The organism is Streptomyces sp. NPDC042364 (assembly GCF_056437585.1).
In genome coordinates, this window is the sequence record NZ_JBWKAJ010000022.1 from 10,619 (window position 1) to 121,934 (window position 111,316).

The following is a 111,316-nucleotide window of genomic DNA, read 5'->3' on the forward strand; positions in this document are numbered from 1 at the left end:
GGGGGGGGGGGGGTGGGGGGGGGGGGGGGGGGGGGGGGGGGGGGGGGGGGGCGGGGGGGGGGGCCCGGGCACGGGGGGGGGGGGGGGGGGGGGGCCCCCCCCGCCCCCCCCCGGCCGAACTGTTTCCGGGCCCCGGCCGCTTTCCCTCCCCGTCACGACCGCCGGTCGCCGGCTCACACCTCGCGCACGCCCCTGCGCCACACGCTCGTGACCAGGGGGACTCCCGGCCGGTAGGCGAGGTGGACGTGGCTGGGCGCGTCCAGCAGCACCAGGTCGGCGTACGCGCCGGGAGCGAGGCGGCCGATGTCGTCCCGGCGCAGCGCCCGCGCGCCCCCCGCCGTGGCCGACCAGACCGCCTCGTCCGGCGTCATCCGCATGTCCCGCACGGCGAGCGCGACGCAGAAGGGCACGGACGAGGTGAAGGACGAGCCCGGGTTGCAGTCGGTCGAGAGGGCGACGGTGACGCCGGCGTCGAGCAGACGCCGCGCGTCCGGCCACTCGGCGCGGGTGGAGAACTCGGCCCCGGGCAGCAGCGTGGCGACGGTACGGCTGTGCGCGAGGGCGTCCACGTCGGCGTCGGTCAGATGGGTGCAGTGGTCGGCGCTCGCCGCGTCCAGTTCGACGGCGAGCTGCACGCCGGGGCCGTGGGAGAGCTGGTTGGCGTGGATGCGGGGGTGCAGGCCCCTGGCCCTGCCCGCGGTGAGGATCGCGCGGGCCTGGTCGCCGTCGAAGGCGCCCTTCTCGCAGAAGACGTCGATCCAACGGGCGTACGGGGCACAGGCGTCGAGCATCTCGCCGGTGACCAGGTCCACGTACGCGGCGGGGTCCTCGGCGTGGTCCGGGGAGACGATGTGGGCTCCGAGGTACGTCACCTCGTCCGTGTGCCGGGCGGCGATGCGCAGTGCCCGCGCCTCGTCCTCGACGGTCAGGCCGTAGCCCGACTTCGTCTCCAACGTGGTCGTGCCCTGGCGGAGGGCCTCGCGCAGGTAGCGGGTGAGGTTCGCCTCCAGCTCCTCGTCGGTGGCGGCGCGGGTGGCGGCGACGGTGGTGCGGATGCCGCCCGCGCTGTAGGCCCGGCCGGACATCCGGGCGTTGAACTCGGCGGTCCGGTCGCCCGCGAAGACGAGGTGGGAGTGGGAGTCCACGAAACCGGGGAGCACCGCCCGGCCACCGGCGTCGACCCGGTTGTCAGTGGCGGGTGCTTTGCTTCGATCACCGGTCCACGCGACGCGTTGACCGTCGATGACGAGTGCCGCGTCCCGGATCAGGCCGAGCGGGGATCCGTCGCCGAGAGAGGGGTCGTTGGTGACCAGGGCAGCGATGTTGGTGATGAGCGTGCTGGCGGTGCTCGCGGAGTGGGCGGGGCTGTCGGTCGTCGGGCTGCTCATGGCGTCCTTGGTGGCCTTCTCGGCGGTCGGGGCGGGTTCGGGCTCGGCTTCGGGGGCGCGGGCGGGTCTCATCCGCGCAGGGCTGCGACGGCCTCGGCGAGGGCCTTCGGCACATCCGGTACGAGAGCGTGCGCCCCGTCCCGTACGACGTGCCGACCACCCACGACCGTGTGCGACACGTCTGCTGCCGAAGCGGCGAATACAGCCGTCTCCGCGCCCAGCCGTGGAAGCGGGCCTGCCGTCCTGACCGAGTCGAGCGCGACGGTCGTGAAGTCGGCGAGGGCTCCGGGCCGCAGGGTGCCCGCCTCGTCCCAGCCGAGCGCCGCGTGGCCGTCGGCCGAGGCCGCCTGCAGAAGGGCCGCCGCCGTCCAGTGGCCGCGGGTACGGCTGCGCAGCCGCTCGTTCAGCTCCATCGCGCGTGCCTCTTCGAACAGGTCGATGACGGCGTGGCTGTCGGAGCCGAGGGAGAGCGGGGAGCCGGCCCGTTGGAGGGCGACGGCCGGGCCGATGCCGTCGGCGAGGTCGCGCTCGGTGGTGGGGCACATGCAGGTGCCGGTGCCGCTGCCGCCGATGAGCGCGATGTCGGTGTCGGTGAGGTGGGTGTTGTGGACGCCGGTGGTGCGTGGCCCCAGGACCCCGTGGTCGGCGAGGAGTTGGGTGGGGGTGCGGCCGTGCGCCTCGCGGCAGGCGTCGTTCTCGGCGGTCTGCTCGGAGAGGTGGACGTGCAGCGGGGCCCGCCGCTCCTGGGCCCAGCGCGCCACGGTCGCCAGCTGTCCGGCGGGCACGGCCCGTACGGAGTGGACGGCCGCCCCGATCCGCGCGTGATCCCGTTCCTTGAGAACAGCACAGCGTTCGGCCCAGGCGTCCGCCGTGCCGTCGGAGAAGCGCAGCTGGTGGCGGTCGGGTGCCTGGCCGAAACCGGCGGAGAGATAGGCGGTGTCGAGGAGGGTGATCCTGATCCCGGCCTCGGCGGCGGCCGCGATCAGCGCCTCGCCCATGGCGTTCGGATCGGCGTAGGGGGTGCCGCCGGGGGCGTGGTGCACATAGTGGAACTCGCCGACGGCGGTGATGCCGGCGAGCGCCATCTCGGCGTACACGGCCCGTGCGAGCGCGTGGTAGCTGTCCGGGGTGAGCCGGTCCGCCACCTGGTACATGACCTCGCGCCAGGTCCAGAAGGTGCCCGAGCCGACCTGGACGGTGGCGCGCAGTGCCCGGTGGAAGGCGTGGCTGTGGGCGTTGGCGAGTCCGGGAAGGGTGAGCCCCCGGAGGGGCTCGGCGCCGGGCGGCGGGGCGGGGGTGCCGGTGTGGACGGCGGTGATGCGGCCGGCCCGGGGGCTGCCCGGCCCGGCCACGGTCAGGGTCACGCCCGGCTCGACGTTCGTGCCGAGCCAGGCGTGTTCGAGCCAGTAGGTCGTCTCCGTCACCTGCGGGCCAGCCCTTCCAGTACGTCGGCGAGCGCGGTCACCCCGGCCAGGCAGTCGTCCTCGGCGGCGTGCTCGGCCGGGGAGTGCGAGACGCCCGTGGGATTGCGTACGAACAGCATGGCGGTCGGGACGTGTCCGGAGAGGATCCCGGCGTCGTGTCCGGCGCCGGTCCCGAGCACCGGCACCTTCAGCTCGGCGGCGCCGTGGCCGAGGATGCGGGCGAGTTCGTCGCGCAGGGCGTGCTCGAACTCGACGACGGGGGTGAAGGACTCGCGGACGACGTCCAGTTCGACCCCGTGGAGCCGGGCGTGGTCACGGGCCGCTTCTTCGATCGCGCCGACGACCGTGTCCAGCGTCCCCTGGTCCTCGGCGCGGGAGTCGAGCCAGCCGCGGACGAGGGAGGGGATGGCGTTCACGCCGTTGGGTTCCACGGAGACCTTGCCGAAGGTGGCGACGGCGCCCGCGAGCCGTGCCTCGCGGCGGGCGGCGAGCACGGTCTCCGCGTACGACAGCATGGGGTCGCGGCGGTCGACGAGCCGGGTGGTGCCCGCGTGGTTGGCCTCGCCCCGGAAGTCGAAGCGCCACCGTCCGTGCGGCCAGATGGCGCTGGCGATCCCGACGGCGTCGCCGGACAGGTCCAGCGCCCGCCCCTGTTCGACGTGCAGTTCGACGAACGCGCCGATCCGGGCGAGCCGCTCGGGGTCGGCGCCGATGCCCTCCGGGTCGTACCCGGCGGCCTCCATCGCCCGCGGCAGGGTGACCCCGTCGCCGTCGGTCAGCCGGTGCGCCTGCCCGACGGTCAGTTGCCCCGAGCTGAGCCGGGAGCCCACGCAGGCGAGACCGAACCGCGCGCCCTCCTCGTCGCCGAAGTTCACGATCCCGAGCGGTTTGTCGAACCGGGCGCCCCGGGCGCGGAGTTCGTCGAGCGCGGCGAAGGAGGACACGACGCCGAGGGGGCCGTCGAAGGCCCCGCCGTCGGGTACGGAGTCGAGGTGGGAGCCGGTGACGACGGCGTCCCCCTGGCGGGGGTCGCCCAGCCAGGCCCACTGGTTGCCGTTCCGGTCGACCTCGTAGTCCAGTCCGCGGTCCCGGGCCTGCTCCTCGAACCAGGCCCGGCACTCGGCGTCCGCGCCGGTCCAGGCGAACCGCCGGTACCCGCCGGAGTCGGGGTGGCGCCCGATGGGGAGCAGCTCACGCCACATCTCGTGGAAGGAGGCGCCGCCGGGCCCGGTCGGGCCCGCGGGTGCCGGTGAGGCGGCGGCTCCCGCCGGGGAGCCGCCGTCGTGGCCGCCCTGGCTCGGGGTCACGCGCCCTCACCCTCGCCGTTCGCGGCGTCGGCGCCCTCGCGCATCGGCACCCGCACGCCCCGCTCGTCGGCGACCGACTCGGCGATGTCGTAGCCGGCGTCGACATGGCGGATCACGCCCATGCCGGGGTCGTTGGTGAGGACGCGGCGGATCTTCTCGCCGCCCAGCTTGGTGCCGTCGGCGACCGTGACCTGGCCGGCGTGGATGGAGCGGCCCATGCCGACGCCGCCGCCGTGGTGGAGGGAGACCCAGGAGGCGCCGGAGGCGACGTTCACCATGGCGTTGAGCAGCGGCCAGTCGGCGATCGCGTCCGAGCCGTCGAGCATGGCCTCGGTCTCTCGGTAGGGGGAGGCGACGGAGCCGCAGTCGAGGTGGTCGCGGCCGATGGCCAGCGGGGCGGCCAGTTCGCCGCTCGCGACCATGTCGTTGAACCGCTCGCCGGCCTTGTCGCGCTCGCCGTAGCCGAGCCAGCAGATACGGGCGGGCAGGCCCTGGAAGTGGACGCGCTCGCCGGCCATCTTGATCCAGCGGTGCAGGGACGCGTTTTGAATGGATTCAGCCTCGGGGAAGAGGTCGAGGATCGCCCTGTCGGTCTTGGCGATGTCGGCGGGGTCGCCGGACAGGGCGGCCCAGCGGAAGGGGCCCTTGCCCTCGCAGAACAGCGGCCGGATGTAGGCGGGGACGAAGCCGGGGAAGGCGAAGGCGCGGTCGTACCCGGCGAGCTGGGCCTCGCCGCGGATGGAGTTGCCGTAGTCGAAGACCTCGGCGCCGGCGTCCTGGAAGCCGACCATGGCCTCGACGTGCCGGGCCATGGACTCGCGGGCGCGGGTGGTGAAGCCGGCCGGGTCCTTGGCGGCGTAGGAGGCCATGTCGTCGAAGTCGACGCCGACGGGGAGGTACGACAGGGGGTCGTGGGCCGAGGTCTGGTCGGTGACGATGTCGATGGGGGCGCCCATGGCGAGGAGCTGCGGGACGAGATCGGCGGCGTTGCCGAGGACACCGATGGACAGCGGGCGGCGGGCGTCACGGGCCTCGGTGGCGAGCTGGAGGGCGTGGTCGAGCGAGTCGGCTTTCACGTCCAGGTAGCGGTGCTCGATGCGGCGCTCGATGGCGCGCGGGTCGCAGTCGATGCAGAGCGCGACGCCGTCGTTCATGGTGACGGCGAGCGGCTGGGCGCCGCCCATGCCGCCGAGGCCGGCGGTGAGGGTGATCGTCCCGGCGAGGGTGCCGCCGAACTTCTTGGCGGCGACGGCCGCGAAGGTCTCGTAGGTGCCCTGGAGGATGCCCTGGGTGCCGATGTAGATCCAGGAACCGGCGGTCATCTGGCCGTACATGGTCAGGCCGAGCTGTTCCAGGCGGCGGAACTCCTCCCAGTTCGCCCAGTCGCCGACGAGGTTGGAGTTGGCGATGAGGACGCGCGGGGCCCACTCGTGGGTCTGCATGACACCGACGGGGCGGCCGGACTGGACCAGCATCGTCTCGTCCTGCTTGAGGGTCCGCAGGGTGCGGACCATGGCGTCGAAGGAGCGCCAGTCGCGGGCGGCCTTGCCCGTGCCGCCGTAGACGACGAGCTTGTCGGGGTGCTCGGCGACCTCGGGGTCGAGGTTGTTCTGCAGCATGCGGAGGGCGGCTTCCTGCTGCCAGCCCAGGGTGCTCAGTTCCGTACCGCGCGGGGCTCGAACAGGACCGGGGGGCGGCCCGTAGGGCCTCGGCCGAGGGCGGTGGTGGGAGACGGGCGGGCGGGGTCCTGACACGGGTCTGCCTCCTCGATTTACAGCAACTATTCACATCCTGGCTCGATGAATAGAGCTAGTCAATACGCCCGTACGCCCAGCGAGGGCGCGCCGTGGATGTTTGGCTGGACACACTGGGTGCATGGGCCCGGGAACGACACCACCACGGGGGGACGGGATGGGAGAGGCGACGCACGGGGCCGACGGGACGAGGCCCGTCGACCGGGGGGACGACGCTCTTCGACCGGGCGCGGACGTCGAGGCGGACGGCGAGCGCACGCTCCGGCTGTTCGAGACGGACGAGGAGCGCGCGGCCCGGCGGGACGACGCCGTACGCGCGGCCGTGGAGCAGGGGCTGCTCGGTCCGGGCACGCCGCTGATCGGGTTGCTGGACGTCACGGGCATCCGGGTCTCGGCGGCGGCGCTGCGGCGGGCGTTCGACGAGGTGACGGCGCCCGGTACGCCGGTGCTGCACGCGTTCGCGGTGAAGGCGACGCCGCTGGTGCCGGTGCTGCGGCTGCTGCACGAGGCGGGGATCGGCGCGGAGGTCGCGAGCGCCGGTGAGCTGGCCCTGGCGCGGGCCGCCGGGGTGTCGCCCCGGCAGACCGTGCTGGACTCCCCCGCCAAGACGCCCGCGGAGCTGCGGGAGGCGCTGGCCCTGGGTATCGCCGTCAACGCGGACAACCCGCAGGAGCTGGACCGCCTGGACGCGCTCGTCCGCTCGGCCACCACCCGATCCCCCCTCGGCATCCGGGTGAACCCGCAGGTGGGCGGGGGTGCGATCGACGCGCTGTCCACCGCGACGGCCACCTCGAAGTTCGGGGTCCCACTGCGGGACGAGGGCGCCCGGGAGTGGGTCGTGCGGGCGTATCTGGAGCGGCCCTGGCTGAGCCGGCTGCACGCGCACTCCGGTTCGCAGGGCATGCCGCTGTCGCTGATGACCCGGGGGATCGCGGAGACGTACGAGCTGGCCGAGGAGATCAACCGGCGGATCGGGCGGCAGCAGATCGACACGATCGACATCGGCGGCGGACTGCCGGTGAACTTCGCGTCGGAGGCGGCCACGCCGACACACGCGCAGTACGCGCGCCTGCTGGCGGAGGCGGTGCCGGGGCTGTTCGACGGGCGGTACGGGCTGGTCACCGAGTTCGGGCGGTCACTGCTCGCCAAGCACGGGACGGTGCTCGCACGCGTGGAGTACACCAAGAGCGCGGGCGGGCGGGCCGTGGCGGTCACCCACGCGGGGGTGCAGGTGGCGGCGCGGACGGTGTACGCGCCGGGGGCGTGGCCGCTGCGGATCGCGGCGTACGACGCCAAGGGGCGGGTGAAGGAGGGACCGGCGGTCGTGCAGGACGTGGCCGGACCTGCCTGCTTCGCCGGGGACCTCCTCGCGCGGGGGCGATCGCTGCCCCGTCTCGAACCGGGGGACTACGCGGCGGCGTTGGACACCGGGGCGTACTACTTCGCGCATCACTACGGATACAACTCGCTTCCCCGGCCCGCGATCTACGGCTACGCGCCCGGCGAGGGCGACGGCGAAGTGCGCTTCGCGGTGGTCCGGCGGGCCCAGACGACGGAGGAGATCGTCGGGGAGGCGGGCGGCGCGGAGCGGTCGGGGCTTCTGCGGCTCTGACGTCAGCCGCCCCGCCGGGGAATGCCGTACGAGGGCACGCCCCGCCGGGAGATGCCGTACGACGACCGCGGTCGTCCGTGCCCCGTCGCGCCGCGACCCGTCGCGCCGTGAACCATCGCACCCTGCCCGGTCACGCCGTCCGTCGCGCCGCGTCCGGTCCGCCGTGGCCGGTGGCGCCGCGGCCGGTGGCGCCATGCCCGGTCACTCCGTGATCCGTCGCACCGCGCCCGGTCGCGCCGTGGCCGGGCGCGCGGTTCCAGGCGCCTTCGGATGCGTGGGGGCGCCCGCAAGGACGAACGCTTCTCTTCGCGCGCCCCGCAATCCCCCCAGAATGGTCGATGCCCGGCGGCCCACCCGGAGGCGGTATGCGACTCGACGGCATACCCGCACCTCAGCGCATCGGCCGGCCTCACCGACCTCAGCGGCGCCGAAAGCGCGGCAAATCGACCCACCTTAGTCACCTCCCCGCATGTTCCGCTGGAAAATGCCGGATCGCTCACCCCTCGCGCACACGTTGCGTAGCGTCTGCGTCACTCAGCCGAACCGCAGGCAGGAGGGGAGCCACGGTGCCCGGAATCGACGAGTGTCTGGTGGAGGCCATGAGGCTGCCCGGTGCCCTGGGCGCCGCGGTGGTCGACTGGACCAGCGGACTGGCGCTGGGCACGGTCGGGGAGGCACCGGGGGGTGACCACGAGACGACCGCGGCGGAGGCGGCGGAACTGGCCCGGCTCGCGGCGGAGCACCGGGCCTTCGCCCCGGAGGAGGGCTCGGACTGGTCCGGGGCCGATCTTCCGGTCGAGGACCTGATCGTCAGCAACCGGGACACGTACCACGTGCTGCGGTTCGTGCGGACGACCTTCGACAGCAGTGTCTTCCTGCATCTGTGGCTGGCCAGGTCGGACGGCAATCTCGCCCTGGCCCGCATCCGGCTGGGCGAGATGGCGGGGCGGCTGGTGCTGGCATGACCGTGATCACCACGTCGGCGCCGCCGCTGCCCGTGCGCGGCGAGCACACCCGGCACGCCGTCTCCCCCATGCTGCACCGGCTCGCCGCCGAACGGGCCACCGGCGTCCTGCTGCGGGAGTCCGGCTCGCTGTATCTCTCCGACGGCGAGGTCGTGCACGCCGAGAGCCCCCGGTCACCCGGGCTCGACGTACTGCTCAGCGCCGGAGGCGTCCTGGACGGCGACGGCTGGCGGGAGGCCGTCGACACGGCGGGGGCCGGGCTGCGGGTCGGGCGGTTCCTCGTCGACAGCGGCCGGGTCGCGAAAGGCACGCTGGAGCTGTGCCACGCGGGCGCCATGTTCGACGCGGCCTACTTCGTGCTGGGGCCGAGCAGCGCGCCGGCCCGCTTCCGCTACGGGGCCGCGCACTGGCTGGGACCGATACGGCCGGTGCCGGTGGCCGCGGTCACACGGGAGGCGTTGCGCCGCCGGGACCTGCTGCACCGCATCTGGCCCGACCCGGCCACGGACGACGCCCCGCTGATGCGGGCGGTGGGCCTCTCCTCCCCGCCCGTCCCGGTCCGCCAGGAGGCGGTGCTCGACCAGATCAACGGCTTCCGCACCGCCGCCGACATCTCCCTGACCCTCGGCCGTCCCACCTTCCACACCCTGGTGGCCGTCCGCCGCCTGGCCGCGGCGGGCCTGATCTCCCCGGCACCGCCCCGCCCGTCCAGAACCCCACCGGCACCGGACACCCCACCGGACCACACCCCGCCGACGCCGGCCGCCGCCCCGGTGGGCACCCCCGTGGGCGCCCCGGCGGTGACCGCCGCCGCGCCCGGCCGCACCGTGCCGGCACCGGCCGCGGCCCCGGGCCACACCGCCTCGCAGCCCGTCCCCGTCCCCCCGTGGCCGCTCGTCACCACCGACCCCGACATCGCCCTACTGCAAAGGCTCAGGGATGCGCTGGAGGCCCTTTGAGCGGCAGCGGGAGCGTCCCGCCGAGAGGAGATTACCCATGGCCGCCGAGGCCGAAGTCCTCGACGAACTGCACCGGTTGCGGGCCCGGGTGCCCCAGCTGACCGGGGCGCTCGCGGCCAGCGTGGACGGGCTGGTGCTGGCCCATGACACCCCCGGCGTGGAGCCGGAGGGCCTGGCCGCACTCACCGCCGCCGCACTGGGCGTCGCCGTACGCATCACCGACGCGGGCGGCCGGGGCGACCTCCGCGAACTGCTGCTGCGCGGCGAGCAGGGTTATGTGGCGACCTACGCGGCGGGCGCCTCCGCCGTGCTCACCCTGCTGGCCCAGGACCGGGTCAACGTGGGCCGGCTGCACCTGGAGGGCCGGCGGACCGGCACCCGTATCGGTGAGCTGGTGGACGCCTCGCCCCGCCGCGCGGCCGACCAGGCCGGCAGCAGGGCCGCGATCAAACCCTCGGCCGACACCACCGGGCGCGGCCCGGCCAGGTCGCTCGCCCAGACCACGACCACGACCCCGAGCACCGACCCGACCACGTCGCAGACGCCGTCCAGGGCCATGGTCAGGTCGACCATGCCCCGCCGGACGCCCGGCGCCACGACCTCGCGATCCACTCCCCGAACCGCCCCCAACGCACCTACCACGTCAGAGAGTTGAAAGGACACCGCACACCATGGCCAACACCGAGACCGCGCTCAAAGAGGCCCTCGCGTCGATCGAGGGCGCGACCGGCGCCGCCCTCGTCGACTACACCAGCGGCATGGCACTGGGCACGATCGGCGGCAGCAAGGGTTTCGACCTCACCGTCGCCGCCGCCGGCAACACGGATGTCGTCCGCGCCAAGCTGCGCACCATGGAGCACCTCGGCCTCAAGGGCGAGATCGAGGACATCCTGATCACCCTTACCGATGCCTACCACCTGATCCGGCTGCTCACCGGCCGGGGCGGCAACGGCCTCTTCCTGTACCTGGTGCTCGACGCCAAGCGGGCCAACCTGGCCATGGCCCGGCACCAGTTGAAGAGGATCGAGGCGGAACTGGAGGTCTGACGCCACCGACGGCCCACCCACGAGGCGGCGCACCCACGAGGCGGCGCACCCCGACCGGGGCGCGCCGCCCAGGCACGTCCCACCCGGACCCGGACCCTGACCCGCACCCGCACCCGCACCCGCACACCCGTACGACTGCCACGCCGCATCCCTCGGCTACCGTGTCCGCCTCGGATCGAGAGGAGAAGCTGACGGTGCGAAGAGCGGTACGGGGGGCGGCACTCGCCCAGGTGGCGTTGCTGGCCGGTCTGTTGGCGGGGTGCTCGGAACCGGCGGAGGACGACCGGACGAAGCCGTCGGCCGAGGCCACCGGTGCGGCGGACTCCGCCGGCCCGGACAAGGGGGACGACGCCGCCGTGCGCGGCGGTTCGGTCGGCGCGGCCGGTTCCGCCTGCGAGCTGCCGGTCGCCTTCGACACGGCGCGGAAGTGGAAGGCGGAGGCCGTCGACGCCGGGGCCGCGGAGGGCGGGGACGAGGTCGCCGCCGAACTGGCCGAGGCACTGCTGCACCAGGGCCCCTTCACCGCCGCGTGCGAGATCGACGCCAAGCCCGCCGGGAACATCGGCTTCATCCGGGTGTGGACCGGCGAGGCGGGCGCGAAGGCCGGGGACGCGGAGGCACTGCTGAAGGAGTTCGTGAAGGCCGAGGGCGGCACGAGCAAGGCGAGGTACAGCGACTTCTCCTCGGACTCCGGCGTCTCCGGCGCCGAGGTCGAGTACCTCTACACCAGTGAGGCCCTGGAGGAGACGAAGAAGGAGCGGGCCTTCCTCACCGTGACCCCCGAGGGCCCCGTCGTCGTCCACCTCGGCGGCTTCGACACCCGGGAACACGAGGAGATGCTCCCGGCGTACGAGCTGGCCAGGCGGACACTGCGCGCCCAAGGCGGTCGACAGACGCTGAGCCTGAGCGTGATGGGCAAGGTCAGGACCACGCGGTCCGGAACGCCAAATACCGACTGAAGGCTTCGTGGCTGTCGGGGGTGAAGCACCACTCCAGCAAGGCCGACCGCAGCTCCGGCTCGGTCAGCCGGCCATGACAGGCGACCTCATTGGGATCGGGGACGGTGTCCGGCACCACGGCTTCGTGCACGCCGAGCCAGTGAGGGCTCAAGCCGCTGCGGTTGATGAACGTGCACAGCAGGCGCGGCAGCGCACGAATGCCCAGCTTTTCGGACAGTTCCCTCGCGCCGGCCCGTTCATAGGACTCGCCGACATTCGCGGCACCACCGACCTCGACCTCATAGATCCCGGGGAAGCGCGATACCTGCTCCGACCATCGGTGGACGAGGATCCGTCCACGCTCATCACGACACACCGTCACGGTGACTCGGTGCAGCCAACCCTCGTGAGGTCCTTGGGTGGCGGCGGAGGCTCAGATCTACCTCAGGTTCCAGGTGGAACTGTGTGTTCCGTAGGGCGCGTTGTGTAGTTTGATCACGTCGGCACGGTCGATGAAATGTTCGATTGTGTCTGTTGATCGCAAACGGGAACGGCCAATCCTTTTGGGGGAAGAACATGCCTCAGACGAAGCACTCCACCCTGTTCAGACGTGCTGTCGGCGCGAGTGTGATAGCCGTGATCGCGGTGGGGGTGGTGCCGACCACGGCGCAGGCGCTCAATGCTGTTCGTGAGTGGAACGCCAGCTCGAACCCGCTCAGGGTGACCGGCTACGGCAGCACCGGCTACGCCTACGGAACCTGGAAGGTGTACAACAGCTCCAACGGCACCCGCTCTCTCGCAAGCACCTACAGCAAGCTGTCGAACGCCGATGACCACAAGGTGTACGTCGAGTTGGAGACGCAGGTGAACGCTGGCTACTGCGTCCAAGCGTCCAAGTACATGTCCTGCACCCAGAAGTACTGGGACCACGCCAGCGACGAGACGGACCACCACAGCAGCCGGTCGTACACGTACAAGAGTGCCTCGACCGGTGTGTCGGGGTCTGCCGACTACGCCCGCGGCAAGGTCCGTGCCCGGCTCGACATCCCGTGGCGTACTGACCCGGAGACTGGCTGGTCCTACACCGACGGCGGCGACAAGTACTGACCCGCCCGGGGGCGGTAACCCGCCCCCGGCATCATGGTGCTGAGCCCGGACGTTGCGGCCACGCGGCTCGAATTGCTGGGTGGCCGCAACGGCGCCCAGCACTTCACACGGCCCATGTCGGAACACAAGAAGAGAGATCGGCACCGGTGAGTGAACATCGCCTCAGCTGCGAGGAACTGGTCAAGGATCACGGGGGCAGCTTCCAACTGGGGCCGCTGTCGTTCGCTCTGAGCGAGGGAGTAACGTGCCTGGTCGGTCCCAACGGGGCGGGGAAGTCGACCTTCTTCCGCCTCGCGGCGGGCATTGAGAAGCCGACTACCGGAACCATCGTTCTCGAATCCGCGAAGGACCGTCGGCTGGGGTACCTGCCGCAGGAGCCGGACCTGCCCCGCAGCGCCACGTGTGAGGAGTTCCTGCACTACGTCGCCTGGGTTCACAAGATCCCTCCCAAGCAGCGCCCCGAGGCGGTGGCCGACGCCCTGGGTCGCGTCAACCTGACCGAACGACACCGCAGCAAGATCCGGACGCTGTCGGGGGGCATGCTGAGACGGCTCGGCATCGCCCAGTCGCTGATCCATGACCCCGCCCTGCTCCTGCTGGACGAACCCACGGTCGGGCTCGACCCCCGCCAGCGCATCGCCCTGCGCGAAACGATCTCATCGGTCTCCGACGGCCGCATCGTTCTCGTCTCCACCCACCTCGTGGAGGACATCCGCAGCCTCGCCGACCGCGTCATCGTCCTCAACGCAGGACAGGTGATCTTCGACGGCGACGTACCGGCGCTGGAAGACAAAGCGACTGCCGACGCCCCCGGCGACACGGACCTGGAACGGGCGATCGCGGCACTGATGGGGGACGCGGAGTGATGCACTCACCTCGGTACGCCTTCAAGACGCTCATCGGCCCTTGGCTCGTACTGCCAGCCGTGGTGCTGGAAACAATGAACTTCGCCCAGAGGGGCATGCCCTGGCGAGGCGAAGCACTGTGGACCGTGGACTGGTTCGCCATCGTCCTGTTCATCCTCGGTCCGCTGCTCGCCGGCGCCACGGCGGTCGACGCCGCTCGGCTGTCCAGGCCCGGAAACATTCACCTCGTCCTGGCGACCAAGCAGCCTCACCGGCCGTACCTGCGTGCTGCGGCATGGTCGGCCGGCCCCGTTCTCGCGGTGCACCTGCTGACCATCGCAACCGGCCTCATCACCAGTGGCGTGCACGGACCTGTCCCGTGGCCCGGTGTCATTTCGGCTGCCCTCATACAGTGCGCGGCGATCTGCTGGTACGCCGCCCTCGGATCGGCCGTCGGCCGCTTCGCCAGCCCGCTGGTCGCCGGTGCTGTGGCCGCCGTCGGAGCCTTCACACTGATCTACCTGCTTGGCGAAGGCGGCAGCACTGGCTTCAATCTCCTGGCCCTGGGCGGCGCCACCGTCTCCCGACTCGGGTACGACTACACCCCCGGATACCTCGCCGCCCAGCTCGCACTCTTCGCCATCACCAGCGTGCTGCTGCTCTGGCTGCCACTGCGCCAGCGCTCCGGACTTCGTCTACCCACGTCCGCCGGCGCCGTGTGTGCCGCCCTGGCCGTCGTATTGGTCACGGCCAGCCCCTACGTGCTGCCCGCAGACCGCCTCACCCCTGCCACGGCAGCGCCGACCGACTGCTCGGGTACCGCACCCAAGATCTGCTTGTACCCCGAACACCAGCGGTTCAAGAACCAGGTCGTTCAACACGTGCAAACCCTCACCGAGGCCGCGAGCGCGGCCGGGTACACGTCTGTCGTGCCGGATCGCTTTGACGAACTGAGCCGCACCTATCGCATCAGCGACCCCACCGTCGCCGGGATGGAGATCCCCGCCGACGCCTACCCCACCGGCCAGATTCGGATCGAGGACGTGGCCTCCGCCCTGGTCCGGCCCCTGCACTGCGACCTCATGTACGAAGAGCCGGGCCCGGGTCCCGCGTACTGGCAGGAGGAGTTCTCCCTCTACGCCACGCTGCTGCACACAGCCGGCATCAAGGTCAACCCCAACGAATTCCCCACACCCCCCAAGATCCTCTCACCCCAGAACGTCGAGAAGATCATGAACAGCCACCGGTCATGCAGCCTGGAGAGCGCATGACCGGCGCGGCCCGCACCCTACGGGCCTGGGCAGGGGTACATGCCACACGCCCCGCCCTGACCCTCCTCGCGGTCACCGCGGCGCTCTCCCTGCTGTGCGCCCGCGCCATGATCGACAGCGTCGGATTCATTCTCTTCGAAACCCCCGTTTCCCTCCTCCTGCTCCTCCCGGTCCTTGCCGGAATCGCCGCCGGTATCGGCTCCGACAACACCGCCCGCGTCCCGCTCCCCGAGCCCGCACGCCTCACACCCGCCCGAATCGCCTGGCTCCTCACGCTCACCGGCCTCGCCTGCCTGTCGGTGAGCGTCGCACAGATGGCCGGCCCAGACCTCCCCTGGCAGCCCACCGTGCGCAACGTACTGCTGCACGCAGCACTCGCCATCACAGCCGCCAGACTCTTCGGCCCCACCCTCGCCTGGCTTCCCCCGGTCTCCTTGACCTTGATCTGCATGCTCTTCGGATATCCCCCCTCCGAACCCGGCTACTACAGGTGGGCCATGATCATGGAAGAGGCCGTGACGACCAGCCAATGGGCCGTCACCGCAACCGCCTTCCTTGTGGCATGCGTCTTCTACACCGCCGCGCCCAAGCTCACCGGCCACATCGGGCGATTCTCTCGCCCAGCCACTCCAACACGCGGGATGCCGATTCAGCAGAAGCACCCGCTCCCGTAGGCAGGACGAGAGGAGCACTATGCAGCAGGTATGGACGATCGCCGCCGCGCTGATCCTGGTCAATGTCGTCGGCTTCGGCTTCGCGTTGCTCTTTCGAAAGATCAGTAGAATCCGCAGCCGACGCCGAGGGTGACTCCTTCCTTCCGGCCCATGCGGTCCCACCGCTCAGGGGAGACCCGGAGCCTTCGCCGTGAGCCTCGCATCGGTGACCGCGAGGCCCTCGACGTCTCACAGGCAGAAAGCAAAGATCACTGACGGATGCTCTGTGACAACAAGTCCGCCTTTGTGACATCTACCGTGCTTCGGCTCACCGTGCCTCCGCGTTCCTGTCTCGCGCAGGCATCCACGGCCCGGCACGGGGCAGAACTCCCCCGGACGGATCGCCCCGGTCCTCGGCGCCCTCACCGCCCTCGTCCCCGCCGGCCCGCCGGCCGACCGCCGCGCCGAGGTCTGCATCCGCGCGGGCGTCCTGCCGGCCGTCGGCATCGACCTGCGGGCGCTGAGCAAGCTGGTGCTCCGCGTACGCGGCGAGGCCCGACCTGGCGTCGGACACGGCCCGGTCAGGCGCCGCCGCCTCCTCGTCCGGCGTCCGGCCGAGGAGGCGGGCGCGGCCCCGCGGTGACGGTGCCCGGCGGCACCCTTCCACAGAGCCGAGGACAGGGGGACTACGCCCGCCCCGCCGCAGCCGCCCTCGCGGGCCGCTTGCCGCCACCGGGGCCCGCGTCACCCGCGCCGGCGCCGGTCGACCGGTAGCCGGTGACGCGCTTGCCGGCCGGGCCGCCGCCGCGGGACGACAACCAGTCCACGCGGACCCACAGGAGGTGCCCGTCGGCGTCTTCACGGCGGCCGAGCCGGCCCGCCTTGAGCCACAGGCCGCTGCCGGCGCCGGCCAGGAGCATCCCGCCCGCCGCCGGGACGGCGAACGACGACGCGCACGCCGCGACGAAGGCGAGCAGCAGCCACCAGCGATGTCCGCGCCGCCAGTTCCGCAGGGTCACGGCGCGGTCCTGGAGCACATCGTGCCTGCCCGCCCGCACCGCTCCGCGCGCCATTTCCGTGTACCGCCCCCGCCGCAGCGTCGCGACCACCACCGCCGCCACGAGGAACAACGCCGCCCCGCCGAGCATCCCGATCCGCCGTCCGGTCACCCCCGAGGGCACCAGACCGGCGCCCGCCGCGACCACTCCGAGCCACCACAACGGCGCCGCCCCGGCCCGCACCACGACGGCCACCCGAGCCAGACCCTGTCCTCCGCGCGCCACTCTCCCGCCTCCCGTGTCCCAGGTTCGGTTTCCCTGTCGTACGCAAGTCGCCAGGCACGCTAACCGGCGAAGGTGAAACCCGCCTGAGAAAACGCGCCTCGGAAAGCGGGATACCACGTGCCGCGCCGGAACCCAAGAGGTGCTGGTGCCGCCGCGCCTCAGGGCAATACACCTAGTCCACGAACAGCCCCCGGGCGGCGGCCCTGGCGTCGAACTCCTCCAGCCGGGCCTGTGCCTCGGGCAGGTCGTCGCACATGGCCTCCAGCAGCACCCGCCCGAGCAGCATCGGCGCGCAGGCGGTGTCGAAGGCCAGGCCGGTCCCGACGGCGGCGGGGAGCAGCAGGTCGGAGACCTTGGCGACGGGCGCGAAGGCGGAGTCGGCGACCGTGACCACCGTCAGCCCGGCCTCCTTGGCGTACGCGAGGATGTCGACGACCTCGCGGGGGTGCCGGGGCAGCGCGAAGCACAGCAGCGCGGTCGCCCCGGCCCGTACCGCCGCGTCGATCCGGTCGTGGAGCATGCTGCCGCCCTCGTGCAGCAGCCGTACGTCGGGGTGGACCTTCCCGGCGAAGTACGAGAAGCCGTACGCCTGGGCGGCGGCGGCCCGCAGCCCGAGGACCGGCAGCGGCCTGGACGCGGCGAGCAGCCGGCCGGCCCGCGCCACCGGGGAGGGGTCGGCGAGCACCTCGGCCAGATGCCGCAGGTTCTCGATCTCGGCCTCGACGGCCTGCTGGTACTCGTTGAGGGCGGTGGCCGGGGCCGGTTCGGCGGGCGCGACCTCGCGCAGATGCCGGCGCAGCGCCGGGTAGCCGTCGAAGCCGAGCGCCACCGCGAACCGGGTCACCGACGGCTGGCTCACCCCGGCGAGTTCCGCCAGTTCCACGCTCGACAGGAACGGCACGTCCGCGGCCCGCCGCACCATGCTGTGCGCGATCCGCCGCTGGGTGGGCGTCAGCCGGTGCCCTTCGAACAGCGTCTGGAGGCGCGCTGCGGGCCTGTCCGCACCGCCCTCGGCCCCCGTGCCGCCGGTGTTCCGCTCGGCGCTCATGACGCGCTCCCCCTCTGCGTTCCTGCCTGCATCTGCGTCCGGGCGTGCGCCGGGGCGTCCGTCCGGATCCCGCCGGTTCCGGTGCCCGCGTGACGGGTGGCCACAGCGCACCACCCAGCCTATTCAGACACCGAGAACTCTGCATGACCCTATGCAGCCGCGGCAAGGAGCATCTCGTTCCGGAGCGGACGCCGGGCGCTCCCGGCGGGGGCCCGCGGGTGGCTCCCCGTGGAACCGGGGGATGCCCCGTGGAACCGGGGGATGCCCCGTGGAACCGGGGGGTTAGCCCCAGTGCCGGGCGGGTCGCGGATGCCTACCGTGAGCGGCATGACCGGAATGGATGCGCGTGACGCGCAGCTCGGGGACGCCGAGCTGAAGAAGGAACTCGCCGCCACCCTGCACGCGCGCGGGGAGCTGGGCGAGGACTACGAGTCCGCGCTCGTGGAGTCGTTCCTGGAGAAGGTGGACCAGCGCATAGACGGCGCGGTCGACCGCCGGGTCCGGCGCCATGTCGCGGAGCAGCAGCTGGTGGTGGCGCGCGGCTCCCGTTCCCCCAGGTCCACCGACTCCTGGGGCGAGCGCTACGGCTTCGGCGTGGTCTCCCTCGTCGTCGCGATCCCGCTCTCCGGTATCGGCGGCGGCGTGGCCGACCTCCGCGGCCTCTTCGTCACCTGGGCGGGCATCGTCGGTGTCAACCTGGCCTGGGCGCTGCGCACGTCCCCGCGCCTCGGCAGGAGGAAGGCCGACGGGTCCGGTGAGGCGGACTGGCGGGAGTAGAGCGGGCGGGGCGGGAGAGATATGCGCGGGGACCGCCGCACCCCCGTGTGACGGGGGGCGGGACGACGGCGGTCCCCGCGGGGACGCGGGCCGGGTCAGGCCGGGCCACGCGTCCGTGGCGTCCATGGAGGTCCGGGAGCCGCTCCGGAGGTCCTTGGCGCCGTTTCGGTGCCGACCGGGGCGGGGAGCCGCTCCCGCCCTGCCGACACCCACTAATGTGCCGAACCCGTGTTAAGCGGGTGCTGCGCGGACGTGACGCGCTCGTACCACTTCTGCGAAGTCGAACGCGTTACCCGCCCAAATCTTCGAGCCCGGGGCCCTCTTGGAGCGTTTTCTCCCGCTCCGCTCCGTTGGGGCTACTGCTTGCCGCCGTCCTTGGCGAGGAACGAGAGCAGGTCCTGCCGGCTGACGACCCCGGTCGGCTTGCCCTCGACCAGCACGATCGCCGCGTCGGCCCGGCCGAGCACCGACATCAGGTCGCCGACCGGCTCACCGGAACCGACCTGCGGCAGCGGCGCCGACATGTGCTTCTCCAGCGGGTCGTCGAGCGAGGCCCGCTGGGTGAACAGCGCGTCGAGCAGCTCCCGTTCGACGACGGACCCGACGACCTCGGCGGCCATGACGTCCGGGTGGCCGGCGCCGGGCTTCACGATCGGCATCTGGGAGACGCCGTACTCGCGCAGCACCTCGATCGCCTGACCGACCGTCTCGTCCGGGTGCATGTGGACGAGCGAGGGGATGGAGCCGCCCTCCTTGTGGGTGAGGACGTCGGCGACGCGGGCGCTCGGCCCCTCGTCCTCCAGGAAGCCGTAGTCGGCCATCCACTCGTCGTTGAAGATCTTGCTGAGGTAGCCGCGCCCGCTGTCCGGGAGCAGCACGACGACGACGTCGTCCGGCCCGAGCCGCTCGGCGACCCGGAGCGCGGCGACGACCGCCATGCCGCAGGAGCCGCCCACGAGGAGCCCCTCCTCCTTGGCCAGCCGGCGGGTCATCTGGAAGGAGTCCTTGTCGGAGACGGCGACGATCTCGTCGGCGACGGTCCGGTCGTACGCGGTGGGCCAGAAGTCCTCGCCGACGCCCTCGACCAGGTACGGCCGCCCGGACCCGCCGGAGTACACGGACCCCTCGGGGTCGGCGCCGACGACCTGGACCCGGCCCCCGCTCACCTCCTTGAGGTAGCGCCCGGTGCCGGAGATGGTCCCGCCGGTGCCGACGCCCGCCACGAAGTGGGTGATCCGCCCCTCCGTCTGCTCCCACAGCTCAGGGCCGGTCGAGTGGTAGTGGGACTCCGGGTTGTTGGGGTTGGAGTACTGGTCCGGCTTCCAGGCGCCGGGCGTCTCGCGCACCAGCCGGTCGGAGACGTTGTAGTACGAGTCGGGGTGCTCCGGGGCCACGGCCGTGGGGCAGACGACGACCTCGGCGCCGTACGCCCGCAGCACGTTGATCTTGTCGGTGCTCACCTTGTCGGGGCACACGAAGATGCACTTGTACCCCTTCTGCTGCGCGACGATCGCGAGCCCGACGCCCGTGTTGCCGCTGGTGGGCTCGACGATCGTGCCGCCGGGCTTCAGCTCCCCGCTCTTCTCCGCCGCCTCGATCATGCGCAGGGCGATGCGGTCCTTCACGGAACCGCCGGGATTGAAGTACTCAACCTTGGCCAGGACTGTCGCCTGAATGCCCTCGGTCACGCTGTTGAGCCTCACGAGCGGGGTGTTGCCGACGAGGCTGATCATCGAGTCGTGGAATTGCACCGTTGTCTCCGGAGCCGCAAAAGTGATGGTCGTGATGTCCCGCCAGCCTAAGCCCCGCCCCTCCTGATCCCCTCACTGTTCACTCGCCGCGTGGATTGGCCGAGGGCCGCTACGGGGCAATGAGTGGGTGTACGGCTACGAGGAGGTGGCGGCGACGCATGTCGAGCATGTCCAGAGCGAGGGTGGCCCGGCGCATCGCGGCGGGCGCTGCGTACGGCGGCGGTGGTATCGGACTGGTCGGTGCGGCGGCCGCCGGTCTGCTGCTGGCCGAGGTACGGATGGCCAAGCGGGTCGTGGGCAACGGCAACAGCCCGCGACCGCCGAGCGCGGAGGGCCTCTACGGCCGCTCCTACGGCAGTCGGCACGGCCGCCCGTTCGGTCCGCCGGCCTCACTGCACGGTTGGTACGAAGCCTCCGACGTCCCCCCGCTCCGCCTGGTCATGCTCGGCGACTCCACCGCCGCGGGCCAGGGCGTCCACCGGGCCCGGCAGACGCCGGGCGCCCTTCTCGCCTCGGGGCTCGCGGCGGTGGCCGAGCATCCCGTGGAGCTGCGGAACGTCGCTCTGCCGGGCGCCCAGTCGGACGACCTGGACCGCCAGGTCGCGCTGGTCCTGGAGGACGCGGCCCGGGTCCCCGACATCTGCGTGATCATGATCGGCGCGAACGACGTGACCCGCCGCATGCCCCCGACCCGCTCGGTGCGGCACCTGTCGGCCGCCGTACGCCGGCTGCGCACGGCCGGCGCGGAGGTCGTCGTCGGCACCTGCCCCGATCTCGGCACGATCGAGCCCGTGCAGCAGCCGCTGCGCTGGCTCGCCAGACGGGCGTCACGGCAGCTCGCGGCCGCCCAGACGATCGGCGTCGTCGAACAGGGCGGCCGCACGGTGTCGCTGGGCGACATGCTGGGCCCCGAGTTCGAGGCGAACCCCCGCGAGCTGTTCGGCCCCGACAACTACCACCCCTCCGCGGAGGGCTACGCGACGGCCGCGATGGCCATACTCCCCACCGTGTGCGCGGCGCTCAACCTGTGGCCCGCGGAGGAGGAGCGCCCCGACGCCTCCCGCCGCGAGGGCTTCCTGCCGGTCGCCCGGGCCGCCGCCGAGGCCGCGTCCGAGGCGGGCACGGAGGTGACCGCGGCGATGCCGACGGGGCCGCGCGGGCCGTGGGCCCTGCTGAAGCGGCGCCGGCGGCGGAGGGTGCCGGCGACGGACCCGGCCCCGACGTCGGCGGCCGAGCCGTCCGCGTAGGGCCGGACGCCCGGCGACTCGGGGGTGCGGGTGGGTGGGGCCCGGTCGTGCCACGCGGCGGCGCCGCACGGTGTCCGCGCCCCGTGCTTCTCAGGATGAAGGGGGCCGCAGGCCCTCCCTCCAGGGGTGCGGGGAACTGCGCGAGGAACCACGCAACCATCCGCACCCGCCAGAACCACCCGCAGCCCCGAGCCCCAAGCCGCCCACCCGAAAAAGCAAGCGCTTAGAAAAGTGCGGCCGGAGTCACACCTCGATGCCCGTGACCTCGACCATACGTACGGGTAACTTCCCCCACAGCCCTGCCCTACCCGGGGGCACCGTATGTACGCCAATGGAGCCGTGATGCCCGAAGCCGTGATCGTCTCAGCCGCCCGCTCCCCCATCGGCCGCGCCTTCAAGGGCTCGCTCAAGGACCTGCGCCCCGACGACCTGACCGCCACCATCATCAAGGCGGCCCTGGACAAGATCCCGGCGCTGGACCCCAAGGACATCGACGACCTGATGCTCGGCTGCGGCCTCCCCGGCGGCGAGCAGGGCCACAACCTGGGCCGGATCGTCGCCGTGCAGATGGCCATGGACCACCTGCCGGGCTGCACCATCACCCGTTACTGCTCCTCCTCGCTGCAGACCTCCCGCATGGCCCTGCACGCCATCAAGGCGGGCGAGGGCGACGTCTTCATCTCGGCCGGCGTCGAGATGGTGTCCCGCAGCGTGAAGGGCACCAGCGACGGCATGCCCGACACCCACAACCCCCTCTTCGCCGAGGCTGAGGCCCGCACGGAGGCCGTGTCGAAGTCGGTCGGCGCCTCGTGGCACGACCCGCGCGAGGACGGCGTGCTCCCCGACCCGTACATCTCGATGGGCCAGACCGCCGAGAACCTGGCCCGCTCCTGGGGTGTGACCCGCCAGGAGATGGACGAGTTCGGCGTGCGTTCGCAGAACCTCGCCGAGGAAGCCATCGAGAAGGGCTTCTGGGAGCGCGAGATCACCCCCGTCACGCTCCCGGACGGCACCGTGGTCAGCAAGGACGACGGCCCCCGCGCCGGCGTCACCCTGGAGGCCGTACAGGGCCTGAAGCCGGTCTTCCGCGAGGACGGCCTGGTCACCGCGGGCAACTGCTGCCCGCTCAACGACGGCGCCGCCGCCCTCGTGATCATGTCGGACACCAAGGCCCGCGAGCTCGGCCTCACCCCGCTCGCCCGGATCGTCTCGACGGGCGTCTCCGGCCTGTCCCCCGAGATCATGGGCTACGGCCCGGTGGAGGCGTCGAAGCAGGCCCTCTCCCGCGCCGGCCTGACCATCGGCGACATCGACCTCGTCGAGATCAACGAGGCCTTCGCCGCCCAGGTGATCCCCTCGTACCGCGACCTGGACATCCCGCTGGAGAAGCTGAACGTCAACGGCGGCGCCATCGCCGTCGGCCACCCCTTCGGCATGACCGGCGCCCGCATCACCGGCACGCTGATCAACTCCCTCCAGTTCCACGACAAGCAGTTCGGCCTGGAGACGATGTGCGTCGGCGGCGGCCAGGGCATGGCGATGGTCATCGAGCGCCTGAGCTGACGGCTCCGCCGTAGCCGCGCGGGAACCGACGTGATGCTGTGGCCCGGAGTCCCGGAACCCCCGGGGCTCCGGGCCGTTTTGTGATCCAATCTCCCCCAGGATGTGACCTATCTCCCGCCGGAGAGCGATTTACGCAGGTCAGAGCCATTTCACCACGAAACACGAACGTAAAATCTCGTCCGTTTCGTGACGTTACGCACTGACAGCTGGTTAGTCCGCCCTTCAAGCTGATGTAGGAAGTCGGGGGTCGACTTTGAACCGGGAGTACGTCAGTGAGCGCCATGCCGATCGCCTTGCTGCTCACCACGGCCGCCACCGCCGCCGTGGGCGTCGCCGTCCTGCGCAGCCTCGCCGGGCTGCGCCGTCAGGTCGCCGCTCTGCGGAACGAGCTGGCCGAGAGCCGTGTCGCCGGTGCGCGGGCCGTCGTGCCCGCCGCCCGTCCGGCCTCCGACACGGAGGAGATACGCGCGGCCGTGGCCGAGGCGCTGGCCGAGGAGCGGGAGCGTGAGCTGGCCGAGGCGCGGGCTTTCTGGGCCGCCCAGGAGGCCCGTGACGCCTCCGACGCGCCCTCCCTGCTGGGTCTGCCCGACAGTGAGCTGTTCCTGCCCCGGCAGTCCGATTTCGCGGGCCTGGAGCACCTCGAACCGGTGACCGAGCCGAGCCTGGAGGGCGACGAGCTCGCCGGGGAGTCGGCGGAGCTGGCCGCGGCCCGCCGCCGCCACCCCTCGCACCCCGACTTCGTGCCGGTGCAGTCCCCGGTCACCAACGACCACGAGCGCACGGTCGCCTGCCTGGAGGACCTGGCCGCCTCCCGCACCGAGCTGACCGACGTCCGCCCGGGCCCCCTCGGCACCCTCGACGTCTACGTCTTCGCCGACGGCACCACCCTGTGCATGACCCCCGGCCACCGCGAGACCGCCGAGCGCCTCGCCAGGGCCCTCCAGGCCGGTGACACCCCGGTCCTCCTGGGCGGCTCGGGCGTCTCGGGCGCCTACAGCCTCACGTTCGAGTGCGGCGACGACATGGTCTACATCCTGGCGGACAGGGTCATCGCGTCCCTGTAGGCCGCCGTCGAAGGACCCGGGCGGCCGGCAGGACCCTGGCGGCCGGCGAGGTAAGCGGCGGGATCACACACCCGCCCTCTTCTGGGCCTCCTCCACCAGCGTCACCGCCTCCGCGAGCCCGGCCTCGTCGGTCAGGACGAGTGCGAGATCGTTCCCGGCCACCATCACCTGATCCGCCGCGGCGAACATTCCCGCGTCCGGCATCTGCCGGGGCTCCTCGTCCGGCGCCTCCAGACGCTGGGCACGCAGTGCCAATTCCCTGGCCAGACCCAGTGCCTCCGCCGCGGCGCCCCGTTGCAGCCGGCTCTGCGGCGCGGCCCGCAACCGGTCGGCGAAATGGTCCACGGCACGGGTCAACGGCGTCGTATCAAGCACGCCGCGAGCGTACGCGCACGAGCCGGACTGTTGCCAACACGCCGCCACTCAGGCAACGTGACCTGAAGGACCGGCTTACATTTCCTTTCGTCCGGAGGCGCCGATGTCCCAAGTCTTCTCCGAGGAGACCCATCGCAATCTGCTCGCCCGCATCCCCCATTGCACCGGTCGTGAAGTCTCCGACTGGCTGCGCAAAGTCGATGAAGGCCCCGCTCTCTTCAACTTCGAGGAGAAGGTCAGCTGGCTCCGGCACGAGTACGACCTCGCGTACGGCCACGCCAAAGCGATCGTCCATGAGTACGACCTGAGGAGGGCCGCGAGGAAGCTCCGCTGAGGGCGCCGATTCACCACGAAGGGCCCCCGAACCGTGAGGTTCGGGGGCCCTTCGCCCGGCTGCGGGCGGGCTCGGAGCCCGCCCCCCGCTAGTCGTCGCCGCTGAAGATGGCGACCAGGCGGAGCATCTCGATGTAGATCCACACGAGGGTCATGGTCAGGCCGAACGCGGCCAGCCAGGACTCCTCACGCGGGGCGCCGTAGGCGATGCCGTCCTGGATCTGCTTGAAGTCGAGCGTCAGGAAGAACGCGCCGAGCAGGATCGCCAGGATGCCGACGATCGCGCCGAGCGGACCCATGCTGCGCAGACCGCCGTCGGGGGCGACACCGAAGACGACCAGCAGCAGGTTGACCGCCATCACGAGGAGGAAGGCGATCGCGATGGTCAGACCGATACGGGCGTACCGGGCGGTGACACGGATCCAGCCGGCCTTGTAGACCAGGAGAGTGGCGCCGGAGACGGCCATGGTGCCGAGCACCGCCTGGAAGGGCGCGCCGTCCCACTGGGCGTTGAACATCTCGCTGATCACACCGAGGAACACGCCCTCGAACGCGGCGTACGCCAGGATCAGCGCGGGCGAGGCCTTGCGCTTGAAGGACTGCACCATCGCCAGGACGAACGCGATCAGCGCGGCACCGACGGCCAGGCCGTAGCTGGTGGGCGTGACCGGCAGAAGGGCCCAGGCGAGGACGGCGCCGACGATCACCGTGCCGAGGGTCAGGCCCGTGCGCATGACGACGTCGTCCATCGTCATACGGCCGGCGGTGACCGGGGCCTGCGGCGGGGCGCCGTGCTGCAGGTCCTGCTGGGCGTACGGGTTCGTCGCGTACGGGTTGGCGCCCTGCTGGGCGTAGGGGTTGCCCTGGGTGCCGACAGCTGCTCCCCCGGCCTGCGGCGCGGTGTTGAAGCCCGCGTAGCCGTTGTCGCGGCTGAACCCCCGTCGCGAGAAGACCGGGTTGCTGCTCCTCATTTCACTCCTCCATGGCCACCCTGCGTGGCCTTGGCTCAAGAGTAATAGGTAGGCAAAGGGATTGACTCTAGTGCTCAGGGAGGATCTTTCCCCTGCCGTGTCATCGAACACGCTACGCGTCTCCTTGATTCCCCGCCCCAACACCCTCAACCCCTGACCGACCTGCTACCGCATCGCGACCATCCGGAGATCAATCACGCGGGACCCGCGGCGGCCCGGCCCGCTCCGCCGCGCTTCGAGCCGGGGAGGTGGCGGGGGCGGGGGCGGGGGCGGGAACCGGGCAGGACGGAATGGGGAACGAGCCCCGGCATGCTCACCACGCAACGTCCGGAGCCGGGTCGTACGTCCGGAGCCGGGTCGTACGTCCGGAGCCGGGTGGTACGCCCGGAAGGAACCTCGGAGAGGACCCCACGCCATGCCCAAGATCGTGCTCGCCTGCGGCAGCATCCGCCGGGAGTCGGCGAACGCGGCCGTGATCGCCACCGTCCGGCGGCTTCTCGAGCAGCGGGACGAGAGGTACGAGGTCACGGAGCTGTCCTTGCGTCACTTCCCGTTCTTCGACGAGGACCTGGAGAGCGCCGGCGGCACACCCGAGCTGCTCGCGGCGCGGGCGCAGGTCGCGTCCGCCGACGCGCTGATCATCAGCAGTCCCGCCTACAACGGTTACCCGTCGGGCGTCCTCAAGAACGCCCTCGACTGGCTGTCCCGGCCGGGCCACGCGGGCCGCGCGCCGCTGCAGGGCCTGCCCACGGTCGTCGTGAGCGCCTCTCCCGGCCGGGCCGGTGGTGCGAACGTGCAGCCGCACGTGCGTCGGATCCTCGGCAACTGCGGTGCCGCGGTCATCGACTGCGAGCAGGTGGCGGTCGGCAACGCGACAGAGCTCCGCACGCCCGAGGGCGTCATCACCGAGCCCTCCGTGGTCAAGGCCCTGGACGGCCTGGTCGACGCGGTCACCGGCCACATCGGCGCGGCCACGCCCCGGGAAGCGGCGGCGTAGCGGGCCGACCGACGCGCGGAGCCTGCGCCGGATCGAGGACGTCTCGTGCGAACAGCTCCTGTTCCGCCGACGACCCCCTGGACCGCGTGGTGCCGGCGCCGGAGGAGGCCTGGGGGCCGGCCGGCGCCCGCAGACCCGCCGTCCGCCGTCCGCCTTCCGTGCCCCGAGCCGTGTCCGCCCCGCTCCTCGTGAGCTGCTCACCCGCCCCCGTCTCTGCGGCCCCGTGCCGGAGTTGGCCGCGATTCAGCGTTCGGGCGTCCTCCGCGGAGGGATGGCGTCACGGTCGTCCGGCACGCGGGGAGCGACCGGCTCAGGCGAGCAGGCGGGCCTCGTGCGGTACTCCCATCTCGGTGAAGAGCTCGTCGGCACGGCGCCAGCAGTCCTCAGCGGTGACGAGGTCGCCGAGTTCCTCGCCGGCCCTCGCGAGTCCGTGCATCGCCTGCGCCGTCTCGTAGCGGAACGCTATTCCCGAGGCCAGTTCATGGGCGTTGCGGTGTCTGTCCCTGGCTTCGGGGAACCTCCCCAGCGCGCGCAGCACTCGTCCCGCGGCGTTCTCCACCGTGGCCCGGCGCGCGGTCGTCTCGGCGGCCGCCAGGGCCGTGGCGCGCTCGATGTAGGACAGCGCCCGCTCGGGCCGGCCGAGCATCACACAGGCGTCGGCGCAGTGGGACAGGATGAGGGCCGTGTTGGCGGGCTTGTCCAGCCGGTCGCAGAGCTCCAGGGCCTCGTCGAGCCGTTCCAGCGCGGTCTCGGGTCTGCGGAGTCCGAGGTGGGCCAGGGCCAGCGTCGACAGGGAGACGATCGAGTTGCTGATCTCGCCGATCTCCCGGTAGAGCGCGAGCGAGCGCGCCGCCGCGTCGGCCGACTCCCGGTACCTGCCCAGCCGGGCGTTGACCGAGCCGAGCAGCCCGAGGCTCACCGCCTCCTCCCGCACCTCGCCGAGTTCCCGCTGGAGTCGCGCGGAGCCCGTGAGCAGTTCCAGCGCCTCGCCGAACCTGCCGAGGCTGTTGTAGACCTGGCCCAGCCTGCTCATGCACACCGCCTCGCCGAGCCTGTCACCGGTGCGGGCGACGTCCAGCGCCTCCCGCAGATGCGCGGCGGACTCCTCGTACAGGCCGAGCCTCCACTGCCCCATCGCCAGGTTCGTCAGGCTGATGCGCAGCAGGACCGGCTGCCCGAGGCTGCGGGCGGCCGCCACGGCGGCCCGGTTGGTCTGCTGGAGGTCGTGCGGGTAGTTCCTGATGTGGGAATGGAAGCCGAGGGCGCGCGGCAGGTACGCGGCGTGCAGCAGGTGGCCGTTCTCCACCGCCAGGTCCACCGCGGTCAGCAGGCTGTCCCGCTGCCGGTCCAGCCACTGCAGCGCCTCGTCGGCCGAGGCGAAGCCGGGGTGGAGCGGGCGGCCGGGCGGCAGGAACTCCGGGAACCGGGGCCGCTTGGGGAAGAGCGTGTCGCAGGCGTTCTCCGCCGTCAGCAGATAGTGGTCCAGGAGCCGCCGCACCGCCCGGTTCTCCTCCTCCCCGGCCTGCCGGGTGCCGAGGAGGCCCCGGGCGAAGCTCCGGACGAGGTCGTGCATCCGGTACCAGCCCGGCTCGCGCTGTTCCAGCAGGTGGGCGTCGAGCAGGTGCTCCAGGATCTCCTCGGCGTCGTGGGGCCGGCGGTCGAGGAGCGCTCCGGCGTCCGTGGGATCGATGTTCCGGCCGGGGTGCAGGCCCAGCAGCCGGAAGGCCGTGCGCCTCTCCTCGTCCATCGCCTGGTACGACATGCGCAGCACCACCGCGACGCTGCGGCCGGGCGAGTTGAGCTCGTCCAGGCGCCGGGTCTCGTCGCGCAGCCGGTCCACGAGCCGCTGGATCGTCCAGTGCGAGCGGTTCCTGAGACGGGCGGCGGATATCCGGATCGCGAGGGGGAGCCGGCCGCAGAGCCGGATCAGCCGGGCGGATGCCTCCGGTTCGCGCTCGACCCGTTCCTCGCCGAGCGTCCGGGCCAGCAGCTCGGTGGCGTCGTCGTCCGACAGCACGTCCAGCGACAGCCAGCGGGCACCGTCCAGATCCACCAGGCGGGGGCGGCTGGTGACGATGGTCAGGCAGTCCGGGGAGGCCGGGATCAGGGGCATGACCTGTTCGGCGGTGGCGGCGTTGTCGAGGACGATCAGGAGTCTGCGCTGCGCCGTGATCGAACGCCACAGCGCGGTACGGGCCACGGGGTCGTCGGGCAGCTCATCGCTCGGCACACCTGTCGACGCCAGCAGCGTGTCCAGCGCGGCGGCCGGGCTCAACGGCTCCTGGCCGGGGGTGAATCCGCGCATGTCGACGAAGAGCTGGCTGTCCGGCCAGTACGGGGCGAGCCGGTGCGCGGCCTGCACGGCCAGCGCGGTCTTGCCGCTGCCGCCCATGCCGTCGACGGCGATGATGTGCGCCCAGACACCGTCCCTGTCGAGGGCCGTCGTGCGGATCCAGTCCAGCTCGGCCGCCCGGCCCGAGAAGTCCCGCAGGGCGTACGGCAGCGTGCTCGGCGAGGGCACGGCGGGCAGGGGCGGCGTCGGCGCGGCGGAGTGCGTCGGCGCGGCGGACGGCTCCGGGAGGGCGGGCGGTGGGGCCGGGCCGGACCCGCCCGGTGCCGGGGAGGGGGCGGTGGCGGGGGCGGTGGTGTGCGGCGCGACCGGTTCCCGTACCGGCTCGGGAAGGGCCAGCGCGGGGCTCTGGCGCAGGATGTCCTCGTACAGCTTCGTCAGGGCCGCGCTGGGGTCGATGCCCAGTTCCTCGGCGAGCAGGTGCCGGACGCGCCCGTACTCCTCCAGGGCCTCGGCCTGCCGTCCCGTGCGGTACAGCGCCAGCATCAACTGCCCGCGCAGGGGCTCCCGCAGCGGATGTCGGTCGACCAGCACCCGCAGCTCTCCGACGACCGACGACGCCTCGCCGGCCGACAGCTGCAGGCTGAACAACTGCTCGGCGGCCGCCAGATGCTGTTCCTCCAGCACCGCGGACGCCGCGTCGATGACCGAACCGCCGAAGCCCGCCATCACCGGGCCGCGCCACAGCTCCATCGCCGCTCTCAGCTCCTCCGCGGCGAGGGCCCGGCGGCCTTCCTCCACGGCTTCGCGCGCCCTCCGCAACCGGGACCGGTACTGGCCGAGGTCCAGTTGGTCCTCGCCCACCGACGCCCGGTAGCCGGGCCCGTCGGTCAGGATCATCCCGGCACCGCCCGGGATGCGCCGCCGCAGTTCGGCGACCGCCTTCCGGATCTGGTGCGAGGCGCTGACCGGAGGCTTCCCGTCCCATGCCGCCTCCACCAGGCGGGGCACGGGGACGACTCGGTTCGCCTCCAGGAGCAGCATCACCAGTGTGCGCGAACGCAGAGCCCCGCCCAGTTTCAGCGGCGAATCCCCGTACCGGCCCTCGAGAACGCCAAGGATTCGGAATGTCGGGCTCCGAATTTCCGCAGCACCATGTGCCATCTTCGCGTGGCCCCCGTCGACGATCTTTCCGGTCTGATCGACAGCTGCCAGATTGTATGCAGGCCTGATCCCTCCATCAATCGAGCCTCGTATGCCCCGCGACCGCGATGTCACGGAATGCGCCCGCGCATCGCGACGGCCGGCCCGGTCGACCGGTGGCCCGCCCTCGGCGCCGCCTCCCCGGAGCGCCCGCTGTCCCCCGCGGGCACGCCGGGCCCGCGGGCACGCCGGGCCGCGCGGCTCCCCGCCGTGAGGGACCGATGCGGAATCGCGGCGGGAACGGCTCGGTACCGCCGACGGCGAGGGTGTACGGGCCGGCAGCAGCCGCTCCGGCCGACTGTCCGGAGAGGGAAGGCCGGCACGGGCAACCGGCGTTCTTCGCCCCCGTATGAAGAGGAGCAAGCGTGGTGCGGTTCAACCTCATCGGCCCGTTCGAGATCGTCGCGCAGGACGGCGGGTCCTACCTGCCGAGCACGCCGAAGGTGTGCCAGACACTGGCGCTGCTGCTGACCCGGGCGAACGAGACCGTCACATCCGATTCCCTCATACGCGAACTGTGGGGCGAGAGCCCGCCGCGGAGCGCCGCCACGACGCTGCAGACGTACGTCTACCACGCCCGGCGCATGTTCGTGGCCGAGAACCTCGTCCCCGCCGAACGGCCGCTGCTGGTCACCCGTGCTCCCGGCTACGCCGTCCAGGTCGAGGACGACGAGGTCGACATCAAGGTCTTCGAGCGGCTGGTCGCCGAGGCGCACACCGACCTCGGCGCGCACCGGTACGAGTCGGCCGTACGCAGGGTGGACGGGGCCCTGGAGCTGTGGCGCGGGCCCGCGCTGTCCAACATCCCGGCCGGTGACCTGCTCACCGGGCACGTCGTGCATCTGGAGGAACTGCGGATCCGGGCACTGGAGATCCGGATCGAGGCGGAGGGCGGGCTGAACCGGCACCGCGAGTCCATTCCGCAGTTGCGCAAGCTCGTCAACGACTACCCGCTCAACGAGTGGTTCCACGGCCGCCTCATCCTGGCGCTCGGCTCCTCCGGGCGGCGTGCGGAGGCCCTTCAGGCGTACCAGAACCTGCGGCGCGTCCTCGGGGACGAGCTGGGCCTGGAGCCCTCCGCGGACCTTCAGCGGCTCCGGCTGGAACTGCTGGGCAACGGACCGGACGGCGGGACGCGGGGAACGGCGCACACCGGTTCCGGGAATCCCGCGCAGGGGCCCACGCGACTGCCCGTCTTCACCTGAGCGCTCCACGGCGGCGAGCCGGACGGCCCGGGAGGTGTTCGCCGCGAAGTACCGGACGCCCGGCCAACCTCCGGGCGGCGGCACCACGGTCACGTGCCGGCAGACCGTAGTCACCGGGGAGTCCCGCGCCGCCGCCGCGTCGGAAGAGGACGCGGGACGCGAGGCGGTTCGTGCCTTCGTGCGGGCCGGGCCGACGTCCGAGGCACGGCCGGTTCCCGACGCCGCCAAGGGGCGGGTCGAGCAGAGACGGCGCCGGGTACCCGGCGCCCCCACGGAAAGGACATCAGGATGCGAGCGGCTGCTCTCTCTTCGTTCGGCCCGCCCGAGGTGCTGGAGGAGACGCACCTGCCGGAGCCCCGGGTGGGACCCGGTGAGGTGCGGGTTCGGGTACGGGCGGCGGGTGTGCTGCCCTTCGACGTGCGGGTGCGCAACGGCTGGACTCCGCCGTTCGTCAGGCGCGGGTTCCCGATGGTGCTGGGCAACGAGTTCGCGGGGACCGTCGACGAGGTGGGCGAAGGCGTCACGGAGTTCGCCGCCGGTGACGAGGTACTCGGCTACAGCGTTCTCGGCGCCTATGCCCAGTACCTGACCGTGCCCGCCCGCCAGGTCGTCGCCAAGCCCGCGGACATGCCGTGGGCGAAGGCGGCCGGGCTCCCGGCGAACGGGCAGGGGGCCCACATGGCCCTGTCCACGGTCGGTGTGCGGCCCGGTGACACCGTGCTCGTCAACGCGGCCGCCGGCGGTTTCGGCACCATGGCGGTACAACTGGCCCTGGCCTGGGGGGCGGGCACGGTCATCGGTACGGCGAGTGAACGCAACCACGACCATCTGCGGGCCCTGGGCGCGGTGCCGGTCAGCTACGGGGACGGACTCGAGGAGCGGGTACGGGCCGTCGCCCCCGGCGGAGTGGACGCGGCCGTCGACGCGGCGGGCCCGGAGGCGCTGCGGGCGTCGGTGGCGGTGACGAAGGACCGCGGCCGGGTCGTGACGATGGTCGCCACCGAGGAGGCGGCGAAGCTCGGACTGCCGGACGTCGCCGGATCCCGCTCGGCGGAGCGTCTGACCGAGCTGGTCGAGCTGTACGCGCGGCGGAGGATCACGGTCCACATCAGGAGCACCTACCCGCTGGCCAGGGCCGCCGACGCGCACCGCGACGTGGAGAGCGGGCACGGCCGCGGCAAGGTCGTGCTGACCGTCGACTGATCTCTGCTCCGCACGGCGGGGGACGGCCCGAGTCCGTCCCCCGCCGTGTTCCGTGCCGCGGCCTGGTCCCGGTCAGGGACGGGCGGTCCGCGGCCGCGGCTCGCCTCCGCCGTCCCGTCCGCTCTCGCCGCCCCGCCCGCCCGGCCCGCCCGGCCCCCCTCGGCCGTCGGCCGTAAGGCCCGTGTCCTCGGTCCCGGCCTCGGTCCCGGCCTCGGTCGCGGCAGGCTTGCGCGGCATGAGCAGCGCCGGGACCGACATCGCCGCCACCAGCGCGAGCACCCACCAGAACGTGGTTCCGTAGGCCGCGGCGTCGGCACGGGCCGTTCCGCCGGGGGCCGAGGAGAGGCCGACGGACAGCAGCAGGGCGACGGCAGCCGTTCCGAAGGACGCGCCGATGCGCTGGCCGACGGCGATCATCACGGTGCCCCGGGGGATGCGGGCCGCGGGGATGTCCCGGTACGCGGCGGTGATGACCGCCACACCGATGACGCCCAGTCCCAGTCCGCGGACACACAGGGACAGGGCCGGCAGGGTGGCGTCCGACGTCCGGTCGAGCTGGGTGAAGGCGGCGGTACCGAGGACGGAGACGACCGTGCTGACCAGCACCAGGGTGCGCGGGTCGTGACGGTCCGTCAGGCGGCCGGCGAGCAGGATGCCCAGCAGCATGCCGAGCCCTTGAGGGGCCAGCAGCCAGCCGGTAGTGGAACTGTCGTGGCCCAGCACCCGCGAGAAGAACAACGGCAGCACGAGCAGGGGGCCGTACACCGCGACACCGTGCAGGAAGATGAGCATCGAGGACGTGGTGAAGACGCGGGAGCGAAAGAGCCGTACGTCGACGAGGGGGTCCGCGGACCGCGCGGAGTGCGCGCAGAACGCGGCGATCAGCACCAGGCCGGCCACCAGGATTCCCAGCGTGACCGGATCCGCCAGCTGGGAGACCTCCCTCACCCGGGAGAAGCCGTAGACCAGGGCCACCATGCCCGGTGGCAGGAGCAGCATGCCCAGCCGGTCCGCCGCGGCGTGCCCGCGGGGGGCCGAGTCCGGCAGCACCCTCCGCGCGAGCGTGAGGGCCACCAGGAGGACCGGCACGTTGACCAGGAAGACCCAGCGCCAGCCCGCCGCGTCCACGAGCAGGCCGCCGACGACCGGCCCCAGGACGGGGGCGAGCTGGCCGGGGACACCCACGAGGCTCATCACCCGGCCGAAGCGTTGCGGTCCGGCGGCCTGCGCGAGGATCGCCTGCACCAACGGGAGCACCGTGCCGCCTCCGACACCCTTCACCACCCGGAAGACGATCAGACTCTCGACGTTCCAGGCCGACCCGCACAGCACCGAGCCCGCGAGGAAGACCGCCAGGGCCCACATCCATGTCCGCTTCTCGCCGTACCGGTCGGCGACCCACCCGACGAACGGGGTGACCAGGGCCAGTGTCAGCAGATAGGAGGTGTTCACCCAGGACAGGGCGGTCTCGGAGGCGTGCAGTCCGGCCCCGATGTCGTGCAGCGCGACGCTGACGATGGTGGAGTCGAGCAGCGACGCCACGGCCCCGATGAGGAGGGTGCCGGCCAGGGCCAGCAACTGGGGGTCGAGACGTTCCCGAGTCCGTGACCCGCTACGTGCTCTCAACGCTTCTCCTCCCAGCCGGACTCGGGTCCGGCTCTGCCGTGGCCGGGTGTCCTGGACGGTGTGTTGGCGCACACGATGCCCGCCGGAGATCCAGGGCCGGTCCAGGGACACTCGAGGAGCCCTCGACGCCGGGCGGGAGGAGTCGAACACGCCGGAGGGGAGCGGCAGTTCGCGCCTACCCCGGCCTTCCGGACGCCCCTGGTCGGCACTCTGGCCGATCGCGCTGCGGCGGCTTCACCGTCGGACTGACACGAACCGTGGCCCTCGGAGCCGGACCGGCATGGGCTGTGGTCCCCGGAACGCACCATTCCTGGGACCACAGCGGCCTTTGCAGCACCCCGTCGACCTGCCGTGGCGGTTGACAACGGGTTCTCACGCACACACACCCTGTGAGGGAAGGTGCCCGGAACCGGACTTGAACCGGTACGCCCGCGAGGGGCAGCGAGGTTTAAGCTCGCCGTGTCTGCATTCCACCATCCGGGCAGGCCATGGGCTCCGCGCTGAGGTTCCGACCCTATCGGGAGGCTTCCCCCGAACAGCGGAACAGCGGACCGATGTTGTCTTATTTTATTGATGTCTGAGGGTGCATCAGCCCGTGGAACACGCCATCCGCACTTGCCACTAGCCTTTCGGACGGTCCGGCCCGGCGTATGCGGAATGACGGAATTTCACCGCCCGAACGGGTGGGCTCCCGAGCACCCGTGCGGTGGTGACTGACTCGTGTAGGCCACAGCGTCCGAATACCGCTGTTCCCCGGACCCCTCTCCGGGGCCGCCGTCATACCCAGGTATGACGGCGCGCCGCTCCGTCCGTCAGAAGTCTGCCTCCGGAACCGGAACAGCGGCTGACTACACGACGGCTCTCCCCCGCGACGATGGAGACATCCCTCGAAACGTCGCCCGACGCGGAACGGCGGGCGTCCACCGAAGCGTCGCCCGCCGGCCCACGGCCCGGCGCGCCACCGGCACCCGCCGGGGGTCGCGGCGTCACCCGGTACGGCCCTCAACCGTCCGGGCCCCGGCCTCCATCCGCCCGCGCACGTTCCCCGAAGCGCCGAACGTCCCAACTGCAGCCGCCCCGACAGGAGTTCCCACCCGTGACCATCACTCCCCTCGCCGACCGGGCCACCGCCGTGGCCGCCCGTGCCACGGAACTGTCGAAGGTCTACGGACAGGGCGAGACCCGGGTCGTCGCCCTGGACCGGGTGACCGTCGACTTCCAGCAGGGCCAGTTCACCGCGATCATGGGGCCCTCCGGATCCGGCAAGTCCACGCTGATGCACTGTGTGGCGGGCCTGGACGGCTTCTCCGCCGGCTCCGTGCGCATCGGCGAGACCGAGCTGGGCTCCCTGAAGGACAAGCAGCTCACCAAGCTCCGCCGGGACAAGATCGGCTTCATCTTCCAGGCGTTCAACCTGCTGCCGACGCTGACCGCGCTGGAGAACATCACCCTCCCGATGGACATCGCGGGCCGCAGGCCGGACAAGCAGTGGCTCGACACCGTGATCGGGATGATCGGTCTCGCCGACCGGCTGAGCCACCGGCCCTCCCAGCTCTCCGGCGGCCAGCAGCAGCGCGTCGCGGTGGCGCGGGCCCTCGCCTCCCGGCCCGACATCATCTTCGGCGACGAACCCACCGGAAACCTCGACTCCCGCTCGGGCGCCGAGGTCCTCGGTTTTCTCCGCAACTCCGTAAGGGAGTTGGGGCAGACCGTGGTGATGGTGACGCACGACCCGGTGGCGGCGGCGTACGCGGACCGGGTCGTCTTCCTCGCCGACGGACGGATCGTGGACGAGCTGTACGAGCCGACGGCGGACTCCGTCCTGGACCGTATGAAGCGATTCGACGCGAAGGGCCGCACCAGCTAATGCCGCGGCAGGCAACGTTCGCCCGTCAAGGAGCGGCGTCTGGTGCGTGCTCTCGGCGTGCCGGGCGCAAGCCCTCGTACTGGACCGTACTCGGGCTTGTGCCCGGTGCGGTGAGAGTGCGTGCCGGGCGTCGCGACGGGGCGGACGCTGCCTGTTGCGGCACTAGTCCGCCCGGCGGGCGCAGCGGCCGCCCGCCCCGTCCACCTCACCACCCGACCCCGGACAGGGACCCCTTTCATGTTCCGTACCGCCCTGCGCAATGTGCTCGCGCACAAGGCCAGACTCCTCATGACCGTGCTCGCCGTGATGCTGGGCGTCGCCTTCGTGTCGGGGACGCTGGTCTTCACGAACACCGTCTCGGACGCCTACCAGAAGAGCTCGGCCAAGGGCTTCGACCATGTGGACGTCGCGGTCCAGCAGGCGTACCGCCCGGACGAGGGCGACCGGATCGCCGAGCCGCCGAAGCTGACGCCCGAGCTGCTCAGGAAGGTCGAGCAGGTACCCGGCGCCGCGTCCGCGACCGGTGTCGTCAGCGGCTTCACCGCGCTCGCCGGCAAGGACGGCAAGCTGATCGGCGGCGGCTTCCAGTCGCAGGGCGGGAACTACTGGGGGAAGGACGACCCCAGGTACCCGATCGAGGAGGGCCGCGCGCCCCGGGGCGCCGACGAGATCGCCATCGACTCCAAGACCGCCGAACGGGCCGGCTACAAGGTCGGGGACACCGTCCGGCTGTCCGTCGACGGCCCGGTCCTGACCCCCACCGTCAGCGGGATCTTCACGACGGACGACGGCAATGTCGCCGCCGGCGGCAGTCTCACCCTGTTCGACACGGCGACCGCCCAGAAGCTCTTCCACAGCGAGGGCGAGTACGACGAGATCACCGTGACCGCCGCCCCCGGCACCAGCCAGGACCGGCTCCGCTCGGCCATCGACAAGGCCGTCCCCGAGGACGTCGCCGCCACCATGACCGGTGAGCAGCTGGCCTCCCAGCAGGCCACGCAGATCGCCGCGTCCATGAGCGGCCTGAAGAACGGTCTGCTGGTCTTCGCGGGCATCGCCCTGTTCGTGGGCACGTTCATCATCGCCAACACCTTCACCATGCTGGTCGCCCAGCGCACCAAGGAACTGGCCCTGCTGCGGGCGGTGGGCGCCTCCCGCCGCCAGGTGACCCGCTCGGTGCTGGTCGAGGCGTTCGTGGTGGGCGCGGTCGCCGCGGTCGCCGGTCTGGCCGTCGGTGTCGGCATCGGCGCCGGGATGCGGGCGCTGATCGGCACGCTCGGCGACACCGTCCCCGACGGCCCGCTGGTGGTCTCCCCCGGCACGGTCGCCACCGCCCTGCTGGTCGGTGTGCTGATCACCATGCTGGCCGCCTGGCTGCCGGGCCGCCGCGCGGCGAAGATCCCGCCGGTGGCGGCGATGAGCAGCGTGCACGCGAAGGCCACGACCAGGTCCCTCGTCGTACGGAACACGATCGGCGCCCTGTTCTCCGGCGCGGGCGTCGCCACCGTCCTGTACGCCACGACCCTGGAGGGCTCGGACGGCCAGGCCCCGATGGGGATCGGCGCGGTGCTGCTGATCATCGGCGTCTTCGTGCTGACCCCGCTGCTGTCCCGCCCGCTGATCGCCGCGGCCGCCCCCGTCCTGCGTGTCTTCGGGGTCTCCGGCAAGCTCGCCCGGCAGAACTCCGTGCGCAACCCGCGCCGCACCGCCGCCACCGCCTCGGCCCTGATGATCGGTCTCACCCTGATCACCGGCATGACGGTGATGGCGAGCAGCCTGCAGACCGCGATCGGCAGGATGGCCGCCGACTCGATCAAGGCGGACTACGTCGTCTCGATGGCCAACGGCAACTTCCTCTCCCCCGATGTGGAGAAGAGGCTCGCCGCCGCCGAGGGGGTCACCGCGGTCTCGCCGCTGCGCAACGCCGAGTCCCGCATCGACGGGCGGACGGAGTACGTCACCGGTGTCAACGGCGGCGCCATCGGCGAGCTGACCGAGTTCGCCGTCGACGACGGGGCGTTCGAGGTCGGCGGCACCGAGGTCGTCGTGGACACGGAGACCGCGCGGCAGAACGGCTGGAAGGCCGGGACGTCGTTCACGGCCGGGTTCGAGGGCGGCGAGCGGCAGAAGCTGACCGTGGCCGGGGTCTACCAGGCCAACGAGCTGATCCGGGGCATCCTCCTGGACAACCGGACGCTGGAGAAGCGACTGCCCGCCGACACCCGCCCGGCCGACATGATGGTCATGGTGAAGACCTCGGCCGGAGCCACGGACGCCACCAAGGACCGGCTGGCGAAGGCCCTCGGCGACAACCCGGCGATCAAGATCCAGGACGGCCAGGACCTCTCCGACGACATCGCCCGGATGTTCACACTGATGCTGAACCTGCTGTACGGCCTGCTGGCCATGGCCGTGATCGTCGCCGTCCTCGGTGTCATCAACACCCTGGCCATGTCGGTCTTCGAGCGCTCCCAGGAGATCGGCATGCTCCGCGCGATCGGGCTCGACCGCCGGAACATCAAGCGGATGGTCCGGCTGGAGTCCCTCGTCATCTCCCTGTTCGGCGGGGTCCTCGGCATCGGTCTCGGTGTGTTCTTCGGCTGGGCGGCCGGGGAGCTGGTCGCCTCCCGGATGCCGACGTACGAACTGGTGCTGCCCTGGGCCCGGATGGGTGTCTTCCTGCTGCTGGCCGGCACGGTGGGCGTACTGGCCGCGATGTGGCCGGCCCGGCGCGCGGCGAAGCTGAACATGCTGGCCGCGATCAAGTCCGAGTAGCGGCCACTCCGGCAGCCCGCGGGGCCCGTTCCCTCCCGGAGCGGGCCCCGCGGGCGTGACGGCTCTCAGGCGTCCCAGGTACGGGTCCTGAGCGGCAGCCCCGACGCGCCCCCGTCCGGTGTCCGCACGGCGAGCACCTGGTTGACGCCGAGGTGGTTGCGTTCGAAGCCGAGGGCCGAGGCGGCCATGTAGAGGCGCCACACGCGGGCCCGGCCCGGCCCGGCGAGGGCGACGGCCCGGGACCACCGGGCTTCGAGGTTGGCGACCCATGCGCGCAGCGTGAGGCCGTAGTGCTCGCGCAGGGACTCCACGTCGCGGACCTCGAACCCGGCGCGTTCGAGCTGGGTGACGGTGGAGCCGACGGGGGCGAGTTCGCCGTCCGGGAAGACGTACGCGTCGATGAACCCGTTGAGGGAGTACGCGCTCTCGTCGGGCCGCGGCCGCCGCGAGATCTGGTGGTTGAGGAGCCGTCCGCCGGGCCGGAGGAGGGCGTACAGGTTCTCCGCGTACTCCAGGTACTTCTCGGCGCCGACGTGTTCGGCCATGCCGATGGAGGAGATGGCGTCGTAGGGCCCGTCGGCGACGTCGCGGTAGTCCTGGACGCGGATCTCGATCCGTTCGGTCAGGCCCTCGTCCGCGACGCGTTTGCGGGCGTACCCGGCCTGTTCCTGGGAGAGGGTGATGCCGGTGACGCGGGCGCCGTACTCACGGGCGGCGTGCACGGCCATGGAGCCCCAGCCGCAGCCGACGTCGAGGAGGCGCTGCCCCGGGGTCAGGCCGAGCTTGCGGCAGACGAGGTCGAGCTTGGCGCTCTGGGCGGCTTCGAGGGTGGTGGAGCCGTCGGAGGTCGCCCAGTAGGCGCAGGAGTACACCATGGACGGGCCGAGGACGATCTCGTAGAAGTCGTTGCCCACGTCGTAGTGGTGGCTGACGGCCCGTCTGTCGCTGTGTCTGGTGTGGAGGTGGCGGGTCCGGCGCACCTCCTCGCGGGGCGGCTCGGGTGGCACCAGGACGGCGGGCCCGGCCAGTTTCAGCAGCCCCCGGACGGCCGCGCGCGCCTCCGGGTCACGCAGGGCGTCGGCCAGGCTCCGGGAGTCGTCGTCCCGCTCCCACACATGCCCGGCCATCAGGTCCAGTACGGCGTACAGGTCCCCCTCGACGCCCAGGTCACCGGCGACCCAGGCGCGGGCCAGGCCCAGCTCGCCCGGCTTCCACAGCAGCCGCCGCAGGGCCCTGCGGTTCCGTACCACCAGCGCTGGGGCCTGAGGGGGCCCGGCCTCCGAACCGTCCCACGCCCGAAGCCGGACCGGGAGCGGTGCCCCGAGTACCTGCTCGAACAGGCTCTTCAGCCGCGACGCGGCGTCCTGCATGACGCCCACCTCCGTGACAAGAGATCCCGGAATGTCCAACGCCACGGTAAACACGGGCGGGGCTTCGCCGTAGTCCCGCAGCGGGGTGTGTTGTTCGGCCGCGGGTGGGTGGGGTGGTCCGCGCCCACGCGGCGGAGCCGCGGCGGTCACCGCCCCGCGCGAGAAACCGCAACGCACCCGCACCCGCCGAAGCACCCGTGCCCGGAGCTGGAAGGCGCCCCCGGAGACGCCGAAGGACCTCCCGCACCACGGATGGCGGAAGGTCCTTCGGGTCGGACGAAGAGGTGACCGGAGAAGGTCAGGAGGCCTTGGCCTTCTCCTCGGTCTTGGCCGGAGCCGCGGCGACCGGCGCCGGCTTGGCGGCCTCGTAGAACTCCTCGCGGGGGGACTCGATCGCGCCGAGGGAGACGACCTCGCGCTTGAGGAACATCGCGAGGGTCCAGTCGGCGAAGACGCGGATCTTGCGGTTCCAGGTCGGCATGGCCAGACCGTGGTAGCCACGGTGCATGTACCAGGCGAGACGGCCCTTGAGCTTGATCTTCATCTTGCCCATGACGATCATCGCGACGCCCTTGTGGAGGCCGAGGCCCGCCACCGCACCCTTGTTGGAGTGCGCGTACTCCTTCTGCGGGAAGCCCCGCATACCGGAGACCACGTTGTCGCCGAGGACCTTGGCCTGACGCAGCGCGTGCTGCGCGTTCGGCGGGCACCAGGCGTTCTCGACGCCGGCCTTGCGGGCGGCGACGTCGGGCACCTGGGCGTTGTCGCCGGCGGCCCAGATGTAGTCGGTGCCCTGGACCTGGAGGGTCGGGGCGGTGTCGACATGGCCGCGGGGGCCGAGCGGAAGGCCGTAGCGGGAGAGGACCGGGTTCGGCTTGACGCCGGCGGTCCAGACGATCGTGTTGGAGTCGACCTCCAGGCCGTTCTTCAGCACGACGTGGCCGTCGACGCAGGACTCCATGGAGGTGTTGAGGTAGACCTCGACACCGCGGCCTTCCAGGTGCTCCTTGCCGTAGGCGCCGAGCTTCGGGCCGACCTCGGGGAGGATCTTGTCGGCGGCGTCGACGAGCACGAAGCGCATGTCCTCGCGGGACACGCTCTTGTAGTACTTCGCGGCGTCGCGGGCCATGTCCTCGACCTCGCCGATGGTCTCCGCGCCGGCGAAGCCACCGCCCACGAAGACGAACGTCAGCGCCTTGCGGCGGACGTCCTCGTCGGTCGTGGAGTCGGCCTTGTCGAGCTGCTCCAGCACGTGGTTGCGCAGGCCGATGGCCTCCTCGATGCCCTTCATGCCGATGCCCTGCTCGGCGAGGCCGGGGATCGGGAAGGTGCGGGAGACGGCGCCGAGCGCGATCACCAGGTAGTCGAAGGGCAGCTCGTACGCCTCGCCGACGAGCGGCGCGACGGTGGCGACCTTGCGGTCCTGGTCGATGGTGGTGACCCGACCGGTGAGGACCTCCGCCTTGGGAAGCACGCGTCGCAGCGGGACGACGACATGCCGCGGGGAGATGCTGCCGGCGGCGGCTTCGGGGAGGAAGGGCTGGTAGGTCATGTACGACCGGGGGTCGACGACCGTGACGGTCGCCTCGCCGTAGCGCATCTTCTTGAGGATGCGCCGAGCTGCGTACAGGCCTACGTACCCACCGCCTACTACGAGGATCCTGGGACGCTCCGTGGTGCTCATGCCATCGAGTATGTACCCGCCATCCGGGGGGTGCTCGTGCGCCCCTTCACAAGCTTCCTCAGGCCCTCTGCTACACTCCGCGGCCCTCGTGATCGAGGTCATCGCCCGGCAGGGGAACCACGCCACACGGCCGGCCGTTGTCAATGCCGCGTGAACTGCTCTTCCGGCCCTGTGGACCCCTCGCCGACACTCCGGTCGGCGCCCGGTTTTCACCCGGACGAGCCGGCTCCGCACCCCCTCCGGAGGCACCCTCTCGACCCCTCGGAGCCCCTGAAGGCTCTGCGCAGCCTCAAAACGTCGCCCAACAGGGCTGATTCTCTTGTGAAGAACTTCACGAAGTTTCCGGGCGGCGCGTCGTCGAGGGGCGCCCGAGCACCCCTCGAAGACGCTCATACGTTATCCGAACAGCTCAACCGAGGCTACCGGCCAGTAGTAAACACTTGCCCACATGTGCCGTGCGCCCGCGGGGAGGGCGCCCGGATCGTGCCGCGGGGCTACGCGACGGACCAGGCGATCCCGTCCAGGATGTCGTGTTCGCTCACCACGACCTCCGCGGCCCCGATCCGCTCCATGATCGACAGCAGTACGAGGGCGCCCGCGGCGATCACGTCCACCCGGCCGGGGTGCATCGAGGGGATCGCGGCCCGCTCGGCGTGGGTGGAGCGCAGCAGCCCCTCGGTGATCTCCCGGACGCGGTCGTAGGGGATGCGGGAGTGGTGGATGGCCGTCGAGTCGTACTCGGGGAGGTCCTGGGCGATCGCGGACAGCGTGGTGACCGACCCGGCGAGCCCCACGAGGGTGTGCGCCTCCCGCAGCGGCACCGTCCGCTCCGCGAGGTCGAGCGCGGCCTCGATGTCGGCGCGCACGGCCGCGATCTCCTCGGGGCCGGGGGGATCGATGACGGCGCCGTCCCGGACGAGGTGCCGCTCCGTCATCCGTACGCAGCCGATGTCCACGGAGCGCGCGGCGCGCACATGGTCGTCCCCGACGACGAACTCCGTGGAACCGCCGCCGATGTCCACCACCAGGAACGGCTTGGCCAGGTCGTCCCGGCCCGACAGCTCCCTGGTGGCGCCGGTGAAGGAGAACTCGGCCTCCTGGTCCCCGGAGATCACCTCGGGCTCGACACCGAGGATGTCCATGACCCCCCGGACGAACTCGTCCCGGTTCTCCGCGTCCCGCGAGGCGGACGTCGCGACGAACCGCAGCCGCTCGGCGCCGAGTTCCTTGATGACCGCCGCGTACTCCCGGCACGCGGCGAACGTCCGCTGCAGCGCCTCGGGCGCCAGCCGGCCCGTGCGGTCGACGCCCTGGCCGAGCCGCACGATCGTCATCCGGCGCTCCAGGTCGACGAGTTCGCCCGTCTCCGGGTCGGCGTCGGCGACGAGCAGACGGATGGAGTTGGTACCGCAGTCGATGGCGGCGACACGGGTCACTGCTCGCCCTCCTCCGGGTCGACGGGCTTGGACGCGAAGTAGCCGGACTCGCTCGCGTCCACCTCCGGGCCCTCACCCTTCGGCGGCGTCGCCGGAGCCACACACGGTCCCTTCGCCCACCACTCCGGCAGCATCGCGATCGCCTCGTCGCCCAGCGGGTTCACACCGGGCCCGGCGGCCAGCGAGTGCGCGACGAGGACGTGCAGGCACTTCACCCGGTCCGGCATGCCGCCGGCGCTCGGGAAGCCTTTCAGCTCCTCGATCTCGTCGCGCCGCCGGATGTAGTCCTCGTGCGCGGCACGGTACGCGGCGGCAAGTTCCTCGTCCCGGGCCAGCCGCTCCGTCATCTCCTTCATCACGCCGTTCGCCTCCAGCGTGCCGATCGCCGAGGCGGCCCGCGGACACGTCAGGTAGTACGTCGTCGGGAACGGCGTCCCGTCCGGCAGGCGCGGCGCCGTCTCGACGACGTCCGGCTGCCCGCAGGGGCAGCGGTGCGCGATCGCGCGCAGTCCGCGCGGCGGGCGTCCGAGCTGCTGCTTGAAGGCCTCGACGTCCGCGTCGGTGGGCTCGGTGCGCGGGGTGGAGGGCGGGGGCGTGTCCATACCTGTACGTAAGTCCTCTGGAGCTCTGGTCGGTTACTGGTCGGCGGCGTCGGCCTTGTCGACCCCGTCCCAGACGTTGGTGTACCACGGGAGGCGGGCCGCCCCCTGCGTCGTACGGGACTGCTTCGCCGCTTCCGGGTCGATCATGATGTAGCCGGTCTCGCCCGGCATGACGTAGTGCAGCCGCTCCCGGATCTGCTGCTCGGCGTACGCGTCGTCCTGCCAGCGCGCCTTGAGGTCGCGCAGCTCCTCGACACGCTCGCGCGCCTCCTCGCGCTGCCGCCGCATGTCGGCGATCTCGGCGCGCTGGGAGACGTACTGCCTTATGGGGTAGGCGAGGGCCACGATCATCGAGCAGAGGACGAGGGCGAGCAGCGCGGCCCGGCCGGTGAGCCGGGAGCGGCGGGCCTGGCGCCGGGTCTGGGAGCGGTAGACCCGGGCGGCCGTCTGTTCGCCGAGCAGCTTCAGCCGGGTCGCGGTGGAGAAACGGTCCCGGTCCTTCACGGGCATGTCCCACTTCCCCTCTCCTACGGGCGGCCCCACGTGCGTACGTCCCCGCACACGGTACGGGACCGGGTACGGGGACGTACGTGCGACGCCTGCTGCTGCCGCCTTGCCGGGGTCGGCCCCTGCTGTGCCCGTGGTCCGCGGAGCGGACGCCGGGAGGCGGTCAGCCGGGCGGTCAGCCCTTGAAACGCGGGAAGGCGCTGCGGCCGGCGTACACCGCGGCGTCGTCGAGGATCTCCTCGATGCGCAGCAGCTGGTTGTACTTGGCGACGCGGTCCGAGCGGGCCGGGGCGCCGGTCTTGATCTGGCCGCAGTTCACGGCGACGGCGAGGTCGGCGATGGTGACGTCCTCGGTCTCGCCGGAGCGGTGGGACATCATGCACTTGAAGCCGTTGCGCTGGGCCAGCTCGACGGCGTCCAGGGTCTCGGTGAGCGAGCCGATCTGGTTGACCTTGACGAGCAGCGCGTTGGCCGCGCCCTCCTCGATGCCGCGGGCGAGGCGCTCGGGGTTGGTGACGAACAGGTCGTCGCCGACGAGCTGCACCTTGTCGCCGAGGCGCTCGGTGATGGTCTTCCAGCCGTCCCAGTCGTCCTCGAACAGCGGGTCCTCGATGGAGACGAGCGGGTACGCGTCGACGAGCTCGGCGTAGTAGTCCGTCATCTCGGCGGCGGAGCGCTCCTTGCCCTCGAAGACGTACACGCCGTCCTTGTAGAACTCGGAGGCGGCGACGTCGAGCGCCAGGGCGATCTGCTCGCCGGGGGTGTAGCCGGCCTCGTTGACGGCCTCGAGGATGAGGTCGAGGGCGGCGCGGTTGGAGTCCAGGTTCGGGGCGAAGCCGCCCTCGTCGCCGAGGCCGGTGTTCAGGCCCTTGCGCTTCAGCACCTTCTTGAGGGTGTGGTAGACCTCGGCGCCCCAGCGCAGGGCCTCGGAGAAGGACTCCGCGCCAATGGGCGCGATCATGAACTCCTGGATGTCCACGTTGGTGTCGGCGTGCGAGCCGCCGTTCAGGATGTTCATCATCGGAACGGGCAGCAGGTGCGCGTTCGGGCCGCCCAGGTAGCGGAAGAGCGGGAGGTCGCTGGCCTCGGAGGCGGCGTGGGCGACGGCGAGGGAGACGCCGAGGATGGCGTTGGCGCCGAGGGAGCCCTTGTTGTCGGTGGCGTCCAGGTCGAACATGGCCTGGTCGATCAGGCGCTGCTCGGTGGCGTCGTAGCCGACCAGCTCCGGGCCGATCTGCTCGATCACGGCGAGGACGGCCTTCTCGACACCCTTGCCGAGGTAGCGGTTGGGGTCACCGTCACGGAGCTCGATGGCCTCGAAGGCGCCCGTGGAGGCGCCGGACGGGACGGCGGCACGACCGGTGCTGCCGTCGTCGAGGCCGACCTCGACCTCGACCGTGGGGTTGCCTCGGGAGTCCAGGATTTCCCGGGCTACGACGACGTCGATGGACGGCACGAGCATCTCCTTCTTGGGATGTGACGCATTGGTGCGGGGCCGCGAGGGCCATGCGACTAGAGCCTAACCGCCCCGGGGCCGTCGGCAGCCGACCGACCGTCCCGTGGACAGACAGACCGTACCCATTGTTTCGGCTCGGAACAAAGGGGGGTGGGCGGGAAAGTGAACAGAAGGGTCCGGCAGACGGGAGCGGAGCGGCCCGGGGCACAGAAAAACCCCGCCCCGGTGCGTACGGGGGAATGCGCACCGGAGCGGGGGGCCCGTGGGGACGGGGGACGGCCCTCACGAGGTCTTCACTATGGAGGACACGATCGTGAGCGAGCCACGGTTCAGCCGGGGAGCGGCCTTTTTTTCGGCCCGGCCGAACCGGTGTCCCGGCCCGGCCGCGGCGGGCCCTCCGGCCCGGCCGCGGCGACCGTCGGACCGGCCGTCAGCCGAGGTGGAGCTGCTGGCCGGGGTAGATGAAGTCGGCGTCGTCGATGATGTCCTTGTTCAGCTCGAAGAGCTTCTCCCAGCCACCCTTGACGTTCTTCTCGGCGGCGATGCTGCTGAGGGTGTCACCGCTGACGACCTTGTACTCGCCGTCGCCCTTCTTGACCTTCTTGCCGGTCGGGGTCTGGACGGTGGCGCGCTCGGAGGAACGCGAGGCGCGGGTCTCCTGGGTGCTCTCCTGCGAGGAGGAGGACGAGCCCGAACTCGAGCCCGAGCCGGAGTCGTTCGAGGAGGAGGCCGCGGCGCCGTCGTACGACGCGCTGGACAGGCCCTTGCCGCAGACCGGCCAGGCACCCTTGCCCTGGCCCGCGAGGACCTTCTCGGCGATGGCGATCTGCTGGGCCTTGGTGGCCTGGTCGGCGGTGGAGGCGTACTGCGTGCCGCCGTAGCCGGCCCAGGTGGAGGCCGAGAACTGCAGACCGCCGTAGTAGCCGTTGCCGGTGTTGATGGACCAGTTGCCGCCGGACTCGCACTGGGCGACGGCGTCCCACTCGGACGCGGTGGCGGCGGAGGCGCTGCCGGCCGCCATGAGCGGGGCGGCGATCGCGGCGGCGCCGGTGACACCGGCGACGGCGATGGCGCGGGCGGTCTTGGACGGACGGCGGTGCTTGCCCTTGCCGGAAAACAGCATGGAGTGATCCCCTCACCGACGCCTACGAGGTGAGCTGTCGGGTTCGGGCCGGTTGAGTTGCCCGGCCGCACCCGCTCGCCTCTCGGCTCACGTGATGCGGCTTCACCCCGAGCCGGTACCGGCGGCGTGACCCCGAAGGGCCTCAACCGCCGGACCCGGCGCAAACCTTGGGTCCCCCGCTCCTGCCTACGGCGCTTGACGCGACGACTGTTCCGAGCGGGCGTCGGCAGGATTCGGCGTGACGACCGCAAGGGCCCGCTGTGGCGAGCGGTCACGACCGTAAACACGTGATTCGCCGAATTTCAAAGACGATCAGGGGGTCTGTGATTCATCTCCCACCGAGATCAAAACGGGCATTAAGGGGCGAACCATGACCCGAACTGCCGCTACTTTTCACCCGTTTCGGCATCGACTTCCAGGGTCTGACCGGGAAGGATGAGGTCCGGGTCGGTTCCGACCGTGTCCTCGTTCTCTGCGTACAGCTCCCGCCATCCGCCACTCACCTCAAGGGAGTCGGCGATGGCCGTCAGGCTGTCGCCGGGGCGGACGGTGTACGAGCCGTCGACGGCCTCACGGGAGGCGTCACCACCACGGGAGGCGTGACGGCCGGCGGAGGTGTCGCGAGGGGATTCGGCAGCGTCGGCGCCGACACCCTCCTCGGCGCTCGCGCCGCGGTGGCGACCGGTGCCGGCGTCGGCATCGCCGCTGGCGGAAGGGGTGTCGCTCCGTGCGGAGTTGTCCGAGTCGCCGTTCTCGGCGTCACCCGCGGACGAGCTGCCGGACTCCTGCGAGCCGCCGGTGCGGTCGGAGCCCGCGGAGTCGGAGGAGTCCCCCGCGCCGGTGTCGGCCTTGGCGGAACCCTCGGATGCACCGGAGGACGATTCCGGTGAACCGGATGTGTCTGGCGACACGGAGGAGTCGGACGAGTCATCCGACTTGGTGGAGTTGCCGGATGAGTCGGATGAACCGGACGAATCACCCATGCCGGATGAATCCTCCGCGACACCGGTGTCCACGTCGGCCGGGGCCGAGTCGCCGTCGAGGTTGTGGAGGAGCCCGCAGGTGGACCAGACGCCGACACCCTGCTCGGCGAGGATTCTCTCGGCGACCTCGATTTGCTGCGAACGGCTGGCCCGGTCGGGGCTGGTCGCGTAGTCGAGTCCGCCGTAACGCTCCCAGTTGGCCTGGGAGATCTGGAGGCCGCCGGAGCGCCCGTTCCCGGTGTCCGCGCTCCAGGAGCCGCCGCTCTCGCACTCCGCCACCTGATCCCAGGTGGTTCCGCTGGCCGCGCTCGCGCCGGTGGCGCCGAGGAGCGGGATGGCGATGGCGGAGCCGGTCACTCCGGCCGCCACGAGGAGTGCCGGAGCCTGACGGGGGCGACGGTGACGACCGTTCCCGGAGAGCATGCGGTTGCCTTTCACACGACAGCAGAGAGCTGTGCGAAGGATGTGACGATCCCTCGCACTGACGTGTGAACGTAGCCGCAGACGATCAGTTGTCACAAGTTAATGCAGCGTAGATCACGTGAAGATCACGAACTTGAGGGTCTGTCATGTTCTTCCGCTCTTCCGGGTACTGTACGCGCCGTTCAATCGCCCTGACGCGGTGTGAATTCGACCGGAAGCGTGCGCAATCCACGCATGATGAGCCCGCCGCGCCAGCGCAGGTCGGCCGGATCGGCGGCGAGCCGCAGGTCGGGCAGGCGGGTGAGGAGTGTCGCGAGCGCGGTCTGCCCCTCCAGGCGGGCCAGGGGTGCGCCCAGGCAGTAGTGGATGCCGTGGCCGTAGCCGAGGTGCTGGTTGTCACGGCGGGAGAGGTCGAGGGTGTCCGGGTCGGCGAAGCGGGCCGGGTCGCGGTCGGCCGCCGCGAGCACGACCAGCACGGGGTCGCCGGGGGCGATGTCCTGCCCGCCGATGGTCAGCGGCTGTGTGGCGAACCGCCAGGTGGCGAGTTCCACGGGGCCGTCGTAGCGGAGGAGTTCCTCGACTCCGGTCTCCAGCAGGGCGGTTTCGCCCGCGGCGAGGGAGGTCTGGAGGCGGGCGCGCTGCCCGGGGTGGGTGAGGAGTGCGTAGGTGCCGTTGCCGATGAGGTTGACGGTGGTCTCGAACCCGGCGAACAGAAGGATGAAGGCCATCGCGGCGGCCTCGTTCTCGGTGAGGTGCTCACCGTGGTCCGAGGCGCGGATGAGACCGGAGATGAGGTCCTCGCCGGGGGTGGGTTCGGCGGGCAGCGCCTCGCGCTTGCGGTGGATGAGGTCCGCGAGATAGCCGCGCATCTTCTTCACCGACCTGGCGACGCCGCCGCGTGGCCCGCCACCGTGCCGGATCATCATCCCCGCCCAGTCACGGAAGTCGTCCTGGTCCTCGCGGGGGACGCCGAGCAGGTCGCAGATCGCGTAGATGGGGAGCGGGAAGGCGAACTCGTGGATGAGGTCCGCCTCGCCCTTCTGCGCGAACCGGTCGATGAGGTCGTCCGTCAACTCCTGCACCCTGGGGGCGAACTCGGCGACCCTGCGGGGCGTGAATGCCTTGGAGACGAGGCGGCGCAGCCGGGTGTGGTCCGGCGGGTCGATGTTCAGCAGATGCGTCATCAACTCGGCCTTGCGCTCACCGGGGATGCCGGTCTTGCCCTTGGCGTGCTCGGGCTCGTCGTGGTGCGCCGGGTTCTTGGACAGGCGCTGGTCCGCGAGGGCCTGCTTGGCGTCGGCGTAACGGGTGACCAGCCAGGCCTCCACACCGCTGGGCAGCTTCGTCCGGTGCACGGGGGCGTGCTCGCGGAGCCAGGCGTAGGCGGGGTAGGGGTCGGTGGCGAACTCCCAGGTGAAGAGGGCGGGTGCCGGGGTCTGTTGTGGGTGCGGAGGATGGGGCTGGTTGGTCACTCGTCGAAGGTAGCGGGCTGGTCGCCGGGCGGTACGGGCGGCGGCCCCGGGCGCGCGTCACGAAGCCGTGGTCCGGTTCGGCGGCCTTGTGCACGCGCCTCCGGGGGCTCCGGTTCGGCGGCCTTGTGCTCCCGCCTCCGGGGGCTCAGTGTCGCCGGCCGGCTGCCGCCCCGGTCCGAGCCCCCACGCGTCACGATCAGGCGTGGGGACGCGACACGATCGGGGCGTCAGGACACGTCTCACGATCGGGGCGTCAGGACACGTCGCGCTCAGGCGTGAGGACGGCGGGACTGAGCGTCCAGTCCCTCGGCGGCCCGCACGGCGTCACGGTACGTGCGGGCCGCCGCCCGGAGTGCCGCTTCCGGGTCGACCCCGGCGGCCTCGGCCCGGACGGCCATCGCCAGCAGTTCGTACCCGATGCCGCCGTCGCCCGCCGGGGGCGGGACGTCCAGCCCCGCCGTGCGGACCCGGGACGCCAGCTTCGAGGCGAGGGCCAGGCCGGGCTGGCCGAGGGGTATGCCGTCGGTGACCGACTCGCGCTGCTTCTCGACGGCCTTGGTGCGGAGCCAGTGCTGCTTGACCTCCTCCGGGGTGGCGGCGGTCGCGTCGCCGAAGACATGGGGGTGGCGGTGGATGAGCTTGGTGACGATGGCGGCGGCGACGTCGTCGATGGAGAAGGGCGCCTCGGGGTCCTCCTCGGCGATACGGGAGTGGAACACGACCTGGAGGAGGACGTCGCCCAGCTCCTCGCGGAGTTCGTCCCGGTCGCCCTCCTCGATCGCCTCGACCAGTTCATAGGCCTCCTCGATGCCGTACTTGGCGAGGCCCTTGTGGGTCTGCCGGGAGGACCAGGGGCATTCGGCGCGGATACGGTCCATGACCTGGATCAGGTCGAGGAGACGGGCGCCGGGGAGGTCGTAGGAGGCGGGGAGGAGCTCCAGTGCCGGCATCCGCGGGCGGCCGGAGCCGGCGAGGCGGGCCAGGCCGTCGGTGAGGCGGGGCTCGCCCTCGGCCGTGGCGACGACGACCACGGTGCGGTCGCCGGCGCAGGCGTCGACCAGGTCCTCGGCCGTGGGGGCGGACTGCTCGACCGTGATGCCGGCCTCGCGCAGATAGGGCAGCTGCGGGTGGGCCTCGTCCGCGCACAGGACGCGGTCGGCGTCGTGCAGGGTCTGCCAGGCGGGCCAGGAGAGCAGGCCGGGTGCGACGCGGTGGCTGGTGGTGAGCAGGACGACCCTGCCGGGGCCGGAGGCGGGGGCCGCGGTGCCGGGGGCGTCGTCGGGGCGGTGTGCGTTCACCCCATGAACGTAACCCACGTCACCGACACCCCCCGAAGTTGTCCACAGGCTCCGGCAAGCGTGCGTGGGGGTCGCCGGTCGCCGGTCGCCGGTCGCCGGTCGCCGGTCGCCGGGTGACCGTGAGCCGTCGGCTGACGGCTGACGGCACGGCGGCCGTCGTGCGACTGGCGTCGAGCGGCTGGCGGCAGGCGCGGGGGCGCCGGTCCGATCAGGTCGGCTGCTGCGTGGCCGGCTTTGTGACCTCCCGCACCCATGGCGTCTTGGTGTCCGCCATGCCGAGCCGGCCGTCCTGGGCGACGCCCCATGAGCCGTAGCGGGGGTTGAGGTCGACACCGAGTTCGTCCGACGCGTCGGCCATGGCCTTCCAGAAGACGGTGCCGCCCTCGGGGCTGTTCATGTCCGCACCGAGCGCGGCGGCGAGCTTCTGGACCTCGACGTCGCTGCGGAGGCTCTCCTCCAGGTGCTCGGGGGCGACATTGTACTGCTGGAGCCAGGCCGTCTCCAGCGCCCGGGAGCCGCCCGCCTCGCGCTCCAGGTCGGAACGGTACTTCTGGACTTCCTTGCGGGTGACGGTCACACCGGCGTCTTCGAGCGCCTGGTCGAGGACCTTCTCCAGGACCATGCCGTTCAGCGTGTTGCGGGTGAGAGTGCCGGTCTGGGCGACGAGGCGCTGGTACTGGGCGTCGTCCCCGGAGGCGGCGCGCTGGGCGGTGCGCACGTCGTTCACCCGGTTCTCCAGTTGCGCGACCGTGATCCGCTCGCCGCCCACGACGGCCGCCGCGCCGGGATGCGCGTCACTCCCGCAGGCGGTCAGAAGCGGAGCCGCGGCGGCGATCGCGGCGGAGAGGACGAGCGCGGTGCGACGGCGGCGGTGCAAGTTGGCCTCCCGAGGAGATTGTGCGACGGTGCACAAGGTCTTGCGGTGATCGATGGTAGGCAGTGGCCCAGCTCTCGGCCAGCCATTCGACCAACGATTCACAGCGACTTCGGGCACCGCCTCACCGCCGAACCCCCCACAGCGGCCCGCGGCCCCGCGTCGGACGGCGCTCGCCGTCCGGTTGTGTCGACGCTGCACGGGGGCGTTCGGGAAGCAGTCTCCCCCCGTGCGGCGAACTCCGGCCGGGCGGCGCAGGACACGGGCCCGGCGGTGGGCCTCAGCCGCGCACCTGGCCCAGCCACTGCAGGGTCCGCCGGACCTCGCCCGCCAGCGGATGGCCGGGGCCCCGCAGCCGCTCCACGTCCAGCAGGAGGCGGCCCAGGGTCTCGTGGGCGGCGCCCCGGTCGCCGAGGGCGAGGAGCAGGTGGCCTATGCGGCGGCGGACGTCGAGGGCCAGCTCGGGGTCGCCGCCCACGTACTGGTTCTCGAAGTACGGCAGCAGGGAGCGGTACTCGGCGAGGGCCGCGGCGGGTTCGCCGAGCTGTTCGAGGCACTGGGCGGAGTCGTAGCGGAAGCGCAGGGCCTGCGGGTCGGCCTGACCCGCCTCGGCGGCGCGCTCGTCGGCGAGACGGCGCAGCTCGGGCAGGGCGCGACGGTACTGGCCGTCGTCCATGAGGGTGGCCGCGTACTGCTTGCGCAGGGTGCGGACCACGGGTGAGTGCTCGCCGTGCTGGGCGGCGGCGGCCGGGAGGATCGCGCCGAGGATGTCGACGGCCTGGGTGATGCGGCCCTCGCCGAGGAGCCGCTTGACCTCGTCGACGGCGCCCGCCACATCGGGCTTGTCGACCGGAGGGGTCTCCGCGGGCGCGGCGGAGGGCTGCGGCGCCGGGATGCGGGCGCGGTCCGGCCAGGGGGCGTGCGGGCGCAGGAAGGGGCGGGTGGGGTCGAGCGGGGAGCCCGTGGGCATCCCGCGTGCCGGGAGCAGCGGCAGAAGCTGCTCGTACGTCTCCTGCGCGGAGGACGGGCGGTGCTGCGGGTCCTTGGAGAGCAGCCGCAGCACCAGCGTCTCCAGGGCCTCGGGGACCTCGGGGCGGAGACGGCGGACGGGGACGGGCGGCTCGTACAGATGGCGGTGGAGGACGCCGAGGGCCGTCGAGCCCGTGAACGGCACGTTCCCGCTGAGCAGTTCGTGCATCAGCACGCCGAGGGCGTACAGGTCGGTGTACGGTCCGACCGCGCCGCCCATGGCCTGCTCGGGGGCCATGTAGGCGGGGCTGCCGATGGGCGAGCCGGTGTGGGTGAGGCGGGTGGTGTCGGTGTCCATCACGGAGGCGACGCCGAGGTCGAGGACGGTGACCGTGCCGTCCTGCTTGACCATCACGTTCCGCGGCTTGAGGTCGCGGTGGATGATCGGCACCGCGTGCACGGCGGAGAGCACCGCGCACAGCTGGGCGGCGACCGCGACCGTCCACTGCCACGGGTAGGGGTCGTGCTCGGCGAGGTGGTCGGAGAGGTCCGCCCCGTCGACGTACTGCATGACGAGGAACAGCTCCTCGCCCTCGCTGCCCGCGTCGTGGACGGTGACCAGGCCGGGGTGGTCGACCTGGGCCGTGACCCGGCACTCGCGCACGAAGCGGCGGCGCAGCTCGTCGGCCTCCTGGCCGGCGACCTTGTCCGGGCGGAGCAGCTTGACCGCCACCCGCCGGTCGAGGCGCTGGTCGTACGCCGTCCACACCTGGCCCATGCCGCCCTGCCCGATGAGCGTGGACAGCTCGTAGCGGCCGGTGATCAGGCGTCCGGTCCCCTGGGTCACCGGTCTCCTTCGTTTCTGCGGAGATAGTCGCTGAGCTCGTCGAGCTCGGCGCGCACCTGGTCTATGCGGGCCGGGCCGGGGCGCTGCGGATCCGGCGCGTGCCGCGGCTGGACGGGGGGTTGCGGGATCGGCGTCGGCTGCGACTGGACGGGCGGCTGCGGGGCCGGGGTGTAGGGCTGCGGGACCTGGACCGGCGGGTAGCTGTAGCCCGTCTGCTGGGAGTAGGCCGTGGTCCGGGCGTACGCCGACGGCGGGGCCGTGCGGGGGTTGAAGTGGCGTATGTCCGCGTACAGGTAGTACGCGACGGTGGCCACGAGCCCGCCGAGCAGCAGTGACATGCCGACGTCGCCGCGCCAGGTGGTGAACTCCTCCTCGCCCGGGTCGGTGCCGAGGATGTACAGCGTGACGACGATGTGCACGACCGCCAGGGCGAACAGGAACCAGTCGAGCGGCTTGCGGGTGACGGAGGCCAGTCGCAGCAGGCTGGCCCAGCCGAGGAGGCCGCAGCTCATGACGGTGACCACCACGAAGATCACACGCAGCGTGACCGAAGCCCCCTGCGAGGGGCCGGGGGGCTGTTGCGGCGCGTAGCCGTGGCCGTGCATGGCTGCTCCTGAAGGCCTGGTGGAAGTGGACCGCGATGTCGTTCCGAGCGTATAGGTCGACCACGACAGGCGGTCCAGGGTTGTGGACAACCGTTGCAGTCCTGGTCACGCCGCCCGGTGCGGAGTGGTTCCGTCCGGTGGACCTGTGTCGGTCGTCCCGGCGGAGCCACACGATCGTTCGACGGACCCACCTGATCGTAAGGGCAGTTCGCCGTTTCAGTCCGGGGCGACCGTGCCGTCCGTCAGTCCGTCGTACATACCGCGCACGAGTCGTGCGCCCAGCCGGCCCGCTTCGCGGAGCGCGTCCTCGAAGGCGGCGAGGGCCCGGAACCGCTCGCCGTAGCGGCGCTGCTGGTCCAGGGGCAGCCGGGGCAGCTGGAGGCGGCGTACGTCGAGGCGGCTGGCCGTGGAGGCGTAGCTGCTGGCCTGGCGGCTGTTGGCGGTGCCGCGCAGGAACCCGGCCACGAACCACGCGTCGAGGGCCGCCGGGTCGGGGCGCAGGAGCGTGAGGTTGCGGCCGAGGGCGGCCCCGGCCGTGTCCGCGTCGATCACCCGGGCGATTCCGCCGCCGCCGAGGACGGGGACGACGATGTCGCCACGCTCCACCAGCACCGGCTCCTCACCGGTGTCGGAGAGGGACCCCGACGGTGCCGTGCCCGACAGGACGTCGTGGTCGGTGAGTACCCGCGTGTGGGTGCCGTTTCCGCCGGTGCGCAGCAACAGCGCTCCGCCGCGCGCGAGTTCACCGACGGTGGTGAGCGGCCAGCGCGGGGGCCGCGTCTCGCCGGCGAGCGGGGGCGTGAGGTCGGCGGTCAGCCGCAGGGTCTCGCCGAGGCGTTCGCGTACGGCGGTGAGTTCCGCGGCGCCGCCGCCCGCGGCCGGGGGCGGCAGATGGCGGGCGGGGGCCAGGTCCACGTCGTCGTCGAGCAGTTCGATGACCGGCATCGAACGGCTCAGCCCGGGCCGCTCCTCGACCTCTCCCGTGCGGTCGAACGGCTTCCACGCGTCCATCACGGCGGCGCTCACGGCCGCCCAGTCGACCCCGCCCCGCCCTGCGGCGCCGAGCCGCCCGGTGTCCACCAGCAGCAGCTCGGGCGGCGCCGGCGTCCGGCCCGGCCTGCGCAGCACCCACAGGTGCAGCGGGATGTTGTACGGGGGTGCGGCACCGACCGGCAGGGCGATCACGGCGCGCAGGGCACCGCGGCGCAGCAGGTCGGCGCGGATACGGCGCCCCGAGCGTCGGCTGGCGACGGCCGGCGGCATCAGCAGGACGGCGGTGCCGCCGTCCTCCAGCCGGGCCAGCGCGTGCTGCACCCAGGCGAGTTCGGATTCCGTGCGGGCCGGGAAGCCGTACTCCCAGCGCGGGTCGTAGGCGAGTTCGTCGTGGCCCCAGTTGCGCTCGTTGAAGGGCGGGTGGCACAGCACCGCCTCGGCCCTGAGGTGCTGGTGGGCGTCCGCGCGGAGGCTGTCCCCGGCGGCGGTGCGGATGGCGCTCTCGGTGCGCAGGGCGAGCCGGAGCGCGGTGAGGGCGGCCAGTTCGGGGGCGTTGTCCTGGCCGTGCAGCTCCTGGCCGGGGCGGGGGGCGACGGCGCGCAGGAGGGCGCCGGTGCCGCAGGCCGGGTCGAACACCGAGCGTGCGGGTCCGGCGAGTTCGGCCATCAGCTCGGCCAGCTCGCCCGGAGTGAGCGTGTACTGGCGGGGGTTGGCGTCGAGATGGCGGGCCAGCAGGAACTCGAAGGTCTGCCGTGCGCCCAGGTCCGCCGCGAGTTCGGTGGCGCCGCGCAGCAGCGGGACCGAGGGCAGCAGCCCGGCGGCCGTCGGGCGGTGCACGGCGGGCTCGCCGTCCGGGCCGAACCGGGGGGTGAGGACGTGCGCGAGCTGGTCGGACAGGCTGCCGGCCAGTTCCTCGTCGTCAGGGGTGGCGCTCAACTCCAGCCAGGCCAGGGGGCGGTCGTGGAGGTACAGCAGGGCGCAGCCCGCGTGCACCAGGGCCGTGACGGGACCGTCCGGGTGGCCGGTGATCTGCTGCCAGACCCGCTCCTTGAGCGGGACCTCGGCGAGCTTGCCCTGCTTGCGCAGCCACTCCTCGACGTCGGTCAGCGCGAAGGACGGGCTGGTCTCCGTGCCGCCGACCGGCCTGGGGAAGTCGGCATGGCGACGGCGCCAGTTGCTGACGGCGGCGCGGCCGACGCCGGCGAGCCGCGCGATCTCCGCGGCGGTGACCTCTGTCCCGTTGTCCTGCACGCGCCCGGCTCCCCTCGTACCTGGTGTGTGGCGTTGAGCATACCGACGCACGCAAGATCTACCCCTTCACGGCGTGTACACACTCGTTATCGTGCATCGTGTTGACTCGATTCACAAGCTCTGCTGTGATTAACCCATCGAACGACGGGCCGCCCGCCTCGGGTGGTCACACCTCGTCGTGCGGCCGCACACCAGTGAGAGGAGGCACGGCCATGGGCATGAAGACGCAGATCGCACTGCATGCGGGGGTCGGTCTCCTCGTCATCGGTGTGGTCTCGGCGAACGCCGGGAGCCGGGACAGCACCTCGTACGGCACCGGATCCGCCGACCGCTTCAAGGCCTTTGTGAACACTCACGGCACCTCCACCGAGAGAGCCGCGGTCTCGCATGTCACCGAGGTACACGGACCCGCACCACCCGCGGGCGGGACCGGCTCCGCCGATGTCCACACGGACTTCACCGGCGGCCCACCGGGCGGCGGTACCCGCCCCGCCCGGCTGATCGCCGCCGCCTTCGCCGCCTGGCAGCACGACGGGCGGGGCCACGTCACGGTCTACGACGCGGCGGGCGAGCAGCTCGCCACCCGCGCCTACTGACCGGCACCTCCGTTCACCGCGCGGACGTCACCGCCCGCCGGTCCGAGATCACCACCCACCGCTCACACCCACCACTCACGTCCGCCGCCGCACGCACACCCGTGCCCGCGTGCGGCGGCGGCACCGCTCACTCATCACATCCCAGGGGGGACCTCCCATGCGTCGCACCGCACTCGCCGCTCTCTGCATCGCCGCCGCGGCCACCTTCTCGCTCACCGGCTGCCTGCCGGGCGAGGAGAAGTCGAACGAGCCGTTCTCCGGCCTGACCGGCGGTGAGATCGCCGACAAGGCCGTGAAGGCCACCTCCGACGCCGACTCGCTCCGGATGAAGGGCGAGATGCAGGACGAGAGCGCCGGCGGCACGATCAACCTCGACATGGCCCTCAACAAGAAGGGCGACTGCGTCGGCACGATCGGCATGAAGGACGGCAAGACCGAGCTGATCAAGACCGGCGACACGATCTACATGAAGTACGACGAGGCGTTCCTGCGCGCCCAGGCCGGCGGCTCCTCCAAGGAGGAGACCGACATGATCGTGGACATGCTGGCCGGCAAGTGGACCAAGACGTCCGCGACCGCCGAGGACTCCAAGGAGATGGCGAGCTTCTGCGACCTGGACACCGTGCTCGCCGACTTCGAGGACACCGACTCCGACGCCGAGCGCGGCAAGACCACCACGGTCGACGGCACCCCCGCGATCCTGCTCCACGAGAAGGACGGCAAGGACCGGTACACCCTGTCCGTCGCCACCAAGGGCAAGCCGTACCTCCTCCGGGTCGTCAGCAAGTCCGCCAAGGAGCCGGGCGACATCAGCTTCACCGACTACAACGAGCCGGTCCCGGCCGACGCCCCCAAGGGCAAGGTCATCGACCTGGACAAGGAGTGGAGCTGACGTGAACCCCGGGGCTCGCGCAGGCGCAGGCCGCACGAGCCCCGGGGTGCGCACGGGCCCGGCTGCGCACGAGCCCGCCGGTGCCCCACTGCGCACGAGCCCCGCCGCGCCCGGGCCACCCTGGCCGTCACCGGCGCCGGGCACTTCGATCCCTCAGGGCCTCAGTCCGCGTGGAAGCGGGCCGGGGCCCTGGTCGGGTTGCCGCCGCTGGGGAGTTTCTGGTCGGGGCAGGCACTCAGCACCCGCTTCATCGCGGACCGGCTCACCATCACCTCACACCTGGCCCTCCACCACCTCGTACACAGTCAGCCGGATCACGCTGCCCGGTGACGGGGCGCACGCGATGAACCCGAACCAGGGACAGGGCGCCTGCCAGGTTCTGGAGGGCGCAGTCACACCGGCCACCGCACTCACCTCCGCGGCCACGGTCGAAGCCGCGCTCGTCCAGTACGACGCCGAGCGCCGACCGCAGGGTCAAGCCGTTCCACGCGCCGCACGGCGGACCGCCTCCCCCGGCCAACACCAGCACCCCCGGACAACGGCAACACCGGTCCCCTGACGTGCCTTCAAGATGACGGCGACTCAGTGTCGAGCCGGTCGGCAGGCACGCGCTCAACGCGGGTCCAGCCCCTCCAGCCGCGCTCCTCCAGGATCGCCAGGAGTCGCTTGGCGCCCGGTGAGGAGTTGGCCATGGTCGAGTCCAGCAGGTCGACGAGCTTGTCGTCGAAGCCGTCGGCACCCGCCTCGCCGGCCTCCTCGGCGCGAATCATCAGGCGCTCCAGGATGTCGGCGATCTCGACCACCCGCGGATCGTCGACCGGCCAGTCGAGCGCCCCGCCGAGAACGCTGTACAGCTTGACCATGTCGGGGTCGTTCAACTCCTCGTGCTTCTTGGCGATCACGGCGTCGATCTGGTGCGGCACCTGGGCGGCGATCATGATCCAGGCATCCCGCTCCATCTCGATGTACCGCTCCTCGACGCCGAGACCGCGCAGCCGGTCGAGGTAGTCCACGACGCTCTGCGGGAGCGCCAGGTGCTCTCCGGTGGCGAGCCGGGCGAGTCGGCTGCGGGTGTCCTGCAGCCGCCGGATCCGGGCGCGCAGATCCTTGTCGATCTCCTGGACGCCGTCGGTGAACTCCTCCGGGCCGGCGTCGAGGAGTTCCTGCACCCTGGCCAGCGGCACTCCGGCATCGGCCAGGGTGTGGATCCGGATGAGTCGCACGACCGCGGCAGCGTCATAGGTCCGGTACCCGGACCGGTCGCGCTCGGGCTCGGCCAGCAGCCCGATCTTGTGGTAGTGGCGTACCGCCCGTACCGTCACCCCGGCATGCGCCGCCAGCTGGCTGATGGTGAGCATGGGTTCGGCCTGCCTCAGGCGATCTTCCGGCGGTAGGCGGTCATCGCGAAGACGTACGCCACGACGAGGATGCCCACACACCACGCGAGCGCGATCCAGATGTCGTCGCCGACCGGCCGCTCCGTGAACAAGGCACGGATCGTGTTGACGATCGACGTCACCGGCTGATGCTCGGCGAACCAGCGCACCGGGCCGGGCATCGTCTTCGTGGGCACGAACGCCGAGCTGACGAACGGAAGGAAGATGAGCGGGTAGCCGAACGCGCCCGCTCCCTCGACCGACGACGCGGAGAGTCCGGGGATCACGGCGAGCCAGGTCAGCGCCAGGGTGAACAGGAGCAGGATGCCGGCGACGGCGAGCCATGCCGTAGCTCCTGCCCCGGAGCGGAAGCCCATGAGCACGGCGACGCCCACGACGATCACGAGCGCGATCAGGTTGGCGACCAGAGAGGTGACGACGTGGGCCCACAGCACACCGGATCGCGCGATCGGCATGGAGTGGAATCGCTCGAAGATCCCGCTCTGCACATCGATGAACAGCCGGTACGCCGTGTAGGAGATGCCCGATGCGATGGTCATGAGCAGGATGCCGGCAGCATGTAGTTCACGTAGGAATCCGACCCGGTGTCAATGGCTCCGCCCAACACGTAGACGAACATCAGCATCATGGCGACCGGCGTGATGACGGTCGTGATGATGGTGTCCATGCTGCGTGTGACATGGCGCAGGGTCCGCCCCGTGAGCGCGGCGGTGTCGCTGAAGAAGTACGCGGTCATCCTTGCCTCCCGGTTGCCGGGCTGGTGGCGTCGCTCTTGTCGTCCCCGCCGATGACCGCGAGGAAGATCTCCTCCAGGGTCGGCTGCTTCTCGACGTACTCGACCGTGGCGGGCGGGAAGAGCCGCTTGAGCTCGGCGAGGGTGCCGTTCACGATGATCCGACCCTGGTGGAGGATCGCGATCCGGTCGGCCAGTTGCTCGGCCTCGTCCAGATACTGCGTCGTGAGCAGCACCGTCGTTCCGTGGCCGGCGAGTTCCTTGACCGCATCCCACACCTCGATGCGCGCCTCGGGGTCGAGTCCGGTCGTCGGCTCGTCCAGGAAGATCACCGGCGACTTCCCGATGAGGCTCATCGCGATGTCCAGCCGGCGGCGCATACCACCCGAATAGGTGGACACTCGCCGGGCGCCCGCCTGGCTCAGCGAGAAGCGCCTCAGCAGGTCGTCCGCTATCGCGCCCGGGTCCTCGAGGTGGCGCAGCCTGGCGACGAGGGCGAGGTTCTCCCGACCGGTGAGGATCTCGTCGACGGCCGCGAACTGTCCGGTGAGGCTGATGGACTGCCGCACGTCCGCCGGCCGCGTGGCGACGTCGTAGCCATGGACGCTCGCCGCCCCCGCGTCGGCCTTCAGGAGCGTGGCGAGGATCCTCACGGTCGTGGTCTTGCCCGCCCCGTTGGAGCCGAGCAGGGCGAAGATGCTGCCGCGCGCCACGTCGAAGTCCACACCGCGCAGCACTTCGAGCTTCCCGTACGACTTCTTCAGACCCCGCACGCGCATCGCCGGACCGGCGATCGTCTGGGCCGTCATGGTCATCTGCCTCCTTTGCCGGGCTGTTCCACGCGTCTGCGAGGACGCCCTGCGGAAAGGATGGAGGGTTGCCCCAGCGTCAAGGTCAAGCCGGCCCCGACCGCGGTGTCCGACTCCTGTCTTTTCTCGCGAACTCGAAGCCGACCGCGCTGACAAGGGATCTGCTCCTCGGCCCACCGCCCCGAGCGGCGCGGGCACCCGGAAGACGGTCACGGCACGGCCGCCCTCTCAGCCGCCGCACTGCCGCAGCATCATCTGTTTGTCCGCGGCCGTCACCGGCATCTCGTACTTGATGGCGACCTGAGCGAAGCGGACCGCGTATGCGCAACGGATCGGCTTGTTCGGCGGGAGCCAGGAGGCGGGGCCGGAGTCGCCCTTGGCCGAATTGGCCCGCCCCTGGACGGGAATCAGATTGAGCACGTCGTTGGCGAGCTGCTTCCGCTTGGTGCCCGACCAGCGCGACGAACCCATCTGCCAGCTGTAGGACAACGGCACCACGTGGTCTATCTGCACGTCGGTGGCCCTTTGCTTGCGCCACTCGATGATCGTTCCGGTGTACGGGTCGTCCAGGGTCATGGCGATGACCACGCAGTCGGAACCTGCTCGGAATCGAAGGTTGTGACCATCCCGGCGAATGAGATCGTTTCGGGTGTCACACCCGTTCCTAGCGAGCGGCACCCCGTCTGCCGTGTCCATCCACGCGTAGCCGAACTTGTCGCGGTCGTGGCCCGTCTTCGGCCCCCGCCCCTTCGTGGACAGTTCCTCGATGAGCTTGCGGGCCTCAGCCCGGTCCGCATCCGCCGTCACGGGCGCGAGCCCTGGCTCCGTACCGTCCGGGTTCTCGAGCGGACTGACCACCCGTTCGTCAGACGCTGTGGGCGCGGAGCCCGCCGAGGAGTTGTCCTCGCCCAAGCCCTCGCACCCCGAGACGAGAAGCACGGCAGCCGCACACAACGTCACCGTACGGAGGAAGCGCGCATTGCCAACAGCCCTGCGACTCACGTCCTTTTCAGTGAGCACAGCCCACCACTCCCCGCGTGAGCTGCGCGAATACCTCAGCCATCCGGCGGAGCACGGAGACGACCCGGGTGTCGCAGTCAGTGGAGTCGCTGTCGGCCCAGAGGCTGCGGAACCTTTCGCAGTCGTCACGGGTCTTGGGCGCGCGCCCCTTGACGGTCAGGGACTCCGCCGCAGCCAGGGCGGTACCTCCCCCGCCGAGGTTCTCCGTCGGTCCCCCGGAACCCTCGGTGCCCGGTTCGCAGCCGCTGACGGCGGCGGCCGGCACCAGGGCGACGACTGCCACCCCACCCCTCAGACGCGCCACGCGACACTCCTCACTGCCCTTGCTGGTTGCTGCGGTCCGGTTGCCCTGCCTGTGTTCCCTGCCCTCCGTGACCGACACCGTAACCGCCGCCGGGAAGAGGCCGATCGGCCCCCGGCGGTCACTCGGGTGCACGCCGGGCGGGCCGACGATGGTGAGGGGGCGACCATCCCGACCCACCCCAACGCAGCCGCAGCGCCGCAGCCGCAGCCGCGCCTACGCCCCCAGAACCTAAGACCCCAGAATCGAGGCCAGGAACTCCCCCGTCCACCCCAGCAACTCCCGCCCGAGCAGCGGCTTGCCGCCGACCTTCGCCGTCTTCGGGCGGGGGACCAGCACCTGGTGGACGGCCGGCTTGATGACCGTGCCCGGGTAGAGGCGCTTGAGGCGGAGCTCCTGGGACTCGCGCAGTTCGACCGGGGCGAAGCGGATGTTGTTGCCCTGCAGCACGATCTCGCCGACACCGCAGGCCCGGGCCAGCATCCGCAGCCCGGCCACCAGCAGCAGGTTCTCCACCGGCTCCGGCAGCTTGCCGTAGCGGTCGACGAGCTCCTCGCGCACCGCGGTGATGTCGGCCTCGGTGTTGACGGAGGCGATGGCCCGGTAGGCCTGGAGGCGGAGCCGCTCGCCGGGCGCGTAGTCGTGCGGGACGTGCGCGTCGACCGGCAGCTCGATCTTGACCTCCAGCGGCGGCTCCTCCTCGATCTCCCCGGTCTCCAGCTGACGGCGGTAGTCCGCGACCGCCTCGCCGACCATGCGGACGTACAGGTCGAAGCCGACGCCGGCGATGTGGCCGGACTGCTCACCGCCGAGGAGGTTGCCCGCGCCGCGGATCTCCAGGTCCTTCATCGCCACGTACATGCCCGCGCCCATCTCGGTGTGCTGGGCGATCGTGGCCAGCCGCTCGTGGGCGGTCTCCGTCAGCGGCTTCTCCGGCGGGTAGAGGAAGTACGCGTAGCCCCGTTCCCGGCCCCGGCCGACGCGGCCGCGCAGCTGGTGGAGCTGGGACAGGCCGAAGGTGTCGCCGCGCTCCACGATCAGGGTGTTCGCGTTGGAGATGTCGATGCCGGACTCCACGATCGTCGTGGACACGAGCACGTCGAACTTCTTCTCCCAGAAGTCGACGACGACCTGCTCCAGGGCCTGTTCCGACATCTGGCCGTGGGCGGTCGCGATGCGCGCCTCGGGGACGATGTCGCGCAGCCGGGCGGCGGCGCGGTCGATCGACTCCACCCGGTTGTGGATGTAGAAGACCTGGCCCTCGCGCAGGAGTTCACGGCGGATGGCCGCGCCGATCTGCTTCTCCTCGTACGGGCCGACGAAGGTCAGGACGGGATGGCGTTCCTCGGGCGGGGTGGTGATCGTGGACATCTCGCGGATGCCGGTGACCGCCATCTCCAGGGTTCTCGGGATCGGCGTCGCGGACATCGTCAGCACGTCGACGTTGGCGCGGAGCTTCTTCAGCTGCTCCTTGTGCTCGACGCCGAAGCGCTGCTCCTCGTCGACGATGACGAGGCCGAGGTCCTTGAACTTGGTCTCGGAGGAGAACAGGCGGTGGGTGCCGATGACGATGTCGACGGAGCCCTCGCGCAGGCCCTCCAGGGTGGCCTTGGCCTCGGTGTCCGTCTGGAAGCGGGACAGGGCCCGGACACTGACCGGGAACTGCGAGTACCGCTCGCTGAACGTGCCGAAGTGCTGCTGCACCAGGAGCGTCGTGGGGACGAGCACCGCCACCTGCTTGCCGTCCTGGACGGCCTTGAAGGCGGCGCGGACCGCGATCTCCGTCTTGCCGTAGCCCACGTCGCCGCAGATCAGGCGGTCCATCGGGACCGTCTTCTCCATGTCCTCCTTGACCTCGGCGATCGTGGTCAGCTGGTCGGGCGTCTCCGCGTACGGGAAGGCGTCCTCCAGCTCCCGCTGCCAGGGGGTGTCCGGGCCGAAGGAGTGGCCGGGGGCGGCCATCCTGGCGCTGTACAGCTTGATCAGGTCGGCGGCGATCTCCTTGACCGCCTTCTTGGCGCGCGCCTTGGTCTTCGTCCAGTCGGCGCCGCCCAGGCGGTGCAGCGTGGGTGCCTCGCCGCCGACGTACTTGGTGATCTGTTCCAGCTGGTCGGTGGGGATGTAGAGGCGGTCGCCGGGCTGGCCGCGCTTGGCGGGGGCGTACTCGACGACCAGGTACTCGCGGGTCGCGCCCTGCACGGTCCGCTGGACCATCTCGATGTAGCGGCCGACGCCGTGCTGCTCGTGGACGATGTAGTCGCCCGCTTCGAGGGTGAGCGGGTCGATGGTCTTGCGGCGGCGGGCGGGCATGCGGGCGCCGTCCTTGCCGGCCGCCTTCTGCCCGGAGATGTCGGTCTCGGTGAGGACGGCGAGCTTCAGTGACGGGGCGATGAAGCCGTAGTCGATCGAGCCGCACGCCACATGCACCACCGAGGGGGCGATCTTCCCGAGGTCGGCCTCCAGGCGGGCGGCGATGCCCTCGCCGCCGAGGACCTCGACGGTGCGGGCGGCGGGGCCGTGCCCCTCGGTCACGTAGACGGTGCGCCAGCCGTCGGCGAGCCAGCCCTTGGTGTCGGCGAGCGCCTTCGCGGTGTCGCCGCGGTAGGTCTCGGGGGCCTGCATGCCGAGCTTGAGGGTGTCCCCGTCGCCCGCCGCGTCAGCGGCCGATGTCCACGTCTCGTCGGCGGCGAACGGCGACACCGACCACCACATCATGTCCAGCTCGCGGGCCCGGTCCCGGACGTCCGCGATGGACCACAGGGAGGCCGCGCCGACGTCGATGGGCGCCTCGCCGCCGCCGGCCGTGGCCGCCCACGACGCCTGGAGGAACTCCTGCGAGGTGGCCACCAGGTCCGCGGCGCGCGTGCGCACCCGCTCCGGGTCGCACACCACCGCCATCGCGCCCTTCGGCAGGACGTCGATCAGCAGCTCCATGTCGTCGACGAGGACCGGGGCGAGGGATTCCATGCCCTCGACGGCGATGCCCTCGGCGATCTTGCCCAGGAGTTCGCCCAGCTCGGGGTGGCGTTCGGCGAGGACGCGGGCGCGCTCGCGCACCTCGTCCGTGAGGAGGAGCTCACGGCAGGGCGGGGCCCACAGGCCGTGCTCGGCGACTTCCAGGGAGCGCTGGTCGGCGACCTTGAAGTACCGGATCTCCTCGATGTCGTCGCCCCAGAACTCCACCCGGAGGGGGTGTTCCTCGGTCGGCGGGAAGACGTCCAGGATGCCGCCGCGCACGGCGAACTCGCCGCGCTTCTCGACCAGCTCGACCCGGGAGTACGCGGCCGCCGCGAGCGCCTCGACCGTGCGGTTCAGGTCGGCGGTCCCACCGGTGCGCAGGGCGACGGGCTCCAGGTCGCCGAGGCCCTTGACCTGGGGCTGGAGGACGGAACGCACGGGGGCGACGACGACCTGGACGGGTCCGGTCTCCGGGTCGTCGGGGCTCGGGTGGGTCAGCCGGCGCAGGACGGCGAGGCGGCGGCCGACGGTGTCGCTGCGGGGGCTGAGGCGCTCGTGGGGCAGGGTCTCCCAGGCCGGGTACTCCACGACGCCCTCCGGGGGGAGGAGGGAGCGCAGGGCCGCCGTGAGGTCCTCGGCCTCCCGGCCGGTGGCCGTCACGGCCAGTACGGGGCGGCCGGCGTCTCTCGCGAGGGCCGCGACGGCGAAGGGCCGGGCCGCCGGGGGGCCGACCAGGTCGACGTGGGTGCGGTGGCCGTCGGCCGCCGCCCTGATCGCTTCCGCGAGGGGGGCGTCCTTGACTACTGCGTCGAGCAGACCGTGGAGGCTCATGAAGGGCGTTTCCCGTCCGGGGGTCAGGCTGCGGCTGGGGTACAGCGGGGGCAACACGAACGCCCGACCTCGTGGGAGGGGCCGGGGGTGTCCAGGGTACGACGGGTGGCCGGGGTGGCGCGGAGGCTGTGGACAACCACCGGTGAGCCTCGTCAGGGGACTCGCCCCGGCCGCCCCCACCCGTCCCGTTCCCGAGGGCTGCGCCCCTTCGGCCCCGGGGACCCGCCCCTTCGACCCGCGGGGGCTGCACCCCCGTACCCGCCCATGAAGGAGGGGGCCTCCCGTGCCCGCTCGGCCGCGGACCGTCGGGGTCGCTCGCGCAGTTCCCGGCGCCCCTGTCCTGCCTGCGGCGGGTTACGGACGCACTGCCTCGTCGTGGTTCCTCGCGCGGTTCCCCGCGCCCCTCTCGGTGCTGCTGTCGTCTCCGGGCGGGCCGCCCCGGACGGCCTCGCCCGGAGGGCGTCCGCCTACCCTGTAGGGCGCCCGGTGCAGCCGTCCCGCGATGAACGTGAGTCCCGATGTCCCCGACCGTGTCACCACCGGCGTCCTCCGTACCGCCCGTCATGGCGGAGCCGGTCACGGCGGCGCCGCCGCGGCCGCCCGACCGGCGCTCGTCCCTCGCGCGGCGCGCCCCCCATCTGCTGGCCCTGGGCCTGTTCGCGGCGTACGCGACGGAGTCCGTCTGCCGGTACCGGTACATGGGGACCCGGTCGTGGGACCTGGGGATATTCGAGCAGGCGATACGGGCCTACGCGCATCTCCGGGCACCGGTCGTCGATCTCAAGGGACCGGGTTTCCATGTGCTCGGCGATCACTTCAGCCCCATCACCGCGCTGCTCGCGCCCTTCTACCGGATGTTCCCCTCGCCCGTGACGCTGCTCGTCGCGCAGGCCGCGCTGTTCGCCGTCTCCGCGGTGCCGGTGACGCGGGCCGCGGCCCGGCGGCTGGGGCCGTCGCGGGGGCTCGCGATCGGCGTGGCGTACGGGCTGTCGTGGGGGCTCCAGCGGGCGGTGGACTTCGACTTCCACGAGATCTGTTTCGCCGTACCGCTGATCGGTTTCTCCCTGGAGGCGCTGCTCGCCCGACGGTGGCGGGCGGCGCTGCTCTGGGCGCTGCCGTTGGTGCTGGTCAAGGAGGATCTGGGGGTCACGGTGGCGGCCCTGGCGCTGATCGTCGCGCTACGGGCCGGACGGCACGGTTCGCCGCGGGACGTCACCCGTGCCGTCGCCGTCGCGTCGTTCGGGGCGGTCGCGGCGCTGCTCACCTTCACCATGATCATCCCGGCGTTCAACGCCTCCGGCGACTACGGCTACTGGAGCAAGGTCGGCGACGCCGGCCCCTTCGACGGCCTCGACACCAAGGTCCGCACCCTGCTGTGGGTGCTGCTCCCCACCACCGGCCTGCTCGCCCTGCGGTCGCCGCTCCTCATCGCCGCCCTGCCCACCCTGGGCTGGCGCTTCCTGTCGTCCGACGACCACTACTGGGGCACGAACTGGCACTACAGCGCCGTGCTGATGCCGATCGTGTTCCTCGCCCTGGTCGACGCGCTGCCCGCCGCGCGCCGCAGCCCCCGGCGGTGGCTGCGCTCGTACGCGTTCCATCTGCCCGCCGGGGTAGCCTCGGCGGCGCTGGCCCTGACGACGTCGCTGCCGCTGTCCGCGCTCACCGACCCCGACGCCTACCGGGTGCCGGAGCGTGTCACGGCCGTCGAGAAGCTGCTGGCCACGATCCCGGACGGCGCCACCGTCGAGTCCAACGTCGGCCCCATCAGCCGTCTGACGTCGCGCTGCCGCGTGTTCTGGATCGGCCGGACCGAGGGCCTCGCCCCCGACTACATCGTCTTCAACAACTCCTCGCGGTGGGTGAAGGACGTGCCCCGGTACGCCCGTCAGCTGCATCCCCGGGACCACTACGAACTCCAGGGCCTCATCCAGGGATATGTACTGCTGCGCCGCGTCTGACCCCCGCGCCCTGTCCCGTTCCACGGGAATACGGAGCACGCCGTTCGATTCCGCGCACTGCACCAAGGGACAATTGGCGCCCCTCCGTGGACATGGCACCGTGGCGATCGCTTCCCGAGCAGCAGCCAACCAGAAACGGGGAAAAGACCATGACCACGTTACGCAGAGCAATTCCCGGCGCCACACTTTCGGCAGTTCTTCTGCTGACCGGCGCCGCACCCGCCCTCGCCGGTCCCGCCGCGTCGGACGGTGGGGCGTCCACGCAGGCGGTCGCCGGCGTCACCAAGGCGCAGAAGCTCTCGAAGCTGAGCACCCTGACGGCGAACTCGTCCGGCTCCCAGACCAAGTGGTTCACGGCGCTCGGGCAGCACCGGCAGCACAAGCCGGCGATCACGAAGTACAAGTTCAACTGGAGCACCAACTACTGCAATTCGTCACCGGAGAAGATCTGGGGCGGGTACGACTTCTCGTTCGCCTGCTACCGGCACGACTTCGGATACCGGAACTACAAGACGATCGCGGGCAAGGCCACATTCAAGCGGTCCCACAAGCTCCGGATCGACAAGGCGTTCCTGGGCGACATGAACCGTGCCTGCGGACAGAGGTTCTGGGCCGACCCGCTGACGCCGCCCGTCCGTGCGAAGGCCAAGGCCGCGTGCCTGAAGACGGCGAAGAAGTACTACCAGGCCGTCCGCGCCGCCGGCTGACACCGCCGCCCCCGGCCGGCCGCCGCAGGACAGGACCTGGCATCACGAGAACGGCGGGGTGTGGGGACCATTCCCCACACCCCGCCGTTCCCCGTTCCGCAGGCCCCGTTCTCCGCGGCCCTGTTCTCCTCGTCCCCGTACCGCCCGCCCCCCGGACCGCCGCCGGACCGGACCCCCGTACCGGTCCGAGCGGCTGGTCCGAGCGGCTGGTCCGAGGCAGCCGGCCGGTTAGTCCGCCCCCGCTTCGTCCCGCTCCGGCATCAGTCCGTCGCGATCGCGTTGAGCACGTTCATCCGTCCCGCCCTGAACGCGGGGACGAGGGCGGCGAACAGTCCCACGAACGCCGAGCCGACGAACACGCCGATGATGGTCGGCCACGGGATGTCCAGGACCTTCAGTCCCTCCAGGGCGAGGAGCCGCTGGGCGGTCGCGCCCCAGCCCATCCCCAGGCCCAGGCCCAGCAGCGCGCCGAACAGGGCGATCACCACGGACTCCAGGCGGATCATGCGGCGCAGCTGACGGCGCGAGAGGCCGATGGCCCGCATGAGGCCGATCTCCCTGGTGCGTTCGACCACCGACAGGGCCAGGGTGTTCACGACGCCGAGGACCGCGACGACGATGGCCAGGGCCAGCAGGCCGTAGACCATGTTGAGCAGCTGGCCGACCTGGTCCTTCAGGTTCTGCTTGTAGTCGGTCTGGTCCATGACCTGGACCGTGGGGTCCTTGGCGACGGCCGTCTTGAGCGCGGCGTACGCCCGGTCCTTGCTGCCCTCGTCCGCCTCGGCGAGCAGAGCCGTGTCCAGCGGCAGCCGCTCGGCCGGCACATGGCGCTCGACGGTCGTGAGGTTGGTGTACATCGCGCCCTTGTCGAGGCCCGTGTCGTCGGAGGTGATGGCCGCGACCCTCAGCTTCGCGGTGCGGCCCCCGTCGAACGCCACGGTCAGGGTGTCGCCGACCTTCACACCCGCCTTGCCGGCGAACTCGGAGCCGACGGACATCGCGTCGTCGCCGTACGCGGCCGAGAGGTCACCGGAGACCGTCTCGCGGCGCAGGTCCTCGGCGTAGGTGGGCTCCGCGGCCAGCAGCTGCCCCGACTCGGAGGTGCCGTCGGGCGCGGTCACCTTGGCCGGTGTCTCCTTCAGTCGGGTGACGTGGCCGAGGCCCTCGACCCCTTCGACCGCCTTGACCGTGGCGGGGTTGAGGGGCTTGCCGCCGTCGCCCGCCGTGACGATGAAGTCGGCGCCGACCGACTTGTCCAGCTCGCCGGTGGCGGAGGTCACCATGGAGGAGCCGACCACGGAGAGGCAGGCGACCAGGGCCAGGCCGATCATCAGGGCCGCGCCGGTGGCGCCCGTACGGCGCGGGTTGCGCAGCGCGTTGCGCTCGGCCATCCGGCCGACCGGTCCGAAGGCCCGCAGCAGCACGGCGCTCAGCACCCGCACGACACCGCCCGCGAGAAGCGGGCCGATCACGACGAAGCCGATGAGGCTGAGGACGATGCCCGCGCCCAGGATCAGCGAGCCCTCCTTCGCCTGGTCCGCGGTGGCGGCCAGGTAGAGCGCGAAGCCGCCCGCGCCGGTGAGCGCCAGGCCCACCAGGCCGCGTACGAGTCCGGCCTTGCCGTCCGCCGGGGTGCCGGCGTCGCGGAGCGCGGCCATCGGGGAGACCTTGCCCGCGCGGCGGGCGGGCAGATAGGACGCGAGGACCGTGACCACGATGCCCAGCAGCAGGCCGACGGCCGGGGTCGTCCACTGCACCGTCAGGTCGCGGGTGGACAGTTCCATGCCGACGGCCGACATGAGCTTCATCAGCCCGACGGCGAGGCCGATGCCCGCGCCGACGCCCACCACCGAGCCGAGGACGCCGAGCAGGGTCGCCTCGACGAGGACCGACCGGTTGACCTGTCCGCGGGAGGATCCGACGGCCCGCATCAGACCGATCTCGCGGGTGCGCTGGGCGACCAGCATCGAGAACGTGTTGATGATGAGGAAGACACCGACGAGGAACGCGATCCCGGCGAAGCCGAGCATCCCGTACTTGATCACGTTCATGAACTCGTCGACGTCGCCGCGGTTGGCGTCCGCCGTCTCCTGCTGCGTACGGACCTTGTACGCCGTCTCCTGGGCGCCCTTCGCGTCCTGCCCGGCCTGCCCGGCCTGCCCGGCCTGCGCCTTCAGTGCCGCCAGGGCCGAGCTGACGTTCCGCTTCAACCGCGTGTCGCTGACGCCCGCCTCGGCGGCGACGTTGACCTGGGTGAACCGGCCCGTGGCACCGAGGAGTCCGCGCTGCGCGGTGGCGGTGTCGAAGAAGACGACGGCGGCACCGGGGTTGGTCACCTTGAACGACGCGATGCCGACGATCCGGGCGGTGATGTCCCCGCTGACGGTGATGGTGCGCAGCTCGTCACCGAGCTTCAGGCCGTGCTTGTCGGCGGTGTCGGCGTCGACCATCACCTGGGTCGGGCCGCGCGGGGCGTGCCCGGAGGTGATCTCCATGGAACGGAGGTCGTTCCTCGTCCAGTTGCCCGCGATGGTGGGGGCGCCGGTGGAGGAGCCCATGTTCTCGTTGTCGCGGTCGACGACGGTCACGTCCATCGAGGAGACGGCGCCCTCGGCCGACTTGACGCCCTCGACCGCGGCCACCTCCTTCACCAGGGAGGCGGGCAGGGACTCGGGCCTGCCGGTCCGCGAGACCTCGTCGGCCTCACCTCCGGCCACGGAGACCGTGACGTCGGAGGAGGTGGCCGCGAACAGTTTGTCGAAGGTGGTGCCCATCGTGTCGGTGAAGACCAGGGTGCCCGTCACGAACGCCACCGACAGCATGACCGCGATGGCCGACAGCGCCATCCGCCCCTTGTGCGCGAAGAAGTTGCGCATCGATGTCCTCATCACGCTCATGACGTGCGCCCCCGGGCGTCGAAGTCCTTCATGCGGTCCAGGACCTGGTCGGCCGTCGGCTGGTGCATCTCGTCGACGATGCGCCCGTCGGCCAGGTACAGCACGCGGTCGGCGTACGAGGCGGCCACCGGGTCATGGGTGACCATCACGATGGTCTGGCCCAGCTCGTCGACGGAGCGCCGCAGGAAGCCCAGCACCTCGGCGCCGGCGCGCGAGTCGAGGTTGCCGGTCGGCTCGTCCCCGAAGATGATCTCGGGGCGCGCGGCCAGGGCCCTCGCCACGGCGACGCGCTGCTGCTGGCCGCCGGAGAGCTGCGTCGGCCGGTGCTTCAGCCGCTGGGCGAGCCCGACGGTCTCCACGACCCGGCCGAGCCACTCCTTGTCCGGCTTCCGCCCCGCGATGTCCATGGGAAGCGTGATGTTCTCGATGGCGTTCAGGGTGGGCAGCAGGTTGAACGCCTGGAAGATGAACCCGATCCGGTCCCGGCGCAGCTGCGTGAGCTTCTTGTCCTTCAGCCCGGTGATCTCGGTCTCGTCGAGGTAGATCTGACCGCTCGTCACGGTGTCGAGACCGGCGAGGCAGTGCATGAGGGTGGACTTGCCGGAGCCCGATGGCCCCATGATCGCGGTGAACCGGCCCCGCGCGATGTCCACATCCACATGGTCGAGGGCGACGACACGGGTCTCACCGGACCCGTACGCCTTCACGACCTGCCGCGCCCGCGCGGCAACGGCCGTACGCCCTCCAGTGCCCCCGTGCCTGGTGATGGTCACAGCCGATGTCACGGTATGTCTCCTAAGTCGGTCAGCAGATGGTTCCGCTGCTCAGCGGATGAGCGGTGGTACGTGGTGATGCGTCGAGTCTGGTCGCCCGGAGGTCCCCTGCGCGCTGGTGCCCGGCGCAGTCTTCTGCTGGGGAAAACCCCACCCCCGTGGGTCCGGCCCCCACCCCCGTCGGTCCGGTGCACCGCCCCCCGGCGGCGTAAGCCCAGGTTAAGGACGGGGGCGGCCCCGTCTCTTCCTCCGGCGGTACGAACCCGCCCCCGGCCGTTGTACGGAGATACCCCTAAGGGATCTCCACCGAGGGGTGGAGCCGGTCTCAGGGTTCGGCTCCGCCTTCCGGTGCAGTCAGGCTGCACCCTGCCGTGACGTGAGGCACAAGTGGCATGGTGGTCCCCGGCAGATAGATGCAGGGGGAAGGAATCCGGTGGGCGACACACGACCCGCGCTGCGCGACACGGAACAGCCCACCACATCCGGCAGACGGGGAGCGGTCACCGCCGCACTCATGCTGGCCATGGGCCTGGCCGCGCTGGACTCCACGATCGTCTCGACCGCCGTCCCGCAGATCGTCGCCGACCTCGGCGGCTTCTCCGTCTTCTCCTGGCTGTTCTCGGGCTATCTGCTCGCCGTCACCGTCACCCTCCCCGTCTACGGCAAGCTCTCCGACACCTTCGGCCGCAAGCCGGTCCTGATCGCCGGCGCGGCCCTGTTCCTGCTGGGCTCGCTGCTGTGCGCGCTGGCCTGGAACATGGGCGCGCTGATCGCCTTCCGCATCGTCCAGGGCCTGGGCGGCGGGGCGCTGCAGGGCACGGTGCAGACGCTGGCGGCCGACCTCTACCCTCTGGCGGAACGGCCCAGGATCCAGTCGAGGCTGTCCACGGTCTGGGCGGTGTCGGCGGTGGCCGGCCCCGGGGTGGGCGGGGTCCTCGCCGCCTACGCGGACTGGCGCTGGATCTTCCTGATCAACCTCCCGCTGGGCGCGGCGGCACTCTGGCTCCTGGTCCGGCATCTGCACGAGCCGGCCCGGGAGCGGACCGCACGGCCCCGGGTGGACTGGGCGGGCGCCCTGACGGTCTTCGCCTGCGGAGGCGCCCTGCTGACAGCGCTGGTGCAGGGCGGGGTGGCCTGGGCATGGCTGTCCTGGCCCTCACTGACCCTGCTGGGCACGGGGGTCGCCCTGGTCGCGGCGCTGGTGGTGATCGAACGCCGCGCCGCCGAACCGATCATCCCCGGCTGGGTCTGGCGCCGTCGCACGATCGCGGCCGTGAACCTGGCGCTGGCCGCGCTGGGCCTGCTGATGGTGGCGCCGACGGTCTTCCTGGCGACCTACGCCCAGTCGGTGCTGGGCCTGGCCCCGGTGGCCGCCGGCTTCGTCGTCTCCGTCTGGACCCTGAGCTGGCCGGTGTCGGCGGCGCTGAGCCAGCACGTCTACCGCCGCATCGGTTTCCGCGACACGGCGATCCTGGGCATCTCGGCCGCGGCGCTGCTGCTGTTCGCGTTCCCCTTCCTCCCGTATCCGGGCGAGGCCTGGCAGCCGACCCTGCTGATGCTCCTGCTGGGCGCCGCTCTGGGCCTCTTCCAGCTCCCCCTGATCGTGGGCGTCCAGTCGACGGTGGAATGGGAGGAGCGCGGTACGGCCACGGCGTCGATTCTCTTCTGCCGCCAGACCGGCCAGACCCTGGGCGCCGCCCTCTTCGGAGCGGTCGCGAACGGCATCCTGGCCTCCCGCCTGGGCGGGGCGGGAGACCTGGACGCGGTGACCCACGGCCTGGACGCGGGCACGACGGCGGAGCCGGTCCGCCGCGCGGTGGCCGAGGCCGTGCACGCGGTGTACCTCGGAGCGGCCTGCGCGGCGACGGCGGCGCTGCTGGTGCTGCTGGTGGTGGCACCGCGGCGGTTCCCGGTGCTGAAGGACTGAGCACGGCGCGGCGCGGGTCGCCCGGCGCCGTGACGCGGCCGACGTGATCCCACGGCCCGGAAAAACCTGAGTTAATCCGGGTAACACCCCAGGTCAGTGAGGGTTCCGAGAAGAAAGCGCATACCGACCGCTCAGTTTGCCGAAAAGGCAGCGCTTCTCCGTACCCGCATGTAGCGTTCACGCCCGCCCCCCGCTCCCTGCGGTCCGCAGGCACCGGACCATAGCCGCGCAAGGAGACAAGGGATGACCGACGCGTTCTCGTCACCCCCGCACCGAACCCCGTACCGACCACCGCACCACCCGGCCCAGCCGCCCGCGCACACACCCCCGTCCCCACCCGCGGACGCGCCCCCGTCCTCACCCACGTACACCACCCGCAGGCCCTCCGCCCACCAGCCGCCGTTCCCGCCGCCGCGCCCCGACGAGCCCGACGACCCCCTCCTGCACCACCACAGCGACCTGCGCGTGCTGCGCAGCGCCTACCGCTGGCAGCGGCGGGTGGCCACGCTGACCGCGCTGGGCTACTTCGTGCTGTTCCTGGCCCTCTCGGCGTTCGCCCCGTCGTTCATGACGAGCACGGTCACCGGCGGACTGACGACGGGCCTGCTGCTCGGTCTGCTCCAGCTGCCCGTGACCTGCCTGGCGATCTGGCTGTACGAACGCACCGCGCGCCGCCGCGTGGACCCGCTAGCGGACCGGATACGCCGGCTCGCGGAGGCAGAGGCGCGCCGGGACGCCAAGCGCGAGGAGGACCGCACCCGGCGGAGCACGGACCGGAACCCCCGCCGGGGCGGCAACCAGAACTTCCCATGGGACCCGAACCCGAACGCCCCGTGGAACGGCAACCAGAACTCCCCGTGGGGGCCCGCCCGATGAACGCCACCTCCGTCCCCGCCCCCACCGCCGCCGGCGTCCTCGCCGAGTTCAGCGGATCGGCGCAGGCCATGTCCCTCGTCGGCTTCACCGCCGTCGCCACCGTGACACTGCTGCTGTGTGTGATGACGGGCCCGGACCGGGACGACCTCGACGAGTTCTACACCGGCTACAGCTCGCTCTCCCCCATGCGCAACGGCCTGGCGATCGCGGGCGACTACATCTCCGCCGCGACGGTCCTCGGCACCGGCGGCGTGATCGCCCTCTTCGGCTACGACGGTGTCGTCCTCGCGCTCAGCACGGCCCTGTCGCTGATGCTGCTGATGTTCCTGCTGGCCGAACCCCTGCGCAACGCGGGCCGCTTCACGATGGGCGACGCGCTGACCCGGCGGATGCCCGGCCGGACCGTGCGCATCACGGCGTGCGTCGTGACGATCGCCGCGCTGATGCCGATGATGCTGGTGCAACTGGCCGGCACCGGCGACCTGCTGGCGTTCATCCTCGGCTTCTCCAACGACAGCCTGAAGACAGGTGTCGTGGTGATCGTCGGCGCGCTGATGATCGGCTACGCGGCGATCGGCGGGATGAAGGGCACCGCCCTCATCCAGATCATCAAGATCGTGATGCTGCTCGGCTCCGGCGGGATCATCGCCGTACTGATCCTGAACAGGTTCGACTGGGACCCCGGCCTGCTGCTGGGCACGGCGGCCCAGAGGAGCGGGCTCGGCGCCGGCTACCTCGGATCGGGACTCCAGTTCTCGGGCGGCCCCTTCCCGGAACTCGACATGATCAGCGCCCAGTTGACCGTCGTCCTCGGCGGTGCCTGCCTGCCCCACGTCACCATGCGCATGTACACCGCGCGCAGCGCCCGCCAGGTCCGCCGCTCACTGTCGTGGGCGGTGCCGTCGGTCGCCCTGTTCGTGCTGATCATCTCGGTGGTCGGCTTCGGCGCGACGGCCCTGATCGGCCGCGAGGTGATCGCGACGGCCGACCCGCAGGGCAACACGGCCTATCTGCTGGGCTCCATGGCGGCCTTCGGCACGGAGGTCTCCACGGCGGAGACCCTGCTGTTCACCACGGTCGCCACGGCGGTCTTCCTGACGCTCCTGGCCTCGGTGGCGGGCATGATCCTGGCCTGCGCCAACTCCCTGGCCCACGACGTCTTCGCCGCCATCGCGGCCGAACCCCTCACGCCCCGCCGCGAGATGACCATCGCCCGGCTCTCGGCGGGCGCGGTCGGCGTCACCGCGATCGTCCTCGCCACGATGGTCCAGAACCGCAGCCTCCAGCCGCTGGTCACCCTCTCGTTCTGCCTGGGCGCCTCCGCGATCGCCCCCGCCCTGGTCTACGGCCTCTTCTGGCGCCGCTACACCCGTACCGGGCTGATGTGCACGCTCATCGGCGGCACGCTCGCCGTCGTGGTCCTGATGACCGGCACCAACCTCGTCTCCGGCTCCCCGTTCTCCGCGTTCCCGCGGGCCGACTTCAACTGGTTCCCCTTCACCACGACCGGCCTGGTCTCCATCCCGCTGGGCTTCGCGTTCGGCTGGCTGGGCACGGTGTGGTCCGGCCGTGGCAAGGCGGAGGAGCAGCGCAGGCAGTACGAGGCGGTGGAGGGCTGGATCCTCGCGGGAGCGGTGCGGCGGGGGGCCGGCAGCTGAGGCGGGCGCTCACGGGGAAGGGACCCCTCAGAGCTCCGAGCAAAAGTGGAGTCCGATCGGCTCGCGGCGTCTGGTGCGTGCGATCGCAAGGCGCCGGAAGCTCCTTGTAGCGGGGCTACCAGGGGCTTTCGGCGACGCGGCGAGCGTGCGTGCCAGGCGTCGCGAGCCGGGCTCTACTCTTGTTCGGAGCTCTTAGTCCGTGAGCGTCGACAGGCTGTCCCGGACGTAGTCCATCTGCACCTTCAGCCCCTCTCCGCGCTCGGCGTGCTCGCGCAGAACCCGCTCGGTGTCCCGGGCGACGCGTTCCTCCCTGGCCCGTGCCTCCACGATCACCTCGGCGGCACGGGCCTCCGCGTCCTCCTGCGTCCGCGCCGCGTCCCGCCCCGCCTCGGTGAGGGCCCGCTCCGCCTCCGCGACGGCGGCCTCCGCGAGGGCGACCCGTTCCGCGTGGCGCGCGTCGAACACGGCCGCCCGCTCGGCGACCGCCCGCTCGACGTCGGCCACCCGCTCGGCGAACTCCTTGTCGATCTCGGCGAGCATCCCCTCGGTGCGCTTCCGCACCTCCCGCAACGCGGCCAGCGCCTCGGTCCGCCCCTCCTTCACGGACAGCCGCGCGGCGATCCGCAGGTCGTCCGCCTCGGCCCGGGCCGCGATCACCCGCTGCCGGGCCCGCTCCTCCGCCTCCCCGCGCACCTGGTCGGCGTACGCCCGCGCGTCCTCCCGCGCGCGCCGCGCGGCCTCCTCCGCCTCCTCGACGAGCCGCCGGGCGTCGGCGCGCCCGCCCTCCCGGACCGCCGTCGCCTCGTCGACGCAGAGTTCCAGCAGCTGCCGGGCCCGCTCGCCGAGCGCCTCGTACGTCTGCCGGGGGAGCCCGGCGACGGTCTCCCGCAGCCGGGCGAGCTGCACGCCCATGTCCTTGGCGAGCACGGTCAGGCGAGCCGCCCGCTCCCACGCGGCGTCTCGGTCCCGCGAGAGTGCCGCCGCGCAGGCGTCGACCTGGTCGGGGCGGTAGCCACGCCGTACGACGTCGAACGCGAAGTCGCCACCGGGGGCCGCCTTCGGTGCGCTGCTCATGCTGGGAACCTCTCGCCGGACGCGCACGAAATGATGATTTCGCGCATATCTTGATGCACCGGACAGAAGCGTCCACAACGCGACACTCCGTGCGAGGGGCCAGGAGACGCGAGCGGGTCACGTGAGACAGCGGGCAACGCCAAAGGGCCGGGCCCGGTCGCACGACCGGGCCCGGCCCCTTCATGTGCACGCCGCGGGCGTCAGCGGCGGCGGCTCACAGCAAGCCGTCCCACATCTGCTCCAGCAGCACCGACCACCAGCTCTCCGGCGAGCCGAGCGCCGCCGGGTCCAGGGCGGCCAGCTGCGCCTGGAAGTCGACGGTCCAGCGACCCGCCTGCTCCTGGTTCAGCCCGAACCGCAGCCGCCACATACGGCCCAGCAGTGCCAGACAGCGCGTGAACTCCGGCAGCCCGGTGTTCACGAACTGCGGCGGCACGGGCGCACCGCCCGGCCCGGACTCCACCGGCACCGCCACGATGTTCGCCGTGCCGTACTGCACACACAGCGCCTTGCCGAAGTCGCTGCCCATCACCAGGTAGGAGCCCGCGTCCGCCGCCGGCTGCACCCCCCGCTCCTGGGCCAGCTCCGCCAGCGTCGGCACCGGACGGCCCGGCTGGGCCTGCGCCCAGAAGAACGGACCCATGTCCACCGGCAGCCCGGCCACCACCAGCGTGTGCGCCACGATCGGCGGCACACCCTGCCGCGACACCGCCTGCTGGTCGAACCGGAACACCCCCGGCCCGAACGCCGCCGCCAGCTCCTGCCCGATCGCCTCCGGCGGGATCGGCGGCGCCGGCTGCACCGGCGGCAACGGCGCCCGCACCGGCGCGGGCCGCGCCGGACCGTCCGCGACCTGGTGCAGTTCGCCCTGGTGCGCCAGCAACTGCGCCATGCCCTGCTGCCGGCTCGCGTGGTCCTTGCCGTACGGGGCGATGGACGTGATGCGCGCGTTCGGCCACTGCTCACGGATCATCCGCGCGCAGTACGCCCCCGGCAGCTCACACGACTCCAGCTCCGTGTGCAGCTCCAGCACCGCCTCCGGCGGAATGTTCAGACCGCGCAGCTCGTGGAAGATCTGCCACTCCGGGTGCGGGGTGCCCGGCGCCGACCGCCGGATCACCTGCTGCTCGGAGCCGTCCGGCGCGCGGTACCGCAGGACGGCCTGATAGCCGGGACCCACCGTCGGCTGCCCGGTCGGCTGCTGCGGATACCCGTACGCCGGCGGACCACCCATCGGCTGCCCGGGGTGCCCCGGCTGCCCGGGATGACCAGGGTGACCGGGATGACCAGGGTGACCGGGCATGCCCTGCGGAGCCCCCGTCGGCACACCGGGCGGACCGGGCGGCTGCGGCATGCCGGGCGCGCCGGGACCGCCCACCGGGGGCCCGGCCAGCATCGTCTCGGCGTGATGCACCGGACCGGGGCCACCGGGCGGGGTCCCGGGCTGACCCGGAGCGCCGGGCGCACCCGGCGGCTGCGGCGCACCCGGACCACCGACCGACGGACCCGCCAGCATCGTCGCCGCGTGATGCACACCACCGGCGGGCGTACCCGCCGGCGGATTCGGCGCACCCGGAGCACCCGGCTGACCCGGCGCACCGGGAACACCCGGCGGCTGCGGCGCACCCGGACCACCCACCGACGGACCCGCCAGCATCGTCGCCGCATGGTGCACACCACCGGCGGGCGTACCCCCCGGCGGATTCGGCGCACCCGGAGCACCCGGCTGACCCGGCGCACCCTCAGGCCCGTCGGGACCGAGGGCGGAGACCATCTGCGTAGGCACGTACCCACCCGCCGGCGCCCCCGGCACACCCGGAGCGGACGGCGGCGGGGGCGTGCTGCCCGGACGGGCACCCGGTGCCCCCGGAACACCCGGCGGGGGCGGCGGCGCACCCGGCGCACCGCTCCTGCCGCCCCTGCGCGGAGGCGGTGCCGCCTTGCTCGTCGCCGCGTCGGCGATGTCCCCGGCGTTCGGCGCCAGCGGACGCCCCGGCGGCGGAGTACCGGGCCCCTGCGGCCCGCCCTGCGGATACCCGTACGACGGCGTACCCGGCGGCGGCGTACCCGGACCGGCCGGCGGCGACTGCGGCTGCCCGGACGCATCCAGCACGGGCGCCACGGCCGTGGGCGGCAGCTGGCTGCCGCCGGAGATCAGCGCGGTCTTGGCGTCGGGCGGGGCACCGGGCGGCGGGGCGTCGTCCTCACCGCTCACCTCGGTCAGCTGCGGCGCGAACACCGTGTCCGGCAGCGGTACCGAACGGTCGTCCTCGATCTCGGCGTTGGTGTCCGTCCCGGCCCACGGCGTCGCCCCGTCGGGCACACCCGGCACCGCGTCCCGCGGCTCGGCGTCCCTCGGCGGCGGCACCGAGTCCCGCACCTCGTCCTCCACCGAAGCGGCGGCCGGCCACGGCGTGGCGTCCGCCGACGGCCCGCCCGCCGAAGCCGGGGACGCCGGACCCGGCGGCCCGGCCAGCGTCTCCGGCATACCACCGCCACCCACGGATGCCGCCGGACGCGACCCGGCACCGTCCGAGGCACCGGCACCGTCCGAGGCGCCGGCACCCGAACCGGTACCGGCACCCGACCGCCGATCCGGAATCCCCATCCGGTCCGCCGCGTCCTGCAACCACTCCGGCGGAGTCAGCAGGAACGACGTCTGGTTCAGATCCACTCGCGCCGCAGGAGCCGGCGCCTCGGGGGCGAGAGCCTCCGTCCGGCCGTACTCCTCCTCATAACGGCGGATCACCTCACCCACCGGCAGCGACGGCCACAACGTGGCCTCCCCGCTGTCCCGGGCGATCACCAGCCGCTGCGCACCACCGTCGGACCGCGGACCGTCCGCCCGGTCCTCCGCCCACACCACGAACCCCAGATCGAACTCCCGCACCCGCACCTCACGGTGCTGATACGCGGGCAGATCACCGTTGATCCACTCCTCGGCGCGCTCCTGCGCCTGAGCGAACGTCACCATCGAGAACTCACTCCCCCACCGAGGATGTCGCGGCGACCGGCACGGCACGAGCGAACCCACCGTCCACCATCAGATTCGCCACCGTCTCCAACTCCGGCGGATTGCCCGCCAGCCGGGACAGGAACACGTCGAAGTCCGCACCGGCGGGGAGCAGCAACCGCTCCACCCGCTCGGCCGGCGGCCACGACGGATCCACATCACGGGCGTCGTCGTACGCGCAGAACCACACCGACCCGATCCGGTCGCCCTTCACCTTCACCGCGACCAGCCCGCCCTGCGCGAACGCCACCGCCAGATAGTCCTTGGTCAGATGGTCCCGCAGGCACTTGTTGACATACACCAGGTCATTGACCGCGGCCTCGTCCCGCACCGTGAAGAACGGCTGGTCCACCAGCAGCCCCAACTCCGCGTCCAACGCCGCCCCCACGGGAGCACAACCGCCCGCCGCCTTCAGGAACGACCGGTACGCGCCAGGCAACCGGTACCCGAGGTCCTCCTCGACCCCCTGCACCTGCGACTCCGTCACCGCCACCGCCGACGACTTCGGCAACCCGAAGTGCGCCGGCCGCGTCTCCTGCAACGGCCGCGTGCCCCGCTTGCCCTGATCCACCCGCGCCGTCGCGATACCACCGTGATGCCGCAGCAGCGCCTTCACCTCGACCGGCACCAACTCCAGCCGCCGACTGCCCACCACGTGATGCCACGTCCAGCCGTGCGGCGTCGCCACCGGCGGAATCGTGTCCCACAACTCATGCCCCGACGCCGCCAGCGCCGCGTTCGCGGACACGTAGTCCGTCAACCGCAGCTCGTCCACCCCGAACCCCTCAGGGGGATCGGCGATCTCCGCCGCGGCACGCGCATAGGGCGAGAAATCCGGATACCCGTGCGCGTCAACACGGACACCCCTCGGATGACGCGCGGCCCGGACCGGGTCCGGAAACTGCACGACCTGCCCGGCGTAGGCCGCGTTCGGCGGCGCGGCTTGCTGCCCGAGCCGACCTGTCGTCATGGCGTTGGCCCCCTGCGGCGTTCTGTCGACCTGTTCTGGTACTGGCTGACTGGTGTTGGCTGACTGGTACTGACGTCTGTACTGACTGACCACGGGCAGTGAAAAAGGCCCGTCAAAGGCCCCCTCCCACAACCCGACCCGCCCCGGCCCCTCACTCGAACGCGGGACCCGCACGGATCGCGGTCGCCGACAGCCTATGCGGTACGGCGACACCGGTCACCGGCCCTCCACTTCCGTGACCAGCCGTCACACCACCCTCACCGTGCGCCGAAGCCCGGGCGTGTCGCACCGCCCCAGCTTCCACACCGGCCACACCGTTTGGCACTCTGTGTCCGCTGACGGGGGATGCGACAGGAGGGGACGACGATCATGAACACGACGCAGGCGGGACCCTCGGGAGACCCACGCATCGGCTGGAGCACCGCGGAACAGCCGCCCGCCCCCACCCTCCTCCACCGCCGCGACGGCATCCTGCCCACCGTCGCCGCCGCCCTCTCCGTACGCGGCGAGACCCTCACCGGCACCGCAGCCCGAGGCGACCAGGCCCCACCCCTGCACCCCCTCGTCCAGGAGTTCCTCGACTCCCTCGCCACCTCCCAACGCGACCGCTTCACCGGCCGCTGCGCCGAGGCCATCCTCATCTCCCGGCACATCACCACCGCCGACGCCGCCCGCAGCAAGCGCGCCTCCCGCAGACCCATGACCAACGGCGAGGCCCGCAAGGTCCTCAAACAGGCCAAACTCACCACCCGCCACATCCGCGAGGACGGCGACCCCCTCCACGGCGGCTTCGCCACCCCCTGCCGCTCCTGCACCGCCCTCAGCGCCCACTTCGGCGTCCGCATCGTCGACCCCACCCAGGACAACTGAACGGCAACCCCCGACCGGGAGTACCGGGGGAAGCCACCAGGAGGAAACCCGGCCGAGCCCGACCAACTCACCGGAACCCGCCCGGAACCACCGCCCCACCTGATACGTCACCTGGTACGCGAGCAGACCCGCCCCTCAGACCCGCCCCGGACACACCGAACGCCCCTCACACCGACGCACCCCACCGACCACCGACCACCGACCCCACCAGCCGAACACCGACGAACCCCCCGACGAACAAAGGGCAGATGCACACCGACCGCACCTCCACCACGCGCTTCTCCGTACCCGTCGACGCCGCCCTGCGCGCCGCCGGCTGGCAGCCCGGACGCTGGGACATAAAGCAGGCCGAATACTGGGCCGACACCCTGCGCGAGTACACCTCGCCCGCAGGACACCGCCACACCGTCTTCCCGGCCGCGGTCGAAGCCTGGGCCGAATTCGGCGGCCTCCGCCTCACCGCACAGGGCCCCGGCCGGCAACTCGCCCCCGTCGACCTCCACCTCGACCCCCTCCACGGCCTCCACCTGGCACGCACCCTCGACGACCTCGGCCGCGCCCTCGACACCGAGGTCTGCCCCCTCGGCCACGAGACCGCCACCCGCGCACTCCTCGCCATCGACACCGACGGCCGCGCCTACGCCCTCGACCACACCGGCGACTGGTACCTGGGCCCCCACATCGACGCAGCCCTCACCACCCTCCTCACGGGCGCCGCCCCGACCCGCCTGACGGCACACTGAGGAAACCGGGCCGTCAGCACACCGGTACCCGACCGCTCGCAGCCGTGCCCGCACCCAGACGCGAACCCCGCCCCCCACCACCATCACCCGTGCCGCCGCAGCGACGGGCGCCCCCCGCGGAGCCCTACGCCGGAATGACCGCCGACACCCGGAACCCCCCGGCCTCCGTCGGCCCCGACACGAACACACCCCCCAGCCCGGCCACCCGCTCCTTCATCCCGAGCAACCCGTTCCCCCCACTGGGCAACCGCGCCGCCCCCGCCTCCCCCGGCTCCGGCGGCGGCCCGTTCTCCACCTGCATCGCGATCTCCGCCGAACGGTGCGCCAGACGCACATGCGTCTTCGCCCCCGCCGCATGCTTGTGGACGTTCGTCAACGCCTCCTGCACCACCCGGTACGCCGTCTGCTCCACCTCGGCCGCATACACCCGCACCTCCCCCTCCACCGACAACTCCACGACCATCCCCGCGGCCGCGGACTGCCCCACCAACTCCTCCAGCTCCGCCAGACAGGGCCCCTCCCCCGCCTCGTCCTCAGCCCGCGACGCCGCCGCGGCCGCGGCCACCCCCACCGCGGCCAACGGCACCGACGCCGGCTCGGCGGAACGCACCGTCGAGAACCCCTCCCCCGACCGCAACACCCCGAGCATCTCCCGCAACTCGGTCAGCGCCTGCCGCCCCATGTCCCCCACCAGCGCCGCGTTCCTCACCGCCTTCTCGGGGTCCTTCCGCGCCACCGCCTGCAACGCCGCCGCGTGCACCACCATCAGCGACACCCGGTGCGCCACCACGTCATGCATCTCCCGCGCGATCCGGGTCCGCTCCTCACCCCGGGCCCACTCCGCCCGCTCCTCCGCCCGCTCCGCGAGCAGCTGCAGCTCCCGCTCCAGCGAGTCCGCCCGCTCCCTCAGGCTCTCCATCAACCGCCGCCGGGCCCCCACGTACAACCCCAGCAGCACCGGCGGCGCCGTCAGCCCTATCGCCACCGTCAGCGCCAGGAACAGCGCGAACCACTCCCCGCCGCCGATCACGGCGTCCTCGCCCACACCGCCGTCCTCGCGGGTGATCTGCGTGGCCTGCACGAACCAGACGATGAACACCCCCGTGAACGCCATCCCGGACAGCGCCCCGATGATCCGTCTCGGCGCCTCCGACGCGGCCAGGGTGTACAGCCCGACGAGCCCCATCAGATACCCCATCTGAGCGGGCGCGACAGCGATGAACACCAGCACGACGGCAACGGGCCACATCCGCCGCACCAGCAACACGGAGCCGGCGAGCGCCCCGAACCCCACCCCCACGGACGCCGGCAGCCCGGCGTCCCGGGCGAACTCCACGCCCTCCACCGAACACTCGACGGCCGACACGAACGCCAGCGCACCGTCGAACACGGCGCCACGCCATCGCTCCCACCACCACGGGCCGACCGGGCGGCCCTCCATCCTGGCCCCGGTGCGGCCTTCCCCCGTCGCGGTCATATCCCAAGCCTACGTTCGAGCGCCCCCGCTTTTCCGGCGAGTTTCCCGTACTGGCCTACACCACACCGCCCAATCGAACAGAAGCGAAACCACCCGGTATCCCTCGAACTGCTGAATCGCACAACGTTCGACACCGGAACCCACCATTCCGCCCAGACGGTATGCCCATGGCACATCCCCAGAACAAGTACGCCGACTTCGAGGGCCTGCGCGCCCAGGCGATGACCCTGCGCCGGTCGGGCCTCAGCCGCCGCCAGATCCGCGACCGCCTGCACGTCGACAACAACGACCTCCTCAACCGCCTCCTGGAGGGCGAGCCCCCTCCCGAGTGGACCAAGCGCCCACGCGCCAAGGACGACCTGCGAGCCAAGGCCAGAGAGCTTCGCACCCAGGGCTGGACATACGACCAGATCCAGGTGGAGCTGGGCTGCTCGAAGAGCTCGATCTCCCTGTGGGTACGGGACCTGCCGAAGCCGGAGCGACGCGAACCGAGAGAACAAGCGAAGCTGGCGGCTCGCAAGCGCTGGGAGCACGAGCTGGCGATTCGCGACAAGGAGCGTCGGCAAACCAAGGAAACAGCTGCCCGAGAAATGGGCATGATGACGGACCGGGATCTGTTCATCGCTGGAGTCGCCCTCTACTGGGCCGAGGGCTCCAAGGACAAGCCCTACGACCGCCGAGAAAACGTCCTGTTCGTCAACAGCGACCCAGGGGTGATCCGGATCTACCTGGCCTGGCTGGACCTGCTGGGCATCGAACGCGAGCGCCTGCGCTACCGAGTCATGATCCACATGACGGCGGATGTGGAAGCCGCGGAACAGTTCTGGGCCGATCTGGTCGGGGTCGACGTCTCCACCTTCCAGAGGACGACGATCAAGAAGCACAACCCGAAAACGGTCCGGAAGAACGTCGGCGAAGACTACCGGGGTTGCCTGGTGATCCGCGTCGCCCAGGGGGCTGACCTGTACCGACGCATCGAGGGCTGGTGGATGGGAATGGTGGCCATGGCGCCAGCACGTCTCCGGTAAGGTCTTATGCAGTGATCCGCCGTGGGGTAACGGTAGCCCGCAGGCCTTTGAAGCCTTGCAGTGCTGGTTCGAATCCAGCCGGCGGAGCTGCACCACTCCGGGTCCTGACCCCAGAAAGACGGGTCGGGACCCGCTCACATTTCACCCTCACAGCCCCCCGGTATCCTGCGGATGTCCACACCCCAGTCATCCACAGCCGAAGGGCATCCCCGTGAGCGCAACCCGCCCGGCAGCCGTCGTCGTACTCGCAGCGGGTGAGGGCACCCGTATGAAGTCGGCCACACCCAAGGTTCTGCACAGCATCTGTGGCCGCTCCCTGGTGGGCCACGTCCTCGCCGCCGCGCGCGAGTTGGACCCGGAGAACCTGGTCGTGGTCGTGGGGCACGCCCGCGAGAAGGTCGCCGCGCACCTGGCCGAGATCGACCCGGACGTACGGACGGCGGTCCAGGCGGAGCAGAACGGCACGGGGCACGCCGTACGGATGGGCCTGGAGGAGCTGGGCGGCGGCGTCGACGGCACGGTCGTGGTCGTCTGCGGTGACACCCCGCTGCTGACGGGCGCGACGCTCCGCCGGCTCGCCGAGACGCACGCCGCCGACGGCAACGCGGTGACCGTGCTGACCGCCGAGGTCCCGGACGCCACCGGTTACGGCCGGATCGTGCGGGACGGCGCCTCGGGTGCCGTGACGGCGATCGTGGAGCACAAGGACGCGACGGAGTCGCAGCGGGCGATCCGGGAGATCAACTCGGGGGTGTTCGCGTTCGACGGCCAACTGCTCGCGGACGCGCTGGGGAAGGTGCGGACGGACAACAGCCAGGGCGAGGAGTACCTGACGGACGTCCTGGGGATCCTGCGGGAGGCGGGGCACCGGGTGGGTGCCTCGGTCGCGGTGGACCACCGGGAGATCGCCGGGATCAACAACCGGGTGCAGCTGGCCGAGGCGCGCCGGATCCTCAACGACCGGTTGCTGGCCGAGGCGATGCTCGCGGGTGTCACGGTCGTGGATCCGGCGACCACGTGGGTGGACGTGACGGTGACCTTCGAGCAGGACGCGCTGGTGCACCCCGGTACGCAGCTGCTGGGTGCGACGCATCTCGGTGAGGGTGCGGAGGTCGGTCCGAACTCGCGGCTGAGGGACACGGTGGTCGGGGCCGGCGCGCGGGTGGACAATACGGTGGCGGACGGCGCCGAGGTGGGTCCGCAGGCGACGGTGGGGCCGTACGCGTACCTGCGTCCGGGGACGCGTCTGGGGCTGAAGGCGAAGATCGGTACGTACGTCGAGACGAAGAACGCGTCGATCGGTGAGGGGACGAAGGTTCCGCATCTGTCGTACGTGGGGGATGCGACGATCGGCGAGTACTCGAACATCGGTGCGGCAAGTGTCTTTGTGAACTACGACGGTGAGCAGAAGCATCACACGACCGTCGGCTCGCACTGCAAGACGGGTTCGGACAACATGTTTGTGGCTCCTGTCACGGTCGGGGACGGTGCGTACACCGCCGCGGGGTCCGTGATCACGAAGGATGTGCCGCCCGGTTCGCTGGCCGTGGCCCGTGGCCAGCAGCGGAATATCGAGGGTTGGGTGGCTCGTAAGCGTCCGGGGAGCGCGTCGGCGAAGGCGGCCGAGGCGGCTTCCCGGGAGGCGGAAAGCGGAAGCTGACCGGAAACGGGTGCGTCGGGGACGGCGTACCGTGATAAGTGCACATCCGCACCCCAGCTGAGCGGTCATCCGTGCCCAGCTGTGACACCTCTGAGGAGACAGTGCTGTGACCGGGATCAAGACGACCGGCGAGAAGAAGATGATGTTCTTCTCCGGCCGCGCCCACCCCGAGCTTGCCGAGGAGGTCGCCCAGCAGTTGGGTGTCGGGGTCGTCCCGACGAAGGCCTTCGACTTCGCCAACGGCGAGATCTATGTGCGGTATCAGGAGTCGGCGCGTGGTGCGGACTGCTTTCTGATCCAGAGCCACACGGCTCCGATCAATAAGTGGATCATGGAGCAGTTGATCATGATCGACGCGTTGAAGCGTGCGTCGGCCCGCTCCATCACGGTGATCGTGCCGTTCTACGGTTACGCGCGGCAGGACAAGAAGCACCGTGGCCGTGAACCGATCTCGGCGCGTCTGATCGCGGATCTGATGAAGACGGCGGGTGCGGACCGGATTCTGGCGGTCGATCTGCACACGGACCAGATCCAGGGCTTCTTCGACGGTCCGGTGGACCATCTGTTCGCGCTGCCGCTGCTGGCGGACTACGTGGGCGCGAAGGTGGACCGGAGCAAGCTGACGGTGGTCTCTCCGGACGCGGGTCGTGTGCGGGTGGCGGACCGTTGGTGCGACCGGCTGGGCGCGCCGCTGGCGATCGTGCACAAGCGGCGTGACAAGGACGTGGCGAACCAGGTCACGGTGCATGAGGTCGTGGGTGAGGTCGAGGGCCGTATCTGTGTCCTCGTGGACGACATGATCGACACGGGTGGGACGATCTGTGCCGCCGCGGACGCGTTGTTCGCGCACGGTGCGGAGGACGTGATTGTGACGGCGACGCACGGTGTGCTGTCGGGTCCGGCGGCCGATCGGCTGAAGAACTCGAAGGTGAGCGAGTTCGTGTTCACCAACTCGCTGCCGACGCCGAGTGAGTTGGAGCTGGACAAGATCACGGTGCTGTCGATCGCGCCGACGATCGCGAACGCGGTGCGTGAGGTGTTCGAGGACGGTTCGGTGACGAGCCTGTTCGACGAGCAGTAGGACCGCGGTAACGGTCGCTCAGAGATCGTTTTGGGTGCGGCCTCCCCCTCCGAGTAGACTGCTGCAGTTGCTCGGCGAGGGAGGCCGTCCGCGTTCTGTGCGCGGGTTCGGCGGTCCGTTATCGACGCGCTCTTCGTAGCAGGCCGTTCGTGGCCGGGTGACCACGTCCGTTGCTATCTCTACGAGGAGTGATCATGTCCGAGGTGAAGCTCACCGCGTCGACGCGTACCGAGTTCGGCAAGGGTGCCGCCCGTCGTATCCGTCGTGACGCCAAGGTTCCCGGTGTTCTGTACGGTCACGGTTCGGACCCGCTGCACCTGACGCTGCCGGGCCACGACCTGCTGCTGGCGCTGCGTACGCCGAACGTTCTGATCTCGCTGGACATCGATGGGAAGACCAGCGAGCTGGCGATCCCGAAGTCCGTGCAGCGTGACCCGATCAAGGGTTTCCTGGAGCACGTCGACCTGCTGCTCGTGAAGAAGGGCGAGAAGGTCAACGTCGAGATCCCCGTGCACACCGAGGGTGAGCTGGCTCCGGGTGGCAACCTGCTGGAGCACGTGCTGAACGCGCTGCCGGTCGAGGCGGAGGCCACGCACATCCCCGAGTCGGTCAGCGTCTCGGTCGAGGGTCTTGCGGCGGGTGCGTCCGTCCTGGCGAAGGACATCACGCTGCCGAAGGGTGTCTCCCTGGCGGTCGAGGAGGACGCGGTGGTCCTCCAGGTTCTGGCCGCGCAGGCGGAGGAGCCGTCGGAGGAGGGCGCCGAGGGCGAAGAGGTCGCCGAGGCCTGATCTGCCGCAGGGCAGTTGTCCAGCCGCCGTTTCCCTTGCGGGAGCGGCGGCTGGTTCGCGTAGGAATGGAGACATGGACGTGACGACCGATCCCGCTGCCCCCTGGCTGATCGCCGGGTTGGGGAATCCCGGGCCTGAGTACGCCATGAATCGGCACAATGTCGGGTTCATGGTGGTGGATCTGCTGGCCGAGCGGATCGGGGGGAGGTTCAAGCGGGCCGGGAAGGCTCAGGCGCAGGTCGTGGAGGGGCGGATCGGGCCGCCGGGGCCGATGAACCGTCGGGTGGTCCTGGTGAAGCCGATGTCGTTCATGAATCTCTCCGGTGGTCCGGTGAACGCGCTGCGGGACTTCTACAAGGTGCCGGTGGGGAACATCGTGGCCGTCCATGACGAGCTGGACATCGACTACGGGGCGCTGCGCCTGAAGCTGGGTGGTGGTGACAACGGTCACAACGGGCTGAAGTCGATGACGAAGGCGATGGGGTCGGACTACCACCGGGTGCGGTTCGGGATCGGGCGGCCGCCGGGGCGGATGCCGGTCGCGGACTTCGTGCTGAAGGACTTCGCGTCGGCGGAGCGCAAGGAGTTGGGCTACTTCGTGGACCGGGCGGCGGACGCGGTGGAGTGCCTGGTGATCGACGGCCTGGAGCGGGCACAGGGGACGTACAACTCCTGAGGGCTTATTCACGGAGGGATCGGGACAAGTCGCGATTCCGCCGTCGTCCGGTTTGGCCTGGGGGAGTTGACCGACCGCGGTGCCATGGCCAATGATCCCCGCCATGCCCGCCAGCCATGCCTCCGCTTCCCGTTCGCGGCACGCCCGTGCGCTGCCGCGCAAGAGCGGTGCGTCGAGCGCGTTGCGGTACGGGCGGCTCGCCGCGATGGGTGTCGTCGCGCTGGTGATTCTGGTCGCCGGGGTGTGGGGTTCCTGGGACTGCGCCCAGCACGTGATGCTGAGCAAGGGGCGCGAGCAGGGGACGATGACGGTGTCCCGGTGTGACGGGACGGTCTGCTGGGGGCCCTACGAGCCGGTGTCGGCGGGGTCGACGGCTCGGCAGCGGGTGAGTATCGAGCAGTCGGTGGCGGTGGAGACGGGTGAGACGTACTCGGTCGTCGTGAAGCCGGGCAGCCGTGATGTGGTGCGGACGGGTCCGGCGGGTCTGCTGCACGCGTGGGTGCCGCTCGGTGGCGCGCTGCTGCTGTCATCGGTGGTCGTGGCGGGCGGCTTGCGGATGCGCCGCTCGGCGTGGGTGCTGGGCGGGGCGGGGTTCGCGCTGATCACGGCGGCCTGGGTGGCCTTGTGAGGCCGTCCTCCTGAGAACACACAGCGGTGCCCCCGCGGTCTTACGACCGCGGGGGCACCGCGGGGTGTTTGGGGCGGGCGGTGTCGGGGGGAGCCGGTGGTGGGCAGGCCCCCCCCCCCCCCCGTGGCGGGGTGGAGGTGGGCGCGGGCGCGCGGAGCCCGGGGGCGGGGGGGGCGTGGGGGGGCCGGCCTCCTGCGAACCCCGGGGGGGGCCCCCGGGGTCTACCGCCGGGGGGGCCACCGCTGTGTGTATGGGTCGGCCGGTGTCGGGGTCAGCCGGTGTTGCGCAGGCCCGCCGCCACGCCGTTGACGGTGAGGAGGAGGGCTCGGGCGAGCAGCGGGTCGGGGGTTTCGCCGGCGGCGGCCGCGTCGCGCTGGCGCTTGAGGAGGGCGACCTGGAGGTAGGAGATGGGGTCCAGGTAGGCGTCGCGGATGGAGAAGGTCTGCTGCAGGACGGGGTTGGCGTCGAGCAGCTTGTCCTCCCCGGTGATGCGCAGGACCTCGCGGACGGTGAGCTCGTGTTCGGCCTTGATGGTGTCGAAGATGTGCTTGAGCTCGTCGGGGACGAGGGTGTCGACGTAGTGCTGGGCGATCCGCAGGTCGGTCTTGGCCAGCGTCATCTCGACGTTGGAGAGGAAGTTGCGGAAGAAGTGCCACTGCTCGTGCATCTCTTCCAGCACGGTGTCGAGGCCGGCTTCGCGCAGGGCCTTGAGGCCGGAGCCGACGCCGAACCAGCCGGGGACGATCTGGCGGGACTGGGTCCAGCCGAAGACCCAGGGGATGGCGCGCAGGCCGTCGAGTGAGACGCCGGAGCCGGGGCGGCGGGAGGGCCGGGAGCCCAGGTGCAGGTCGGCGAGCTGGTCCACCGGAGTCGACGCGAGGAAGTACGTCGGCAGGTCGGGGTCCTCGACGAGGGCGCGGTAGGCGGCGTGGGCGGCGTCGGAGACGACGTCCATGGCGGCGTCCCAGCGGGCGAGTGCCTCGACGGACTGGCGGGGCGCGGTGTGCAGGGCGGACGCCTGGAGGGTCGCGGCGACCGTGAGTTCCAGGTTCTCCCTGGCCAGGGACGGCACGAGGTACTTGTCGGAGATGACCTCGCCCTGTTCGGTGACCTTGATCTCGCCTTCGAGGGTGCCCCAGGGCTGGGCGAGGATCGCGTCGTGGGAGGGGCCGCCGCCGCGGCCGACGGTGCCGCCGCGGCCGTGGAAGAGGCGCAGGCGGACGCCGTAGCGGTGGGCCACGTCGCGCAGGCGGCGCTGGGCGCGGTGGATCTCCCACTGGCTGGTGGTGATGCCGCCGAACTTGGAGGAGTCGGAGTAGCCGAGCATGACCTCCTGGACGTCGCCGCGCAGGGCGACGAGCCGCCGGTAGGAGGGGTCGGCGAGCATGTCCTCCAGGATGGTGTCGGCGGCCTTGAGTTCGTCGGTGGTCTCCAGGAGGGGGACGATGCCGATCTTGGCCCAGCCTGCGTGGAGGTCGAGAAGGCCGGCCTCGCGGGCGAGGACGGTGGCGGCGAAGACGTCGTCGGCGCCCTGGCACATGGAGATGATGTACGACTCGATGACCTCGGGGCCGAAGACCTCCAGGGCCTTCTTGACGGTCTCGAAGACGCCGAGGGTCTTGGCGCCGGCGGCGTCGAGGGGCGCCGGGGTGGGGGCGAGGGGACGGCGGGAGCGGAGCTCCTTGGCGAGGAGCTTGTGCCGGTACTCGCGGGGCATGTCCTCGTAGCGCCAGGACTCCTCGCCGAGGCGGTCGAAGAGCTGGCCGAGGGCGTGGTGGTGGGCGTCGGCGTGCTCGCGGACGTCCATGGTGGCGAGCTGGAGGCCGAAGGCGGCCAGGGTGCGGATGGTGCGGTTCATGCGGCCGTCGGCGAAGAGGCCGCCGCGGTGCTCGCGCAGCGAGGTCTGGATGAGGGTGAGGTCCTTGAGGAGCTGTCCGGTGCCGAGATAGTCGCGGCCGGGCTCGTGCGGGGTGCCCTTGGCGAGGCGCTGCTTGGTGTTCTCCAGCTTCTGCCGGATGCAGGTGGCCTTGAGCCGGTAGGGCTCCTCCGCGTTGAGGCGCTTGTAGCGGGGGCTGATCTCGGGGAGGGCTTCGAGGTCGGCCTGGAGGGAGGAGAGCAGTTCCTCGGTGGCGCCGGTGTAGCGGATGGAGTTGGAGAGGAAGCCGCGGAGCTCGTCGATCAGGTCGAGGGCGTCGTTGATGCCGTGTTCGTGCTGGAGGATGAGGACGTCCCAGGTCACCTGGGGGGTGACGTTGGGGTTGCCGTCGCGGTCGCCGCCGATCCAGGTGCCGAAGGTGAGGGGGCGGGTGTGGTCGGGGAGCTGGACGCCGACGCGTTCCAGTTCCGCGGTGAGGTCCTCCAGGACGTCGCCGACGGCGTTCGCGTGCAGCTCGTCCAGGTAGTAGATGGCGTTGCGGGCCTCGTCGGCCGGTTCGGGGCGGACGACGCGCAGCTCGTCGGTCTGCCAGACGAGGTCGATGTTCTCGGCCAGTCGGGTGTCGTAGCGGCGGCGGTCCGATTCGATGACCGGGGTCTCCAGGAGCGCGGCGATGCGCCGGAGCTTGTTGAGTACCGACCGGCGTGCGGCTTCGGTGGGGTGTGCGGTGAAGACGGGGCGGACGTTGAGGTTCCGGACCGTTTCGCGCAGGTGGTCGGGGTCGGCGTCCTTGAGGCGGTCGGCCGTTCGGGCGAGGAGGCCGCCCTCGGCGGCACGGCGTGCCCGCAGTTCGCGGCCCCGGTGGACCTGTTCGGTGACGTTGGCGAGGTGGAAGTAGGTGGAGAAGGCCCGTACGAGCTTGGCGGCGGTCTCCAGTTCCGTGCCGCGCAGCAGTTCGGCGGCGGCTTCGCCGTCTTCGCGGGTCAGGCGGCGGACGCGCTCGACCAGCTCCAGGAGTTCGGGGCCCTCTTGGCGTACGAGGGCTTCGCCGAGCAGATCGCCCAGGCGCCGGATGTCGGCGCGCAGCTCACTGCTGACCGTCGTGGTCTGGTCGTCGGCACTGCTCACAGGTGCGGCTCCTTGCAGTGTTGAAGCTCGTCTGGGAGGGAACCCGGAGGGCGGCCCAGCGACTCGAGGAGGTGCAGGCGCCGCTTGGTGGGCTTGGCTTCCGGGCAGGATTCAGAGCGGACCGCGCTGTCCGACCGACACCAGGATAGGTGGCCGGTGTCACGCGCAGGCCCCCAGGTGTCCGGTCGGCGGCACTGAGTGCCAGATTCGGGGGCCGGAAGGCCTCTGATTTGGGTGGTGGGGCGACAGATGTCCACTCGGTCCCCGGGACGCGAGGCGGATGACCCTTGCCGCCGGGTGACGCGCTGACATACTTACGATGCCGTAGGTTACGGAACCGTAGGGAAAGCCGTAAGGCGGCCCACGCACCCTGTCGCCGAACAGGCACTCCCCCCATCTCCACCCTCGACCCCCTAGGGGACGCCCCCATGGCCACAAGTTCCGATGTGATCGATGACGCCCCGAAGTCGAACGACTCCCCGGGCTCCGCGCCCGGCTCCACCGCCGTCTCGGCGACGCTGGGCGGCGAGCAGAAGCGGTCGATCGAGCAGATCACGCTGCTCCTCTTCATCACCGTTCCGTTCATGGCGCTGCTCGCGGCGGTGCCGCTGGCCTGGGGCTGGGGCGTGAGCTGGCTGGATCTCGGCCTGCTGGTGTTCTTCTACTACCTGGGCTGCCACGGCATCACGATCGGCTTCCACCGGCATTTCACGCACGGTTCGTTCAAGGCCAAACGCCCGCTGAAGATCGCTCTGGCGGTCGCCGGGTCGATGGCCGTGGAGGGCCCGCTGGTGCGCTGGGTGGCCGACCACCGCAAGCACCACAGGTTCTCCGACGCCGAGGGCGACCCGCACTCGCCGTGGCGCTACGGGGAGACGGTTCCGGCGCTGGTGAAGGGCCTGTGGTGGGCCCACATCGGCTGGATGTTCGACGAGGAGCAGACCCCGCAGGACAAGTACGCCCCGGATCTGATCAAGGACAGGACGCTGCGGACGATCTCCCGTCAGTTCGTCCTCTGGACGGTGGTCTCCCTCGCGCTGCCCGCGCTGATCGGGGGACTGGTGACGATGTCGTGGTGGGGCGCGTTCACGGCGTTCTTCTGGGGCTCGCTCGTCCGGGTGGCGCTGCTGCACCATGTGACGTGGTCGATCAACTCGATCTGCCACGCCGTCGGCAAGCGCCCCTTCAAGTCCCGCGACCGCTCGGGCAACGTGTGGTGGCTTGCGGTCCTGTCGTGCGGTGAGTCCTGGCACAACCTGCACCACGCCGACCCGACGTCCGCGCGGCACGGTGTCGAACGCGGCCAGCTGGACTCCTCCGCCCGGCTGATCCGGTGGTTCGAACAGCTGGGTTGGGCCTACGACGTGCGCTGGCCGTCACGCTCGCGTATCGATTCCAGGCGTAACGCGGGGGAGGACGGCTCCGGGCACCGGAAGGCGCCCGCCGAGGCGGCATGATTGACGCCGTGGCGACCGACTCCAGCAGCACCCCGAGCAATGACAAGCCGCGGCGTGCGCGCCGCACCCGGATGACGGGGGCCGAACGCCGTCAGCAACTGCTGGAAATCGGCCGTACCCTCTTCGCCGCGAAGGGGTTCGAGGGCACGTCGGTGGAGGAGATCGCCGCGAAGGCGGGGGTCTCCAAGCCGGTGGTGTACGAGCACTTCGGCGGCAAGGAGGGCCTGTACGCGGTGGTCGTGGACCGTGAGATGCGGCGGCTGCTGGACATGGTGACCAGTTCGCTGACGGCCGGGCATCCGCGTGAGCTGCTGGAGCAGGCGGCCTTCGCACTCCTGGACTACATCGAGGAGTACACGGACGGTTTCCGCATCCTGGTCCGCGACTCCCCGATCCCGCAGTCGACGGGTTCCTTCGCCTCGCTGATCTCTGACATCGCCACGCAGGTGGAGGACATCCTGGGCCGGGAGTTCAAGAGCCGCGGCTTCGATCCCAAGCTCGCCCCGCTGTACGCCCAGGCCCTGGTCGGCATGGTCGCCCTGACCGGCCAGTGGTGGCTGGACGTGCGCCGCCCGAAGAAGGCGGAGGTGGCCGCGCATCTGGTGAACCTGTCGTGGCACGGGCTGGACGGCCTGGAGCAGAAGCCGCGCCTGATCGGCCACCGGAAGAGCTGATGCGCCTGCTGGGTACGGGAACCGTGCGGTCCCTCAGGGGCGCGGGGAACCGCGCGTACTCAGGGGCGCGGGAACGGTGTGTACCTCAGGGGCGCGGGAACGGTGCGTACCTCAGGGGCGCGGGGAGCTGCGCGCCAGGCCACGACGAACCCGCACCCGCACGCGACCACAGCCCCATCCCCTTGGGCGCCCCCCTCTTCGGCTTCCTCAGGCGGAGGCGCCCGGCGTACTCGTCGAGCTGCCGCGCAGCGGGGTCGTCTCCAGGACCTCCGCCGCCATCCGCCCGGCGGGCCCTTCCGTCTGTTCCGCGATCCGCCGGAACGTCTCCTGGGCCTGCCGTGCGGGCCACTCCCCCGGCAGGTGCTGCACGGGCAGCCGGGGGTCGGTGCGGATGATGCGCAGCCACTCGGCGACCAGCCGCAGCCGGGTGGCGACGGGGTCGGCGGCGGCGAGGTCCGCGGTGGTCCAGCGTTTATCGAAGGCGACGTACCGGGCGGCGAGGGCCTCCAGGTCCCAGCTCTCGCGGATCATCAGCCCGACGTCGGTGAACTCGTCGGCCCGCGCGTGGAACACCTTCACATGGGCGTCGAGCCCCAGTTCCGAGACGATCTCCCGGACGTCGACGCGCCCCGGCGCGATCCACAGGCCGCTGTAGAGCGCCCCGAACCCGGACCAGGTGAGCCGGGAGCGCAGGTCGTGGCGTTGCCGTTGCCAGGACTCGGGGAGGGAGAAGCCGAGGAGGGTCCAGGTGCCGTCCCAGTCCTCGTTGACGGCGCCGTCGCGCCAGATGCGCTGTCCGCCGTCCCGCAGGATGCCGTTCGCGTGCGGGGTGAGGCCGAAGAACATCTTCCGCCCCTCGCGCTGCCGGCGCAGCAGCCCCCGGTTCACCATCCGCGTCAGCGTCGACCGCACCGCCTGCTCGCCGGTGCCGACGCGTCCGAGGACGTCGATGATGCTCCCCGAGTACACCCCGAGGTCGCCCTCGCCCCGGTCCAGCACGTGGTTGCCGAAGAAGGCCAGCACCAGCGACTGCGGCCGCGGCTGCGGCGCGTCGGCGACAGCGACGTCCAGGATCTCGTCCTCCACAGCGGTAAGGGTACGGCGGTGGTGGGGGTGGGCCGGGAGGCCGGGGCAAGGCCCCTGCCCGGTACCCCTGCCTCCCACGGGCCTCCCTCCCCCAGGTGTTCTAGGGCGCCACCTCTTCCTTCACCGCGCTCTCCCGAACCGCGCCGTCGCCGAGCGAGTCCCGGTGCGTCTCCCGCACGAACCACACGGTCACCGCGGTGACGGCCGCGCCCCCGCACACCAGCAGCGAGATCGGCGTACTGGACCCCCCGTTGGCCGCCACCAGACTCCCGGCGACCATCGGCGAGAACCCCGCGCCGATGAGGGTGGCGAGCTGGTACCCCAGCGACGCGCCCGTGTAGCGGACCTTGGTGCCGAACATCTCGGTGAGGAGCGCGCCCAGCGGCCCGTACATCGTGGACTGGGCGATGCCGTGGCCCAGGACGACCGCGAGGATCAGCAGCCCCGGCGACCCGGAGTCGACCAGCGCGAGCACGGGGAAGGCGAGCGCGGCGGAGGCGACGGCCCCGGCGAGGACGACCGGGCGGCGGCCGACCCGGTCGGAGAGCGCGGACGCGGCGGGCAGGACCACCAGCGCGACGGACGCGGAGACGGTGAGGGCGGTGAGGACCTGCGGCCGGGCGTAGCCGATGCCGGTGGCGTAGGCGATGAGGTAGCTGGTGAGCAGGGACTGCGCGGTGAACGCGCCGATGCCGACGCAGGCGGCCAGTACCAGGGCGCGGGGCCGGCGCAGTACGTCGAGGAGCGGCATCCGCGACGCGGCCCGGTCCTTCTTGACCGCCGCGAAGAGCGGGCTCTCGACGACCTTCAGCCGGACGAACAGGCCGACGGCCAGCAGGACGACGCTGAGCAGGAACGGTACGCGCCAACCCCACGCCGCGAACTGGTCACGGGGCATGGCGACGACGAGGGTGACGACGAGCGAGGACATCAGGGAGCCGAGCGGTGCTCCCATCTGGGTGAAGCTCGACCACAGGCCGCGCCGCCTCTCGCCGGCGTGCTCGACGACCATGAGGGTGGCGCCGCCCCACTCACCGCCGATGGCGATGCCCTGCATGACCCGCAGGGTGATGAGGAGGACGGGGGCCCAGACGCCGATGGTCTCGTAGGTGGGCAGCAGTCCGATGAGGAAGCTGGCGCCGCCCATGAGGCCCATGGTCAGCAGCAGCATCGACTTACGGCCGAGCCGGTCGCCGAAGTGCCCGAACACGATGCCGCCGAGCGGCCGGGCGACGTATCCGGCAGCGAAGGTGCCGAACGCCGCGATGGTGCCGACGGCGGGGTCGGCGCCCGGGAAGAACAGTTCGCCGAAGACCAGCGCGGCGACCGTGCCGTACACGAGGAAGTCGTAGAACTCGACGGCGGTACCGAGCAGGCCGGACAGCGCGACACGGCGCAACTGCCTTGCCCGCTCGGCCTGTTCGATCTGTTCGGCCCGCTCCGGCGGCTGCGTCTGCGCGGCCTGCTCGGCGGGGCCGGGGCGGTTGGGGAGGGGGGACGGGGGCATGCGGGTCTCCCTGGAGCAAGGGGGGAACGAGGGAGGAACACCGCGAAAGTAGGCGTGGATCTACCGGCCGTCAATATTCTGCACAACATCCACTCGCCGGGACGGTCGATCGGGCGGACCGCGGGGCGGCACGGACGTGGACGCCCCCTGTCCCAGCACCCCGGGCGGTCCGTCACCCCAGGGGCTACTCCTCACCCCCCGCCCCCGGCTTCCGCGCGACGACGAAGATGCGGCGGAAGGGGAAGACCGTGCCGTGGGGGGTGGCCGGGTAGGCCTCGCGGAGGGCGGTGCGGTACTCGGCGACGAACGGACCGGCCGCGTCACCGAGTTCCGTGAGGATCGGCCGCAGCCCCGTCCCCCTGACCCAGTCGAGCACCGGGTCCTCGCCCTGGAGGAGATGGACGTACGTCGTCTCCCAGGCGTCGACCTCGCAGCCGAGATCGGCGAGCGCGGCCAGATACGCGGCGGGCGTGTGGACCGCGTCGTCGTGCCGGAGGGTGTCACCGAGCCGGTCCCGCCACCGGTCGGACCGGGCGAGCTCCCGCATGAGGCGATGACTGGGCGAGTCGAAGTTGCCGGGCACCTGGAAGGCGAAGGTGCCGCCCGGCGCGAGGGCGTCCACCCAGACCGGGAACCGGTCGAGGTGACCGGGCACCCACTGGAAGGTCGCGTTGCCGGCGATCAGGTCGTACGGCTCCGAAGGCACCCAGGTGCGGAGGTCGGCGGTGGCGAAGTCGATGCGGCCGCCGCCCGGGGTGGGCCCCTCGTGGTCGACGTGCGCCTTGTCGAGCATCTCGGGCGAGTTGTCGTACCCGGTGATGTGCGCGCCGGGCCAGCGATCGGCGAGCAGCCGGGTGGCGTTGCCGGGGCCGCAGCCGAGGTCGGCGATACGGGGGCGGTCGCCGCCGGGCGGCTCGGACACGTGGGCGAGCAGGTCGACGAAGGCGCGGGCACGATGACCGGCGTGGCGCAGGTACTGCTGGGGGTCCCAGGTGGGGGTGGTGGGGGGCATGGGGCGGACTACCTCCTTGTGACTCCTGCACGCTGCCGGGCGCCGTTCGCCGTCGTCGTTCACGGCCGTCCGCCCGGTCGACACTCACTGTCGCGAGTAATTATCTCGATGTCAAGAATCTTGATCCCGATTCTCTCGATGCCAAGAGACTTCACATCGACACAACCACTACACTGATCGCCATGGAGGACGAGGTCGATCGGCTGGTCGCAGCGTGGCGCCGGGAGCGCCCCGACCTCGACGTGGAGCCGCTTGAAGTACTCAGCCGGGTGAGCAGACTGGCCCGGCATCTGGACCGTGCGCGCAGACTTGCGTTCGCCGAGCACCAGCTGGAGCCGTGGGAGTTCGACGTACTGACGGCGCTGCGGCGCGCGGGTACGCCGTATCAGCTCTCCCCGGGCCAGCTCCTCACTCAGACGCTCGTGACCTCGGGCACGATGACGAACCGCATCGACCGCCTGGCGAAGAAGGGCCTGGTCGAGCGGCTGCCCGACCCCAGCGACCGCCGGGGCGTGCTCGTCCGGCTGACGGACGAGGGCCGGGACCGGGCGGACCAGGCGCTCGCCGGACTCCTCGACCAGGAACGAGCGATCCTGGCCGAGCTGTCACGGGCCCAGCGAGGTGAACTGGCTGGCCTGCTACGCCAGTTGACCGCCCCGTTCGACAACATCCCCGGCTAGGTCGACGGGCCCGACGCCGGCGCGGCGGGCGAGCGCGACGGCGGCGAGGGTGCTGTGGACGCCCAGCTTCCCCAGGACGTTCTGCATATGGGTGCGGACGGTGTGGGGCGACAGGAACAGGCGCTCGGCGACGGCCTTGCGCCCCAGGCCCGCCACCATGCACCGGAGCACTTCCCGCTCACGCGGCGTGAGGGACTCGACGAGACGCTCACTCTCCGTGCGGTGCTTGCGGGCGGCGGTCAGTTCGCGCAGCACGCCGGTGAGGAGCGCGGGCGGCAGATGCGTCTCGTCGCGCAGCACTCCGCGGATGACGGTGAGCAGCCGCGAGAGCGAGCAGTCCTTGGCGACCCATCCGGAGGCTCCCGCCTGGAGGGCGAGCGCGGCCCGGCGCGGGTCGTCCTTCTCGGCGAGTACGACGGTCCGCACGGTCGGCTGTCCCGACCGCACCCCGGCGACGAGCGATATGCCGTCGACGAGGCCGTCCTCGCCGCCGTCCTGTACGGGCACCGGACCGGAGACCGCTGCGACGGGCCCCCGCCCGGGGCCGGCCCCGGGGGCGACACCTGTCGCGCCGGAGTTGTGGCCGGGACGCATGGCAGGCGGCTGACCATGCCCGCCCAGATCGGCGTCGACGAGCAGCACGTCGAACTTCCGCCCCTCCGCCGCCGCGCGATCCAGACAGCGCAGCGCGGCGGGGCCGCTGCCGGCCGCGGACACGTCGACGTCGGGCTCGGCGGCGAGGGCCGCGGCGAGCGACTCGGCGAAGATACGGTGGTCGTCGACGACCAGGACTCGGATGCGAACCACTGAAACCCCCACTGGTCGGGGGACGACCGGCGCGGGTACGGCGCCCGGAAGGTTCCCCGGTTTACACCTGGGACGGGGCGCCGCAGCCACACGGCCGCCGCCGTGCTGAACCGCTACCCCCACTCCGAGCGTCGTACCCGACTTGTCTCGCCCCCTGATCAGCACCGGCCCCCACCGGTGCTGTTCATCAGAGTAGGGCCGGGAGGCAGGAGCGGAAGGTAATTTGCAGAACTGGTTGGCCAACGCGTTTATGGTGTGCCGCATGTTTCGAATCGAGGCAGAAGTCGACAAAGAACGGGCCCAATTGCTGCGTTCCCGGCTGCGGGCCACCAACACGGCGGCCTCACCGGTGCTGCGCGAGCTGCGGGGCACCCCTGCGGAACGGGAGACGCCTCTGCACGTCTGGGCCCTCGACGAGACGGGCGCCCTCACGGGCGGCATCGTCGGCCACACCTGGGCGACCTGGCTCCACGTCACGTACCTGTGGGTCGACGAACGCGCCCGCGGGGCCGGCCTGGGCTCCCGACTCCTGTCGGAGGCGGAACGCACGGCCCACGACGAACGGGGCTGCCGGGCGGCCCGCCTGGAGACCTGGGACTTCCAGGCCCCCGACTTCTACAAGAAGCACGGCTACGAGGTGGTGTGCGTGATCCCGGACTATCCACCGGGGGTCACGGAGTACACGTTGACTAAGGGGTTGGGGTGAGGGGGCTTCGCCCTTCGCGCTCCTCATAGGCTGACTTCATGGGACTCTTCGACAAGCTGACCGGAACCAGGCAACCAGACGACCGTGTTGCGCCTTGCTCCCCCGAGGAAGTCCGTGCGGCCTTGCTCGGTCTCAACCGTTCCGACGTTCCCTACGTCATCCGCGACGGCTCCGCGGACGAAGCCGACCTGGTGGCCGAGTGGCGGATGGAAGAGCCTGCCTGGCAGACGTTGTTCATCGAAGCCCAGCTGACTCGGGCGCTCAGAATCCGGATGCGCCTGAATGCGGACGACCACGAGGTGCGTGCCGTCGAAGAGCAGTGGGAGGTGACCCGCGTCGGTGATCCCCCCAGGCTCGCCATCTCGTCGGAGTACTCGCGCGGGCAGGATCGAACCGTCTCCCGCCACTGGACGATCGAGCGGGGAGAAAGCGGCCGCCTTGAAGCGACGGAGACCTTCCGCTTCGACGGGGCAGAACTGCGGAACCCTCTACGCAGCGCGGTCCTTGAGTCGGGCTGGACGTGGCGCGGAGTGCTCTTCAGTAAATTGTGAGTCAGCCGCCGACGCCACGCCTCGGCGAACTCCGGCACGAGGCCGCGCTCTCGTACATCTCACAGGGCATGGAGCCAACTGTAGTGGTCAGGCCGAAGGACACCGCATTTGCGGCGATCTCCGGCGAGCATTACTTCAACAAGAGCTTCTCATCCACGGCGTCTCGCGAAGTCACGTCAGGTTTTGGCGTACGACCCGGGGACGCGACTGCACCCACCAGCCCGCCTTGATCGGATCCCTTCCACTCACGGTCGCCAGGGCCACCGACTGCAAGCCTGCCCGGGCTGACGATGCGACGGGTAGCGTGATCAAAGGACCCACCTGGGGAGTGACCCGCGAAGAAATTTCACACAAGAGGCTCCCCAGCAGGGCAAGACTGACTGAAAAGCCGATCGCACGTACTACAAATACACGCCACCCTCCCTCTTCGCACTCATCCAGCCTCTGCAGGCTGATTATCTCCGTCGACCTCTCACTACCTGAGCTGACATTTCACGTCCCAGTCGAGGAGGGAGAAGGAATGGAATCGCCGGACGACCAGAAGTCCGAACGGACATTTGGAGGTGGCAGCTCCTGTTGTGAGTAATCCGGTCCGTTTGGCTTGCTGGTCGGCGCGGCAACCTCGGATTTCTCCACGCACGGAGTAGTGACGCTGAGATGAGCCTGACCATTGATTCCGATCAGGACTTGAATCTGAAAGTCATCCTGAGTTTCAAAATGGGCCGACAACCCATTCTCGCTGGCCGTGATGAACTTGTATCCCTTGCTCTTCCAGTAGCGTTCCAGCACTCCCAAGAAGCTGCCGCGCCGTTTGGTAGAAATGATCGTCATGACGGCACGGTCACGGTCCACATAGCAGTCGCCCGGCATCGAGTAGGTGTGCGTCCACTGAACGGGAGGCTTTATGGCGGCGAACGTCTCGTCAAGAATGACGTCCGCTCGATCGGCGGCCTCTTGCATGTTCATCTTTGCTTTACTTCCTGTGCTCGACGGCGTAGTACCAGTCAGGCCACACCCGGTAAGAAGCACCAGGGCCACAATTACGGCCACCCTCTTCATCATCGCGGCGCTTCCCTCGTTACGTATCCCGGCTGACCTGCGACAATGGCAGCAATGTTCCCTGCGGAAATCCGATCCTTCCCTTCCTCAGGCGTGAAGTAGTTACTGTGGGCCTCTAGGGTGATCTCCGAGTTCAGCACGTCGGGGACTGCAGGCTGCGCCAATTCAGGGCCGGGCAGGGTCTGGAATCTATTGGCGCCGAACGCTTCGCTTGCCGGATCCTTTCCAAACCAGATGTCGTCACCGCCCCGATCAACAACTCCGCCCAACAGATACCCGCCTAGCAGCCCGCCTCCCCGGAACGCTGCAACTTCCTCCCAAGAAGGGAGCTTAGTGACGATGTCGTTCTCAGCGGCTCCCACCCAGACATGCTCCTTGCCCACACCTAGATCTTCTGCCTTGTCGACGCCGACGCCAGGGCTGCCAACGAGAATGATGTCATCTGCCCCTGGAATACCGCCCGGTTCCTGCGTGGCAGCCCCCACGAGTCGGGAGCCATAGGAATGTCCAATCGCCGTGACGTGGGGGTCTGCGTGGTCATTGGTGGCCGAAATTCCACCCAGGAAACTGTTGTATGCAGGGGCGCCCCACTCGGCATCGCCCGCAGTCGCCACATCTAGCGCTTGCGGGGCATCGTACCCAAGCGATACGATCGCAGACGAGGAAGGGTCAATTTGTTGAGCACCCTTGGCAGTGTCGAATGGCTGACTTCCCGAGTTGAGCTTGCTCTGAATACCTTTCAATCCGTCGAGCTTTTCCTTGGACGCTTCATCGGACCGTCCTTCCAATTGCGCGATGAGAAGACGGATGTTCTCCCGGTTGGCATCGTCACGTACTACAGATGGAACACCATCCAGGTTTCCGATGATTTCCGGAAAGGCGATTCTGCGGGACGCGGATCGTGGGCCAACTTGTCGATGATGTCGAGGACCAGAGCGAGGCCGTGGGGGTCGTCCTCAAGGAATCGAGCCGCCGCGTTGAGGGCGTGCGGCTCGAAGGTGATCTCATAGGTCACTTCTGTTCAAGCCCCAGCCGCGCACGCACCTCTGCCATGGGAATGCCGGGTTCGAGCGTCCCCTCGGCCTTACGTCGCTGATAGTCGGCGACGGCCAGCGCGTCTTCAAGATCCTCTATCACCTGCGGCGAGACGAGCAGCGCCGCCACGTGGCCGTGGTCGGTGAGCGCGATGGTCTCCCGCCCGTGGGCGGCCCGGCGGACGAGGTCGCCGAGTTGTGAGCGGGCTGCGCTGATCGTGATCTCAGCCATATAGCCATTGATGCCACAAGATTAACCTTGTGGCATCAATCGGACCTTGAGGTACCGCCTGCACCTCCCCCAACCGAAGCCCTTGACCTATTGGTCCCATCACCGCGTCCTGGTAAGGCTGTCAGGTATTTTCGGGTGATTGACGCACCCCAACTCGTCTCGCATCGACTTGGCCAGGGAAATCGCCAAGTTCTCGTGGAAGTCGTCTGAGAATTCCGGCGCCTCTACCTGCCCGACCCGGATCTGCAGCGGGATATGCTCCTGCTGCCCGGCCGCCGTACCCTGGATCCGGCATGGGAAAATCAAACCGATATCACCAGCCATGAGGCTTTTCTCCGCCAAGAAGACATCGCCCGCGCCCGCGTACCAGCGACTGGCAGCAGACTGAACCTCCTTGATGCTGGATGTCGACCACTCCACGGACGAGGAAAAATTTACAGCCCCCTCGTTGAAGCTGCAGACATTATATTCCGTCATCCGATAGCGGGCCTGCGAGGGATCCCAGCGTTGAACCTCCTCCACCATGTCACTCTTGACCTGACTCAACTTCCGCGGAGCGTTCGTGAAACGGATGTCCGTCTCACCCATCATTTTCCGAACAGAAGACATGTTCTTAGCCCCGAAGAGTTCTTCGCACACCCCTCGCTGAACTATAAAACTGTCACGTTCGGGTTCTTCGCCGGAGCAGCCAGCAGTGAAGACAAGGGCCACGATGGAGCAGCACCTCCCAAGCCAAGCAAACCTTCCTTTCCGCACTTAGCTCACCTTCTCAAGGTCTCCAACCAAAGCTCGGCCATTTCCATAGGAATCCGAAATATCGAATCCGAAGTCTCGCATCTCGGCTTGCGACATGCCCACCGTGCCCCCATAGCTCTGAGCAGGCATCCATGCTCTGCGCTCACCAAACTCTCGAACACCCTGAGTGGACATCAAAGCATCGACGTCATTGTCCCACTCGTTGTCCTTCAAATACTCCAAGGTGTGATTTCCGTACGATGTGCTCACCGCCCCTCCAGCGGTCTCCATGACCAAAGGAACTGCGATGGAAGCGGCCACACCAGCCGCCGGACCGAGGAGGAGGGCCGAGCCCACTCCGACCACAGCACCGATCGAACCACCGACGGCGAACTTACGCCACTCCGCCTCTTTCTCCTTCTTCAAATTTTCATCGTCTTCGATATCTTGAAAGCCGGAACGGATCTCGAACTCGCGTGAAGCGTCAATAATTCCGCGCACTTCCGCAGCATTCCTTGCGAATGTGGCACCGGAATCCTTGTCTCCCTCGTGAACAGAAAGCCCGCTTGCTGTATACGCATCCTGTGCGGCGGACAAAGTGTTGTATCCCTCTTCGTCGCGCGCCACAAGCATCAGGAAATTCGCGCTGTTGGTCCGTTCAAAATCAGTGCGCGTGCTTCCGTCGCTGCTGTGGGCAAAGATCTCACCCCGGCCCAAGGCATCGCCAGACCCGCCGAAGTTGCAGGTGGAGTAGTTAAGGTCGTCGATGTACGCAGCCCCCATACGGGCCAGGCTGTCCTTCATGACATCCGGGGGCGCATCCTCGTTAGCCACGTTGTAGCGATTGATAACCTTCCTCATAACGTCGGCGGTCTGTTCATCTCGGTGAAGTTCCGTGGGCTCCGCACCGTATGGATGCCCCGTGGTAGCTGCCTCTAGAGCATGCCCAAGGGCGTCCGGGCCGAAGCCGCGGGCCTTCGCTGCATCGTCGCTACCCGGGTGGGAGAGGGTGTCCGCAGGCCACTCGAATTCCTTCTTTGTCAGTTCCTTGAAGTAGGTGTAGTCGAGTTTTTCCTTCCTGTTCACAGTCCCGTCTTCGTTGTAGACCGTGGGATTCTGGTCGTTGAAGAACTTGGTGGCAGCTTCCGGACTGTGCGCAAGTCCCTCCAGGACGCTTGTCAGCGGATCGTACCCGGCTCCATTCTTTCCTGAAGGATTGAAGCCCAGGTCCAGGTCATAAGAATGCGGCCTATTGGAGACAAAGCGATACGGATCCTTGTGGTGCAACTGCACCACATGCTCTGCAATGGGATTGATAAATCTGGCGTCATAGTTGCCGTGCCGAAGCAGACCCCCCAGAATCTGATACCCGTAGGGTGGCTGAGGCGCCCCTGGCTGGATTTCGATCGGCTGGGTGCCCAGACGGCGGAATTCATTTGCCCAGCTGGACGGCAGATGCGACTTGTTGTCGGGATCGGTGGCCGATGCCAGGGCCAAACCCATGTTGTGCTGGAACTGCTTCGTCAGGGTGAGCCTGGTCTCGTCCTTTCCAGCTGTACCGTCCAGCGCCATACGACCGTAGAACTCCAGGGCGTCCTTGGGGCCACCAAGGGACTTGTAGAAGGAAGTCGAGAAGTCGGCGTCCTTGGCGTTGTACTTCATGATGAAGTTCAGTTCGGTGAACTGCTTGTCCGTCATCTCCGGACCGTGCTTAGCGAGTTCTGCGGCACGCTCGGCCTGCGCTTCGTCGAGAGAGCCGTACGAACTGTGCCCGGCGTTGTGCGGGTCGTTGCCGTGGCTCTTGCGCAGGGCGCGTGCCACCGAGGAGTCGATCTCCGATGCGTGTCGGAGCAGCCGGTTGATTCGGTCCTCCAGCTCCTGCTTGGCGTCGAGCTGCTCTTGAGTCCGCTCGTCGGTGTCGCCCCGGATATGGGCGAAGTAGCAGCGGGCCTCTCCGCCACCGATGTCCTCGACGCGGATCCCGAGATTCTTGGCATCCACCTGAACGGCGGTTTTGATCTGCTTCTGGAGCGATGTCAATTCGATGTGCGCGTCGTCGAGAACCTGGTAGATGCTGTCCGCCTCGGAGTGGAGGTCGTCGATCTCCTTCGCCGTCTTCGTGACGAACTGGCGCGTCACCGAGGCGTTCACCCCGGCCCACCGTGCGGCGTCAGACTTGGCCTTCATGCCCTTGCGGGCGTTCTCCGCCGCCGTCTTGAGTTTGTCGACCGTGTGCTTCCAGTCGGAGACCGCTGTGCCCAGCTTGCCGAGGTCAACCTCGATCAGGTCCGTGTACGCGAATACCACCGGGCCACTCCTACTTGAAGTACTTGTCGAGTTCCGATACGGAAACGGCCGAACCGTCACGGCCACTGAGCGCTGCAGCGATCTTCGCATCGTCCTGGGCGTGCAGCTTCTTGCTGTAGTCCAGGTGGTTGGAGATGTGCGCACACGCTTGAAGGACGGATTTGACCTGGGAGGTCCACACCTCGACCGTTGTCTCCAGGGCACCGCCCGTGACGAATCCATGGGATTTCAGATCGGCGGCGGCCCGCATCGTGGAACCGACACCATCCTTGTTCGCGCCGGCGCCGGCGATGTCCGCGGCCTTCTGCAGGTCGCCGTGCAGAACGAACGCCTCGTGGCCCACGGCGCCGAGGTCGTCCTGGCTCACCACGAGGTCCCCGTCGGTGCCTGAGCCGCCACCGCTCGCAGCGCTCTGGTTAAGCTGCATGTGCGTCGAGTTTCTCTGGGCGGCGTCCCTCTTCAGCCGCTCCCATTCGTCCCAGGCCACGCGCTCCTGCTCCTTCTCGTCATCCCCGTCACGAGTCGCTCATGGCTGCCAACGGCTCTCTCGTCAGCGGCTATTCACGCTATCAACGAGCCTCCGGGTCTTGTCCTGCATTCGGTTTTGGTGCCACCGGGTTCGGCGCTGCGGTGGTCTCTGCTCGGTGTCTGCGGGTGACGACGAGCGCGGCGATCGCTCGACCCGAGCACCGCGGCTCCGATGCCGCCGAGCACGATCCGCATGAGGTTGCCGTCGTCAAGCGACCCTTCCGGGAGCACCGGTTGAGGAATGGATTACAGCACGCTCTTCGCAACACCGATGCCCACAATGCCAGGCAGACAGGAGACCGGGAGGGCTGAGCCGTGCCGAGCACCGACGGAATTTCAACAGGAGCCTCCCATAATCGTCCATCATCCCGGTACCGGCCATGCCTTCCGGTATTTGGCCGTCAGGCCGGGCCAGGACCACGATCGGATGGCGGGTTGCCGCTTGGCTGATTGGGAGTCGCGTATGGGTGGGGCGGAAGACCGCCCTGCGCATTCGAGATGTGATGCGGTGAGGGAGTCCCCACTTGTAGACGCCTCGCTGCAGCTTTACGGCTCCGAATCACCAAGAACGCTGCGACCGCCGCTGCGGCGAAAACTGCCGCAACGAAGGCCAGGACTGCCCAAAGCGTGGTGCTTCCGCCCTCGGACTCTGTAGTCGCTTCCGATGACTTTTCTGCCGCTGAAGTTTCCTGCTCGCTGGTCGGCGCCGACGCGGCAGGGGACGACGCGGAGTCTGAGGCCGCGAGGTCCGGGAGGGGGTACTCATCGGCGGGGCCCGGGTCACCGGGGTTCTGCAGGGCGATGCGAGGGCGGACGATGCCGTAGCCGATGGAGTCGTTGCGCTTGGCCCCGTCGGTGGGGGCACCGATGGTGTTGAGCATGACCCGGAGGACTTGGTTGTTGGTCCAGGTGGGGTGCTTGGACCAGATGAGGGCGGCGCTGGCGGAGGCGATGGCTGTGGCGTCGCTGGTGCCGCTGGTTTTACAGAGGCCTGTTTTGCCGCCGCAGGCGTGCACCATGTCTACGCCTGGGGCGGAGACATCCACCTCAGGGCCGTATTGGGAGAAGGGCGCCCGGCGGAGGTCCTTACCGACGGCTGCCACACCGACGACACCAGGCGTGGCAGCCAGAGGATCCACTCCCCGCCTCTTGTCAGCGTCGTTGCCCACTGCAGCAAAGATCAGTGAGCCTTTACCGAGAGCGTACTTGACCGCCTCAGTCAACTCAGAGCTCTTCGCGCCCCCACCCATGGAGACGTTGATGACTTGTGCTCTGGAGTCAGCGGCGTAGCGGATGGCCTTGCTGAAATACGCGGACACTTCGAATGGACTGACGTCATCGGCATCAGGCATCCGGACCGGGAGGATATCGGCCTCAGGAGCGAGCCCAAATGCGCCGTTCCCTCCCCCGTAGGCACCCGTTCCCGCGATGAGCCCTGCCATGCCCGTTCCGTGGCCGTCGTGGTCCGTGTGTTCATCGCCTACGCGGCTCGAGGGGGCGAAGTCTTTGCCCTCGAGCACCCGCCCCACCAGGTCCGGATTATTTGGCTCGACCCCCGTGTCGAGGACGGCGACCTTGATTCCGTCTCCCATGCTGCTCTGCCACATCTGCTCTGCCTTCATGGCATCCAGAAACCACTGTTGATCGCGAGTCGATGCAGCGTGCGCCGGTACCCCCGCAGCGCACACCAGCAACAGGCCGAGGATGGCCGATGCCGCGCCACGGTGGCGCCCGTGTCGGGTGCTGGTGGTGCACATGAGGTTCCCTGTCTCCATTCGTGCATACGTCTCAGTCAATGACTGGGGGCACCGTACGACCGCTGTCTTGGCGCCTGGTCTCCTGGTCTCTCCCCGAGCGGGCTCGTGCCCTTGTGCTGTCTGTCCTCGCGGCGGAGGCTGGCCGCGCTGCGCGTGGGGCACCCGTTCCAGTGCTCTCAGAGCGCGCTGGGCTGGCGGCACCGCCTATCGCCGCAGCTCGCGCCGTACCACCGCCAACGGCTCCGGAACCAGCAGTACCGCCCGTACTAGGGACGGCGCGGCCCGTCCGCTGCGTCGTTCCCCCGACGACACCCCCGCTGGGTGCAGGGATACGACCGCCAGGTGCGTGCCGCTGTTGCCCCTCCCTTCGCCCTGCCGGGGTCGTCACACCAGGGATGGGGCCCGCTGGCACGCGACCGGCGGCGCTCGGTCCTCCGACCACGGTTCCCCGATGGACCGCTCCCGTGGGACCACCCAAGGGCGGAGTAATCGGTCGGCCGCCGATGATGCCGGAGCTGCTTGGCACCCTCGCTGAGCCCGAAGGCGGCACCATCGGGCCCGACGACTGGGGCATACGCCCCGTTGCGATCGACCGCCCCTGCGGCCGCAGGCCACCGGTGGGATTGCCACGGCCGCCACCGGGCGTTGAGGGAATCAGCCCTGCCTGAGGGACTGTTGTCGACCCATCCGGCCTTCCTGCGGAGGGACCGCTCGCTGGAGGCGACGTCGTCTGCTTGTCCGGCAGCAGGGTTTCAACCGAGTCGATACCCATACGGGTCGGGGGTGTTTCCTTCGTCGACCCGGCGCGTTCAGACGACTTGTCCAGCGACTGCCCCACATCAGATCGCTCCACACCCACTTCCCGCTGGGGGGCCGAATCCAGGGGAACAGGGCCCGCATGCGGGAGGCTCCGCGCGGAGGCATCTGGACGGGCAAGATCGGAGCTTTCACCCTTGTCGCGAGGCACGAACGCCTCAGGCGGCGGCGGGAACTTGGGCCTCTCCAGCGCGTTCAGCTGTACCGCTGAGAACTCGTACGCCTGGCCGAGTTTGATCATCTCGGCGGCGGCCTCCTGGCGGACCTTCTCCTTGTTGGC

The 111,316-nt window shown here is 70.8% G+C and carries 91 protein-coding genes, 2 tRNA genes, 3 pseudogenes and 1 riboswitch; of the genes and pseudogenes, 42 read left to right on the forward strand and 54 right to left on the reverse strand.

The features are described from left to right. Positions 1–173: 173 nt before the first annotated feature. The 4 genes from hutI to hutU form a co-directional block, all read right to left on the reverse strand. Entirely contained in the window at positions 174–1,460 is a 1,287-nt protein-coding gene (gene hutI, locus AC067N_RS31795; RefSeq protein WP_478682367.1) for an imidazolonepropionase, read from the reverse strand. Continuing rightward, the gene (locus tag AC067N_RS31800) at positions 1,457–2,812 is read right to left on the reverse strand and encodes a formimidoylglutamate deiminase (RefSeq protein ID WP_478682368.1); all 1,356 of its coding nucleotides are present in this window, start codon (positions 2,810–2,812) and stop codon (positions 1,457–1,459) included. Before AC067N_RS31800 ends, hutI begins: the two co-directional genes overlap by 4 nt. Continuing rightward, positions 2,809–4,014, reverse strand: a complete 1,206-nt coding sequence (locus AC067N_RS31805; RefSeq protein WP_478682447.1) for an allantoate amidohydrolase — start codon at positions 4,012–4,014, stop codon at positions 2,809–2,811. The genes AC067N_RS31800 and AC067N_RS31805 overlap by 4 nt, the downstream gene beginning before the upstream one ends. A 101-nt stretch (positions 4,015–4,115) precedes the next feature. After that, entirely contained in the window at positions 4,116–5,873 is a 1,758-nt protein-coding gene (gene hutU, locus AC067N_RS31810) for a urocanate hydratase (RefSeq protein WP_478682369.1), read from the reverse strand. Positions 5,874–6,030: 157 nt separating this feature from the next. Between hutU and AC067N_RS31815 the strand changes: the two genes are divergently transcribed. The 6 genes from AC067N_RS31815 (at position 6,031) to AC067N_RS31840 (ending at position 11,414) form a co-directional block, all read left to right on the forward strand. Further along, complete coding sequence (locus tag AC067N_RS31815) at positions 6,031–7,485, forward strand: type III PLP-dependent enzyme domain-containing protein (protein ID WP_478682370.1); 1,455 nt, start codon at positions 6,031–6,033, stop codon at positions 7,483–7,485. Positions 7,486–8,051: 566 nt separating this feature from the next. Continuing rightward, positions 8,052–8,450 (forward strand): hypothetical protein, encoded by a 399-nt coding sequence (locus tag AC067N_RS31820; protein ID WP_037692967.1) that lies wholly within the window; start codon positions 8,052–8,054, stop codon positions 8,448–8,450. After that, positions 8,447–9,409 (forward strand): hypothetical protein, encoded by a 963-nt coding sequence (locus AC067N_RS31825; protein WP_478682371.1) that lies wholly within the window; start codon positions 8,447–8,449, stop codon positions 9,407–9,409. The genes AC067N_RS31820 and AC067N_RS31825 overlap by 4 nt, the downstream gene beginning before the upstream one ends. A 37-nt stretch (positions 9,410–9,446) precedes the next feature. After that, positions 9,447–10,064 (forward strand): roadblock/LC7 domain-containing protein, encoded by a 618-nt coding sequence (locus AC067N_RS31830; protein WP_478682372.1) that lies wholly within the window; start codon positions 9,447–9,449, stop codon positions 10,062–10,064. A gap of 16 nt (positions 10,065–10,080) precedes the next feature. Continuing rightward, positions 10,081–10,455, forward strand: a complete 375-nt coding sequence (locus AC067N_RS31835) for a roadblock/LC7 domain-containing protein (protein ID WP_478682373.1) — start codon at positions 10,081–10,083, stop codon at positions 10,453–10,455. A 188-nt stretch (positions 10,456–10,643) separates the two neighbouring features. Further along, positions 10,644–11,414, forward strand: coding sequence for a lipoprotein (locus AC067N_RS31840; RefSeq protein ID WP_478682448.1), 771 nt, complete (start codon positions 10,644–10,646; stop codon positions 11,412–11,414). Here the strand turns inward: AC067N_RS31840 and AC067N_RS31845 are convergent. Continuing rightward, positions 11,377–11,799, reverse strand: a pseudogene (locus AC067N_RS31845) (NUDIX domain-containing protein); the annotation flags it as partial. The gene AC067N_RS31840 and the pseudogene AC067N_RS31845 overlap by 38 nt on opposite strands. 170 nt (positions 11,800–11,969) lie before the next feature. Between AC067N_RS31845 and AC067N_RS31850 the strand changes: the two are divergent. From AC067N_RS31850 to AC067N_RS31865, 4 genes are all read left to right on the forward strand, one after another. Beyond that, complete coding sequence (locus AC067N_RS31850; RefSeq protein ID WP_478682374.1) at positions 11,970–12,500, forward strand: hypothetical protein; 531 nt, start codon at positions 11,970–11,972, stop codon at positions 12,498–12,500. A gap of 146 nt (positions 12,501–12,646) precedes the next feature. Next, positions 12,647–13,366 carry an ATP-binding cassette domain-containing protein gene (locus tag AC067N_RS31855; protein WP_478682375.1) on the forward strand — a complete coding sequence of 240 codons (720 nt, stop codon included), beginning with the start codon at positions 12,647–12,649 and terminating at the stop codon, positions 13,364–13,366. Positions 13,367–13,440: 74 nt separating this feature from the next. Beyond that, positions 13,441–14,616 (forward strand): hypothetical protein, encoded by a 1,176-nt coding sequence (locus AC067N_RS31860; protein WP_478682376.1) that lies wholly within the window; start codon positions 13,441–13,443, stop codon positions 14,614–14,616. Further along, positions 14,613–15,290 carry a hypothetical protein gene (locus tag AC067N_RS31865; protein ID WP_478682377.1) on the forward strand — a complete coding sequence of 226 codons (678 nt, stop codon included), beginning with the start codon at positions 14,613–14,615 and terminating at the stop codon, positions 15,288–15,290. The genes AC067N_RS31860 and AC067N_RS31865 overlap by 4 nt, the downstream gene beginning before the upstream one ends. A 307-nt stretch (positions 15,291–15,597) precedes the next feature. Here AC067N_RS31865 and AC067N_RS31870 read toward each other — a convergent pair whose 3' ends face one another. The 3 genes from AC067N_RS31870 to AC067N_RS31880 all read right to left on the reverse strand — a co-directional run bounded on the left by AC067N_RS31870 (position 15,598) and on the right by AC067N_RS31880 (position 17,600). After that, a complete protein-coding gene (locus tag AC067N_RS31870; protein WP_478682378.1) occupies positions 15,598–15,843 on the reverse strand; it encodes a hypothetical protein in 246 nt (81 codons plus the stop codon). A 112-nt stretch (positions 15,844–15,955) separates the two neighbouring features. Beyond that, positions 15,956–16,552 (reverse strand): hypothetical protein, encoded by a 597-nt coding sequence (locus AC067N_RS31875; RefSeq protein WP_478682379.1) that lies wholly within the window; start codon positions 16,550–16,552, stop codon positions 15,956–15,958. Between the two features lie 172 nt (positions 16,553–16,724). Then, complete coding sequence (locus tag AC067N_RS31880; RefSeq protein WP_478682380.1) at positions 16,725–17,600, reverse strand: MurR/RpiR family transcriptional regulator; 876 nt, start codon at positions 17,598–17,600, stop codon at positions 16,725–16,727. A gap of 327 nt (positions 17,601–17,927) precedes the next feature. Here AC067N_RS31880 and AC067N_RS31885 point away from each other — a divergent pair, with 327 nt between their 5' ends. Continuing rightward, positions 17,928–18,377 carry a hypothetical protein gene (locus AC067N_RS31885; protein ID WP_478682381.1) on the forward strand — a complete coding sequence of 150 codons (450 nt, stop codon included), beginning with the start codon at positions 17,928–17,930 and terminating at the stop codon, positions 18,375–18,377. Positions 18,378–18,733: 356 nt separating this feature from the next. Here the strand turns inward: AC067N_RS31885 and AC067N_RS31890 are convergent, their stop codons facing one another. Continuing rightward, positions 18,734–20,128 carry a cystathionine beta-synthase gene (locus AC067N_RS31890; protein ID WP_478682382.1) on the reverse strand — a complete coding sequence of 465 codons (1,395 nt, stop codon included), beginning with the start codon at positions 20,126–20,128 and terminating at the stop codon, positions 18,734–18,736. 158 nt (positions 20,129–20,286) lie between these two features. Between AC067N_RS31890 and AC067N_RS31895 the strand changes: the two genes are divergently transcribed. The 3 genes from AC067N_RS31895 (at position 20,287) to AC067N_RS31905 (ending at position 24,002) form a co-directional block, all read left to right on the forward strand. Further along, positions 20,287–21,375 carry an SGNH/GDSL hydrolase family protein gene (locus AC067N_RS31895; RefSeq protein ID WP_478682383.1) on the forward strand — a complete coding sequence of 363 codons (1,089 nt, stop codon included), beginning with the start codon at positions 20,287–20,289 and terminating at the stop codon, positions 21,373–21,375. 342 nt (positions 21,376–21,717) lie between these two features. Next, on the forward strand, positions 21,718–22,938 hold the full coding sequence (locus AC067N_RS31900) for an acetyl-CoA C-acetyltransferase (protein WP_478682384.1): 1,221 nt from the start codon (positions 21,718–21,720) through the stop codon (positions 22,936–22,938). A gap of 281 nt (positions 22,939–23,219) precedes the next feature. Continuing rightward, positions 23,220–24,002: a hypothetical protein gene (locus tag AC067N_RS31905; protein ID WP_478682449.1), complete on the forward strand. Its 783-nt coding sequence runs from the start codon at positions 23,220–23,222 to the stop codon at positions 24,000–24,002. Positions 24,003–24,065: 63 nt separating this feature from the next. Here AC067N_RS31905 and AC067N_RS31910 read toward each other — a convergent pair whose 3' ends face one another. Continuing rightward, positions 24,066–24,377, reverse strand: coding sequence for a hypothetical protein (locus tag AC067N_RS31910; protein ID WP_478682385.1), 312 nt, complete (start codon positions 24,375–24,377; stop codon positions 24,066–24,068). A gap of 103 nt (positions 24,378–24,480) precedes the next feature. Here AC067N_RS31910 and AC067N_RS31915 point away from each other — a divergent pair, with 103 nt between their 5' ends. Next, positions 24,481–24,711: a DUF4287 domain-containing protein gene (locus AC067N_RS31915; protein ID WP_009338122.1), complete on the forward strand. Its 231-nt coding sequence runs from the start codon at positions 24,481–24,483 to the stop codon at positions 24,709–24,711. Between the two features lie 88 nt (positions 24,712–24,799). Here the strand turns inward: AC067N_RS31915 and AC067N_RS31920 are convergent, their stop codons facing one another. Then, complete coding sequence (locus AC067N_RS31920; protein WP_478682386.1) at positions 24,800–25,681, reverse strand: Bax inhibitor-1/YccA family protein; 882 nt, start codon at positions 25,679–25,681, stop codon at positions 24,800–24,802. Between the two features lie 415 nt (positions 25,682–26,096). On the opposite strand from AC067N_RS31920, the gene AC067N_RS31925 reads away from it, so the two are divergent. After that, the gene (locus AC067N_RS31925) at positions 26,097–26,678 is read left to right on the forward strand and encodes an NADPH-dependent FMN reductase (protein ID WP_478682387.1); all 582 of its coding nucleotides are present in this window, start codon (positions 26,097–26,099) and stop codon (positions 26,676–26,678) included. 310 nt (positions 26,679–26,988) lie between these two features. Here the strand turns inward: AC067N_RS31925 and AC067N_RS31930 are convergent, their stop codons facing one another. After that, positions 26,989–30,012 carry an AfsR/SARP family transcriptional regulator gene (locus AC067N_RS31930; protein ID WP_478682388.1) on the reverse strand — a complete coding sequence of 1,008 codons (3,024 nt, stop codon included), beginning with the start codon at positions 30,010–30,012 and terminating at the stop codon, positions 26,989–26,991. Between the two features lie 524 nt (positions 30,013–30,536). Between AC067N_RS31930 and AC067N_RS31935 the strand changes: the two genes are divergently transcribed. Both AC067N_RS31935 and AC067N_RS31940 read left to right on the forward strand, forming a co-directional pair. Next, on the forward strand, positions 30,537–31,376 hold the full coding sequence (locus tag AC067N_RS31935) for an AfsR/SARP family transcriptional regulator (RefSeq protein ID WP_478682389.1): 840 nt from the start codon (positions 30,537–30,539) through the stop codon (positions 31,374–31,376). A gap of 288 nt (positions 31,377–31,664) precedes the next feature. Continuing rightward, complete coding sequence (locus tag AC067N_RS31940; protein WP_478682390.1) at positions 31,665–32,579, forward strand: NADP-dependent oxidoreductase; 915 nt, start codon at positions 31,665–31,667, stop codon at positions 32,577–32,579. Between the two features lie 72 nt (positions 32,580–32,651). On the opposite strand, the gene AC067N_RS31945 is transcribed toward AC067N_RS31940, so the two are convergent. Further along, positions 32,652–34,205 (reverse strand): DHA2 family efflux MFS transporter permease subunit, encoded by a 1,554-nt coding sequence (locus AC067N_RS31945; RefSeq protein ID WP_478682391.1) that lies wholly within the window; start codon positions 34,203–34,205, stop codon positions 32,652–32,654. A gap of 400 nt (positions 34,206–34,605) precedes the next feature. After that, positions 34,606–34,688, reverse strand: a tRNA-Leu gene (locus tag AC067N_RS31950). Positions 34,689–35,301: 613 nt separating this feature from the next. Between AC067N_RS31950 and AC067N_RS31955 the strand changes: the two genes are divergently transcribed. Both AC067N_RS31955 and AC067N_RS31960 read left to right on the forward strand, forming a co-directional pair. Then, the gene (locus AC067N_RS31955) at positions 35,302–36,072 is read left to right on the forward strand and encodes an ABC transporter ATP-binding protein (RefSeq protein ID WP_478682392.1); all 771 of its coding nucleotides are present in this window, start codon (positions 35,302–35,304) and stop codon (positions 36,070–36,072) included. A gap of 237 nt (positions 36,073–36,309) precedes the next feature. Then, entirely contained in the window at positions 36,310–38,847 is a 2,538-nt protein-coding gene (locus AC067N_RS31960; RefSeq protein WP_478682393.1) for an ABC transporter permease, read from the forward strand. A 65-nt stretch (positions 38,848–38,912) separates the two neighbouring features. On the opposite strand, the gene AC067N_RS31965 is transcribed toward AC067N_RS31960, so the two are convergent. The 14 genes from AC067N_RS31965 to AC067N_RS32030 all read right to left on the reverse strand — a co-directional run bounded on the left by AC067N_RS31965 (position 38,913) and on the right by AC067N_RS32030 (position 56,740). Beyond that, positions 38,913–40,217 (reverse strand): class I SAM-dependent methyltransferase, encoded by a 1,305-nt coding sequence (locus tag AC067N_RS31965; protein WP_478682394.1) that lies wholly within the window; start codon positions 40,215–40,217, stop codon positions 38,913–38,915. 298 nt (positions 40,218–40,515) lie between these two features. Beyond that, positions 40,516–41,901 carry an NAD(P)/FAD-dependent oxidoreductase gene (locus AC067N_RS31970; RefSeq protein ID WP_478682395.1) on the reverse strand — a complete coding sequence of 462 codons (1,386 nt, stop codon included), beginning with the start codon at positions 41,899–41,901 and terminating at the stop codon, positions 40,516–40,518. Positions 41,902–42,395: 494 nt separating this feature from the next. After that, positions 42,396–43,337: a Ppx/GppA phosphatase family protein gene (locus AC067N_RS31975; RefSeq protein WP_478682396.1), complete on the reverse strand. Its 942-nt coding sequence runs from the start codon at positions 43,335–43,337 to the stop codon at positions 42,396–42,398. Further along, positions 43,334–43,939 carry a DUF501 domain-containing protein gene (locus AC067N_RS31980; RefSeq protein WP_478682397.1) on the reverse strand — a complete coding sequence of 202 codons (606 nt, stop codon included), beginning with the start codon at positions 43,937–43,939 and terminating at the stop codon, positions 43,334–43,336. Before AC067N_RS31980 ends, AC067N_RS31975 begins: the two co-directional genes overlap by 4 nt. Positions 43,940–43,972: 33 nt before the next feature. Then, entirely contained in the window at positions 43,973–44,449 is a 477-nt protein-coding gene (locus tag AC067N_RS31985; protein ID WP_478682398.1) for an FtsB family cell division protein, read from the reverse strand. A gap of 172 nt (positions 44,450–44,621) precedes the next feature. Continuing rightward, the gene (gene eno, locus AC067N_RS31990; RefSeq protein ID WP_468101421.1) at positions 44,622–45,902 is read right to left on the reverse strand and encodes a phosphopyruvate hydratase; all 1,281 of its coding nucleotides are present in this window, start codon (positions 45,900–45,902) and stop codon (positions 44,622–44,624) included. 430 nt (positions 45,903–46,332) lie between these two features. Continuing rightward, the gene (locus tag AC067N_RS31995; RefSeq protein ID WP_478682399.1) at positions 46,333–47,025 is read right to left on the reverse strand and encodes a transglycosylase family protein; all 693 of its coding nucleotides are present in this window, start codon (positions 47,023–47,025) and stop codon (positions 46,333–46,335) included. A gap of 4 nt (positions 47,026–47,029) precedes the next feature. Next, positions 47,030–47,229: riboswitch (cyclic di-AMP (ydaO/yuaA leader) on the reverse strand. Positions 47,230–47,411: 182 nt separating this feature from the next. Then, positions 47,412–48,431, reverse strand: coding sequence for a transglycosylase family protein (locus AC067N_RS32000; protein WP_478682400.1), 1,020 nt, complete (start codon positions 48,429–48,431; stop codon positions 47,412–47,414). A gap of 182 nt (positions 48,432–48,613) precedes the next feature. Beyond that, a complete protein-coding gene (locus AC067N_RS32005) occupies positions 48,614–49,903 on the reverse strand; it encodes a cytochrome P450 family protein (protein ID WP_478682401.1) in 1,290 nt (429 codons plus the stop codon). Between the two features lie 269 nt (positions 49,904–50,172). Then, positions 50,173–51,201: a nucleoside triphosphate pyrophosphohydrolase gene (locus tag AC067N_RS32010; RefSeq protein WP_478682402.1), complete on the reverse strand. Its 1,029-nt coding sequence runs from the start codon at positions 51,199–51,201 to the stop codon at positions 50,173–50,175. Positions 51,202–51,409: 208 nt separating this feature from the next. Then, complete coding sequence (locus AC067N_RS32015) at positions 51,410–52,078, reverse strand: SurA N-terminal domain-containing protein (protein ID WP_478682403.1); 669 nt, start codon at positions 52,076–52,078, stop codon at positions 51,410–51,412. A gap of 277 nt (positions 52,079–52,355) precedes the next feature. After that, on the reverse strand, positions 52,356–53,849 hold the full coding sequence (locus tag AC067N_RS32020) for a protein kinase domain-containing protein (protein ID WP_478682450.1): 1,494 nt from the start codon (positions 53,847–53,849) through the stop codon (positions 52,356–52,358). Positions 53,850–53,887: 38 nt separating this feature from the next. Next, the gene (locus AC067N_RS32025; RefSeq protein ID WP_478682404.1) at positions 53,888–54,496 is read right to left on the reverse strand and encodes a hypothetical protein; all 609 of its coding nucleotides are present in this window, start codon (positions 54,494–54,496) and stop codon (positions 53,888–53,890) included. Between the two features lie 216 nt (positions 54,497–54,712). Then, entirely contained in the window at positions 54,713–56,740 is a 2,028-nt protein-coding gene (locus AC067N_RS32030) for an N-6 DNA methylase (RefSeq protein WP_478682405.1), read from the reverse strand. A 212-nt stretch (positions 56,741–56,952) separates the two neighbouring features. Between AC067N_RS32030 and AC067N_RS32035 the strand changes: the two genes are divergently transcribed. The 3 genes and pseudogenes from AC067N_RS32035 to AC067N_RS32045 form a co-directional block, all read left to right on the forward strand. Continuing rightward, positions 56,953–57,336 carry a hypothetical protein gene (locus AC067N_RS32035; RefSeq protein ID WP_478682406.1) on the forward strand — a complete coding sequence of 128 codons (384 nt, stop codon included), beginning with the start codon at positions 56,953–56,955 and terminating at the stop codon, positions 57,334–57,336. A 157-nt stretch (positions 57,337–57,493) separates the two neighbouring features. Next, the gene (locus tag AC067N_RS32040) at positions 57,494–58,228 is read left to right on the forward strand and encodes a hypothetical protein (protein ID WP_478682407.1); all 735 of its coding nucleotides are present in this window, start codon (positions 57,494–57,496) and stop codon (positions 58,226–58,228) included. 292 nt (positions 58,229–58,520) lie between these two features. Further along, positions 58,521–58,787, forward strand: a pseudogene (locus tag AC067N_RS32045) (FAD-dependent monooxygenase); the annotation flags it as partial. A 7-nt stretch (positions 58,788–58,794) separates the two neighbouring features. Here AC067N_RS32045 and AC067N_RS32050 read toward each other — a convergent pair. From AC067N_RS32050 to mfd, 7 genes are all read right to left on the reverse strand, one after another. Further along, positions 58,795–59,586, reverse strand: coding sequence for a MerR family transcriptional regulator (locus AC067N_RS32050; protein WP_478682408.1), 792 nt, complete (start codon positions 59,584–59,586; stop codon positions 58,795–58,797). A gap of 14 nt (positions 59,587–59,600) precedes the next feature. Then, positions 59,601–60,164, reverse strand: coding sequence for an ABC transporter permease (locus AC067N_RS32055; protein WP_478682409.1), 564 nt, complete (start codon positions 60,162–60,164; stop codon positions 59,601–59,603). Then, positions 60,161–60,361 (reverse strand): hypothetical protein, encoded by a 201-nt coding sequence (locus AC067N_RS32060; RefSeq protein WP_478682410.1) that lies wholly within the window; start codon positions 60,359–60,361, stop codon positions 60,161–60,163. The genes AC067N_RS32055 and AC067N_RS32060 overlap by 4 nt, the downstream gene beginning before the upstream one ends. Continuing rightward, positions 60,358–61,167, reverse strand: coding sequence for an ABC transporter ATP-binding protein (locus AC067N_RS32065; RefSeq protein ID WP_478682411.1), 810 nt, complete (start codon positions 61,165–61,167; stop codon positions 60,358–60,360). Before AC067N_RS32065 ends, AC067N_RS32060 begins: the two co-directional genes overlap by 4 nt. A gap of 228 nt (positions 61,168–61,395) precedes the next feature. Continuing rightward, positions 61,396–62,079, reverse strand: coding sequence for an HNH endonuclease family protein (locus tag AC067N_RS32070; protein ID WP_478682412.1), 684 nt, complete (start codon positions 62,077–62,079; stop codon positions 61,396–61,398). Positions 62,080–62,176: 97 nt separating this feature from the next. Next, a complete protein-coding gene (locus AC067N_RS32075) occupies positions 62,177–62,491 on the reverse strand; it encodes a hypothetical protein (RefSeq protein ID WP_478682413.1) in 315 nt (104 codons plus the stop codon). A gap of 228 nt (positions 62,492–62,719) precedes the next feature. Beyond that, positions 62,720–66,277 (reverse strand): transcription-repair coupling factor, encoded by a 3,558-nt coding sequence (gene mfd, locus AC067N_RS32080; RefSeq protein ID WP_478682414.1) that lies wholly within the window; start codon positions 66,275–66,277, stop codon positions 62,720–62,722. Positions 66,278–66,840: 563 nt separating this feature from the next. Here mfd and AC067N_RS32085 point away from each other — a divergent pair. Further along, positions 66,841–68,238 (forward strand): DUF2079 domain-containing protein, encoded by a 1,398-nt coding sequence (locus AC067N_RS32085; protein WP_478682451.1) that lies wholly within the window; start codon positions 66,841–66,843, stop codon positions 68,236–68,238. A 149-nt stretch (positions 68,239–68,387) separates the two neighbouring features. Then, positions 68,388–68,945: a phospholipase A2 gene (locus AC067N_RS32090; protein WP_478682415.1), complete on the forward strand. Its 558-nt coding sequence runs from the start codon at positions 68,388–68,390 to the stop codon at positions 68,943–68,945. Between the two features lie 260 nt (positions 68,946–69,205). On the opposite strand, the gene AC067N_RS32095 is transcribed toward AC067N_RS32090, so the two are convergent. Next, complete coding sequence (locus tag AC067N_RS32095) at positions 69,206–71,842, reverse strand: ABC transporter permease (protein ID WP_478682416.1); 2,637 nt, start codon at positions 71,840–71,842, stop codon at positions 69,206–69,208. Beyond that, a complete protein-coding gene (locus AC067N_RS32100) occupies positions 71,839–72,627 on the reverse strand; it encodes an ABC transporter ATP-binding protein (protein WP_055521032.1) in 789 nt (262 codons plus the stop codon). Before AC067N_RS32100 ends, AC067N_RS32095 begins: the two co-directional genes overlap by 4 nt. A gap of 421 nt (positions 72,628–73,048) precedes the next feature. On the opposite strand from AC067N_RS32100, the gene AC067N_RS32105 reads away from it, so the two are divergent. The 3 genes and pseudogenes from AC067N_RS32105 to AC067N_RS32115 all read left to right on the forward strand — a co-directional run bounded on the left by AC067N_RS32105 (position 73,049) and on the right by AC067N_RS32115 (position 77,076). Continuing rightward, on the forward strand, positions 73,049–74,542 hold the full coding sequence (locus AC067N_RS32105) for an MFS transporter (protein WP_478682417.1): 1,494 nt from the start codon (positions 73,049–73,051) through the stop codon (positions 74,540–74,542). A gap of 243 nt (positions 74,543–74,785) precedes the next feature. Next, positions 74,786–75,286, forward strand: a pseudogene (locus AC067N_RS32110) (DUF485 domain-containing protein); the annotation flags it as partial. Positions 75,287–75,414: 128 nt separating this feature from the next. Continuing rightward, on the forward strand, positions 75,415–77,076 hold the full coding sequence (locus AC067N_RS32115; RefSeq protein WP_478682418.1) for a sodium/solute symporter: 1,662 nt from the start codon (positions 75,415–75,417) through the stop codon (positions 77,074–77,076). Positions 77,077–77,268: 192 nt separating this feature from the next. On the opposite strand, the gene AC067N_RS32120 is transcribed toward AC067N_RS32115, so the two are convergent. The 3 genes from AC067N_RS32120 to AC067N_RS32130 form a co-directional block, all read right to left on the reverse strand. Beyond that, entirely contained in the window at positions 77,269–78,150 is an 882-nt protein-coding gene (locus AC067N_RS32120; protein ID WP_478682419.1) for a cellulose-binding protein, read from the reverse strand. 214 nt (positions 78,151–78,364) lie between these two features. Then, the gene (locus tag AC067N_RS32125) at positions 78,365–81,124 is read right to left on the reverse strand and encodes an SUKH-4 family immunity protein (RefSeq protein WP_478682420.1); all 2,760 of its coding nucleotides are present in this window, start codon (positions 81,122–81,124) and stop codon (positions 78,365–78,367) included. Between the two features lie 7 nt (positions 81,125–81,131). Then, on the reverse strand, positions 81,132–82,133 hold the full coding sequence (locus tag AC067N_RS32130) for an SMI1/KNR4 family protein (RefSeq protein WP_478682452.1): 1,002 nt from the start codon (positions 82,131–82,133) through the stop codon (positions 81,132–81,134). Positions 82,134–82,502: 369 nt separating this feature from the next. Here AC067N_RS32130 and AC067N_RS32135 point away from each other — a divergent pair, with 369 nt between their 5' ends. Together AC067N_RS32135 and AC067N_RS32140 are read left to right on the forward strand one after the other, a co-directional pair. Next, positions 82,503–83,003, forward strand: coding sequence for a YwqJ-related putative deaminase (locus AC067N_RS32135; protein WP_478682421.1), 501 nt, complete (start codon positions 82,503–82,505; stop codon positions 83,001–83,003). A gap of 248 nt (positions 83,004–83,251) precedes the next feature. Then, on the forward strand, positions 83,252–83,746 hold the full coding sequence (locus tag AC067N_RS32140) for an SUKH-3 domain-containing protein (protein ID WP_478682422.1): 495 nt from the start codon (positions 83,252–83,254) through the stop codon (positions 83,744–83,746). A 124-nt stretch (positions 83,747–83,870) separates the two neighbouring features. On the opposite strand, the gene AC067N_RS32145 is transcribed toward AC067N_RS32140, so the two are convergent. Then, entirely contained in the window at positions 83,871–85,223 is a 1,353-nt protein-coding gene (locus tag AC067N_RS32145; protein WP_478682423.1) for a sensor histidine kinase, read from the reverse strand. Between the two features lie 167 nt (positions 85,224–85,390). Here AC067N_RS32145 and AC067N_RS32150 point away from each other — a divergent pair, with 167 nt between their 5' ends. The 7 genes from AC067N_RS32150 (at position 85,391) to AC067N_RS32180 (ending at position 91,084) form a co-directional block, all read left to right on the forward strand. Beyond that, positions 85,391–86,251: a hypothetical protein gene (locus AC067N_RS32150; protein WP_478682424.1), complete on the forward strand. Its 861-nt coding sequence runs from the start codon at positions 85,391–85,393 to the stop codon at positions 86,249–86,251. A 15-nt stretch (positions 86,252–86,266) separates the two neighbouring features. Beyond that, positions 86,267–86,338, forward strand: a tRNA-Gln gene (locus AC067N_RS32155). 124 nt (positions 86,339–86,462) lie between these two features. Then, entirely contained in the window at positions 86,463–87,911 is a 1,449-nt protein-coding gene (gene glmU / locus AC067N_RS32160; RefSeq protein ID WP_478682425.1) for a bifunctional UDP-N-acetylglucosamine diphosphorylase/glucosamine-1-phosphate N-acetyltransferase GlmU, read from the forward strand. Positions 87,912–88,017: 106 nt separating this feature from the next. Further along, entirely contained in the window at positions 88,018–88,992 is a 975-nt protein-coding gene (locus AC067N_RS32165; protein ID WP_478682426.1) for a ribose-phosphate diphosphokinase, read from the forward strand. Between the two features lie 194 nt (positions 88,993–89,186). Further along, a complete protein-coding gene (locus tag AC067N_RS32170; protein WP_478682427.1) occupies positions 89,187–89,780 on the forward strand; it encodes a 50S ribosomal protein L25/general stress protein Ctc in 594 nt (197 codons plus the stop codon). A 73-nt stretch (positions 89,781–89,853) separates the two neighbouring features. Then, positions 89,854–90,456 (forward strand): aminoacyl-tRNA hydrolase, encoded by a 603-nt coding sequence (pth, locus tag AC067N_RS32175; RefSeq protein ID WP_478682428.1) that lies wholly within the window; start codon positions 89,854–89,856, stop codon positions 90,454–90,456. A 103-nt stretch (positions 90,457–90,559) separates the two neighbouring features. Beyond that, on the forward strand, positions 90,560–91,084 hold the full coding sequence (locus AC067N_RS32180; protein WP_478682429.1) for a hypothetical protein: 525 nt from the start codon (positions 90,560–90,562) through the stop codon (positions 91,082–91,084). 271 nt (positions 91,085–91,355) lie between these two features. Here the strand turns inward: AC067N_RS32180 and ppc are convergent, their stop codons facing one another. Beyond that, the gene (gene ppc / locus AC067N_RS32185; protein ID WP_478682430.1) at positions 91,356–94,088 is read right to left on the reverse strand and encodes a phosphoenolpyruvate carboxylase; all 2,733 of its coding nucleotides are present in this window, start codon (positions 94,086–94,088) and stop codon (positions 91,356–91,358) included. A gap of 428 nt (positions 94,089–94,516) precedes the next feature. Between ppc and AC067N_RS32190 the strand changes: the two genes are divergently transcribed. Then, positions 94,517–95,545 carry an acyl-CoA desaturase gene (locus AC067N_RS32190; RefSeq protein ID WP_478682431.1) on the forward strand — a complete coding sequence of 343 codons (1,029 nt, stop codon included), beginning with the start codon at positions 94,517–94,519 and terminating at the stop codon, positions 95,543–95,545. Then, entirely contained in the window at positions 95,542–96,219 is a 678-nt protein-coding gene (locus AC067N_RS32195; protein WP_478682432.1) for a TetR family transcriptional regulator, read from the forward strand. Before AC067N_RS32190 ends, AC067N_RS32195 begins: the two co-directional genes overlap by 4 nt. A 207-nt stretch (positions 96,220–96,426) precedes the next feature. Here AC067N_RS32195 and AC067N_RS32200 read toward each other — a convergent pair whose 3' ends face one another. The 3 genes from AC067N_RS32200 to AC067N_RS32210 form a co-directional block, all read right to left on the reverse strand. Then, a complete protein-coding gene (locus tag AC067N_RS32200; protein WP_478682433.1) occupies positions 96,427–97,305 on the reverse strand; it encodes a PaaX family transcriptional regulator in 879 nt (292 codons plus the stop codon). Between the two features lie 100 nt (positions 97,306–97,405). Then, entirely contained in the window at positions 97,406–98,812 is a 1,407-nt protein-coding gene (locus AC067N_RS32205; protein WP_478682434.1) for an MFS transporter, read from the reverse strand. A gap of 184 nt (positions 98,813–98,996) precedes the next feature. Further along, positions 98,997–99,824 carry a trans-aconitate 2-methyltransferase gene (locus tag AC067N_RS32210; RefSeq protein WP_478682435.1) on the reverse strand — a complete coding sequence of 276 codons (828 nt, stop codon included), beginning with the start codon at positions 99,822–99,824 and terminating at the stop codon, positions 98,997–98,999. Between the two features lie 182 nt (positions 99,825–100,006). Between AC067N_RS32210 and tamR the strand changes: the two genes are divergently transcribed. Continuing rightward, complete coding sequence (tamR, locus tag AC067N_RS32215; RefSeq protein ID WP_055712124.1) at positions 100,007–100,504, forward strand: MarR family transcriptional regulator TamR; 498 nt, start codon at positions 100,007–100,009, stop codon at positions 100,502–100,504. Here the strand turns inward: tamR and AC067N_RS32220 are convergent. Further along, the gene (locus tag AC067N_RS32220; RefSeq protein ID WP_478682436.1) at positions 100,463–101,311 is read right to left on the reverse strand and encodes a response regulator transcription factor; all 849 of its coding nucleotides are present in this window, start codon (positions 101,309–101,311) and stop codon (positions 100,463–100,465) included. The genes tamR and AC067N_RS32220 overlap by 42 nt on opposite strands. Before the next feature lie 250 nt (positions 101,312–101,561). Between AC067N_RS32220 and AC067N_RS32225 the strand changes: the two genes are divergently transcribed. Next, complete coding sequence (locus AC067N_RS32225) at positions 101,562–102,017, forward strand: GNAT family N-acetyltransferase (protein WP_478682453.1); 456 nt, start codon at positions 101,562–101,564, stop codon at positions 102,015–102,017. A 38-nt stretch (positions 102,018–102,055) separates the two neighbouring features. Next, on the forward strand, positions 102,056–102,568 hold the full coding sequence (locus AC067N_RS32230) for a hypothetical protein (protein ID WP_478682437.1): 513 nt from the start codon (positions 102,056–102,058) through the stop codon (positions 102,566–102,568). A 492-nt stretch (positions 102,569–103,060) separates the two neighbouring features. Here AC067N_RS32230 and AC067N_RS32235 read toward each other — a convergent pair whose 3' ends face one another. The 8 genes from AC067N_RS32235 to mycP all read right to left on the reverse strand — a co-directional run bounded on the left by AC067N_RS32235 (position 103,061) and on the right by mycP (position 110,220). Further along, positions 103,061–103,534 (reverse strand): hypothetical protein, encoded by a 474-nt coding sequence (locus tag AC067N_RS32235; protein WP_478682438.1) that lies wholly within the window; start codon positions 103,532–103,534, stop codon positions 103,061–103,063. A 92-nt stretch (positions 103,535–103,626) separates the two neighbouring features. Further along, positions 103,627–104,415, reverse strand: a complete 789-nt coding sequence (locus tag AC067N_RS32240) for an alpha/beta hydrolase (RefSeq protein ID WP_478682439.1) — start codon at positions 104,413–104,415, stop codon at positions 103,627–103,629. Between the two features lie 47 nt (positions 104,416–104,462). Continuing rightward, positions 104,463–104,642, reverse strand: a complete 180-nt coding sequence (locus tag AC067N_RS32245) for a hypothetical protein (protein WP_478682440.1) — start codon at positions 104,640–104,642, stop codon at positions 104,463–104,465. Further along, entirely contained in the window at positions 104,639–104,893 is a 255-nt protein-coding gene (locus tag AC067N_RS32250; protein ID WP_478682441.1) for a type II toxin-antitoxin system Phd/YefM family antitoxin, read from the reverse strand. The genes AC067N_RS32245 and AC067N_RS32250 overlap by 4 nt, the downstream gene beginning before the upstream one ends. A gap of 99 nt (positions 104,894–104,992) precedes the next feature. Next, the gene (locus tag AC067N_RS32255; protein WP_478682442.1) at positions 104,993–105,604 is read right to left on the reverse strand and encodes a hypothetical protein; all 612 of its coding nucleotides are present in this window, start codon (positions 105,602–105,604) and stop codon (positions 104,993–104,995) included. 45 nt (positions 105,605–105,649) lie between these two features. After that, positions 105,650–107,935 (reverse strand): hypothetical protein, encoded by a 2,286-nt coding sequence (locus AC067N_RS32260; RefSeq protein WP_478682443.1) that lies wholly within the window; start codon positions 107,933–107,935, stop codon positions 105,650–105,652. Between the two features lie 10 nt (positions 107,936–107,945). After that, positions 107,946–108,422: a hypothetical protein gene (locus AC067N_RS32265; RefSeq protein WP_478682444.1), complete on the reverse strand. Its 477-nt coding sequence runs from the start codon at positions 108,420–108,422 to the stop codon at positions 107,946–107,948. A 442-nt stretch (positions 108,423–108,864) separates the two neighbouring features. Continuing rightward, a complete protein-coding gene (mycP, locus tag AC067N_RS32270; RefSeq protein ID WP_478682445.1) occupies positions 108,865–110,220 on the reverse strand; it encodes a type VII secretion-associated serine protease mycosin in 1,356 nt (451 codons plus the stop codon). Between the last annotated feature and the right edge of the window lie 1,096 nt (positions 110,221–111,316).

Coding starts and splice junctions, on each gene's coding strand:
- AC067N_RS32035 (WP_478682406.1), top strand. CDS start 56,953: ATGGGCATGAAGACGCAGATCGCACTGCATGCGGGGGTCGGTCTCCTC.
- AC067N_RS31970 (WP_478682395.1), bottom strand. CDS start 41,901: ATGAGCACCACGGAGCGTCCCAGGATCCTCGTAGTAGGCGGTGGGTAC.
- AC067N_RS32065 (WP_478682411.1), bottom strand. CDS start 61,167: ATGACGGCCCAGACGATCGCCGGTCCGGCGATGCGCGTGCGGGGTCTG.
- AC067N_RS32060 (WP_478682410.1), bottom strand. CDS start 60,361: ATGACCGCGTACTTCTTCAGCGACACCGCCGCGCTCACGGGGCGGACC.
- AC067N_RS31995 (WP_478682399.1), bottom strand. CDS start 47,025: ATGCTGTTTTCCGGCAAGGGCAAGCACCGCCGTCCGTCCAAGACCGCC.
- AC067N_RS32180 (WP_478682429.1), top strand. CDS start 90,560: ATGCCCGCCAGCCATGCCTCCGCTTCCCGTTCGCGGCACGCCCGTGCG.
- AC067N_RS32250 (WP_478682441.1), bottom strand. CDS start 104,893: ATGGCTGAGATCACGATCAGCGCAGCCCGCTCACAACTCGGCGACCTC.
- mycP (WP_478682445.1), bottom strand. CDS start 110,220: ATGTGCACCACCAGCACCCGACACGGGCGCCACCGTGGCGCGGCATCG.
- AC067N_RS32140 (WP_478682422.1), top strand. CDS start 83,252: ATGCACACCGACCGCACCTCCACCACGCGCTTCTCCGTACCCGTCGAC.
- AC067N_RS31915 (WP_009338122.1), top strand. CDS start 24,481: ATGTCCCAAGTCTTCTCCGAGGAGACCCATCGCAATCTGCTCGCCCGC.
- AC067N_RS32230 (WP_478682437.1), top strand. CDS start 102,056: ATGGGACTCTTCGACAAGCTGACCGGAACCAGGCAACCAGACGACCGT.
- AC067N_RS32085 (WP_478682451.1), top strand. CDS start 66,841: ATGGCGGAGCCGGTCACGGCGGCGCCGCCGCGGCCGCCCGACCGGCGC.
- AC067N_RS32195 (WP_478682432.1), top strand. CDS start 95,542: ATGATTGACGCCGTGGCGACCGACTCCAGCAGCACCCCGAGCAATGAC.
- AC067N_RS31965 (WP_478682394.1), bottom strand. CDS start 40,217: ATGCAGGACGCCGCGTCGCGGCTGAAGAGCCTGTTCGAGCAGGTACTC.
- AC067N_RS31940 (WP_478682390.1), top strand. CDS start 31,665: ATGCGAGCGGCTGCTCTCTCTTCGTTCGGCCCGCCCGAGGTGCTGGAG.
- AC067N_RS31960 (WP_478682393.1), top strand. CDS start 36,310: ATGTTCCGTACCGCCCTGCGCAATGTGCTCGCGCACAAGGCCAGACTC.
- AC067N_RS32095 (WP_478682416.1), bottom strand. CDS start 71,842: ATGAGCGTGATGAGGACATCGATGCGCAACTTCTTCGCGCACAAGGGG.
- AC067N_RS31860 (WP_478682376.1), top strand. CDS start 13,441: ATGAACTTCGCCCAGAGGGGCATGCCCTGGCGAGGCGAAGCACTGTGG.
- AC067N_RS31895 (WP_478682383.1), top strand. CDS start 20,287: ATGTCGAGCATGTCCAGAGCGAGGGTGGCCCGGCGCATCGCGGCGGGC.
- AC067N_RS31905 (WP_478682449.1), top strand. CDS start 23,220: ATGCCGATCGCCTTGCTGCTCACCACGGCCGCCACCGCCGCCGTGGGC.
- AC067N_RS31830 (WP_478682372.1), top strand. CDS start 9,447: ATGGCCGCCGAGGCCGAAGTCCTCGACGAACTGCACCGGTTGCGGGCC.
- AC067N_RS32235 (WP_478682438.1), bottom strand. CDS start 103,534: ATGAACATGCAAGAGGCCGCCGATCGAGCGGACGTCATTCTTGACGAG.
- AC067N_RS32120 (WP_478682419.1), bottom strand. CDS start 78,150: ATGAGCAGCGCACCGAAGGCGGCCCCCGGTGGCGACTTCGCGTTCGAC.
- AC067N_RS32050 (WP_478682408.1), bottom strand. CDS start 59,586: ATGCTCACCATCAGCCAGCTGGCGGCGCATGCCGGGGTGACGGTACGG.
- AC067N_RS31850 (WP_478682374.1), top strand. CDS start 11,970: ATGCCTCAGACGAAGCACTCCACCCTGTTCAGACGTGCTGTCGGCGCG.
- tamR (WP_055712124.1), top strand. CDS start 100,007: ATGGAGGACGAGGTCGATCGGCTGGTCGCAGCGTGGCGCCGGGAGCGC.
- AC067N_RS31885 (WP_478682381.1), top strand. CDS start 17,928: ATGACCGGAATGGATGCGCGTGACGCGCAGCTCGGGGACGCCGAGCTG.
- AC067N_RS32205 (WP_478682434.1), bottom strand. CDS start 98,812: ATGCCCCCGTCCCCCCTCCCCAACCGCCCCGGCCCCGCCGAGCAGGCC.
- mfd (WP_478682414.1), bottom strand. CDS start 66,277: ATGAGCCTCCACGGTCTGCTCGACGCAGTAGTCAAGGACGCCCCCCTC.
- AC067N_RS32055 (WP_478682409.1), bottom strand. CDS start 60,164: ATGACCATCGCATCGGGCATCTCCTACACGGCGTACCGGCTGTTCATC.
- AC067N_RS31835 (WP_478682373.1), top strand. CDS start 10,081: ATGGCCAACACCGAGACCGCGCTCAAAGAGGCCCTCGCGTCGATCGAG.
- AC067N_RS32130 (WP_478682452.1), bottom strand. CDS start 82,133: ATGACGACAGGTCGGCTCGGGCAGCAAGCCGCGCCGCCGAACGCGGCC.
- AC067N_RS31930 (WP_478682388.1), bottom strand. CDS start 30,012: ATGCTGCTCCTGGAGGCGAACCGAGTCGTCCCCGTGCCCCGCCTGGTG.
- AC067N_RS32125 (WP_478682420.1), bottom strand. CDS start 81,124: ATGGTGACGTTCGCTCAGGCGCAGGAGCGCGCCGAGGAGTGGATCAAC.
- AC067N_RS31980 (WP_478682397.1), bottom strand. CDS start 43,939: ATGGACACGCCCCCGCCCTCCACCCCGCGCACCGAGCCCACCGACGCG.
- AC067N_RS32190 (WP_478682431.1), top strand. CDS start 94,517: ATGGCCACAAGTTCCGATGTGATCGATGACGCCCCGAAGTCGAACGAC.
- hutI (WP_478682367.1), bottom strand. CDS start 1,460: ATGAGACCCGCCCGCGCCCCCGAAGCCGAGCCCGAACCCGCCCCGACC.
- AC067N_RS32090 (WP_478682415.1), top strand. CDS start 68,388: ATGACCACGTTACGCAGAGCAATTCCCGGCGCCACACTTTCGGCAGTT.
- AC067N_RS31805 (WP_478682447.1), bottom strand. CDS start 4,014: ATGTGGCGTGAGCTGCTCCCCATCGGGCGCCACCCCGACTCCGGCGGG.
- AC067N_RS32040 (WP_478682407.1), top strand. CDS start 57,494: ATGCGTCGCACCGCACTCGCCGCTCTCTGCATCGCCGCCGCGGCCACC.
- pth (WP_478682428.1), top strand. CDS start 89,854: ATGGACGTGACGACCGATCCCGCTGCCCCCTGGCTGATCGCCGGGTTG.
- AC067N_RS31900 (WP_478682384.1), top strand. CDS start 21,718: ATGCCCGAAGCCGTGATCGTCTCAGCCGCCCGCTCCCCCATCGGCCGC.
- AC067N_RS32000 (WP_478682400.1), bottom strand. CDS start 48,431: ATGCTCTCCGGGAACGGTCGTCACCGTCGCCCCCGTCAGGCTCCGGCA.
- AC067N_RS32170 (WP_478682427.1), top strand. CDS start 89,187: ATGTCCGAGGTGAAGCTCACCGCGTCGACGCGTACCGAGTTCGGCAAG.
- AC067N_RS32025 (WP_478682404.1), bottom strand. CDS start 54,496: ATGCACGGCCACGGCTACGCGCCGCAACAGCCCCCCGGCCCCTCGCAG.
- AC067N_RS32150 (WP_478682424.1), top strand. CDS start 85,391: ATGGCACATCCCCAGAACAAGTACGCCGACTTCGAGGGCCTGCGCGCC.
- AC067N_RS31880 (WP_478682380.1), bottom strand. CDS start 17,600: ATGAGCGCCGAGCGGAACACCGGCGGCACGGGGGCCGAGGGCGGTGCG.
- AC067N_RS31815 (WP_478682370.1), top strand. CDS start 6,031: ATGGGAGAGGCGACGCACGGGGCCGACGGGACGAGGCCCGTCGACCGG.
- AC067N_RS31825 (WP_478682371.1), top strand. CDS start 8,447: ATGACCGTGATCACCACGTCGGCGCCGCCGCTGCCCGTGCGCGGCGAG.
- AC067N_RS32225 (WP_478682453.1), top strand. CDS start 101,562: ATGGTGTGCCGCATGTTTCGAATCGAGGCAGAAGTCGACAAAGAACGG.
- AC067N_RS31865 (WP_478682377.1), top strand. CDS start 14,613: ATGACCGGCGCGGCCCGCACCCTACGGGCCTGGGCAGGGGTACATGCC.
- AC067N_RS31925 (WP_478682387.1), top strand. CDS start 26,097: ATGCCCAAGATCGTGCTCGCCTGCGGCAGCATCCGCCGGGAGTCGGCG.
- AC067N_RS31920 (WP_478682386.1), bottom strand. CDS start 25,681: ATGAGGAGCAGCAACCCGGTCTTCTCGCGACGGGGGTTCAGCCGCGAC.
- AC067N_RS32145 (WP_478682423.1), bottom strand. CDS start 85,223: ATGACCGCGACGGGGGAAGGCCGCACCGGGGCCAGGATGGAGGGCCGC.
- AC067N_RS32115 (WP_478682418.1), top strand. CDS start 75,415: ATGAACGCCACCTCCGTCCCCGCCCCCACCGCCGCCGGCGTCCTCGCC.
- AC067N_RS32210 (WP_478682435.1), bottom strand. CDS start 99,824: ATGCCCCCCACCACCCCCACCTGGGACCCCCAGCAGTACCTGCGCCAC.
- AC067N_RS31985 (WP_478682398.1), bottom strand. CDS start 44,449: ATGCCCGTGAAGGACCGGGACCGTTTCTCCACCGCGACCCGGCTGAAG.
- AC067N_RS32135 (WP_478682421.1), top strand. CDS start 82,503: ATGAACACGACGCAGGCGGGACCCTCGGGAGACCCACGCATCGGCTGG.